Consider the following 114,761-nt stretch of genomic DNA (forward strand, 5'->3'; position numbering starts at 1 on the left):
TGCGAGAGTAGGGAACTGCCAGGCATCAAATAAGTGAAGAAGCCCCGGACGAAAGTCCGGGGCTTTTTTACGTCTGAATGTTAGCTAAAAACTGGCTATTTCAACGCTTTTTAAGCCACTGAACAATAAAATCGGCAACCTGCATTGGCTGATTAATATCCAATATGGGCAAATTCAGTTCCATATCCTCATCAGTAGCGACGGCAATCACATACTGATCCAGCAAATCCTTAATCTCACCTTTAACGCCACGCCGCCAAAGTGCAATTTTGGGGACCGGCTCATCTTTGAAGCCCTCGACCAGCACCAGATCCAACGTTGAGATATCCATCTGTGATGCTAATTGCATTAGGCTTAAAGGCTTATTAGGTGATTCAACCATCAATGCCCAGCGCTGATTACTGGCGACGATCACCTGATCCGCCCCAGCTTTACGCAGCAAATAACTGTCTTTCCCCGGCGTATCGATATCCATCTGATGATGTGTGTGCTTAATTAAGCCTGATCGAATCCCCTGAGTTTTGAGAAGTGGAATGACTTGCTCAAGCAAAGTGGTTTTTCCTGTCCCGCTCCATGCGGAAATCGCCAGTAAGCGCACACTCATAAATACTTTTCCTCATTCATGAGATCGTCTGGCGTATTGATATTGCGGAACGCAGATTCTGGGTCTGAAAACGCAATAGCATGCCCGCCATGCTCATGTAAGAACTGCATTAAACGTCGCTCGCCGCGCAGTAGCCAGGTTTCAAGATCATCAGCCAATGCGCAATTGACCAGCGCTAAGGCTGGATGATCACGCTGGGAGGATTTCACCCACACAGCGGGCGCATCATTACGCTGTTGCCACAGACGCGCGACAAAGTCATTGGGGATCCATGGCGTATCACAAGCGCAGAAAGCGACCCATTCGTTTTTACTGCTGCGTAAACCACTGAGCATGCCAGCCAGCGGTCCGGGATAATCGGGCAATGTATCGATAACCACCTGACAACCGCTTGCCTGATAGCGATCAATGTTACGGTTAGCGCTTATCAACACAATATTGACCTGCGGCCGGAATCGCCGCAAAACGTGCTGATAAAGGTGTTCACCCTGTAACATCAATAACCCCTTATCCTGGCCTCCCATACGACTGCCTTGGCCACCCGCGAGGATCACGCCGGTAAATGCTGTCATATTCGTCTCCTTGCTTCATTCTGGACGATACTTACTTAGCGGCAGCGTACCATCTGCATAAAGGAATCAATGATGAAATATCACCGACTCAATGAACTGCTCGAGCTTCTGCAACCCGCATGGCAGAAGGATGCCGATCTCAACTTGCTGGCATTTTTGCAAAAACTGGCGCAGGAATCTGGTTTCAGTGGCCCATTAAGTGAATTAACCGATGATGTATTGATTTACCATCTCAAAATGCGTGACACAGATAGCCAGAGTGCCATTCCCGGCCTGAAAAAGGATTATGAAGTGGACTTCAAGACCGCGCTATTACGTGCACGCGGTGTGATTAAGGATGATGAGTAATGTTATCCTTGCGCATTAATCGCAAAGGTAACACACAGGCAAAAAGATGAGCGAAGCCGCCTTTAATTTCCAGACGTTGAATCCCGATGTCATCCTTGATGCACTTTGGGATGCGGGTCTGCGTGTCGAATCAGGCTTAACCGCCCTCAATAGCTATGAAAACCGCGTCTATCAGTTCAGCGACGATGATAAACGCCGCTATGTGGCTAAGTTTTATCGTCCGCAGCGCTGGAGCGCACAACAGATCCTTGAAGAGCATCAGTTCACTCAGGATTTATTAGAGGATGAAGTGCCGGTTGCCGCGCCGCTCGTTCTGCAGGGCAGCACGTTGAATCATCATGCCGGCTTCATGTACGCGGTCTTCCCCAGTTTAGGCGGACGGCAGTATGAAACCGATAACGAGGATCAGATGGAATGGGTTGGCCGCTTTCTGGGGCGCATCCATCAAACCGCAAAGCAAAGCCTGTTTCAGCAGCGACCCACTTTCGGCCTTGAAGAGTATATTTTTCAACCGCGTCGGGAGCTGGAACAAAGCGCGTTAGTACCGGCTTCACTTAAAGACTTACTGCTTGCTGCCGTTGATAAGCTCAGCGCGACGCTGCAGCAGCGCTGGCATAGCCATTGGCAGCCGTTAAGGTTGCACGGCGATTGCCATCCCGGCAATATTCTGTGGCGTGAAGGCCCGATGTTTGTCGATCTTGATGATGCCCGTAACGGGCCAGCAGTGCAGGATTTATGGATGCTGGTTAATGGCGATCGACAGGAAAAATTGATTCAATGGGACATTTTGCTGGAAGCCTATAATGAATTCGGTGATTTTGATTTACATGAATTGTCACTGATTGAACCTTTACGCGCTATGCGCATGGTTTATTATTTGGCCTGGGTAGTACGCCGCTGGCAGGATCCCGCTTTTCCGCGCGCCTTCCCCTGGATGACAGATGAGGATTTTTGGCGCCGGCAGATTGCATTATTTATCGAGCAGGAAAGGCTGTTACACGAACCGCCGTTGCAGCTTAGCCCGCAATATTAATGAAGTACTCAGGAGATTGTTTCACGATGAAAAAGATCATGTTTGCGCTGGTAGGTTTAATGCTGGCATTTGGCGCCTCGGCGGCACAGTTTAACGATGGTAAGCAGTTCGTTACGTTGCCAAAGCCAGTGGCGGGTGAGCCGCAGGTTCTGGAGTTCTTCTCCTTCTTCTGCCCACATTGCTACCAGTTCGAACGCGTTTATCACGTGAGCGAGGCAGTGAAAAAGAACCTGCCGGCGGACACGAAAGTGACCAAATACCACGTTGATTTCCTTGGTGGTCAATTCGGTCCGGTTGTCACTCAGGCATGGGCTGTTGCCATGGCGCTAGGCGTAGAAAGCAAAGTTACTGCACCGATTTTCGACGGTATTCAGAAAACCCAAACCGTTACCGATGCAGCAAGCCTGAAAGAGACTTTTATTAAAGCGGCGGGTATCTCTTCAGAAGATTACGATGCAGCGTGGAATAGCTTCGCAGTAAAAGCGCTGGTTGCGCAGCAGCAGAAAGCAGCAGCAGACGTCAATCTGCAAGGTGTGCCAGCGATCTTCGTTAACGGCAAATATATGGTTAACAACGGCGGCCTGGATACCAGCTCAATGGACAACTTCGTTGCTGATTACGCCAATGTAGTGAAGTTCCTGGTAGAAAAGAAGTAATTTAGTTTTTAGAACGCCGGTACTGCCGGCGTTTTTTATTGCCTTCATTCTCTTATTTGTGCGATGTATTTATTAACCCTTCGCTTAATATCCACATGGACGATCGTCTTTTCATTAGGGCGAGCAAGATCACAATAAGTATTTAACTTGCTGATATAAATGAATTTTTAATATTAAAGTAATTGCAATTAACGTAAATAACAATACGTTATGATTTTTACGCACAAACTTATCCACAGTTTGATCCTTGCGATCCGTGCCGCGTAACGACGAAAAAGATCCTGACTTCCCCGAGTGCATTCAACATTCTCCTCTGGTTGTGGCATCCTTATAGCCCTCATTATCGCAACGAAGAAAATACGAACCTATGGCGCAAATTGCAGAAAATCCCCTGATTCTGGTCGACGGCTCATCTTATCTGTACCGTGCATATCATGCCTTTCCGCCGCTAACGAACAGTGCAGGCGAGCCAACTGGCGCCATGTATGGTGTGCTCAACATGTTGAAAAGCCTGTTGATGCAGTATCAGCCAAGCCATGTGGCTGTGGTCTTCGATGCGAAAGGCAAAACCTTCCGCGATGAGCTTTTTGAACACTACAAATCGCACCGTCCGCCGATGCCAGACGATCTGCGTGCGCAGATTGAGCCGCTGCATGAAATGGTGAAGGCGATGGGCCTGCCGCTGTTGGCGGTATCTGGCGTTGAGGCGGATGACGTTATCGGTACGCTGGCGCTAGAGGCGGAAAAACTCGGCCGTCCGGTGTTGATCAGCACCGGCGATAAAGATATGGCGCAGTTAGTGACGCCTGCGATTACCTTGATCAACACCATGACGAATACCGTGCTCGGTCCGGAAGAGGTCGAGCAGAAATATGGCGTGCCGCCAGCACTGATTATCGATTTCCTCGCCATGATGGGCGACAGCTCCGATAACATTCCAGGCGTGCCGGGAGTCGGTGAGAAAACCGCGCAGGCGTTGCTGCAAGGCTTGGGCGGTATGCAGTCAATCTATGACAATCTCGATAAAGTGGCCGATCTCTCGTTCCGCGGTGCGAAAACCATGGCGGCGAAGCTGGAGCAAAATCGCGACGTCGCGTTCGTGTCTTATCAGCTGGCAACCATCAAAACCGACGTTGAGTTGGATCTGACCTGCGATCAGCTTGTCGTCAATGAACCTAATGTCGAAGCGCTGCAAACCTTGTTTAGCCGTTATGAATTTAAGCGCTGGATCACCGATTTGCAGGATGGTTCATGGCTGCAACAAGGTAAGAAGAGCAACGCGCAGGCTAAGAAACCGCAGCTCAGCGAACCTGCTGCGCCCGCTGCCCAAGCGACCAGCGTGCTCTCTGCGGATGGCTACGTCACTATCCTCGATGAAGCGACATTTGCCGCATGGCTCAAAAAGCTGAAAAGCGCCGAGCTCTTCGCTTTCGATCTTGAGACCGACTCGCTGGATACCTTAAGCGCCAATATTGTCGGCATTGGTTTTGCCGTCGCGCCGGGCGAAGCAGCTTATCTGCCGGTTGCCCATGATTATCTGGATGCGCCAGATCAGCTGGATCGCAGCGAAGTGCTGAAGCAGCTAAAACCGCTGCTGGAGGATGGTAACGCGGCGAAGGTTGGTCAGAACCTCAAATACGATCGCGGCGTGCTGAAGAATTACGACATTGAACTGAACGGCATCAAATTTGACACCATGCTGGAATCTTATTGCCTGAACAGCGTGGGCGGAAAACACGATATGGATAGTCTGGCCGCGCGCTGGCTAAACCATAAAACGGTGACTTTCGAAGAGATCGCGGGTAAAGGCAAAAATCAGCTCACATTTAATCAGATTGCTATCGAACAAGCGGGCCACTACGCGGCGGAAGATGCCGATGTCACGCTGCAATTGCATCTGAAAATGTGGGAGAAACTGGAGCCGGAAGCGGGGCCGAAACAGGTATTTGAAGAGATCGAAATGCCGTTGTTGAAGGTGATATCGCGGATTGAGCGCAACGGCGTGCTGATTGACCAGAATATCCTGGCCAAACACTCGCAGGAGCTGACCACGCGTGTGGCCGAGCTGGAGCTGAAAGCGCACGAGCTGGCAGGCGAACCGTTTAACCTCTCTTCACCTAAACAGCTGCAAACCATTTTGTTTGAAAAGCAGGGTATTAAACCGACCAAGAAAACGCCGGGCGGCGCGCCGTCGACCAGCGAAGAAGTGCTGGCTGAACTGGCTCTCGATTATCCACTGCCGAAAGTAATTCTGGAACATCGTGGTTTATCAAAGTTGAAATCGACTTACACCGATAAGCTGCCACTGATGATCAATCCGCTTACCGGCCGCGTACATACATCCTATCATCAGGCGGTAACGGCGACGGGACGACTCTCGTCTACCGATCCTAACCTGCAGAATATCCCGGTGCGCAACGAAGAAGGGCGCCGAATCCGCCAGGCGTTTGTCGCCGGATCGGGCAATCGTATTGTCGCCGCGGACTACTCACAGATTGAACTGCGTATCATGGCGCATCTGTCGCAAGACAAAGGCCTGCTGGATGCGTTTGCCCAGGGCGAAGATATCCACCGTGCCACCGCATCAGAAGTGTTTGGTGTGGCGTTAAGCAAAGTTTCAGGTGAGCAGCGTCGCAGTGCCAAGGCGATCAACTTTGGTCTGATCTACGGAATGAGCGCGTTTGGTCTTTCCCGCCAGCTCAATATCGGTGCGGGTGAGGCGAAGAAATACATGGATCTCTACTTTGAACGCTATCCGGGCGTGCTGCGTTATATGGAAGAGACGCGCGCGAAGGCAGCAGAGAAAGGCTATGTAGAAACGCTCGATGGTCGTCGTTTGTGGCTGCCTGATATCACCTCCAGCAATGCGATTCGTCGTAAAGCGGCGGAGCGAGCGGCGATTAATGCCCCAATGCAAGGCACGGCGGCAGACATCATCAAACGCGCGATGATTGCGGTGGATGGCTGGCTGTTGGAGCAAAAAGACGATGCCGTGCGCATGATTATGCAGGTACACGATGAACTGGTGTTTGAGATCCGCAGCGATGCAGTGGATAGCGCCATTAAGACCATCCGTGATCTGATGGAGAACAGCATTAAGCTGGATGTGCCGCTGCAGGTGGAAGTAGGCACCGGCGATAACTGGGATGAGGCACACTGATCATGCTGATTCAGCGGTATTTGCGTGCCGCTGGCATCATCATAAGAAAAAAGTTTACTTAATCGGTTCAGCAACCTCACAAAGCGGTCTATTAAATGCGCGTTTTGTAACTGCCTATCGGCTAAGCATTTTTTTAGTAATTAAACTACATCGAACGCGTGAAAGTGTGATGAGCTTAGTAAAAAAGATGTCGAATCCTGAAACTTAACAACAAAAAACCCTTTGTAGGGCGCTGAAAATCAGGTAGAGTTTGTCGCGTAGGGTACAGAGGTAAGATGTTCTATCTTTCAGACCTTTTACTTCACGTAATCGGATTTGGCTGAATATTTAGCCGCCCCAGTCATTTATGACTGGGGCGTTTTTTATTGGGCTTTTTCTCAAAAGCCGCAACAAAATCACTCTGCTGTTTCTTCGCCGTCGCCTTCTTGCGCTGGCTCTAGTTCGCTAAACCAGCTGTCCAGCTTCTTACGCACAATATCAACGCCCATCTTCTTCAGCGACGAGAACATTTCCACCTGCACATCACCGTTAAAGGCCAGCGACGCTTCGCGCACCATCGTCAGTTGTGCTTTACGTGCGCCGGATGCCAGTTTGTCGGCTTTGGTCAGTAAGACCAGCACGGGAATCTGGCTCTGCACGGCCCATTCAATCATGTTCTGATCGAGGTCTTTCAGCGGATGGCGAATATCCATCAATACCACCAGACCCTTCAGCGCCTGACGTTTTTGCAAATATTCCGCCAGCGAGCGCTGCCATTTGCGCTTCATCTCTTCCGGAACCTGGGCATAGCCATAACCGGGTAAATCGACCAGACATTTACCTTCAACCACTTCAAACAGGTTAATCAGCTGAGTACGACCTGGCGTTTTACTGGTACGGGCCAGACCTTTTTGGTTAGTGATGGTGTTCAGCGCGCTGGATTTGCCTGCATTTGAGCGCCCGGCAAAAGCAACTTCAATACCCACATCCGCCGGTAAGTGGCGAATATCGGGGGCGCTGAGCATGAAATGGGTCATGTGATAGTTCAAAGCAGACAAAGTGAAACTCCAGCAAAATGAATCGGGCAATTGGGCTGATTATACCTGTAATGGCGCAAAAGTGCCCGATAGCGTCCAAATGCGCCATTTTGTAAGAGATCTATGATTTTTACTGCCAGCGATTACCGCTTCATGGAATATTAACAATCCATTTAGATGTTATATTTCAATGATTTGAAATTATTATAGGAAATACCACTCTAAAATAGAGACAAGTCTCACTTGTTCATTTTACCTATTAGTCTACATTTGTTGTCAGTGCACGGCAGCACCCATCAGGATGATGAGCTCAGGAGTGTCGGGGATGACCAAGAGCATGGCGGGAAGCGATTCAGGCAGGAATCGAACAAGGACAGGGATTAATCGCAGGAGCGATGTGGCGATGGAGCAACCGGGACGTTGTGAGCCGTAAAGGATTTATTCAGTGTTTCCTTCATATGAAGGTGCGATAAAAGGCGATAGCATAGGCTATCGCCTTTTTTCTTTGCTTACTTTCTGCTAGATTTCGCCGCAATTCTATACTGAACTCACAAAGCACCGCCGAGACCGGACACCATGAAGCAACCTGCATCAGCCCCGCGTGGCAAACCTGCTGCGAAAGCCAAACGCAAATCGCGTGAAGACCTTAATCAAGAAGCGCGCGATCGCAAACGCGATAAAAAACATAGCGGCCATAAATCTGGCAGCCGCGCCAATCCTGAAACGCAAGCCGCTGGCAAAGGTCAGGGTAAAAAAGCTCAGGATCCACGCCTGGGCAGCAAAAAGCCGATCGCATTAGTTGCTGATGGTAAAACCCAGCCGGCAAAAAAGCCTGAAGCGAAACCAAAGCCAAAAGCAGAAAAAGTTCGCCTGACGCCGCAAGAAGAGCTGGCGAAGCTGGAAAATGACGAACGTCTGGATACGCTGCTGGATCGCCTGGAAAACGGTGAAACCTTGAGTGGCGAAGATCAGGCCTGGCTGGATCAAACCTTAGACCGCATCGATGAGCTGATGGAAACGCTGGGCATCGCGCTGGATGACGAAGCGGAAGATGAGCAGGCTGAAGAAGATATGATGCGCCTGCTAAAAGGTAATTAAGGCAAATTTTGATCGGCATGCGTTTTCGCGCATGCCGCGCTAAACAGGTATTCACCTATGTTTTGGCCTGGATCAATTTTCGCGCTGCTGCTGACATGTTATCTGCTCTGGTTATTGTTTAAACTACGCCGCCTGTCGCGTCTTAAGTCGCGTTTACGTCGGCGTTCAGCCCATCGCTTCGTCCACTCTTCAGCTACGCGACCCTCTCTCAGACGACGTCACCGTAAGGAGTGAGCATGTCATCGCAGCAGATTGATTGGGATCAGCGCCTCATCGAAAAATACAATTACGCTGGCCCACGTTATACCTCTTATCCCACCGCGCTCGAATTCAGTGAGAAATTTGGTGAGGCAGATTTTCAGCAAGCCGTGCAGCGCTATCCCGATCGTCCGTTATCGCTGTATGTGCACATCCCGTTTTGCCATCGGCTTTGTTATTTTTGTGGCTGCAATAAAATCGTGACGCGCCAGCTGCATAAAGCCGATCGCTACCTTGATGTGCTGGAGCAGGAAATCCGTCAACGTGCGCCCTTCTTTGCGGGCCGCTGCGTCACTCAATTGCACTGGGGTGGTGGCACGCCGACATTCCTCAACCAGCAGCAGGTGAGCCGGCTGGTGGCGCTGCTACGCGGGCATTTTACGATTGCCGATGACGTCGAAATGTCGATCGAGGTTGATCCACGTGAAATCGAACTGGAGATGATCGATCATCTGCGCGCGGAAGGTTTTAATCGCCTGAGCATGGGCGTGCAGGACTTTAATAAAGCGGTGCAGGAGCGCGTGAATCGCGTGCAGGATGAAGAAACCATCTTCGCTCTGGTGCAGCGTGCGCGTGAGCAAGGCTTCCGTTCGGTCAGCCTTGATCTGATTTATGGCTTACCGCTGCAAACGCCGGAAAGCTTCGCCTTTACTTTACAGCGCGTTATTGCACTCAATCCCGATCGCCTCAGCGTCTTCAATTATGCGCACATGCCTTCACTGTTCGCTGCGCAGCGTAAAATTAAAGATGAGGAGCTGCCAGGTGCAGCACAGAAACTGCAGATCCTGCAGGAAACCATCGCCACCTTAACCGGCGAAGGCTATCAGTTTATCGGAATGGATCACTTCGCGCGTCCGGATGATGAGCTGGCGGTGGCACAACGCGCTGGCGAACTGCATCGTAATTTTCAGGGTTACACCACACAGGGCGAAACCGATTTGCTCGGTTTGGGCGTGTCGGCCATCAGCATGCTGGGCGACAGCTATGCGCAAAATCACAAAGAGTTGAAAGCCTATTACGCAGATGTCGAGCAGCGCGGCAATGCGCTGTGGCGCGGGCTTACCTTGAGTAACGATGATTGTTTGCGCCGCGATGTGATTAAAGCCTTAATCTGTAATTTCGCACTGGATTTTGCCGCGGTAGAGGCGCAATACCCGGTTGAGTTTGAACACTATTTTGCCGAGGATTTAGCGCTGTTAGCGCCGCTGATGGCGGATGGATTGGTGGAGCAGCACGGTCGCAGCCTGCACGTTACCGGCGTTGGTCGGTTGCTGATTCGTAACATCTGTATGTGCTTCGATGTGTATATGCGCCAAAAGGTGCGCATGCAGCAATTCTCGCGAGTGATATAAAAAAACGGGGAGCCCATTCGCTCCCCGGTTTCAAAACGCAAAACGTGCGCGTTATTCCATTCCCAGCTCTTTCAACTTACGCGTCAGGGTATTTCGTCCCCAGCCGAGCAAGCGCGCCGCTTCCTGTTTGTGCCCTTGTGTATGACGCAGCGCGGTGGTGAGCAGCGTGCGCTCCATCTCCGGCTGTGCTTCCGACAACAGGTTTTGATGACCGGAACGCAAGGCGCGATCTGCCCACTGCGCCAGCAGCGTAGCCCAGCTGTCCGGCAACGATTGCACCGGATTGTCTGGCGTGCTGGATTCAAACAGTTCAGGCGGCAGATCCTGAATCAACACTTCCTGGCCAGCTGCCATCACCGTCAACCAGCGACAGGTATTTTCCAGCTGGCGCACGTTACCGGACCAATGCAGACGCGTCAGCGCGGTTTCGGTTTCGGGATGCAGAATCTTCGCTTCCACCCCTAACTCGCGTGCAGCAACCTGCAGGAAGTAACGCGCCAGGCGCGGAATATCTTCACGTCGTTCACGCAGCGGCGGCAGATGAACGCGGATCACGTTAAGACGATGGAACAAGTCTTCACGAAATTTGCCTTCCTGCACGCGCAGCTCAAGATTCTGGTGGGTTGCCGCGATGATACGCACATCCACTTTCACCGGCGCATAGCCGCCAACGCGATAAAACTGGCCATCGGCCAATACGCGCAATAAGCGGGTTTGCACATCAAGCGGCATATCACCAATTTCATCAAGGAACAGCGTGCCGCCATCGGCCTGCTCAAAACGTCCCTGACGAATCTGGTTGGCACCGGTGAACGCGCCTTTCTCGTGACCAAATAGCTCTGATTCAATCAAATCTTTGGGAATCGCCGCCATGTTCAGCGCGATAAAAGGAGATTTCGCGCGTGGACTGTGGCGATGCAGCGCATGTGCCACCAACTCTTTACCGGTACCGGATTCACCATTGATCAGCACGCTAATTGAGGAGCGTGAAAGACGACCAATGATGCGGAACACATCCTGCATTGCCGGCGCTTCGCCGATAATGTCGGTGGTTGGGCCGCTGACGGGCTGATTACGCGGCTGCTGCTGCTCCTGATAATGGCTTATCGCACGTTCAACCAGCGCGACCGCTTCATCAATATCAAATGGCTTTGGCAGGTAATCAAACGCACCTTGCTGATAAGCGCTGACGGCTGCATCCAGATCGGAGTGCGCGGTCATAATGATCACCGGAAGCATCGGATGGCGCTGCTTAATCTGTTTCAGCAGCGCAAGTCCATCCATGCCAGGCATACGAATGTCTGACAATAATACGTCTGGGGTTTTGCTTGCGAGCGCGTCCAATACCTCGTTAGCGCTGTCAAAGGTTGCACAGCTCAAACCGGCTCCAGTGAGTGCCCTTTCAAGCACCCAGCGGATGGAGCTATCGTCATCGACGATCCAGACTATCCCTCGTTGCATAGAAACCTCACTGGCGAATAGGCAGGTAAACCGAGAATTCGGTGTGACCTGGCCAACTGTTAAATTCTATTTTTCCTGAATGCTGATCGATCAGGCTACGGGCGATGGACAGACCTAAACCGGTGCCGCCTTCGCGTCCGCTAACCATCGGATAGAACAGGGTATCTTGTAGCTGGGCCGGAATGCCTGGGCCGTCATCTTCAATATCAATACGCGCGACTAAGCGGTAACGCGTGCCGTGCAGCGTGAGCTGGAAGGCGGTACGCGTACGAATCACAATGGTGCCGCCTTCATCGCCCAATGCCTGCAGCGCGTTTCGCACCACATTCAACAGCACTTGTTCAATCTGGTCGGGATCGTGCGGCAGTTCCGGCAGGCTTGGGTCGTAATCGCGCACCAGCGAAACGTTATCCGGCAGCTCCATCGACACCAGATTCACCACGCGTTCGGCAACCTGATGAATACTTTGCGTTACGTGCAAGCCCGGCTGTTGCGGGCCAAGCAGACGATCAACCAGATTACGCAGGCGGTCGGCTTGCTCAATGATGATGCGCGTATATTCATGCAGGGAAGGATCGGGTAACGCGCGAGTCAGTAGCTGCGCGGCGCCGCGTAATCCTCCCAGCGGGTTTTTAATCTCATGCGCCAGACCGCGCACTAAATCGCGGGCAGCGACCTGCTGAGCATGCTGAATTTGTTCCTGGCTAAGACGACGTTGATTATCCATCGGCGCCATTTCCAGCAGAATAAAGCCATCCGGTAAGCGCTGTGCCGTGAGCGACATAATGTGCGCGCGGCCATCAACCACCAGAGTGACTTCGCTATCGGTAAAGCCCTGGCCAGCTCCGAGACTCTCGCTCATCACCTCAATATTCAGCGAAAAATAGCCGGTTAATTCCGGTAATGGCGTGCCGAACAATTTACGTGAGCTTTGCGCCAGTAATTGCTGAGCCGCCGGATTGGCGTAATGGATAACTAAATCGTTATCGACCAGCAAAATACTGTTGATCAGGGAGTTGAGAATCTGCCCCGCGTCGGGCAGCGTGCCAGTTGCCATACAGCGTTCCTCTGCACTAATTTAGTGCATTATAGCCATTCAGGACGGAAATCTGTGCTTCGAACCATGAATGCGCGGAGTAAAAAGCCCATCCGGAGATGGGCTAAAGTTTCCACGGCAATTAAAAATCTTTCAGGCTGTTCACGTAGCAAAAAGAGTGCGTGAACAGGGAGCTGAAATTTTTAAATTAAACGCTGTAGTACAGTTCGAACTCAACTGGGTGCGGAGTCATACGCACGCGGTCAACTTCTGGCTTACGCAGTTCGATGTACGCATCGATAGCGTCATCAGTGAACACGCCGCCACGGGTCAGGAACTCGCGGTCTTCGTTCAGTGCGTTCAGCGCTTCTTCCAGAGAACCTGCAACTTTTGGAATCTCAGCTTCTTCTTCCGGTGGCAGGTCATACAGGTTTTTGTCCATCGCATCGCCAGGGTGGATCTTGTTGATAACACCATCAAGACCGGCCATCAGCAGCGCGGTGAATGCCAGGTATGGGTTAGCCGCTGGATCCGGGAAGCGTGCTTCGATACGACGTGCTTTCGGGCTGGCAACCACTGGGATACGGATAGAAGCAGAACGGTTACGGGCAGAGTAAGCCAGCATAACTGGCGCTTCGTAGCCTGGGACCAGACGCTTGTAGGAGTTGGTGGTTGGGTTCGCCAGGGCGTTGATCGCTTTAGCGTGCTTGATGATACCGCCGATGTAGAACAGAGCAGTTTCAGACAGGCCGCCGTACTTGTCGCCAGAGAACAGGTTCACGCCGCCTTTTGACAGAGACATGTGGCAGTGCATACCAGAACCGTTATCGCCGAACATTGGCTTAGGCATAAAGGTTGCCGTTTTGCCGTACGCGTGAGCAACGTTGTGCACCACGTATTTGTAGATCTGAATTTCGTCAGCTTTTTTGGTCATGGTGTTGAAGCGGGTTGCCACTTCGTTCTGACCAGCTGTGGCTACTTCGTGGTGATGTGCTTCAACCACCAGACCCATCTGCTCCATGGTCAGACACATGGCAGAACGGATGTCCTGTGCTGAGTCAACCGGTGGCACTGGGAAGTACCCGCCTTTCAGACCTGGACGGTGACCTTTGTTACCGCCTTCGTACTCTTTACCGGTGTTCCAGGCTGCTTCGATATCGTCGATAGCCACGTGTGAACCTGAAGTAGAAGAACCGAAACGGATGTCATCGAACAGGAAGAACTCTGGCTCTGGTCCAAACAGCACGGTATCCGCGATGCCTGAAGAACGCAGGAACTCTTCTGCACGCTTAGCAATGGAGCGTGGGTCACGGTCGTAGCCCTGCAGTGTGCCTGGCTCAAGGATGTCGCAACGGATGATCAGGGTCGAGTCTTCGAAGAACGGATCCATGACTGCAGTAGTTGCATCCGGCATCAGCACCATGTCTGATTCGTTAATGCCTTTCCAGCCACCGATGGAGGAGCCATCGAACATTTTGCCTTCTTCGAAGAAGTCAGCGTTAACCTGGTGAGCAGGGATAGTAACGTGCTGTTCTTTACCTTTGGTATCGGTAAAACGCAGGTCAACAAACTTAACTTCATGCTCGTTCATCATCGAGAGAACGTGTTCAGCGGACATACTCAACTCTCCTGGAAATGGTCATTATCGTCATGGTGAGAGAACTTCGTTGCCGGGAATGTGTCACGACTGCTGACCACTCCTAACCAAAGATCTCGGCAAGCTCTTTCAACCGTTTTATAACTGTCGTTTTCGCTTAAAATATATAAAGCGAATTCTGTGCCAACTTTATGACAATGGCGAAAATGGCGCTACAATGCGCCCTTTCGTGAGTCGAAGGCTGCACCAGGATGGATTGCATGCATCGTTATGGTGCGCCACAGGTGAAGTTAAGCACCAATTTGGTGCAAATTACTATCGCAGTGCAGATTAATGCACCGTAAACGGTGCTAAAAACCAGCGCTATAAGAAACTTTCGGCGAAATCTGTGATCATGTTCAGTCTTCCGCTTAATCCGTGTACAATACCGCGTTATTTCTATAATGCCTGAGGCAAAGCTGTGATCGAAAATTTGCGTAACATCGCCATCATCGCGCACGTTGACCATGGTAAGACCACCCTGGTTGACAAGCTGCTCCAACAGTCCGGTACTTTTGATGCTCGTACCGAAGCGACTGAGCGCGTAATGGACTCCAACGATTTGGAGAAAGAGCGTGGGATTACCATCCTCGCAAAAAACACCGCCATCAAATGGAATGACTACCGTATCAACATCGTTGATACCCCAGGACACGCCGACTTCGGTGGTGAAGTGGAGCGCGTCATGTCCATGGTGGATTCGGTGCTGCTGGTTGTAGATGCGATGGATGGCCCTATGCCGCAAACCCGCTTCGTAACCAAGAAAGCATTTGCTCATGGTTTGAAGCCGATTGTGGTTATCAACAAAGTTGACCGTCCGGGCGCGCGTCCTGATTGGGTTGTTGATCAGGTATTTGACCTGTTCGTTAACCTGGATGCGACTGACGAGCAGCTGGACTTCCCGATTATCTTCGCTTCGGCGCTGAACGGTATCGCGGGTCTGGAACATACCGACATGGCTGACGACATGACCCCGCTGTATCAGGCGATCGTTGACCACGTTTCTCCACCTCAGGTTGAAGTTGAAGCGCCACTGCAGATGCAGATCTCGCAGCTGGACTACAACAACTATCTGGGCGTGATCGGCATCGGCCGCATCAAGCGCGGTACCGTGAAGCCGAACCAGCAGGTCACTATCATTGATAGCGAAGGCAAAACCCGTAACGGTAAAGTCGGTAAAGTGCTGGGCCACTTGGGTCTGGAACGTATCGAAAGTACCCTGGCAGAAGCGGGCGACATCATCGCGATCACCGGTCTGGGCGAGCTGAACATCTCTGACACCATCTGCGACACGCAGAATGTGGAAGCGCTGCCAGCCCTGAGCGTCGATGAGCCAACCGTTACCATGTTCTTCAACGTGAACACCTCACCGTTCTGCGGTAAAGAAGGTAAGTTCGTGACCTCGCGCCAGATCCTGGAGCGTTTGAACAAAGAGCTGGTACACAACGTGGCACTGCGCGTTGAAGAAACCGAAGATTCGGATGCGTTCCGCGTTTCCGGTCGTGGTGAGCTGCACTTGTCGGTTCTGATCGAAAACATGCGTCGTGAAGGTTTCGAGCTGGCGGTATCCCGTCCGAAAGTTATCTTCCGCGAGCACGAAGGCCGTAAGCAGGAGCCATTCGAAAACGTGACCCTCGACATCGAAGAAACCCATCAGGGTTCTGTGATGCAAGCGATGGGTGAGCGTAAAGGCGATCTGAAAAACATGGATCCAGATGGTAAAGGCCGTGTACGTCTCGACTACATGATCCCAAGCCGTGGCCTGATCGGCTTCCGTAACGAATTCATGACCATGACTTCAGGTACTGGTCTGCTGTACTCCACCTTCAGCCACTACGACGATGTTCGTCCGGGCGAAGTGGGCCAGCGTCAGAACGGCGTGCTGATCTCGAACGGTCAGGGTAAAGCGGTAGCGTTCGCCCTGTTCGGTCTGCAGGACCGCGGCAAGCTGTTCCTCGGTCACGGTGCGGAAGTGTATGAAGGCCAGATCATCGGTATTCACAGCCGTTCTAACGATCTGACAGTAAACTGTCTGACCGGTAAGAAACTGACCAACATGCGTGCGTCAGGTACTGACGAAGCCACCACTCTGGTTCCACCGCAGAAAATGACGCTGGAACAGGCTATCGAGTTCATCGATGATGACGAACTGGTAGAAGTGACTCCGCTGTCAGTCCGTATTCGTAAACGTCATCTGACCGAGAACGATCGTAAACGTTCTTCTCGCGGCAGCAAAGAGTAAGCGAAACAGTCTGATATTGAGCCCCGCACCTGCGGGGCTTTTTTATGTCTGCAACCCGCTGCAACGCTCGCTTAATGAAGTTTGCCTCCGCCTCCAGATTACTGAATTCCCGCCCCTCGTCCCTGTTCAGCTCCCACTTTTGCCGCTAAAGTGAATGATCCAGGGAACGAAAAGGAGAGGCGTCATGCTGTACATCTTTGATTTAGGCAATGTGATTGTTGATATCGATTTCAATCGTGTGCTCGGCGTCTGGAGCGACTTAGGGCGCGTGCCGTTATCCACGCTACAAAGTCGTTTCCGCATGGATGAGGCTTTTGAGAAACACGAACGTGGCGAAATCAGCGATCCAGAATTCGCTGCGCGCATTTGCGACCAGCTGGATATCGCGTTGAGCTATCCGCAATTCACCGCTGGCTGGCAGGCGGTCTTTGTCGGCGTGCGTCCGGAAACGTTGGCGATCATGAACAAGCTGCGTGCCAATGGCGAGCGCGTGGTGATCCTGTCCAATACCAATCAGCTGCACTTCGAGTTCTGGCCAACCCAATATCCCGATGTTCAACAGGCGGCCGATCGTCTTTATATGTCGCAGGATATCGGCATGCGTAAGCCGGAAGCGCGCATCTACAACTATGTGCTGCAGCACGAAGGTTATCAGGCCGATCAGGCGGTATTTTTCGATGATAATCAGGCCAATATCGACGCTGCGCGCGCACTCGGCATTGAAAGCGTGCTGGTGGTTGATGAGAAAACTGTGCCGGACTGGTTTGCGGGTCGTCTCTGAGTGCTGAACCATCGACATCTGCGCCACTCGGCGCATGCCTTTTATTTGTGGGTAAAACTGCTGTGGCGACGCGTTGACGATGACAACATGACGACGCAGGCGGGTAATCTCGCCTACGTCTCATTGCTGGCATTGGTGCCGCTGATTGCCGTGGTGTTCGCTCTGTTTGCTGCTTTTCCGATGTTCTCGGACATCAGCGTGCAGTTGAAGAACTTCATCTTTACCAACTTCATTCCGGCAACGGGCGACGTGATTCAGCGTTATCTCGATCAGTTTGTCGCCAACGTCAATAAGATGACGGCGGTCGGCATTGTGGGGTTGATCGTCACCGCGCTGCTGCTGATGCATTCGGTGGACAGCGCATTGAACGCCATCTGGCGCAGCGATAAACCGCGTCCAATGGTCTACTCCTTTGCTGTTTACTGGATGATCTTAACGCTGGGCCCGCTGTTGGCCGGCGCAAGTTTAGCGCTCAGCTCCTATCTGCTGTCGCTGCGCTGGGTGAACGTCACGGGCGTCACCAGCTTGATCGATCATCTGCTGCGCATATTCCCGCTGTGCCTCTCGATCCTCGCTTTCTGGCTGCTGTATAGCATTGTGCCGACGCGGCGCGTGCCGACGCGTGATGCACTGATCGGCGCCATTGTTGCCGGATTGCTGTTCGAGCTGGGTAAAAAAGGCTTTGCGCTCTATGTTACGATGTTCCCTTCGTATCAGTTAATTTACGGCGTTCTGGCGGTCATCCCCATTCTGTTCCTTTGGGTTTACTGGTCGTGGTGTATTGTGTTGTTAGGCGCGGAAATCACCGTCACGCTGGATGACTATCGCCAGCTAAAACAGCAGGAACGCGAAAAAGAACGTGAGGAAACATGATTGCTTTGATTCAGCGCGTCAGCCGCGCCAGTGTCAGCGTTGACGACGCGACAGTGGGCGAAATTGGCGCCGGCTTGCTGGTGTTATTGGGTGTGGAAAAGGGCGACGATGAACAAAAAGCGCAGCGATTAACCGAGCGCGTGCTGGGCTACCGCATCTTTGCGGATGAGAACGACAAAATGAATCTCAATGTGCAGCAGGCAGGTGGCAGCGTGCTGGTGGTGTCGCAATTCACGCTCGCCGCAGATACCAATAAAGGTATGCGTCCCTCTTTCTCTGGCGGCGCAGAACCGGCGGAAGCCGAGCGCCTCTATGAATACTTTAGCGATTGCTGCCGAGCACAGGGCGTGGCCACCGCAAACGGGCGCTTCGCCGCCAATATGCAGGTTTCGTTGGTAAACGATGGTCCGGTGACCTTCTGGTTACAGGTGTGAGGGTTTCAGCCGAGCGGCAAGGACTTAGCCACGCAAGCTTCGAACGAGAGAATCACTTTATGTATCATCTTCGCGTACCGCAAACGGCGGAAGAACTGGATATGTATTACCAGTTCCGCTGGGAAATGTTACGAAAGCCGCTGCGTCAGCCGCAGGGTTCTGAGCGTGATGCCTGGGATGCGCTGGCGCATCATCAAATGGTGGTGGATGAGCAAGGCAAACCGGTGGCAATCGGCCGTCTGTACATCAATGCCGAGAACGAAGCCGCGATTCGCTTCCTCGCCGTGCATCCTTCGGTGCAGGGCAAAGGTCTTGGCACGCTGGTGGCGATGACGCTGGAATCAGTCGCGCGTCAGGAAGGGGCAAAACGCGTCACTTGTAGCGCGCGTGAAGACGCCGTCGAATTCTTTGCCAAGCTCGGCTACGTCAATCAGGGCGAAATCACCGCGCCGCAAACCACGCCGGTGCGTCACTTCCTGATGATTAAACCGGTTGTGACGCTCGACGATATTCTGCATCGCGCCGACTGGTGCGGACAGCTGCAACAAGCCTGGTACGAGCACATTCCGCTGAGTGAAAAAATGGGCGTGCGCATTCTGCAATATACCGGGCAGAAATTCGTTACCACCATGCCCGAAGCGGGCAACCAGAATCCCCATCACACCCTTTTTGCGGGCAGCTTGTTCTCGCTCGCCACGCTCACCGGTTGGGGTTTAATTTGGCTGCTGCTGCGCGAGCGCCATCTCGGTGGCACCATTATTCTGGCGGATGCGCATATTCGCTACAGCAAACCGATCAGCGGCCGTCCGGGCGCGATTGCCGATCTCGGCTCGCTCAGCGGCGATCTTGATCGTCTGGCGCGTGGCCGCAAAGCGCGCGTGCAGATGGAAGTGGAGCTGTTTGGGGATGATGAGCTGGGCGCGGTATTCGAAGGTGTGTATATCGTGCTGCCCGCCGATTCTGACGGAGCACTGGAAGAGGGCGGCTCCGGCGCCCGTATCGATTAGTCCTGCAATTTTTTTACATACTGTAGCGGCGCAATTTATTGCGCATCGCTTTTTAAAGTCAAAAGAGCGCAATGAATCGCGCCGCTACAGAATTATTGCACTTGCCCGCCCCGCATCGTTTGCTGTACAGCTTGGGCATCGGTGGTTACCGACAAGGTGCCATCCACGCTGGGGCGCAGCGGCACGCTGGCGTTCAGCGAACCTTTCAGCTGCAGCTGTAAATTACTGTTACCGCTCAACTGCAGCGTTGGCCAACCCCAATTGCCCAGCACGTTTGCCGGCACAGCCTGGCCTTTCAGATTCAGCGTCAACGGACGTTGCGCGTCCTGCCCAACCGTTGCTGATCCTTCCAGTAAACCGCTGCCGTTAAAGGCGCTCAATTCCGTTACCTGAATCTGTTGATCGTTGGCATTCAGCGCAATGGACGGATGACGCAGATCGGTGCGATTGAAGGTGGCTTCGGCCGCGTTGAAGCTGGCTTTACCGGACCAGATTCCCCACTGATGTTGACGCGCCAGTAGCAGATTATTCGCGCTGCCATCCAGTGACGTCATCTGGAACGGGAACGCCGGATTGATATCAATAATCAGGTTACGGTTGGCAGTAGCGCGGGTTATTAGCACGCTATCCAGCCAGTCCGGTAAGGTTTGCTGCCAGCGTTCACGCCAGTTTTGCGGCAAAGTATATTCCAGCCCGGCGATCGCCAGTTCATCCAGCGTCAGACGTTTGTCGCTGCGCGTCCAGTTGCCACTGGCGCGCACCACGCCATTCACCCAGCGCGAACTGAACTGCGTCAGCGCGATGCCCTGCGCCGAGAATTCGGCATTGACGATAGGATCGTTGAGCTCAAAGCCACCGTTAATAAAATTCCCGGCATTCATGGAGAGAGAACCGCCATCGCTTTCCCAATCATCGCCGCGCAGGGTGACATTTTTCAGGGTTAAATCGAGATCGGTCACCGCCCAGTCAGGTCCTTGCAGGCGCGCATCGGTCATATCCAGACGGTTGATGCTCACAGAAGGCACAGCGCGCAGCGGATTGAGGAAGTCGCTCAGGCTTTGATGGGTTTGCAGGCGGATATCGTTGAGGCGCAGTTGGTCGATCTTCCAGTTGCCCTGCGCATCGCGCTCGGCGTTGCCGGTCATCGAACCGCGCGCCAGATCGGCGCCGATATTGCTCAGCACCAGACGACGTTGCTTGATACTGCCCTGCAGCAGCACGTTGTTACCCGGTACGCCATCCAGCGTCAGGGTGCCGGCGCTGATCTGAAACTGCGCATCGCTGCCCAGCACGTCGTTAGGCAGCGGTTTCCACGGCAGAAGACCGCCGTTCACGCGCTGAGCGGTCATCGGCAATGCGCTGTGCGGATTCTCAATACGCACATTATTCAGCTGCAGGCGATTGGCCTGAATCGGCAGCGTGGTATCGGGCGCTTGATTGGCGAGATTGATTTCACCGTCGCGCACTTCGATGCTGTTGAAGTGCAGTGGATCGCTGAACTGAACCAGCGCCAGGCCAAGATCAACGCGTTTCGCCACCAACACGGCGGGCTGACCATCATGACCAAAGCTGAAGTCATCGAGAATGATATGCGAAGGGGAGGAGAAGTCGTGCTCAATCTTGCTGAGAGAGAGATGCCAGGCGGTTTTATCGCTTACCCAGCGGCTAAACCAACCTGCGCCCCATTGTGTTTGTAGCAACACATACAGCACTACCAGCGCCAGCAGAATTAGCAGCAGTAAGGTAAGGAAAAACTTGCCTAAAAATTTCATCGCACTCATCCATCCCGATATTTATCCGGTGAGTGGTTGTTATGCCTGAATTACCGTTACAGCTCAACAGCCTGGATGTAAATGCGGATAAATATCAGGCAGGCCGAAGCCTGCCTGCAGGATTACTTTTCTTGCGGGAAGATCAGGTTCAGCACGATGGCGGTAATACCACCGGCCGCAATGCCAGATGAAAGCAGGGTTTTCAGCCAGTCCGGGGCAAATTGCAGAATCAGCGGCTGCTGAGAAACGCCCAAACCTACCGCCAGCGACAGCGCGATAATCATGATGGCACGACGATTCAGCGGTTCACGCGAAACGATGCGCACGCCAGATGCGGCGATGGTACCAAACATCACAATGGTGGCACCGCCCAGCACCGGTTCTGGAATATGCTGCACAAAACCACTCACGGCTGGGAACAGGCCAAGCACGATCAGCATCAGCGCCACGACAAAGCCTACATAGCGGCTGGCAACGCCGGTAAGCTGAATCACGCCGTTGTTCTGGCCAAAACAGGAATTCGGGAAGGTGTTGAACAGCGCTGAGACAAAGGAGTTAAGACCGTTGGCCAACACGCCGCCTTTCAGACGCTTCATATACAGCGGGCCACTTACCGGCTGCTCGGAAACATCAGAAGTCGCGGTGATGTCGCCGATGGTTTCCAGCGAGGTCACCATAAACACCAACATCAGCGGGATCAGCAGATTCCAGTCAAAGCCCAAGCCGTAGTAGAGCGGCGATGGCACGGCAATCAGCGGCTGATCGGCTGGCGTGCTGGTGGCGGGCAGCATATCCAGCGCCCAGGCCAGCGCATAACCTACCGCCATCGCGATCACCAGCGAAGCCACGCGCAGATAAGCATTACGCTGACGATTAAGCAGGATAATCACCACCAATACCGAAGCCGCCAGCAACAAGTTTTTCGGAGCGCCAAACGTGTGATCGCTCATCGCCGCAAAGCCGCCGCCGATGGAGGTCAAACCGACCTGAATCAGCGACAGGCCAATAATCATCACCACAATGCCGGAAACCAGCGGCGTAATGATGCGGCGCGCCAGGTGCAACACGCGTGACAGCACCATTTCGGTACAAGACGCCACCATCAGCGTGCCAAACAGCGCCGCCATCATGGTCGGCACATCAACGCCACCATTTTTCAGCGCCATGCCGCCCATGATCAGCGGCGTCACGAAGTTAAAGCTGGTGCCCTGAATCGACAACAGGCCAGAGCCCACGGGTCCCCAGGTTTTGATTTGCAGAATGGATGCCACGCCCGAGGCAAACAGCGACATGCTGATGATGTGTTGCGTGTCCTGTGCCGGTAAACCCAGCGCCTGGCAAATCAGCAGCGCAGGCGTAATCACCGCGACAAACATCGCCAACAAATGCTGACAGGCAGCAAACAAGGTTTGCGGTAACGGTGGACGGTCTTCGAGGCGGTAAATCAGTTCACTTTTCGGGCTTGCAGCGCTGGCAGGCTGGCGAGTTTCAGCGGTGTTGACGGACATGGTGGACGTTCTCAATTACAACAAAGGGGCGATTTTAAACGGTTGCGTTGTGAAAGCAATCGTTTGCAATGCCCCTTTTTACTTCCGTTGATCTAAAGCGTAAACACCGTACGGCAACGGCTGTCATCTTCCTGCCACGCCAGCGCGACGTCGCTCAGCGAGCGCATCTGGAAGGCGATCGAAAAATCGCTCTCGGCGGCGGCCGTCAGCATTTCGCCGATGCAGGCGATCAACTCATTATCCGACACGCTACCGAGGCCGCTGCCCATTAATGTCAGCCCGGACGAGCGCAGCAGTTTGCTGTGCAGGGTAATTTCCTGTCCGCTTAAGGAACCGATTTGTACAAAGCGTACCGTTTTCTCTCCGCCCGCTACGGCGGCGTGCATGATATCGAGTGCGCTCTGGCCCCACAGATAATCGAGTACCACATCAACACCTTCTTTCATCAACGCCGGTAACGCGTCCGGCAATTCATCCAGCGTGAAAGTGAGGTCGGCGCCCTGCGCGAGCAGTTGATCCAGCGCGGCGCGATTACGACCGGTGGCGATAATTTTTCCTGCACCCAGATGCTGTGCGATACGCACCGCTAAACCGCCCGACGTACCGGTTGCGCCATTGATCAATACGGTTTCACCAGTGCGCAGCTGGGCGCGTCGGGTTAATGCCGCCCAGGATGACATGCCCGGATTCGCCAGCGCAGCGGCCAGCACCGGATCCAATTTCGGCGGCAACGAAACGATGCTGTCGGCGGGCACTAAGGTTCTCTCCGCCATGCTGCCCCAAGGTGCATTAAAGGCAAGGAAGTAAACCGGATCGCCATTACTCAGCGTGCCGGTACCATCAATGCCGGTAATAAAGGGATAGTGCGCGGCCGCGCTGTAATGTGTTCCGGCGGCGCGTGCTTTTGCCAGCTGGCTAACGGCGGCGGCTTTCACTGTTACCACCACATGGCTTTCATCAGCCTGCGGTTCAGGAAAATCACCGTAAACGGGCAGTTCACCTGCCGCGGAAACTATCGCTGCTTTCATGCTTTCACCTTCAGTTAAGTAGAAACTATGTGTAATATGCACACATTAGGCTTGCCTCAGGATAACGTCAATGAAAAGTGTGCAAAATACACATAATAGTGCTGCATTTGATGATCTGCACAATGCGCTGCTGATGATTGTAGGAACTTTCAATCGTCCACAACGTGATGAATTATTGATAAAAGAGTCAAATATTCAGCTCGATCGTGCGCTGTTTCCGCTACTGATTCAAATCGGTCGCTTCGGGCCAATTGGCGTGGTGGAGCTGGCGGAGCGGGCCGGACGCGATTACACCACCGTCAGTCGTCAGGTGGCGAAGCTGGAGGAGTTAGGGCTGGCGCAGCGCCAGAAAAATGCCAAAGACAAACGGGTGAATGAAGCGGTGATCACTGCGGCAGGTAAAGCGATGACTGACAAAATCGATGCGGCGCGCGCGCAAATTTATCAGAACCTGTTTGCCAGCTGGCCGGATGAAGAGCGCGCCGAGCTGGCGCGTCTGCTGCAGAAATTTGTCGGGGATTTTATTGCCATCGATAAAAGCAAGACGGCGGATTAAGCGTTACTGTAGCGCTCGGTTTCCGGCAGCCAGCGCTCAATCAGTGCCTGCGCCTGCTCTGGATAGTGCTGGTGGATATGACGCGCCACGCGCTGAACTTCGGGAATCATGCCCTGATCGCGCAGCAAATCCGCTACTTTAAACTCGGCGTTGCCGGTTTGACGTGTGCCGAGCATTTCACCCGGACCGCGAATCTCCAGATCGTGCTGAGCAATCACGAAGCCGTCGTTGCTATCGCGCAGCACCTGCAACCGCTTCTGCGCGGTTTTGCTGAGCGGCGCTTTGTACAACAACACGCAGTGTGAAGCGACAGCACCACGCCCAACGCGGCCGCGCAGCTGATGTAACTGAGCCAAACCGAGACGTTCCGGGTTTTCGATAATCATCAGGCTGGCGTTCGGCACATCCACGCCCACTTCGATCACCGTGGTGGCGATCAGCAGCTGGATTTCATTGGCCTTAAACGCCGCCATCACCGCCTGCTTTTCGGCAGGCTTCATGCGGCCGTGTACCAGGCCAACTTGCAAATCGGGCAGCGCCACTTTCAGCTCTTCCCAGGTTGCTTCTGCCGCCTGCGCTTCCAGCACTTCCGACTCTTCAATCAGCGTACACACCCAATAAGCCTGACGCCCTTCGTGACAGGCGCTTTGCACGCGCGTGATGATCTCACTGCGGCGGCTATCGGGAATCGCCACCGTGGTCACCGGCGTACGACCTGGCGGTAATTCGTCGATGGTGGAGGTATCGAGATCGGCGTAAGCCGTCATCGCCAGCGTGCGCGGAATCGGCGTAGCGGTCATGATCAGCTGATGCGGATGGAAACCTTGTTCCTCGCCTTTTTCCCACAGCGCTAAGCGCTGGTGCACGCCAAAGCGATGCTGCTCATCAATGATCACCAGCGCCATGCCGTTGAATTTCACCTGTTCCTGGAACAGCGCGTGGGTGCCGACCACCATCGCGACCTGACCGCTGGCAATGGCTTCCTGCTGCGCTTCGCGCGCTTTGCCTTTCTGCTTGCCCGCCAGCCAGCCCACTTCAATTCCCAGCGGTGCAAACCACTGGCGGAAGTTGTTGGCATGCTGCTCGGCCAGCAGCTCGGTCGGTGCCATCAGCGCTACCTGTTTGCCGTGTGCGATGACGTTCAGTGCCGCCAGTGCGGCCACCAGCGTTTTACCGGAGCCGACATCGCCCTGCACCAAACGCATCATCGGAAAATCGTTGGCCAAATCTTTTTCGATTTCTGCCACCACACGCTGTTGCGCACCGGTTGGCGAGAAGGGCAGCGCCGCCAGAAGCTGATCAACCAGCTCGTGGCGCGCCGTCATCGGCAATGCATGATGGCGCTGCGCACCGGCGCGTACTGCTAGCATGCTGAGGTTATGCGCCAGTAGCTCTTCCAGAATTAAGCGTTTCTGTGACGGATGGCGGCCAGTCTCCAGCTCACTTAAACGCAGATCCGGTGGTGGACGATGCAGCGTGCGTAGTGCATCCGGCAGGCTAATCAGCCCGCCGCTCAGCTCGGATGGTAGCAGCTCGGCAATTGGGCAGCTCTCCAGCAACGTCAACGCCTGATCGGTGAGATTGCGCAGTGTCCCCTGGCGAATGCCTTCGGTAGTGGGATAAACCGGCGTCAGGGTTTCCTGCAGCTCAACTTCGCCTTGTTCGCCCTGCACGCGAAACTCGGGATGAATGATTTCAGCACCGCGCTGACCGCGCTTAATCTCGCCGTAAGCGGTAACGCGACGGCCCGGCGCCAGGCTGTTTTTCATCCCGGCATTGAAATTGAAGAAACGCATGGTAAGCATGCCGCTGCCATCGCTGATCTGGCACACCAACATGCGGCGGCGACCGAAAGTGATTTCGCTGCTCAGCACTTCACCTTCCACCGTGGCATAAACGCCGGGCAGCAGGTCATTGATTTTATACAGTTGGGTGCGATCTTCGTAACGCAGTGGCAGATGCAGCAGTAGATCCTGAATGGTGAACAGGCCAAGTTTGGCCAGCTTGCCCGCCTGACTGGCGCCGACGCCGGTCAGGGTACTGAGCGGGATGGCATCCAGCAGACGGCCTTTCATTTTCTACCTGTTGATTGCATGGTGGCCCACCACTCGGCGTCGGCTTCTACTTCGCCCTGACCATTGATGTGCGGATACGGCAGGCCTTTCTGCTTAGCGACGCGTGCCAGCACCGGATAACCGCCTTCGAATAGCAAACGCTGCTGCTCATCTTCATCCAGCAGGCTGTAGGTGCGCTGATACATACCGGCATTCTGTCGCTGACGTTGCGCTTCATACAAAATCAGCGCGGAAGCCACCGAGACATTGAGCGACTGCACCATGCCCACCATCGGCACAACGATGTCCTGATCGGCCAGCGCCAGCGCTTCAGCGGTAATACCGGTTTTTTCCTGACCCATCAGAATGCAGGTCGGTTTGGTGTAATCGATGTCGCGAAAATCTACCGCTTTGGCGGACAGATTGGTCGCCAGCACCTGCATGCCTTCATCCTTCAGATGACGCACTGCATCTGCAATATGCTGATGCGTTTTAACCTTCACCCAACTGTTGCTGCCGGCCGAAGCGGAAACCATGGTGCGCATACGCACGCTTGGCCAGACGGCGTGCACTTCATGAATGCCCACCGCATCGGCGGTACGGATCACTGCCGAGACGTTATGCGGTTTATGCACCTGTTCCATGCAAACGGTAAGATCGTGCTGGCGCAGGGCCAGCATCTCCTGAATTCGGGCAAAACGTTGAGCGTTCATGGGCTAATTACGGTTGCGGTGAACTTTGATCACGTCCGGCATTACGCGGATTTTGCGCATAATATTCGCCAGATGGACGCGATCGTTCGCGGTGAGGCGGATAAAGGCGCTATACACGCGACCATCACGCTCTTCGGTATTCAGGCTCTGAATATTGGAACTGGCAGTGTTGATTGCCGCGGTCAGATTCGCCAGTGCGCCCTGATGATTGAACATGTCGACTTTAATCTCTGCGACAAATTCCTGGTCGGTCACTTTATCCCACTCAACCGGCATGAACTTTTCAGGCTCTTTTTGGTAGCCACGGATGTTACGGCAGGATTCGTGATGCACCACCAAACCTTTTCCGGGACTAACGTGCGCCACAATCGGGTCACCAGGAATTGGACGGCAGCATTTGGCAAAGGTAATCAGCACGCCATCCGCGCCTTTGATCGGCAGCTTTTTGCGTTTGCTGTTGCTCTGCGGCTCTTCACTGCCTGACTGCAGCAAGTTCTTCGCCACCACCACGCTCATGGCGTTGCCCAAGCCAATTTCTGCCAGCAAATCATCGATGGCTGTCAGCTTCATGCGCTCGAGTTCGTGCTGAATGTTCTCAACCGGAATCTCTGCCTGCTTCTTGCTGCCGCCGAGCGCGTGGCTCAACAGACGACGACCCAGGTTGACGGAGTCTTCACGCTTGAGGTTTTTCAGCAGCTGACGGATTTTGGCGCGCGCTTTCGAGCTGACGACAAAATTGAGCCAGGCAGCGTTCGGGCGAGCACCCGGCGCGGTAATAATTTCAATGGTTTGACCGCTGGTCAGCGATTGTGACAGCGGGTAAGGCTGGCGATCGACGCGTGCGCCGACGCAGGCATGACCGATATCGGTATGCACCGCATAGGCGAAATCGACCGGCGTGGCGCCAGCCGGCAATTCGACGATGCGGCCTTCCGGCGTGAACACGTAGATCTCATCCGGGAAGAGATCGGATTTCACGCTTTCGATAAATTCAAATGAGCTACCGGCGCTTTGTTGCAGCTCCAGCAGGCTTTGTAGCCAGCGTTGAGCACGAATCTGCGCGGTAGTACCGCTGACTTCGCCGCTCTCTTTATACGCCCAGTGTGCTGCCACACCCATTTCTGCCATCTGATCCATATCTTCAGTACGGATCTGCACTTCAACCGGCACGCCGTGCGGGCCAATCATTGAGGTATGCAGTGATTGATAGCCGTTGGCCTTGGGAATGGCGATGTAATCTTTCACGCGTCCGGGACGCGGTTTGTACAAGCTGTGCATCTGTCCGAGCACGCGATAACAGGTATCCAGATCTTTCACGATGACGCGGAAAGCGTAGATATCCATGATCGAGTGAAAACGCTGCTCTTTCAGGTGCATTTTGCGGTAGATCGAGTAGAGATGTTTTTCACGTCCACTTACGCGGCAGGGAATACCTGCTTCCTGTAAGCGACCGTCGATTTCAGCAAGGATCTTCTGAATCATCTCTTTACGGTTACCGCGCGCCGCTTTCACCACCTCTTTAATCACGCGGAAACGGTTCGGGTAGAGCGCTTCAAAGCCGAGCTCTTCCAGTTCTGTTTTCAGGTGATGAATACCAAGGCGGTGCGCCAGAGGACTGTAAATCTCCAGCGTTTCCAGCGCGATACGACGTTTTTTATCCGGACGTAACGCGCCGAGCGTGCGCATGTTGTGCGTGCGGTCAGCCAGTTTGATCAAGATGACGCGGATATCCTGCACCATCGCCATGATCATTTTGCGGAAGTTTTCAGCCTGCGCTTCTTTCTTGTCGCGGAACTTCAGCTTATCGAGCTTGGATACACCTTCTACCAGTTCGGCAACGCTTTTACCAAACAGCTGTTCCATATCCTGGTAAGTGGCGGGCGTATCTTCGATCACATCATGCAGCAGCGCCGCCATTAGCGTTTCGTGGTCGAGTTTCATCTCGGCCAGAATGCAGGCTACAGCAACAGGATGGGTGATATAAGGCTCGCCGCTGGAGCGTGTTTGACCCTCGTGGGCATCACGCGCGACTAGATAAGCTTGCTTGAGGCGCTTAATTTGCTCCTCAGGCAAGTATTTTTCAATCAGTTGATTGAGGCTTTCAAACAGATACAAGGGCGACCTGCGAAGTGCTGTTAACGACGACCTTCAGCGATAGCGGTAACGGCTTGTAACTCAGCGGCTTCCTGCTCATGCTGTTCCTGACGATCACGGACATCCAGAATCTGGGTAGTGATCAAACCTTCTTCGATTTCGCGCAGGGCGATAACGGTTGGCTTATCGTTCTCTTCCGGAACCAGCGCATCTTTACCGCCTACCTGCATCTGACGTGCACGACGTGCAGCGACCAACACCAGGTCAAAACGGTTACCAACTTTCTCTACTGCGTCCTGAACGGTTACGCGTGCCATAGGTGTGCTACTCCACAGATGATGAAGAAATGACTGGGCATAATACTGAAAGTGAATTCAGACTGCCAATAGTTTGCTGATTAAAGCATCATGTCGCGATTTTTGGCGACCCATACGCAGACGTTCTGCGCGAATAATGGTTTTCAGATCTGACAGCGCCAGATCGAAATCATCATTAACAATTAAATAGTCATACTCGGCGTAGTGGCTCATTTCCGCCACGGCCTGTTGCATACGACGGGCAATCACCTCTTCGCTGTCCTGACCGCGGCCACGCAGGCGACGATCCAACTCTTCGGTAGAAGGCGGCAGCACAAAGATGCTGCGAGCGGCCGGCATTTTCTGGCGAATTTGCTGCGCACCTTGCCAGTCGATATCCAGGAAGACGTCCACGCCGGTCGCCAGCACCTGCTCAATCGCAGCGCGTGACGTACCGTAATAATTGCCAAACACTTCCGCATGTTCGAGGAAGTCGTCTGTTGCAATCATGGTCTCGAATTCGGATTTAGAGACGAAAAAGTAGTGCTCACCATGAGCTTCACCGGGACGCACGCCACGGGTGGTATGAGAAATAGACACCTGCGTATCGTACAGCGGTTGTGTCTTTAACAGCGCCTGAATCAGGCTGGATTTACCCGCGCCGCTGGGGGCGGAAACTATATAAAGCGTGCCTTGAGCCATGGTTATCTTGAATTGAGTAAAGAGCGGAGTCGATTTCCTGCACAGTATACACGGCTTGGGGTGGTCACGCAGCGTTTGCCGCTTGGCTGAGGCAATTCTTTTTTCTGTGAAGCCGCGCCAGAGGCTGATGTAGCAGGCTGCAACAGCAATTTAATCTCTGGAATCAGCATCCAGCGCGCAATCTTCATGGCTGGTAAAGGCCTGCGCTGCGCGCTCCAATAGCGAAAAAGGAGAGCGAAGATGAAAGGATGCCTGAGTCTATTGTGTTGCTTATTCAGTATAGGTTGCTGGGCCGAAGCGCTCTGCCCGAATTGGTCGCCGGTGCGCGCGGGGCAGGAAATCACACAGCTGCAAACCCAGCTACGACAGTGGGATGACGCGTATTACCGGCAGGGCACAAATCTGGTGACCGATGCCGATTACGACAGCCTGCAACAGCGATTACAGCAGTGGCAGCGCTGTTTCACTCCGGCGCACGCCACCTACGATGCACAACTCACCACCGACGGCAGTACGCATCATCCGGTGGCGCATACCGGCGTGCGCAAACTGCGCGATAAGCTGGCAGTGGCGTACTGGATGCAGGACAAATCTGCGCTATGGCTGCAGCCGAAAGTCGATGGCGTCGCCGTTACTTTGGTATATCGACAGGGTAAGTTGGCCTCATTGATCAGTCGCGGTGATGGTTTACGTGGCGAAGAGTGGCTGGCCAAATCCGCACATATTCCCTCCATCCCGCAGCGGCTGGATACCTTGCGTGAGGAAGTGGTGCTGCAAGGTGAGCTGTTTCTGCAAATGACCGATCATCAACAGGCGCGTGACGGCGGCAAGAACGCGCGCGCTCAGGTGGCGGGAGCGATGATGCACCACGACACCAGCCCGCTGCTTGAGCGCCTTGGCGTATTTATCTGGGCGTGGCCGGATGGACCCAATTCGATGCCCGATCGTCTGGCGCAGCTCACACAATGGGGATTTGGGCTGGCGCAGAGCTGGAGCCGTCAGGTGAGTAATGAAGAAGAGGTCGCGTTATGGCGCGATCGCTGGTTCCGCGAATCGCTGCCGTTTGTCACCGATGGCGTGGTAATTCATCAATCACCCGTCAGCGCAGGGCGCGATTGGCAGCCCGGCCAGGGCAGTTGGTCAGCGGCATGGAAGTATCAACCAGCAGAAGTCAGCAGCGAAGTGCTGTCAGTGGATTTCAATGTGGGCCGCACGGGCAAGATCGCCGTGGTGCTAAATCTGATACCGGTGCAACTGGAGGACAAAACGGTACGCCGGGTAAACATTGGTTCCCTGCGACGCTGGCGGGAACTGGATGTGATCGCGGGTGATGAGGTGACGCTCACGCTGGCGGGATTAGGCATTCCGCGACTGGAGCGCGTGATTTGGCGTGTGGCGCAGCGCGATTATCCAGCGTCGCCACAGGAGGGCGAATTCCACGGCTTAACCTGTCTGCACTTTAGCGCCGACTGCCGGGCGCAGTTTTTATCTCGCCTTAGCTGGCTCAGCCAGAAGTCGGTACTCGATATTGCGGGCGTTCAGCGCAGCAGCTGGCAGCGCCTGCTGGATAGCGGCACTATCAGCCATCTCTTTTCCTGGCTGACACTGACGCCGGATCAGATTGCGCAGGCTAATGGCATCACGCCGGCTCGCGCGCAACTTATCTGGCACCGCTTTAACCTGACGCGTCAGCAGCCGCTGCGACGCTGGGTGAGTGCGCTTGGCTTGCCGTTGCCGCGTGCAGCGTTACAGGCTTTACCGGATGCGCAGTGGTCGCAGTTGCTGGCGCGAACGGCGGAAAGCTGGCAGCAACTGCCCGGTATCGGCAGCTTGTTAGCACAACGGATTGTGATGATGCTGCAGGATGCGCACCTGCAGCAGTTGATTCACTTTCTGCAGCAGCAGGAGATTCCTGCAACTGATTCAATGTTCAGGATGGGGATAGTTGAAGATCGGCAAACCGAGGCGGAAACGCAGCGCCAGCAAGCGGGCGAAGAAGCCGAACAGTAGCGTGATGATCACCACCGCTTCATGCGCCAGCGGCGTTTTCAACAACAGGATATACATCCAGCCCGAGGCAAAAGCGATACCGGCATACAGCTCTTTCTGGAACACCAGCGGAATGCGGTTGCAGAACATATCGCGCAGCACTCCGCCAAACACGCCAGTGATCACGGCGGCGATGGCAGCAATGATGGAGGCGTGCCCGCTATCCAGTGCAACCTGGGCGCCAATAATCGAGAACACCACTAAACCCAGCGCATCCAGCACCAGAAAAACTTTGCGCAGGTGCGTCATTAGCGGTGCAACAAAAGTGGTCACAACCGCAGCCGCAGCCACGATCATGATGTACTCCGGGTTTTTAACCCAACTGAGCGGATAGTGGCCCAGCAAAATGTCACGCACCGAACCGCCACCAATGGCGGTGACCGAAGCGATGATAATCACGCCAAACAGGTCCATTTTACGACGTCCTGCCGCCAGCGCGCCGGTCATGGCTTCGGCTGTAATACCAATAATATAGAGAACGGTTAATAACATAGAGCACTCCAGTAAATTGGCGGCAAGGCTAAAGATTTCCCAGAGTGTAGACCACTGAGATTTTCTAAATAAAGCGTTATCGGATTAGGCTTTTTGATGGCGTGCATGCTAACAGGCTTAGCAGACGGGATAAATCTGCAGTTATTGGCCTTTTCGCATAAGTATAAATGATGCGAAGAGGGGCAGATCTTCTCTTCTTAAGTTCTAGCCAGTTTGTGTCGTACGTGATTACTGGCAAATAAACCAGGCTTTCCGCTCTCAGGCATCACGTGTAGCAACTATTGGACAGGCATGAAAACTCGTAACGAAGACATCCTCTTTTTCTCCTCTGACAAACTGGCGGCGCTGGGGCTTGAGAGTCTTTTGTCCTCGTTACCTGTTGCGTGTCAGCTGCATGAGCTATGGTCTCTCAGCACGGTCATGGCGAAGTGCGAAAAGATGAAACCGCGTTTGCTGGTGTGTATCTTTCATGAAAATATGCCACTAACTGGCACCTTAAAAGTGCTTTACGCCTTACAGCAGCAGTTTCCCACGATGCAAATCGTGGTGCTGACGCGGCGTTTGTTACCGCTGATGCATGCGCTCAGTCGTTACCTGCCTTCGCTGACGGTGTTGGACTTAAAATCCTCTCGTCAGATACTTTCCAGCCGTCTCCTCACCAGCATCAACACTAATGCCCAAATTCAGTTAGTTGAAGGCGCGGATATTCTGCTGCCAGACAGGCAATTAAGGGTACTACTGATGATGGCGTGGGGTTACAGCATTGAGCACATCGGCATTCGCCTGGGCATCAGTCATAAAACAGTGAATGCACACAAACTCAATGCACTGGCGCGGCTGCAGGTCAAAAGCAAGAATGATATGGCCGATCTCTACATGGTGATTGATGAGTTACGCATGATAGTGAGTTGGTTGCGCTTGCAGCGTAACGGCAAGTTAAGCGAACTCAGTTTTCAGTCACTGGAAGAGTTACTGGAAGCCTAAATAGAAAAAAGCGTGCTGGCGACCAGCACGCGAACGCATCTTTTCAGATGCCCAGAGCCCACCATACAGACTTGTTTTTATTATCCGTTTCTTGCTCGCACGTTAGCGAAACTTTTCAGGCTAAAGCGGTATTCTGGCTGGAACCAGGAGCGACCGTAGTAGCAGTAAATCAGCATTCTGATGGATACCATGGCGAGGTAGCCCCAGATGGCGCACAGCACTGAAGGTGTCAGCCACACGGTAAACAGTGTGACGCTTAATCCCACCAGCACAGAAGATGTTTCCGCGAAAGCGATGCGTGAAAATTGGTTTTCCCGCTGTAATATGGCGCGATAATGTTGCCCCTGCGGAATAATAATGAAGATGACCGAAATCATTTCCAGCATTATTGCCATTTCGGGTTGATTCATCATTCGACTAGAAATATCGCTACCAATAAACAGCGTAGCAAAAATAGCGAGTCCGCTTAATACATTCCCCCAATATAATATTGAGAGATCGCTATTGTTCAGGTTTTTAGTTCTGATAATGGCATTGCCAAATCCGCGATCGGCCAGTGTGTCAATAATCAATAACATTACAATAGCAATGGCGAGTAAATTTAACTCGTTTGCCTGGAGTATTTGTGCCAGAAGTGAAAGTTGTAAAACACCAATGCCGACGATTTTAATCGATGACAAAATTGACCATTTAGCGTTGGTCAGATTTTTTTCTCTTATCGCCATATTCTGCTCATTATGGTACATGTACCAGTGCAATTAAGGGTTTACTCTGGCCACAGGCCAAAGCACAGCTTACATCAATGCAGCGCATCCTGACGCAGCCCTGATATACCTTTCAGGTTTTGCCACGTAAAAATGCGTTCAATTAAATGATGTTCTGAATTTATTAAGATGACCCTGGCGCTTAATGATGTTGTTGTCTTAATGGTATCTCCTCCTGTGCGGAGGAAATCCGTAAGATCATTATAAAATCCCTTTGAGTTTATATATTCCCCGGCCAGCATCCGGCTGGCAATCTCAACAAATTCTTTTTCTGATAACAAAGGATAGGTTGAGCGATCCATGTTATTTCCCTGCTGTTGTTATTATGGTTACTGCTGTGTGTGAAATGAGTTATACCGTGTTTTAATTAATTTAACACCATCAGAAAACTCCTATAAATAGACCGCAGGAATAAATGGTTTCAGAATTTGCATCAGAATATATAAGGCGAATGATTTACTATTTATTAGTGCTTTTCTTCATTCCATAGGGTTGAATGAATCGGCGATAAAGAAATACAGAAAAAACTTTGATAAATCAGAGGCACTCAGCATTTTTCTGCACATCCTCACCAGGAATTTTCCTGTTGAGGATGCTTAAGCCAGACTGGTGTTTAACAGATAAATACGTGAAGGTTTGAGCAAAACAGTTAAACGCTACTGAGCAAAAAAGTAAGCGATTTTTATTGATTGATTCCAGCATGCGTTAAAGAAGCGATCTCTGCATAATCCATTGATTCTAATGAGTTAACAGATGAAGAAGCTGTTCCAGGTCGCGTTTTACCCATGCAACATCCTCGGCAAACTTCTCGTCAGACATGAATGCTTGACGATAAACCACCATCACCACTTCCGCACCTTGCTCATTGGCAATCACCCGCATCGGCATATAAATCTCTTTACCCGTTCCGGTATCAATCCAGTGATCCATCACGCCAAAGGGATTGTGTGGGGTAAAGCGAATCTTTACCGTTCCCTCGGGACCTTTGGCTTTCCAGCTGTTCCCTTCCTGCGTCAGCGTACTGGCGCTGAGTCCGCTAGCCCATTTGGCAAAGCATTCCGGTTTCCAGATGGTTTCATACAAATCTAACCAGTTGCGTGGAACCGTTAGTGTGACGGTCTGAGATGGCAGCATGGGACCTCCTGATGTGATACAGCCATTAAAGCACGCTGATACCGGGCTGCAAACGGCCCGGTCATGGAAGTGTGGGTCAGCAGCGGTTTCCGTGAAAACGCTGTAATCAGATAAACTTGCCGCGTCCCTGAATAGCCTGCTCTTCACCCGTATCATCAGCATGGCGCAGCACGAAGCGATCGGACTGCGCAACCACCGCGCAGCTGTGGTTAGGGAAGATGCGTAGCAGCGCGCCAACGGCGGGTGCCTGTTCAGCATATTGCAGGAAACCATGCTCCTCCGACAGCTTCAACACTTCATAATGATTGCCTTGCTCATCGACGGCGATACCAAATCCGCTGGCATTGGTGCCGTGCGGCCCTTTGTCAGAGCTAAGCATTTTGGAACCGGCATCAATAATGGCGAAGTGCGGATTGACCGCTACCACGCGCGTTACCACGCTCAGCGCCAACGCCTCTGGCGTGCAAAGACCTAAACGCCATGCGGTGAGATCAAGCAGCGCATAATTGCCGGGGCGGATTTCATCGCTGCCCTGCGCGACGGGTGCCGCCAATGCCGTTGGCGTTGAACCGACTGAAATCGGGCAGTGCGCAAAACCAGCGGCAATCAGGCGCTGCTGCAGAGCACGCATCCATGTGATTTCCTGCAGGGCAACGTCGGCAATCGCTGCGGCGTTGCCTGCGCCATAAGCGTGACCGGCATGAGAAACCAGCCCGGCAAACGTGAGGCCCGCACCCTGTATCTGCTGCGCCAGCGTAACGGCGGCATCGCCGTGCGGATCAACACCGATGCGATGTAATCCCACATCCACTTTGATGGCTAACGCCAGCTGGCAATCGAGCTGGCGCTGATGTGCAGCCGCTATTGCCGCCACGCCATTCGTGCAATCCGCAATGCAGGTAATGCGCGCCTGATGTTGTGCGGCCACCGCCAAAAATTCTTTCAGCGTTTCGGCATGCACTACGGGGTAAGCCAGTAGCAGATCGCGTTCGCCACCGAGAATAAAAGCGATGCCTTCACTCGGTTTAGATACGGTAATGCCGCGCGCGCCGAGCATGCGCTGCTGCTCAGCAATCCAGACACTTTTATGGGTTTTGATATGAGGACGTAGCGTGACGCCAGCGGCATCGGCTTTTTGCTGCATCTGTTGCAGGTTGCGTTGCAGGCGCGCTGCATCAATTTCGAGGTAAGGTGTGAGTCGCTCGGCAATCAGAGGCCGCAACCAACCAGCCTCAATATTCTGTTCCATCATAATAGTCCGCAGGTGATTACACAGTGCGGACTATGATTCATCAATGCACGGTAGAATGCCAGCCGACAAAATCGGCACATTCCAGCTCAGGGCCGCCATTGATGGTGACTTTTTAAACTTTAAAGTTGGAGCTCTGGAATTCGCCGCCCAAATCTTCTATCAAAACCACTGCAAGGTTAATCTGCTGCGCCTTCAGCGCCACCAGTTTCTGGTCGGATTCGATCAGCTGATTTTGGATTGTCAGCACATCAAGATAAGGACGCAGGCCCGCTGCGTATTCACGATGCAAATCATCCCACGCGCTGTGAATCAGCTGGTTGGCGCTTTCCTGTTGCGCCAGCTGATCCTGAATCGACTGCAACTGAGTAATGGTGTCGCTGATATTGCCCAGTGAACTAATCAGCAATTTGTTGTACTGCGCTACCGCCAGATCGTAATCGGCGTCGTTCTCTGCTAAATCGGCGCGACGTTTGCCCGCGTCAAAGATCGGCAATGACAAACTCGGTCCCACATTAAAGAAGCGGCTTGGCGCACCAAAGAAGGCATCGCCGAGCAGTGATTTGGTGCCGGCTTCGGCCACCAAATTGATGTTGGGATAGAACTCGGTTTTGCTGGCGGCGATCTGTTTTGATGCCGCTTCAACGCGCCAGCGCGCGGCCACCACATCCGGACGACGACCCAGCAGTTCGGCCGGAATGGCGTTTGGCAGCATGGCGGCGACCGGCACATTCATCTGCGCCGGTTTTAGCTGGTGCCAGTAATCCGGGCCTTTACCTATCAGCGTCGAAAGCTGAATACCGGCATCGGTGACTTGCTGTTGAGCTTGCGTCAATTCGGCTCGCGCGGTTTTCTGCTGCGACAGCGCCTGCTTATATTGGTAATCGGAAGTGAGGCCAGCGCTGACATATTGCTGCTGAATTTTGGCGATACCCGCCGCACGCCCGGCATTCTGCTGCGCCAGTTCGGCATTATTCCAGGCGAGATTAAGGTTGTTCCACGCTCGCGTCACGTTCGCGGCCAGCGTTAACTGACTGGCCTGACGATCCAACTCGCTGGCACGTGCTTGCCCCAATGCGGCTTCAGCGGCATCTTTTTTGCCGCCCCATAAATCGAAGGTGTAGCTCAAGCCAACGTTAGCGGTGCGCAGCGTGCTATAGCTTTTCCCCTCCAGCAGCGGATCATCCACTTTTGCCACACGCGAGCGCGTAATGCCCGCGTTGAGATCGACAACCGGATAGCGTTCGGCATCGGCGGCAATCACTTGTGCATTGGCTTTATCCGCTTGCGCGTTGACTACCTGCAAATCCGGGCTGGATGCCATCGCATCATCAATCATTCGATTGAGTTGAGCATCGTTAAAACCTTGCCACCATGCGCTTTTTGGCCAATTCGCGGCGCTGAAATGCGCGTTTTTCAGGGATTGACTGGCTTGCAGAGCGTTAGCATCAAGCAGCGTGTTTTTGGGGTGTAAGCCGTATGGATTGGCACAACTGGCCAGCAGCGCAGTGGCAACGGCCAGCGCGAGAAATTTGCAGTGAAAGTGCTGTGTCATGGTTCTGGTCAAAGAGAGGTGAAGGCGACCATTACAAGAGGCGGGGCAGATTTTGACAAACCTGTTTTTCGTTAAGAATGGTTGTTAAATGTGAGCAGAGAAAATGAGCAGCAGACGAAAACCTGCTGCATCAAGAGATTAGATATAGAGAGACGCTTCACCCGGCGGACGGGTTTTAAAGCGACGATGCAGCCACAGATATTGGTCGGGCGCGCGCAGAATTTCATTTTCAATCACGCGATTCATGTAAGCAGCGGCAGCGGCTTCATCTTCATACGGATAATTTTCCAGTTCAGGCTGAATAATCAGCTGATAACCGCTCTTATCCTGGTTTCGAATCAATACGATGGTCAGCATCGCCGGTTTTGCCAGACGAGACAGAACATAGGTGCCGTTGGTGGTCGCCGCTTGTTTCACCGCAAACAGCGGAGCAAACACGCTGCCTTTTGGGCCGTAATCCTGATCCGGTGCGAACCAAACCGCTTCGCCTTTTTTCAGCGCCTGCACCATGCCGCGCAAATCGCGACGATCGATCATCGCTTTATTCGAACGCATGCGACCCTTGGTTTGTGCCCACTCCATCGCCTGATTATTGTGCGGACGATACATCGCCATCATTGGCTGGCATAAACCGGTAATGCGGCCGCCCAGCTCCAGCGACATAAAGTGCACACCGATGACCATCACACCACGCTGGTGGCTTTGTGCGTGCTGCAGGTTTTCCAGACCATGCACTTCGAAGTAACGACGCACGCGTGCATCAGACCAGAACCAGGCAATGCCGGTTTCTGCCAGCGCCATTCCTAGCGATTCGAAGTTGCCGGCGATCATCGCCTCGATTTTCTCTTCCTTAATATTGGGGAAGCACAGCTCGATATTGCGACGGGTGATGCGTTCGCGGCGCTTCAGGAAGTGACGCGACAATTTGCCAGCGCCAGCACCAAGCCGGATCAGAATGGGGTAAGGAAGTTGCACCAGCAGCCACAGCACACCTAGCCCAAACCAGGTAAACCAATAACGGGGATGCAGAAGTTTGGAACGGAACTGCCTGGATTTCGTCATAACGCCTTCATGTCGGGGAAAAAATGTATCGCACGAAGAAAAAGGGTCCCTGAGTTCCTGGAGCGGTACAACTGTATTGATTACGACCAGCACTTTAGCAAAAAGTGCCGTCAATGTTACCCAATCTCTGCAATCCTCAGGATTGAGCACATTCATGGTTAGAACGGCCTTATTCTATCACCTTTTATTCATTCCCTTTAAAAACAGCAGGGTAAACTCATCCTAAAGAAGTCAAAATAGCCATCACGTAGTGGATTAAGAACTGTCTGTTAATAAGGACACACTAATCTTTACGCTTTATTTACTTTGTTCAGGAAGATTAAAGCGTTTGTCTTCAGGAAAAAGCCGGTGACCGCGCTGATGCAGTCTCTGTTGCCATTCCATGTCTCCCTGCAACATGGCAATTTTAAGCAGTGAATAGGTAACGTTGGCATCATGGTGCTTTGTCAGGTATTCCCTTGCCCACACTTTGAATTGGATTAATTGTCCGACATCTTTTGTGCTGTTGAACGTCATTAGACGATGAAGGTTTGCATCAAACTGATAGCGCTCCCATTGGACGTAAGGATTGATAAGTTGCTGAGCATGGGAAAAATCAGCAAACCTGTTGCGCTCAATTTGCGTCAGGATGGCATTGGTGTGCAAACCTGTTGCCGCAAAAACCATCAAAGCGAGAGCAAAAAGGGTGACAAACCCAGTTGCAGCGTAATGCGCCAACGGGCGCAGAGTCAGGCTTTGCAGATCTGACTCAGATTGCATCAGACGGATTAGCAGTAGTAATACCAGACCATGCGGCGCGGACTGGTAGAGTGGATACTCAAAAAGCAGATGGGTCACGATAGGTAAGGTCATCGCCCAAAACGTAAAGGCGCGTCGCCTTGCATGAGGGCTACCGGTTACGACGGGCTTGAACCAAGCCCAAATTATTAATGCCACTCCCGCCAACGCAATAACGCCATTTTCCACCCACTGAAACAGGATTTCATTATGCGGGTGCGTTGGGAGACGAGAGTTAAATGGATGCGCCGTTTCCTCACGTACGTGCAGCAGATAATCGTGCTCAAAACGACCGGCACCCCAACCACGTAAAGGACGTTCGGCGATCATATGCAGGCTGTGCGTGATCATCTGCACACGGCCTGCCGTTGAATGGGTTTTATCCACTTTGTGTAATCCCGCCATGGGGGCATACGCGAGCAGGGTCTGGCAAGCTATCACAATTGCTAATGCAATCGGTAAGCCAATCAAGAGGTGTTGCCGCCAATGGCGATGCCGGCGGAATGTCCAGATAAGTAAAGCGCTACTGGCCGACGCACCAAGCCAGGCAACGCGAGACTGGATGATCATTAAAATCACCAGCAATACAGCCATGATCGCTGCCAATAGTAAACGAAGCCCGCCATGACGCACCTTAAAGCTAAAATACAGCGCTAGCGTCCAGCCAGTAGCCAGAAAACTACCCAGTAAATTTACCTGCTGGAAAATGCCATAGACGCGGGTGCCATCTGCCGGAAATTCCATCCAGTTATTTGCCCCCGTCATGAAGAGTTGGCATAGCGCCAGCATCGCTTGCGCCACGGCCGCAGTAATAATGCATACCAGCCAGAGCCTTTTAACGTTTGGCGAAAGGGGGATTTGTAGCATGGCCAGGTAAAACAGCACTGCCAGAGCATAGGCAGTTAGCTGGGGGAGTAAGGTCACATCATGATTGCCGTAAAACGTACAGAGTATGGGCTGGCTAAGGAGCAGAAACGCTAGCAGCCATATCGGTGTCACCTTTGCCACTCGCACCCCGCCCGTTGAGGGGGGAGAAAAGAGGCATTTTATTGCCACGATAAAAATACAGATGCCCATAAAATTGAGCGTAATAAGATTTTGCGGCAAACGAAAACCTGAACCGCCCATATTGGCAACGTAAACTTGCAGCATCAATATTAAGTCGCTCGCCACGACCAGTGAAACAAATAATGTAGTAAATGGGGGCTTGCGAAAAGTAGGGCTAAAAAACATGGTTTTCTTCTAATTAATAAGCGGTAATGATGAGCGTGCCGGCGCCATTAAATGCGCCAGGTGTGACCGCTCCATGAGTACGCAGCGTTGAGCTAAGCGTAAATGTTGCCAGCAAGTTGGCTGAATTTACTTTAAGCTCAATGCCTTCAGAAGCATCTTGATCGTTGACTTTTAATTCAGTCTGCAAACTGTTATCCGAACGGAGTGAGACAATATTGTTGTTAAACCCTACCGCATAAACTTTCGCCGTTGCCGCTGAACTACAGGAGAGCGTTAACTGCGTTTGAGCAGTATTACCGTTTATGCTTTTATCAGAAACATAACCGTGATAGAGATTAGTATCACCCAAAAGTGAACAGCTGACGGGATATTTATGATCCCGGATGCAGATATTATCAGGCAGGAAGGTTGCATCATGCCAATCATTTTGAAATGCTGCCAATCGGAAACAATTGTATTCAGCTGACCTGCCGTCTATTTGAAAGGTATGTTCTATCGATAAAGGGTATTTAGCTTTATACGCTTTTCCCAGTTCACCAATAGTTGCATAGTTTTCTGCAGATAAGACATTTGGCGCATGAATGTCAGCGGGAACCCTATCATTTTCCGGAAAAGACGCGATCTTACAGCCCGGCTGCTTATAACACGGATTTTTCAAAGGGCTATCTTCATCCCAGTGATCAACATATATACGAAAGGTAGTATATTTTCCAATCCAGGAAAGAAAAGTATTATGGCTGATGATTGTGGCTTGTGCTGATGCAGTTATAATTATGCAAATAAAATAAATGATGAGTTTAAAAATGCTCATTAGTGATACTCCAGTTCTATGGTTGCGCTGGCATTGATTGTCCCGGGATGTAATTCGTTATTTTTAATGCTTTCACGATTAGCAGACAGGAATAATTCAAAGACCATTTTGTTGTCACCAGAATGGAAAATCCTCTCGACGCTTTTGTTTATCGGAATAAAAATACCTTTTTCTTCAACGCCAATGGCGATGCCTTTTGCGGTACTGGATGGATCAAGTGCCATCATGCCCGCTTGCCGCGCATCTTCTGTTGCCTTAAAGGTGATTGAGAGTTTATCGGATGTTGAGGTATCGCAACCCTGTAAATTAAGCGTTATGGAAATACCTGCGGTACGTTGATAGCGATAAAGAAATTTATTAATGACGCTGCCAAAATCAATAACAATATCACTGCTGTTGGGGTCGAGAATGCAGGGTTCCTGCACTAATCCGCCCGTAAAAGAAAAGTCAGCAGCTGCAAAGGCGTTTATAGAACATGTTGATAGCAGAGTTATTATTAACATTACAGGGATGCGCATAATCATTACTCGTATTTAATAACAAGCGTTGCTAGCGCTTTAAAACGTCCGCTTTTCAAAGCGCTGCCAGCTCGCTTTATCGGAACGGCATAAAATATTGGCTGCGTAACATCATCAAGCGTAAAGCGCTGATTGATTATAATGGGTTGATTATTCTGCATTATCCTGATACCTAAATCATCAATCCCTGTGAATAATGCGCTGGCATCAAAATTGCTGGTTATGCCCAAAAATGCCAGTTCCAGCTGTTTTCCCGGCGGGGTCCGACATACGATGCTGATAGGAACACGCTGTTGATATCTCACACCATCAATATGATTTACTCCTACTGCATCACCAAAATCAACGTCTGCCGGTTTGTCATTGTTTATTACACAATTAATACTGATCAGTGTGGCTGAAAAATTTATTTTCACAGCGTGTGAATTACAACAATAAATAAAGAGTGATAGTATGAGTATTGCAGTTTTCATTCACTGAGGCTCGACAATCAGTTGTGCACTTATTGTTAACTTACCTGGTAAGGGTATTGAACCAGATTTTTTAACAGGAACTACCTTCAGAGAAAAATCCCCCGTCTGCACATAATTGTATTTTTTATTTATTTCGAGTGGTGTGCCATCTTTACCATTGATGAATTTTATCCCAACGTTGGTGATGTTAGTGCGTATTGCTGCTTTATCAAATGTTGCTGCGCTACCCGATACACGGAAGTAAAGATTTTCGGAATAGTTTTCATCGCACTTAATCGACAGCGTCAGCAATTCAGTGTATTTTAGGCCATCTATTTCATTAATATCCACATTGTCACCAAAGTTGACATCGATATCTTTATTATTGTCAATTTTACACGGGACGTTAATCAGCTTTCCTGAAAAGTTGACGCCTGCATTGGCATTAGACAACGTGCTATGCAACGCAAATGCAATGATCAGTGGACAGAGCATTATTTTTATAATCTGCATTCCGTGTCTCCTCAACGAACATTCAATACCATGGTGGCGGTTGCAGTAAAGTTACCCGCTGTGACTTTGACCTTGTTTTTAACCGGCACGGCAATCAATGTGTTTGATATTCGCCAATCAATGTTGTGTGCTTTATTTATTTCGATGTCTTTACCGTTTAATATTAATTTGATGCCCACATTGCTGTTGGTGGTAGAAATGACATTTTTATCAAACACCGCCGCTGTAGCTGAGATAAAAACTTCCTGCTCCCCGTTGAAAGCTCCCGGACACGTGACGGTGAATGGCACCGATTTACTGAACCGGATACCATCAATTAGTTGAATGATGATATCGCCGAAGTTAACACGACTTTCTCGATCACCATTCAAAGTACATTGGGAGCTGACGATAATCCCCGACACATTAATTGGATATCTATTCGTGCCGGGGATAATTTCTTCATGCGGCGCGATCGGCGCTGAGAAGAGCATTTTGCAGTGCAGCAGTGCGAAAAAGATGACCAGCCACTTCATGCTGTTCATGCTTATTCGCGGCTATCAGTGACACGGCACTCATTGGCTTTGCAACTGAATGTCAATTTTGGCCGACCGCCGAAATCGTCGATATAGCTTAATACCGGATGCGAACCTAACTTACTGGCTTTTACGTTAATAGCGGCACTGCCCTGTGGCGGAATCATGATCGGATTAAAATCACTTTCTTCTTTACCATCAACATGACTGGCTGCAGCAATCAGCGTGACATAATATCCGGTAGGATTTATCACCGTGTATTGATCACCGTTTTTTTTCAACGTGAGTTGATTTTGTACGGGTTTGATCGAAGCCCGTGGATCGATCATTAATTTTTCTGGGCGATAAAAGAGTTTGATGCGGGTCTGTAACGCAATTTGTAATACGTTTTGTTTTTCACTGCGTGGCGGAATCTCGCGCAAATTAAAGTAAAACAAAGATTCACGATCCTGAGGCAATGATTTTGCGGCAGGTAAAGATTGGATTTTAATCGCGCTTTTATGACCCGGCTCAATACGCTGAACTGGAGGGAGCGCCATAAGCGGCGACTTTATTTTTTTTCCTTGCTCATCTTCCAGCCAGCTTTGCGCCAGATACGGACGCGCTTTATTTTCATTGCTGATATTCAAACTGATTGAGCGTTCAGCGCCGTCATAAATGACGCGGGTGCGATCCAATGCAACAGCAGCCAGCGTGCTTTGTGAAAAAATCATAGCGCCAAACAGCATCGCCACGGTAGCGAGAGAAGCCTTCAGGTTCATAAAATTAATACTCACTCTATATGTCTGGGGTAATAGAGCGACAGATACTCAACAAACTTTAATGCGCAAAAATTATTCTTTTTCTGTACACGGAAGCAGCAGGTTTGTTTCTCCACTCTCATCAATGGGTAATACTTTTGGGAAGGTAATTTGGCATTGAATATTGCCGTTCCAGCGGACATCCATCAGCATTTCAGGGTTTACACCACTAAGCCAGACGCTGCCCATCTCATCAACAATGCCGGTCTCACGCCCTTTACTTAATACGCTCGCGCCAAACGGCGGATAACTGCCATCACTTAGGCGAATAACCGCCATTAGCTTTTGACCTTTAATTAATCGAAAGCGACGATAGCCAATGGCGCCTTCGGTTAAGGTTAATTGCAAAACGGGCGACTCCGCTTCAATGTCATCGTTGAGTTGGTTGATATCCAGATGTGCCTGATTACGTATATAGCTACTGACATCCGCCAGTACCGCTTTTCCGAATTTGTTGCTATGAGTGGCCGCACCGGAAGACTTAATGGGCACATCGCTAATACCTTCAGTATCCAGCATCAGACGCGTGCCTCCAGGTATTATGGTGCGATGTAATGCTGCTCCATGTGCTGTGGCCGTTAATCCCCCCTGCATGGACAGGGCTGCGGAGCGATACTGACCGGGTTTATAACTGGCACTATAGTTCGTTAGCGTGTTATCGCCGGTATGGGTGTAGTAGCCACTGTAAGCGCTTCGTTGTTGGCGATCGACATTGGCGCCTAAGCGATAACTGTTGCGTTCATCCATGCGGTTATACCAACTCAGGCTATTGATTTGGCCGGCATCTGAATTTTGTGCATTGATATTCAAGCCCGATGAGGTCCCGAAAGGCACGTTCAGGCTTAAGAACACTCCGTCATCTTGTATACCTGAATTTTGTGCGCGATAGGCGGAGAGATTGAAACTGACGTTTTTAAAATTTCCCACATCGAAATAACGCGCAAACGACATATTCCAGCGGCTGGTCGCCTGACGATTCCAGTAAGTCTGATAGTTATAATTTAAAAATGCGCTGACGCCGAGTGTACGGAATTGTTTATTAAGTGAAACGGTATAGGTCTGCTTATTCGCTGCATTATTACGAATAACCAAATGCTTACGGCTCGCCTCAAGATATTGATTTAGACTAAGATAGCTCTTCTCCGTAAAGCGATAACCTGCGAAGGTAACCTGCGTGTCATAGTTTTCGAAGCGTTTAGAATAACTCAGGCTATAGGAGCCGCCAGAGCGCGTTTGGTTATTAGGCAGCTTTGCATAAGATTGGGTTGCGGTGAGTGCCAGGGCCCCAAACGATAAGAGGTCACGCCCTGCACCCAACGACGCGGCATGATATTTTCCAGAGGATAATCCACCCCCGAGCAGCGACCAACCGTTACTAATACCCCATGAGAATTCCCCTGCCATTAACCTTTCATTCTGCAGATGAAATCTATCGTCTGTCGTTTGCCCTACCGCCGCCTTAAAGCGAACCTGTCCAGGACGACTAAGATAGGGAACAGATGCGGTTTCGACTTGAAAGGTCTGAACGCTGCCATCTTGCTCTTCAACTTTGACATCCAGCGTGCCAGTAATAGAGTCGCTCAAGTCCTGAATAATAAAAGGACCGGGAGCCACCTGGCTTTCATATAACACACGTCCAGCGTGACTAATGGTGACTTTTGCATTGGTCTTCGCCACGCCACGGACCTCCGGTGCGTATCCACGCAAATTGGGGGGTAATTGGCTATCATCACTAATAAGGCTGGCGCCAACATAGCGTGCATTTTCAAACACATCACTGGCGAGGTCATTTTGACCAATAATTAATTTTGCGCCCCAAGGTTTGATTGCCCTAAATGCCTGATATTGTTTCCAGTTAAAAGTAGAGGTTTTAGTGTTATTGGCAGTGTAATGAGTACCATTCCAGAACGCACGCATACGCCAGGGACCGGCGTTGACACCTACCACGCCATTACCGCTTAATTCGCGTGATTCACTGCCTTGTGCCGGGGAGGAGTAATTAAAATTGGTGTTATAATCCGCAATAAATCCAGCAATCCCTTCGTCCCAGCGTGAAGGGGGATCCCAGTTAGCAGTTTGATATTCAATATATGCCTGAGGAACACTCATGTAGAGCGTTGATGACGCGAGATCAGGACGCAAAATGATACCCGGCATGATATCAAGCCGGGCACATTTTTCATTATTCCAGTAGGTAACTTTATCTAACCATGACTTCTTTAAACCGAAGCCTGCCATCATTTTTGGTGTTAAGCAGGCGACAGTTTCGTTTTCATCATGTTCAGACGGTAAAAAAGTAACCTCCTCGGTGGGTGATTCATTGTCATTAATTTTGATTGCCATGTCATATTGACCAGGCATCATATATCCTGCCCGGGAAAATTGACTCATATCAATGTTTTCCCGGTCGGAAATATCCATGTTGTCCAGATTAAACTCAACTTCCTCTGCTAATGCACTGCTAATAGCACTGCTAAAAAAAGCCAATGATAAAGCAATTACTAACGGGCGTAAGCGCCAGTTATTTTGAAAAGGAAATGAGTTCCTGGTATGGACTGACATACTACTAACACCCTGTTGAAATAAACAAGAGATGCGCAGATTACGCATGTCTCTAATTAGCGTGGAAAACGATTACTGATAATCCAGGCTAAAGTCGACGGTGCTTTGAAATACCCCCGGTGTGATGGTTGCAGAGGCACCATCACCCTGCAGATATGCAGAGAACGACAAAGTGTTGCTACCATTCTGCAGAGTCATAGTTGATGGCTGGCCCAATTTAATTAGCTGGCCTGAGCCATCTGTCAGGCCAATGCTGGCACCGCTAGCGGTACCGGTCATGCCAATCAGGGTCGGTACGGCAGCAGAGGCCTGGCCGGTAAAGGTCACACTCACATCTTTACCTGCGGTGAAATCGCAATTCTCCAGTTTGATGTTGAAGGGTACCGGTGTTGATTTACCACCCGCTGCCAACTGCTTTTTCGATACCTGACCCAGATCAATGGTTTGATCCTGCGAGCCTGGGTTGATTGAACAAGGTGCATCAATAATTGAGCCCTTAATGGTGACAGTACCTGCACCCTGGCTATTTACAGCGTTAGCCAGGCTGGCGGTCATCATCAATCCCAAGCCGAGTGCGACTGACATCTTGTTAAATCTCATAATATTTACCTGTTCCTATATGGGTGTTTGAAGGCGCAAAGGAAAAGAACCGCGATAGTGATGAGCATAAAATTCGCTTTCCTTAAACGATCCATTGCATGTGCACGAATTGAAGGGCGACAGGTTTCTCGAAAAAATTAATAGGAAAAGTAAAATATTACGATCACGAGTAATATTCAGAAAAACAGGGTCTTTTTCTTTTCATCCTTAGGGCATTAATAAGTTTTGTGCTAGAGATATTAAGGAGGAAATTTCAAAATTAGAGACATTTCTTATACACGAAAATGAAAATGTCTTATTTAAAATGAAATAAGGCGTTGCCTGATGATGAACATTTTTTTCATGTATAGCTTTCGCTACCTGGTACAGGGGATATTTACAAAGAGTTGATCAGGGCGGATATATTTTGGATCCCTAACTGTTATTTTATGCATAATTTCCCGATCTTAACCTGATGCTTACCAAAGAGAATAAATTCTATGACACATAAACGTTTGCTGGATTGCTCAGCTTCCGAGCTGCTGCCGATGGATAAAGATGCGTTGATATATGCTGTGCGTGCCAGCGAAGGACGGGTGGTAGTCAGCGAAACTATCGGCATGACTTCACCTTTGCTGCATAATATTACTAACGCCGAATTGGCGGCCTCTCAGGGTGCTGATATTGTATTGATCAACATGTTCGACAGTGAAAACCCTATTATTCATGGCATGCCCGCAAACATTGCGCCGGAACAAATATTACATGAATTATGCCGGCTGACCGGGCGTATTATTGGGGTCAATCTTGAAGCGGTAGATCCTGATTTTGATGCCACGCATCTTGATGGATTACAAATGGTGCCAGGGCGCGCGGCAACAGCGGAGAACGCCTGCCGTTTGGTGCAAATGGGAGCCAAAATTTTGGTTCTCACGGGCAATCCTAATAACGGTGTGAGCAATCGTGCGCTGGCTAAAGCGGCGAAAATGATCCGCGAGGCGGTTGGTAACAGCGCACTCATTATCACCGGTAAGATGCATGGTGCTGGCATTGTTCAGGAGAGTGGCAGCGACATCCTCACCGAGCAAGATATTGCTGAGTTCGTGCATCAAGGGGTTGATGTGGTGTTAGTGCCTGCACCCGGCACACTACCGGGTATGAGTCAGCAGAAAGTTGCCTCACTCATTGAATGTATTCATTCGCATGGCGCTTTGGCGATGACCGCGATCGGGACATCGCAAGAGGGGGCAGATGTGAATACCATTCGTCAAATCGCGTTAATGAGTAAGATGGCGGGCGCAGATCTTCATCATATTGGTGACACCGGTTACATCGGGATGGCATTGCCTGAAAATATCATGGCTTACAGCATTGCCATTCGCGGTATCCGACATACTTACACGCGCATGGCACGCTCAATAAATCGTTAACCCACATTAACCGTCAAGCCCGTAGGATGACGGACTTGACGTTATTAATGGAGGGCGTGATCACTCAATATTCTGAATCTGCTCACGCATCTGTTCAATCAACACTTTCAGCTCAATCGCTGATGTCGTGATCTCGGCATTAATTGATTTTGAAGCCAGCGTGTTCGACTCGCGGTTGAACTCCTGCATCATAAAGTCGAGGCGGCGGCCAACGGCTTCTTTCTTTTTCAGGATGTTGTAGGTTTCTTTAACGTGCGCATCCAGGCGATCCAGCTCTTCCGACACATCGGTGCGCTGCGCCATCATCACCAGCTCTTGCTCCAGGCGATTATTTTCCAGCTGCACTTCGGCTTCTTCCAGCTTGGTGACCAGACGCTCGCGCTGCCATTTAATCACTTCTGGCATCTGCGCGCGCACTTTGCTGACTTCGTGCGATACGCCTTCCAGACGCTGTTCAATCATCGCTTTCAGCGCGGTGCCTTCGCTTTCACGCGCTTCGATAAAGTCATCTAACGCGCCATCCAGCGCCACCAGCAGTTCGGCGTTGATGGCATCGAGATCCTGCTCTTGCGCAGACATCACGCCCGGCCAGCGCAGGATATCCAGCGGATTAATCGCGCCTTCATCACTCTGCATCTTCACCCAATTGGCGGCCTGCACCAGCTGTTTGGCCAGTGATTCATTCAGCTGCAGTTCGCCTTGCGCGCTGGCATCGGCGTCATAACGCAGGTTGCATTCGATTTTACCGCGCGTCAGGCGATTGCGGATGCGCTCGCGGATGACCGGCTCCAGGCCACGAAATTGCTCCGGCAGACGGATATAGGTTTCCAGATAGCGCTGGTTAACCGAACGGATTTCCCAGGCGGCGCTGCCCCAGTGGCCTTTGGCTTCGCGGCGGGCGTAAGCGGTCATACTGCGGATCATAATCGTCTTCTCTTTTTCAGAAATGTTGGGTGAAGTATAGCGAGGCAGACTCGACGCTAACAGGCATAAGCGCACTTAAGCGTGAATAACAAAAAATTACCTCTTTTACCGACAGACACTTATGCTTAGCGCTGGTTCGCTTAAAAGGATGAAGTGATGTTCCGCTCTCTGGTTCTTCCTGCTTTATTAACCTTACTGCTCGCTGGCTGTCAGGCTCCGTCGACGAAAATGCATAAGATCCCGCCCAACACCGCGCCGGTTGCGGTATGCGGTTCTGGTGACGTGATGATGCAAACTACGTTGTGGTTTGGCATGAATAAACCGAAAGGTGGCATCGTCAGCAGCAGCGAATGGCAGCAGTTTGTCGATAACGATGTGACGCCGCGTTTCAAAGACGGTTTATCGGTATATGACGCCAAAGGTCAGTGGCTGGGCGAGAACGGTAAGCTGGCGCGGGAAAACAGCAAAGCGTTGATGCTGATTCACACTCCGGATGTGGCGAGTTCTGACAGCATTAATAAGCTTCGTGATGTTTATAAACAGCGTTTCGAGCAGGAATCGGTGATGCGGGTTGATTCACTGGTGTGCGTGGCGTTTTAAAAAATGGCGGCCATGCAGCCGCCATGCGTTATCAGATAAACAGCCCGGCGAATGCGGCCGACAGCAAGCTCACCAGCGTGGAGCCATACACCAGCTTCCAGCCAAAACGGGAAACCACATTGCCCTGTTTCTCGTTCAGGCCTTTAATCGCACCGGCAACGATGCCGATTGAGGCGAAGTTAGCGAACGAAACCAGGAACACTGACAGAATCCCCAGTCCGCGTGGCGTCATTTCAGCCGCCACTTTCTTCAGCTCGATCATCGCAACAAATTCATTCGCTACCAGTTTGGTGGCCATAATACTCGCCGCCTGCAAAGCATCGGCGGAGGGAATGCCAACCAGCCATGCAAACGGATAGAAAACGTAGCCAAGCAGCTGCTGGAAGCTGTAGCCAAATACCGCAGAAAACAGCGCATTGATTGCTGCAATCAGCGCGATAAAGCCAATCAGCATCGCCATGATGATCATCGCCACTTTAAAGCCGGCGAGAATGTATTCGCCCAGCATCTCAAAGAAGCTCTGATCTTCATGCAGCTTATCCAGCGCAATCTGCTCTTCGTTTTCCGGGCGGGTAGGATTGATGATCGACAGGATAATAAAGGTGCTGAACATATTGAGCAGCAGCGCCGCAACCACATATTTGGCATCAATCATCGACATATACGCGCCAACAATCGACAGCGAAACCGTCGACATCGCCGTCGCCGCCATGGTGTACATGCGTGGCGCGGAAATATCGGCGAGAATGCCTTTATAGGCAATGAAGTTTTCAGACTGGCCGAGAATCAAGGTGCTGACGGCGTTAAACGATTCCAGCTTGCCCATGCCATTCACTTTTGACAACAGAGTGCCTACGGCGCGAATCAGCAGCGGCAGAATGCGCCAGTGCTGCAAAATGCCGATCAGTGCGGAAATAAACACAATCGGGCAGAGCACGCCGAGGAAAATAAAGGCTAATCCCTGATCTGCCATATTGCCGAAGACAAAGTTGGTTCCTTGCGCGGCGTAGGTTAATAAGGTTTCAAAGAAGCCGCCCACCGCAGTGACCACCGATTGTCCGCCCGCCGAGTGCAGGAAGAACCAGCCCAGCGCGGCTTCGACAACCAGCAGCTGAATAATAAAGCGGGGACGAATGCGTTTGCGGTCGTGGCTGACCAACAGCGCAAGGGCAAATATCACCACCAGCGCCAGCAGGAAATGGAGTATCGCGATCATCATTTATCTTTTTAAGGGAGGAAACGCGCATTTAGCCACAGCCACCAGAGAATTTCATCCAGGATTGTGGCGATCGCGGGCGGGACAGCCGCAGCTGAAGTCCGTATAATGCGCAGCCAAACCTAAGCAAGCCGGAGAGAAACCATGCGTCCAGCAGGCCGTAGTGCATCTGAAACACGTCCCGTCACACTCACTCGTCACTACACCAAACATGCAGAAGGCTCTGTGCTCGTTGAATTCGGCGAAACCAAAGTGCTGTGCACCGCAACCGTCGAAGAGAGCGTGCCGCGTTTCCTCAAAGGCAAAGGTCAAGGCTGGATCACCGCTGAATACGGCATGCTGCCGCGTTCGACCCACAGCCGCATGGCGCGTGAAGCCGCCAAAGGCAAACAGGGCGGACGTACGCTGGAGATTCAACGTCTGATCGCCCGTTCACTGCGTGCAGCAGTGGATTTGCAAGCGCTAGGCGAATTCACCATCACGCTGGATTGCGACGTGATTCAGGCCGATGGCGGTACGCGTACTGCATCTATTACCGGCGCCTGCGTGGCGCTGGCCGATGCGTTGAATGCGCTGGTGGCGGCGGGCAAGCTGAAAGCCAGCCCGCTGAAAGGCATGGTGGCGGCGATTTCTGTGGGCATCGTCGGCGGTGAAGCGCTGTGCGATCTGGAGTATGTGGAAGATTCCGCCGCAGAAACTGACATGAACGTGGTGATGACCGAAGATGGCCGCATGATTGAAGTGCAGGGCACCGCAGAAGGTGAGCCCTTCAGCCACGACGAGTTACTCCAGCTGCTGGCGCTGGCGCGAGGCGGCATTGAGCAGTTGATTCAGGCGCAGAAAGCGGCGCTAACTAATTGATGTAACAGGCGACCATAGAGTCGCCTTTTCTTTATTTGAGGAGTGAGAAATGAAAGCCTGGCAGCGTCAGTTTATTGAATTCGCCCTGAACAAAGGGGTGCTGAAGTTTGGTGAGTTCACCCTGAAATCGGGACGTAAAAGCCCCTATTTCTTCAATGCCGGTCTGTTTAATACCGGTCGCGATTTGGCGCTGTTAGGCCGTTTCTACGCGCAGGCGCTCGTTGATGGCGGCGTTGATTTCGATCTGCTGTTTGGCCCGGCGTACAAAGGCATCCCAATTGCCACCACCACCGCGGTGGCGCTGGCCGATCATCATGAACGTGACGTGCCTTACTGCTTCAACCGCAAAGAAGCCAAAGATCACGGCGAAGGCGGTTTGCTGGTGGGCAGCCCGCTGCAAGGCAAAGTGATGCTGGTGGATGATGTGATCACTGCCGGTACCGCGATTCGTGAATCAATGGATATCATCAGTGCACATAACGCGACATTGGCGGGCGTGTTGATTTCGCTGGATCGTCAGGAACGCGGTCGCAGCGATATTTCGGCGATTCAGGAAGTGGAACGTGACTATAAGTGCAAAGTCACGGCGATTATTACCCTGGCTGAGCTGATTGATTACCTGGAAGAGAAGCCGGAGATGGCTGACCATCTGGCGAAAGTGCGCGCGTATCGTAAAGAGTACGGGATTTAATTATTCGGTAATGAGGTCGGCATTTATGCCGACCTGGTCTTTTAAACCAACTGCGCCGCCATCAGCGGCCAGCGGCTCTCGAAATCTGCGGTCGGACGAAAGCGGAATTCGGAGCGCACATAGCGCGACAACAGCCCTTCACAAAACGCCAGTAACTGGCTCGCCAGCAGCGTTTCGTCGTTCTGGAAACCTTCACCATCGCGCATTTTCTTCTCGCGCATCACCTGACGCAGCTGCACTTCAATACGCTCAAACAGCTGATTGATACGCCCTTGCAGGCGATCCTGTTCAAACATCAGCGCGTGGCCGGTCAAAATACGCGTCAGCCCCGGATTACGCTCACCAAATCCCAGAATCAGCTGCACGATTAAACGCAGGCGCGTCAGCGTCTCTTTTTCATCTTTCAGGATCAGATTGATGCGGGTAATCAGACTGTCTTCAATAAACTCGATCAGGCTGTCAAACATGCGCGTTTTGCTGGGAAAGTGGCGATAAAGCGCCGCTTCCGACACGCCGACATTAGCGGCCAGCTTCGCGGTGGTGATGCGCTGACTGCCATCGCCCGACTCCAGCATTTGCGCCAGCGCCTGCAAAATCTCTTCGCGACGATTCCGTTTCGCGACTTTTTTTTCTGCCATGACCTTCAACACCCCTGAAATTCACCAAAAACAGGCAATACTGCCTCATCTGCCACAGACATAGCGGCCTGTGGCGACAAGAAATAAAAAGATGGCTAAGCGAAAAGTGTCGCGTATTACTGGCGGCCTGAGTGACCGAAGCCGCCTGCGCCGCGGTCGCTGGTGTCAAAATCTTCCACCAGGTTAAATTCGGCCTGCACGACCGGCACGAAGACCAGCTGTGCTAAACGGTCGCCTGGCTGCAGCGTGAAGCTGTCCTGACCGCGGTTCCACACGGAAACCATCAGTTGGCCCTGATAATCGGAGTCGATTAAACCAACCAGATTACCCAGCACGATGCCATGTTTATGGCCAAGACCGGAGCGCGGCAGAATCACGGCGGCAAGAGCAGGATCGGCAATGTGAATCGCCAAACCGGTGGGAACCAGCGTGGTCATGCCTGGTGTGATTTCCAGCGCATCATCCAGGCAGGCGCGTAAATCGAGGCCTGCGGAACCAGAGGTTGCATAAGTCGGCAGCGGGAATTCGTTGCCCACGCGTGCATCAAGAATTTTAACGTCGATTTTTTTCATCATAACGGCTGACAATCTCGTCTATTAATTGTTGGCCAAGGAGCGTCTTATCACTGAGCGGTAAGACTTTTTCTCCTTCCTGCCAAAAAAGGTGAAGAGCATTGGTGTCGCTATTGAAGCCCTGACCCGCCTGCGCCACATCGTTGGCACAAATCAGATCCAGGTTTTTTCGCACCCGTTTTTGCCGCGCGTATTCTTCCACATTCTGGGTTTCGGCAGCAAATCCCACAACATAAGGGCGATTTTCCTGCAGCGCCGCGACGCCTGCGACAATATCGGGGTTCTTCACCAACTGCAGCGTGACGCTATCGTCGCCACCCTGCTTTTTGATTTTCTCTGCGGCAATGTTAGCCGCCCGGTAGTCTGCCACGGCTGCGCTGGCAATGAAAATATGTTGTTGCTGGATTTGCGCCATCACCGCCGCTTCCATCTCCAGCGCGCTGTCAACGTCCACGCGTTGTACGCCAGCTGGCGTTGGCAGCGCCACCGGGCCGGTAACCAATGTCACCTTCGCACCGCGTTTGGCCGCAGCCGCAGCAATCGCAAAGCCCATCTTGCCCGAGCTGTGATTGCTGATATACCGCACCGGGTCCAGCGCTTCGCGGGTTGGACCGGCGGTGATCATAATGCTGAGATGTTGCAGATCGTTGACGGGCGCAGCCCACTCCAACGCGTGCGCCACAATCGCCAGCGGATCGAGCATGCGGCCGGGACCCACATCGCCGCACGCCTGGCTGCCGCTGTCGGGGCCCCAAATCAGTACGCCGCGCTGCTGCAGACGCTGCAGGTTCTCTTGCGTGATCGGCGCGCGGTACATCTGCTGATTCATGGCCGGGACGATGGCAACCGGCGCTGCGCTTGCCAGGCACGCGGTGGTGACCAAATCATTCGCCATGCCGGCAGTGACGCGGGCAATCAGATCGGCGGTAGCCGGCGCCAGCACAATTAAATCGGCCCATTTCGCCAGTTCAATATGGCCCATCGCCGCTTCGGCTGCCGGGTCGAGCAAATCATCAAATACCGGATAACCGGAAACCGCCTGCAGGCTCAGCGGAGTAATAAAGGCTTTGGCCGCTTCGGTCATCATTACGCGCACATCAGCACCGCGATCGCGCAGCCGACGCACCAGCTCCGGCGCTTTGTATGCAGCAATGCCGCCGCTCACGCCCAGCAGAATTTTCTTTCCAGCTAATCCCGTCATGTTGTTCGCCTCAAAGCAAATTGCCGCGTCAGGGGCGGCAGATGCAGGCAACTTTATCACAAAATCCACAGTGCGCCTTTTCACTGCCTGCGGCCTTTGCGAGCTGGCTCTGAAATCGTTCAGCGCGTGCTGGCGCTGACGGTGGCTGACGCGCAGAATCGCCGCATCGCAGGGAGGAGATGGTCATGACGGAACTGGCACCACGGGAAAAACTGATGTTAATGGGCGCTGAAGTGTTGAGTGATGCTGAGCTGCTGGCGATTTTTTTGCGTACCGGTATCAGCGGCACCAGCGTGCTGCTGTTGGCGCATCAGATGTTGAACGAGTTTGGTTCGCTCTATCGCATTATGACGGCCAGCAAAGAGGAACTCGGGCAGATTAAAGGCGTGGGCAGCGCCAAAATGACGCAGCTTTATGCCATCGCGGAACTGGGAAGGCGATTTTTTGCCAGCCAGCTGGCGCGGGAAAACGTGATGGAGAATCCGCAGGTGACGCGCCATTACCTGCAAAGCGTGCTGGCGCATCAGGAGCGCGAAGTGTTTATGGCGCTGTTCCTCGATAATCAGCACCGCGTGTTGCAGGCGCAGAAGATGTTTTCCGGCTCGATTGCCAGCGTGGAAGTTCACCCGCGCGAAATCGTGCGCGAAGCGCTGAAACTTAACGCGGCGGCGGTGATTCTGGCGCACAATCATCCGTCGGGAATCGCTGAACCCAGTCGCGCCGACCGCGATATTACCGGAAAAGTCGGGCAAGCGTGCGCGCTGCTCAATATCCGTTTACTTGATCATTTGGTGATCGGTCACGGCGAGTTTACCTCTTTCGCCGAGCGCGGTTGGTTGTAATTCATCGATTCAACTGAACAGAAATAGGGCATTTTTGCGCGATCCAGAGGGATCTTTATCTGTTCGGGACTTGAGCACTCGGGCTGAGCGGCGTATACTACGCCACCTTTGAGAATCTCGGGTTTGGCGTTTGGGCCAGCTTAGCGGGTTCACATGGAACTCGCCTGGGCGGGCTAAGGCCTGACGAGGCGGCCAAAACCTAGTTTTTAAAGCTCGAGCTGATTTGATTTTTGGAGAATAGAAATGTCACGAGTCTGCCAGGTAACTGGAAAGCGTCCGGTAACGGGTAACAACCGTTCCCACGCAATGAACGCGACGAAACGCCGTTTCCTGCCGAACCTGCACTCTCACCGTTTCTGGGTTGAGAGCGAAAAGCGCTTCGTTACTCTGCGTGTATCTGCTAAAGGTATGCGTGTTATTGATAAAAAGGGCATCGATACGGTTCTGACCGAAATCCGCGCCCGTGGTGAGAAGTACTAAGGAACTGAATCATGGCTAAAGGTATTCGTGAGAAGATCAAGCTGGTTTCCTCTGCTGGTACAGGTCACTTCTATACCACCACGAAGAACAAACGTACTAAACCAGAGAAATTAGAACTGAAAAAGTTCGATCCGGTTGTACGTCAGCACGTGATCTACAAAGAAGCTAAAATTAAGTAATTTTAGTGTTCTGTGAAAAACCCGGCTTCGGCCGGGTTTTTTGTTTCTGCGATTCGTTGAGGAGATGAGATGCCTGAATTACCTGAGGTAGAAACCAGTCGTCGCGGTATCGAACCCCACATGGTGGGTGCCACGATTCTGCATGCGGTGGTGCGCAATCCACGTTTGCGCTGGCCGGTCTCGCATGAAATCCACGCGCTGAGCGACCAACCCGTATTGAGCGTGCAGCGTCGCGCTAAATATCTGCTGCTCGAACTACCGCATGGCTGGATCATCATTCACCTCGGCATGTCCGGCAGTCTGCGCGTGCTACCCGGCGAACAACCGGCCGCCAAACATGACCATGTCGATTTAGTGATGAGCAACGGCAAAGTGTTGCGCTACACCGATCCACGTCGCTTTGGCGCCTGGCTGTGGAGCAATGACCTCGCAGGCAGCAGCGTGCTAGCCCATCTCGGTCCGGAACCGCTCAGCAGCGAATTTGATGGTGCCTATCTGTTTGAAAAGTCACGCGGCAAACGCACCGTGATTAAACAGTGGCTGATGGATAACAAAGTGGTGGTGGGCGTCGGGAACATCTACGCCAGCGAATCGCTGTTTACTGCCGGGATCTTGCCCGATCGTTCGGCAATGAGTTTGAGTCAGGAAGAGGCCGAGCTGCTGGTTAACACCATCAAAGCGGTGTTGTTACGCTCGATTGAGCAGGGCGGCACCACGCTGCGTGATTTCCTGCAAACGGACGGTAAACCCGGCTACTTCGCGCAGCAGTTGCAGGTTTATGGCCGCGCCGGCGAACCTTGCCGTGCGTGCGGTACGCCGATTGTCAGCGGCAAACATGGTCAGCGCAGCACCTTCTGGTGTCCACGCTGCCAGCACTGAGTTAAGGCTGTGCCAGTCGCGCCAGTAACGCCTTATGCACAACGGCAGGGAGAAATGCCTGCACGTCACCGGCATGGCGCGCGACTTCTTTGACCAGCGAAGAAGAGACGAACGAGAAACCCTCTGACGGCATCAGAAACACGCTCTCCAGCGTGGGCAACAGATGACGATTCATCTGCGCCAGCTGCAGCTCATATTCGAAATCCGAAACCGCACGCAATCCACGCACCAGCACATTGGCATTCTGCGCCTGAGCAAAGTTCGCCATCAGGTCGCTAAACCCGATCACCTCGACATTCGGCAGATGTGCCGTCACCTGACGCGCCATATCCACGCGCTCATCGAGACTAAACAGCGGCTTTTTACTCGGGCTGGCGGCAATCGCCACGACGATGCGGTCAAACATCCTCGCTGCACGCGTCACAATATCCAGATGACCCAACGTGAAGGGATCAAAGGTGCCGGGATAAATCGCTTTCGTACTCATACGCGACCTTGTGTTGAGGTGTGATGCAGCGCCCAGAGCGCCGAGTATTTGTTGAAAGTGTACTGCGCATTAACCACCGCCAGAATCCAGCCCTGTTTGCCATCGAGAAAACCCGCACGCAGCAGCAAGGTTTTAACGAATGCGCCGAGCGTGTGGCTAAAGATCGAGAACAAGCCGCAGCGTTTGCCGCGCTGGAAACGCTCATTTGCCCAGGCTTCGGCATAGTTCATCTGCTTACGCTGAAACGCCATCAGGTCACGACAGGTGAGATGTTGCAGATCGCCCGCCAGCTTCACCACCGGCGCACCCTGCGTCTCCAGTGATTCATGCACCAGATTGTCGTTGTAATTGAACTTGCGCGGATAGAGGCGCATAACGCGGTCGGGATACCAGCCGCTGTGGCGCATAAAGCGGCCAAGAAACAGGTTGCTGCGACCGAGGCTGTAAACATTGTCCGAGGCAGGCTGTGCGAGAACCTGCTCGATAGCGCGACGCAATTCGGGTGTAACGCGCTCGTCGGCATCGATCATCAAAATCATCTCGCCTTGCGCATGGGCCTGCGCGCGCTGGCGCTGCTTGCCAAATCCCTGCCAGCCTTCCGCCAGGAAAACCTGCGCGCCCTGTTCGCGAGCGACCTGCATCGTGTTGTCGCTGCTGCCGGAATCGAGCACCACAATCTCATCTGCCCAACTGACAGAAGCCAGCGCCTCCGGCAGCAGTTCAGCTTCATTTTTGGCGATCATCACCACGGAGAGACGTTGGCGTTGCGACATGAATTAGTGAGCTCGCGGCGGTAAATGAGGTTCGAGTAACTGTAGCAGACGCTGTAATGCGCCCTGATTTTGATGCAGCACTTCCACAGCATGACGGCCGTAATAGCGGCGATAATCGTCATCCTGCAGCAGGTTAGCGACTTCTTTCTGCAGCGATACCACGTCAGTAACGGTAATCAGCCCTTCGGCCTGCTGCAGCTTGGCGCAGATATCTTTGAAGTTCCAGATGTGCGGGCCCATCAGCACCGGAATAGCATGCGCGGCCGGCTCCAGCGGATTGTGGCCGCCGCGCTCAACCAGGCTGCCGCCAACAAAGGCGAGGTCGGCGATGCCGTACAGCATCATCAGTTCGCCCATGGTGTCGCCAATGACCACTTGCGTGGAGCTTGATGGAATTTCGCCGCTGCTACGCAGGATAAAGCTGAAGCCGCGTTTTTGTGTCAGGTCGCAGGCATCTTTGAAACGTTCCGGATGGCGCGGCACCAAAATCAGCAGCAGATCGGGGAACTGCTGCAGTAGACGTCGATGCGCATCGAGCACAATTGCCTCTTCGCCTTCGTGAGTGCTGGTGGCGATCCACACCGGACGACGCGACGCCCACTGACGACGCAGCGTGACCGCTTTTGCCGCCAGCTCTGGCGTTACGGAGATATCAAACTTGAGGCTGCCGGTAACGGTGAGATGCGAACGTTTCAGGCCAAGGCTGAGGAAACGGTCGCCATCTTCGGCGTTTTGCGCGGCAATCAGCGTGATGCGCTGCAGCAGGTCGCGCATAAAGCCGCCGAGTTTCTTGTAGCCTTTGGCCGAGCGCTCAGACAGGCGCGCGTTGGCAATCACCAGCGGAATCTTGCGCTGATGCAGAATACGGATAATGTTGGGCCACAGCTCGGTTTCCATGATGATCACCAGTCGCGGATCGACGGTATCGAGGAAACGGTTAATCGAACCTGGCAGATCGTAGGGCAGGTAAACGTGGTGTACATCTTTGCCAAACGCGGACTGCGCACGCTCGGAGCCGGTTGGCGTCATGGTGGTGACGGTAATCGGCAGCGTTGGATAGCGGTGGCGCAACGCGCGCACCAGCGGCACTGCCGCCAGCGTCTCGCCGACGGAAACCGAGTGCAGCACAATGCCATGTGGCAGCACTTTTCCGCTGCAATAGCCGTAGCGTTCTGCCCAGCGTTTACGATAGGCCGGTGCTTTTCGACCGCGCAGCCACAGGCGCAACCAGATTAGTGGCTGAATCAGGTAGAGCAAGGCTGTGTATAGAGTCGTCATAGTTACCGTTACGACAGAATCGCGTCAAAAAACAGATGAAAGGCGGCATGTTATCAGAAATTAACCGCCTGCTCATACCACTTCGTCAGCTGGTCTGCAGCACTTGCTGATACAGCGAGGTCAGCGCTTGCGCCAGCCGCTGCGGACCATAAGGTTCAATTCTGCGACGTGCGGCTTCGCCCATGGCAGAATTGTGTGAAAGCGCCGGTGTTGCCAGTACGGCTTCGTTTAACGCGTTGATATCTAATGCATCGCAGACAAAACCTTCCTGACCCGCGGTGATAAACTCCGCGCCGCCGCAGCCGGTGCTGGTGATCACCGCCAGGCCGCAAGCCATCGCTTCCAGCACCACATTTGGGAAGGGATCATAAAGCGTGGGCAGCAGCAGCGCATCGGCTGCATGGTAGAACGGTTGCACGTCCTGCTGCACGCCGACGAAGCGTAAGCGATCGAGGCAATTGAGCTGGTTTGCCAGCTGCTGATAGCGCGACAGCTGCTTATCCTGGCCGACCACCACTAGATAGCGATCGCTTTTCGCCACCGCTTCAATCGCCGCTTTTAAGCCTTTGCGCTCAAAGCCCGAACCCACGTAAATCATCACCGTGGCATCCTGCGGCAGTTTGAGCTGCTGACGTGCTGCATGACGCAGCGCTTCGCTGGCTGGCTGGAAGCGTTGGCTATCAATCGCGTTGTGAATCACATGAATCTTGCTGGCATCAAGCCTGAAGTGTCGCAAAATATCCTGTTTCACCATCTCTGAGTTACAGATCACCGCTTTCAACGACGGCGCGTTGAACATGTCGGCTTCCGCCTGTAACACATAACGGTGATAAGGACTGAGGCGGGCGCTTAAGCGCTGGCACGGCGACACGATGCGCGCGCGCTGCTCCAGCCAGACGCGATGCACGCCATCACCCGCACGAAAGATATCGCAACCGGCGATGCGTTCGTGGCTTTGCACAATATCGAACTTTTCGCGTTCCCAGCATTCACGCGCGGCACGCGCAAAACCGCGCTCGCGCGAGATGCGACCGAACTTCGCTGGATTGCAGATGTGCAGATGCCAGGCCGGATTCGGCGTGCCCTGCCAGCTGCGAGTGATGATATTGAGATCGAGCTGCTCACCGTCCAGCGCTTCCAGCGCACGCGAGATAAAGCGTTCGGCGCCGCCGTCTGGGCGGTATTTCTGCCGGACAATCGCCAGGCGTAACTTACTCATGCAAAAAACTCCGGGCGGCAGCCACCACATCCTCAACGGGAATGGCAGAAAGATAGCGCTGTTGCGTGTTGGTATCGATGTCGTCTGGCGAGGGTAGCGGGCCATAATCACCGGCCCAAATCACGCGATTGTGATCGCCCCACGGACGCCAGTGTTGCAGCTTGGTGGGTCCAAACAGCGCAAGACACGGCGTTTCCAGCGCGGCGGCCATGTGCATCGGCGCAGAATCTACGCCGATAAACAGCTGTGCCGCGTCAATCAGCGCCGCCAGCTGCGGCAAGGATAATTCTCCCGCCAGCGACACCACGTTGTGGCTGCGACACAGCGATTGAATATTGGCGATCATTGCCATTTCTTTCTGGTCCGGCGCCGCCGTCAGTACCACGGTGCGGCCTTCGGCAGCGAGCGCATCAATTAGCTGTGCGACTTTTTCATCTTCCCAGCATTTGAACAGCCAGCGAGAAGTGGGTTGCAGCACAACAAACGGCATTTTCACCGCATGATGAGCCAGTACATCCTGCACTATTTGTTGATCGGCTGTGCTGAAATGCATCGAGGCTTTTGCGCCGGCGCCGCCGATGCCCAGCGGCTTCAGCGCGGCCATATTCTGTTCAACCGTATGCAGCTGATGATGATCTTCCGTGCTGACCAGATGGTTGTGCATCCAGCGCCATAAGGCGTTATCACGTTTGCGGAAGGCAAAACCGATACGCACCGGCGCGCCAGAGAATCCGGTAATGATGGCGCTGCGCCACTGATCGGCGAGGTTAATCACCAGGTCATAATGGCACGCGCGCACCGCGGAAAGCAGGGCCATTTCATGCCGGAATTTTTGCCAGCCGCCTTCCTTCTTCCAGTTGCGATCGATGATGTGCAACTGGCGAATGGCCGGGTGCGCCTCCAGCATTGGACGGGTTTCTTTGTAGAGCAGAACGTCGATGTTCGCCTGAGGATAGCGTTGGCGCAGCGCGTTTATCGCGGGCGTGGTCAGCAGCATGTCGCCGTGATGACGCAGCTTGATCAGCAGAATATTTTTCGGTGCAAATTGGTCTGGAATCGGGCTTGCCATACTCAAATGATCTCAGAATTCAGTCAGCTGATTGTAAGGCAAACCCCAAAGGCGTGAAAGCCGGACGCGGCGCTTATTTCTTGCGCCAGCGGTAAATCCGGCTTAGCCACAGCAGCAGTTGATACCATTGCTTTATACCGCGCGCGTTACGCAGCATGCGCCGGTGAGTTTGCGTAGCGAACAGATCGGCAATCATCGCCTGACGTGCGCTCTCTTCGGGTTCGCGTCGGATACAGTGGCAGACGCTGAGCGCCTCATGCGTAATCTGGTAGTGAAATGCCGGGTAGATTTTTACCTTATGACGGTAGCGTGCATTGAGCTCTTCCAGCAACTGCGCGATTCTCAGGTAGTGACGCTGATATTCCACATTACGCTGGCCGGTGCGCTTACGGTTGCTGATGGAAGCATCATGCATGTAGTAGCAGTACAACACTTTATCGGTGTAACGCACACGTTGTGCGTTGAGCATGAACTCGGTGGTCCATGGAATGTCCTGATGATGCAGGCCGGGTTCAAAGTAGAGTTTGAGCTGTTCGATCAACTCTCGGCGGTAAATGCCCAGCCAAACCACATGCATGTAGCGATGCGTTTGCAGCGCCTTATTAAGCCACTCAGGGCCGCTCAGTACCTCGGTGCTGGTGAGGCGATCGAGCGGAATCAGCGGTTTTACTTGCTGGCTGGCTTTGAAAAACCATTCCGCGTTGCACTGTGCGGCATCAAGGTTGTCGCGCTCCGCCATCTCAACCAGCGTTTGATACATCGCGGCATCCATGGTGTCGTCAGCATCCGGAAACGAAACGTACTTACCGCGCGCCACCGCTAAGCCCGCATTACGCGCGCGCGATACGCCGCCATTGGTCTGATGGATAACGCGAACATGGGGATGCTGCTGCGCATAAGCATCAGCACGCTCCCCCGAACCGTCAGTGGAACCATCATCGACAATGATAATTTCCAGTGAGGTGAGAGTTTGAGCCAGCAGCGCTTGCACACAGGCAGCAAAATCGCTGCCTGCGTTAAACATAGGAATAATGAGACTGAGTAACGGGGCTGAGCTTTCGGGCTGCGTTGTCATGCTGTTTTCATGTTCTTCCGTCGCGCCAGGCGTTGTTGCTGCCGCGTGCTAATAAAATCGTGAATATCGTCAAGCTTCCGCTGATCCAGTTCAAACAGCTGTTCAGTAGGATGCATAAATTTGTACTGCGCGGCGAAAACAAAGGATGAGGGCGCAATATGATTTGGGCCAATCAACAACACATCACCCAGCGGCCGCTGCTCTTCGACGCAACATGGGCCGTAAATCAAAATGATCGGCACTTGTTGCGCATCGGCAATATAGACATTGCCGGAATCTGACGCGATATAGAAATCCATCTCGCTAATGACCGCAGGGACGTCCTCCAACGGCACTTTGCCGACAAGGCTTGTCAGGTTCGCGCGCGCGCCGACAACTTTATACAGCTCCTGCAAGCGTGATTGTTCATTCGGTGCGCCAAAGGCATAAAACTGGCAGGGTAAATCGCTTAAGTGGTCAAAAAGTCGCTGCCAGATTTTCGGTGGAATGGTTTTTGCCTGATTGCCTGCGGTGATACTGATGCCAATGCGAATGCCATCATGCTGGAATATTTCATCCGGCAGCGAGTTGGGGTGCCAAAGTGGTTGTGTCGCATGCTTCGGATAACTCTCTTTAGTGAACGAGCGATCGGCGAGTTTTAGGTAATTTTCCAGCGTCAGAGTATTTTTCTCATGCTCCACCACACCGCTTGCGGTGAGATAAAACAATCCCTGATAACCTTTGCGGCGGTAGCTGGAAAGAAACTGTTTGTTGCTGGCATTACAGCAAGCGGCAATGAACAGGTTGAGGTTGGTGGGATGTAACAGATAGATGTTGTCGTAACGGTTGAGCAGTTGCCAGACCAGTTTAATTTTCTTAATGAGGCCGGAGCGATGCTCTTCGATATACCAAATATTTTCCAGCGTGTTATCGCGCGAAGCGAGCGCGGCAACGCTATTGCTTAACAGTGCGTCGCTTTTCCCCAAATGAGTTAACAGCGGAGTGATATTGATGAAATCACCGATTTTGGCTGTTTGAATCACCAGATTTTTACCGGTTCGGCCATGGAAGATTTTCATCACCCATTTGACCGGCAAAAAGAGTAAAAAGAGAATCACATACGTCAACGTTTTTATCCCCATGATACGGCCACACCGACATGGGGACCTGTTAACCTGAAACGTGCTCAGTGCCTGAAAATAGTGGTTCTTCCACTTCTGCCAGTTGCAAATACTGCTGACAAATAACCTTGAGACTATAAATGCTTAAGTCCAGATGTTGCAAATCAGGCGGAGCGGCATAAACCTCGTGCATTTTCTGCGCCAGTGAATCCGCATTCAAATCCGCTAGCCCGCGTGCAAGATCTCCGCTCATGATAGTTGATGGTGCGCCAGGGCAGCGAGTGCTCACTATCGGCGTGCCGCAGCTTAAAGCTTCGACCAGTACATTGCCAAAACCTTCGCTGTCTGAACTCACCACTAATAAGCGAGCGTGGCGAATCCATGGGTAAGGATTTTTATGGAAACCTTCAAAGCGTACGCGCTCCGCGATGCCTAAATCGATGGCTTGCTGGCGTAATCTTTCCGTGATTTTTTCGCTTCCCTGACCTAATAGCACCAGCGGAGCCGTGATGCCACTTTGAGCATAGGCGGCCAGCAAGCGATCGTGGCGCTTGGTTTCATGAAAACGCCCCACATGCAGCACAAAATTGCTTCCGGCAAGTGGACACGGTTCTGCGGCCAGGCGGGAAATAAGTTCGAAATCAAACGGGTTAAAGATGACCTGTGCTTTGCTTGGCTTCACCCCGATGTTTTGAATCACATCATCAATGACATATTGCGAGACACCGATAAGCTGCTTGCCGCGATAAGTATCGCGAATTTTCAGCCGCTTAAGCCACAAAGAGAAACCTGATTTGCGCGCAAGATAGGAGGCTGAAAAAACGCCGTGCAGGCAATACCAGGTTTTACTGGCATCCAGCGCACGCGCATAGCGGACAATCCGATCGGTTTTATGCAGATTAGACAAGACCAAATCAAATTTTCCGTGCAGCGCTTCGCTTTGGCGCACGGATTCATCAAGCAAATGTGCACGACGATGGGTTTCAGTCAGTTTGCGCCACGGACGTGAGCTTTTATCAATCACGGTCTGATAATCAACGCCTGCAGGAATGGGATATTCACAGACTTTGCGTAAGGAGAAGAGCGACACCCGATGCCCCTGGCTGATAAAACCTTCAGCCAGCGTCAGAACAACTTTTTCGGCGCCACCGCCCGGCAGGCCATCAATTACCATCAGAATGCGCTTCGACAAATTTTTTTGCTCCTAATCGCCAGCCTGTTTTGTATGACAAAATATCTATCATCCCCTGATAAAACAGGACTGAATATAAGATAAATCAATTTATTAGGTATGTTTGGCTTCAGACATTACGCATTGCTCTTAAGATGAGTATTCTGCGTATTAGGGCCGATGTGCATTCTAATTTACTCTAGTTTAACCGCTATTATACTGCTACCAACATCTGCTCACTGCAGCAAATGAAAAGTTTGCCCTCATTCATGGGCTTGCGTACCATAGCGATGAGAAAGTGCTCATTTTATCGGATAAGTTATGGATAAGCCTGCGTTTTTAATCACTCTCGATACTGAAGGCGATAATCTTTGGCGCAATCGCAGCGGCAAGGTTACCACGCGAAATGTTCAGTTTCTGCCGCGCTTTCAAGCCTTATGTGAGAAATACGGTTTTAAACCCACCTGGCTAACGAATTACGAAATGGCGAGCGATGCGGCGTATGTTGAATTTGGTCGCGATCTGCTGGCGCGTGGGCAAGGTGAAATCGGCATGCATCTTCATGCATGGTATAGCCCGCCGGAATACGCGTTGACCGATGATGACTGGCGCTATCAGCCTTATTTGATTGAATTTCCAGAAAATATCCTGCGCGACAAGGTCGCTTACATGACCGATTTGCTGGAAAGCGCTTTTCGGCAGAAGATGACCAGTCATCGTGCCGGACGCTGGGCTTTTAATGAAGTTTACGCTCGAGCATTGATCGACAACGGTTATTTAGTTGATTGCTCCGTCACACCTCGCGTGGATTGGCGCAATTCATCCGGCGCGCCGCAAGGCAAAGGCGGCACCGATTACAGCCGTTTCCCGGATCATGCCTATTACCTTGATGTTAGTGATATTTCCCGCGCGGGTGACAGCCCGTTGCTGGAGTTGCCGATGAGCATTCAGTACCGCTATGGCGCTTTCACTAATCAGCTAAAAAAAGCGTGGAATGACATGCGCGGCAAGAAGCGCGGTCCATCTGTTAATTGGCTACGTCCGGTGGGGGGCAATGTGCAGCAGATGAAACAGGTGGTTGAGCAAACACTTAGCCAGGGAAATGATTACGTTGAGTTCATGCTGCATTCATCAGAATTTATGCCCGATGGCAGCCCCACGTTTAAAAATGAGGCTGATATTGAGCACCTTTACGATGATTTAGAGCAGCTATTTAGCTGGTTACAACCACGTACTCAGGGCATGACGCTAACAGAATACGCGCTTTTAAAGAAAAGTGACCAGTCACGCTAAATTACGGTACGTTATAAAACTATACCGTGATTTCTTTAATCATTGTTGCGACATCTATGGCTTGAATATCCGCCATGCTGTGGCCTTCTGCAGGGCGCAGCACGTACTGATTCTCGCCATAGCCACCAATTAGACCGGGATCGGTTGGGCCGTACAGCGTGATATTCGGACGATCCAGCGCTGCCGTCAGATGACTTAAACCGGTATCTACCGACACCACCGCGCGCGCGCCAGCTAATTCTTGCGCTACCTGCTCCAGCGTTAACTTAGGCAATACCTCAACATGGTCGAAGCCTTCGGCCAGACGCTGTGCGCGTTGATGTTCATGCTCTGCGCCCCACGGCAATTTCACGCGCAATCCTGTTGGCTGAACTAACTCAATCAGCGCACGCCAGTGTGACTCCGGCCAGTGTTTGTTATCACGCGTGGTAGCATGCAGAAACACCAGATAAGGCTGCGTGTCATTGGGCAGCGTAGAGCGGAAATGGCCGGCAATCGCGTAGTCGCCCTGCGTTGCAGGCTTTTCATAGCCGAGGCTTTTGGCAAACAGCTCGCGCGTACGTTCGACGGCATGCTGTTGCTTGTTGATTTCATGGCGTTTGTCATACCACCAGCTGGCGAAAGGTTCGCGTGCGCTGCGGCTGTCCTGCCCGTGCTTCTCGCCTTTTGCCAGGCGCGTTACCAGCGCGGCGCTTTTGATCAAACCTTGTGCATCCAGCACCACATCATACTGACGCGATTGCAGCTCACGCTTAAATTGCACACGCTCTTCACGCTGCTGGCTACCGAACCAGTGCTTGCGCCAGCGGCGAATCGCCACTGGCAGCACTCTATCCACCGCCGGATGCCAGGCGGGGATTTGAGCGAAGTTTTCTTCAACCACCCAATCAAACTTGATGCCTGGAATCGCCTGCATCGCATCCGTGAGCGCTGGCAAGGTATGCAGCACGTCTCCCATCGAGGAGGTTTTAACAATCAAAACGTGCATCTTTACTCCTGCACCGGATGCAACAGCGCGCTCAGTTCCTGATGGACGCGCGCTGGCTGAATATCAATCAGGCTCTGGTGATAACCTTGCTCGGCATCACCTTTGCGGACTTTGTGATAGCCGGTGATCAAACGAATAATGCGCGCGTGCTGAGATAACGGCGGAGTGAAGTCCGGGCTGCTTGGGCCATACAGCGCCACCAGCGGACGATTAAGCGCCGCAGCGATATGCATCAGGCCGGAATCGTTACTGACCACCGCCACACAGTTCGCCAGCAGAATCACGGCTTGCTCGAGTTGCGTCTCACCCGCCAGATTTTTGCAGTGCGCACGCGCCGCTTCTGATAGCGTCTGCACAATGGTGTCGCCGGTTTCACGATCTTTCGCCGAACCGAACAGCACCACCTGATAACCTTCGCCAATCAGCTGCTCTGCCAGCGCGGCATAATGATAATGCGGCCAGCGCTTCGCCGGGCCAAACTCTGCGCCCGGACAAAACCCAATCACCGGACGTTCGGCGGACAGCGCAAACTGCGCCGCCGTCATCCGCTTTTCATCATCATCGACACGTAATTGCGGCCACAGCAACGGCTGCGGCAGCTGCTGCGCGGAAGCAACCGGTTTGTCATAGCCGAGCGCCACATAGCGCTCAACCATCAACGGAAAGGCCGCTTTGTCCAGCACGCGGACATCATTTAACACGCCATAGCGCATCTCGCCGCGCCAGCCGGTGCGACGTTTGATCCCGGCGAAAAACGGCACCAGCGCAGATTTAAAGGAGTTCGGCAGCACATAGGCGCGGTCATAGCCACTGGCCTGCAGGGTTTTCCCCAAACGACGACGCTCGCCCAGCGCCAATGCGCCGTGGCCGAGCGGCATCGCCAGCGCCTGATTCACTTCCGGCATACGCGACAACAATGGGCGGCACCAGGCCGGCGCCATCACGTCGATCACCGCTTCAGGATGCTCAGCCTTGAGCGTGCGATAGAGACTTTGCGACATCATCATATCGCCGACCCATGATGGGCCAATAACCAGAATTTTCATCGCTGCTGCCGGTTTCCTTATACGTTACGGTTCAGCCAGGCCATGTATTCGCCCACGCCTTGCGCAACGGTTTTGAACGGCTTGTCGTAACCGGCTGCACGCAGATTGGTGAGATCGGCTTGGGTAAACGCCTGATAACGGCCTTTCAGCTTGTCCGGGAACGGAATGTATTCAATCTGGCCTTTCTGATGGAAGTTCAGCACCGCATCCGCCACTTCCTGGAAAGATTCAGCACGGCCTGTTCCGCAGTTGTAGATACCGGAAACGCCGTTTTCCCAGCACCACAGATTTACCGCAACCACGTCATCAACATGGATGAAGTCGCGGCGGAAATCGTCGCTGCCTTCGAACAGTTTTGGATTTTCACCGTTGCTAATTTGCGTATTGAGGTGGAACGCGACGCTCGCCATGCCGCCTTTGTGGCCTTCACGCGGACCGTACACGTTGAAGTAACGGAAGCCGCACACCGGTGAGTCTGCTTCAGGCAGAATCTGGCGCACGTAGTGATCGAACAGCATTTTTGAGTAGCCGTACACATTCAGCGGCTGCTCGTACTGGCGCTCTTCGATGAAGTTCTCATTGCGGCCGCCGTAAGTGGCAGCAGATGAGGCGTAGAGGAACGGGATTTCGCGCTCGAGGCAGAAGTGCAGCAGATCTTTCGAGTACTGATAGTTGTTATCCATCATGTACTTGCCATCCCACTCGGTGGTTGCGGAACACGCACCTTCATGGAACACGGCTTCGATGGGGCCGAGATCTTCGCCAGACATGATGTAGCTGAGGAATTCCTCTTTATCCATGTAATCGGCGATGTCGAGATCCGCCAGATTCACGAACTTGGTGCCATCCTTCAGATTATCCACCACCAAAATGTCGGTCAGACCGCGGTCGTTCAGCGCTTTAACAATGTTGCTGCCAATCATGCCAGCGCCACCGGTTACGATAATCATATGCTTTGCCTTTAAAGAGTTGGGGGGAAACAGGAGGTTTCACCCACGAATGCCTATCATCATAACATTTCAGCCAGACGCAGGCAGCCAGATGACGCCGTATACGCTGCACAAATCCTGTTCGCAGCGTGAACTATGCTGCAAAACCGAGATATTGATGGCTGAAATGTCGTTGATTCGCTTTTCGATCAGTAATATGTGCCAAATATTTGCTATCTGAGGAGCATAATCATGTCCAGTCAGTTTTATTCGCAAATTCGTCAACAACTTGAGACAACACGTCAGGACGGATTGTTCAAACAAGAACGCACCATCACGTCGGCGCAGCAGGCAGAAATCAACGTAGCTAACAGCCCGCCCGTCATCAACTTCTGCGCCAATAACTATTTGGGTTTAGCTAATCATCCGGCATTGATCCAGGCGGCGAAAGACGGCATGGATACGCACGGTTTTGGCATGGCCTCGGTGCGCTTTATCTGCGGCACGCAGGACATCCACCAGCAGCTGGAACACAAGCTGGCCGCGTTCCTCGGCATGGAAGACGCGATTCTGTTCTCGTCCTGCTTTGATGCCAACGGCGGCCTGTTTGAAACGCTGCTCAGCGCCGAAGACGCGATTATTTCAGATGCCCTTAATCACGCATCGATCATTGATGGCGTGCGTTTGTGTAAAGCGCAGCGCTATCGTTACGCCAATAATGACATGAGTGAGCTGCGTGCGCGTTTACAGGAAGCACGCGACAAAGGCGCGCGCCACATCCTGATTGCCACCGATGGCGTGTTCTCGATGGATGGGGTGATTGCCAATCTGCAGGGCATTTGCGATCTGGCCGATGAATTCGATGCGCTGGTGATGGTCGATGATTCCCATGCGGTGGGCTTTGTGGGTTCTGCCGGACGCGGCACGCACGAATATTGCGGCGTGATGGATCGCGTCGACATTCTGACCGGCACGCTGGGTAAAGCGCTGGGTGGCGCATCGGGCGGCTACGTGGCGGCGAAAAGAGAAGTGGTTGAGTGGCTGCGTCAGCGCTCGCGTCCGTATCTGTTCTCCAACTCGCTGGCGCCCGCGATTGTGGCTGCCTCGCTTCGCGTGCTGGAGCTGCTGAGTGAAGGTGACGGTTTGCGCCAGCGTCTATGGGAAAATGCCCGCTTCTTCCGCGAAAAGATGACTGCCGCAGGCTTCACGCTGGCCGGCGCAGATCACGCCATCATCCCCGTGATGCTGGGCGATGCCAAAGTGGCGCAGCAATTTGCCAGCCTGTTGCAGCAGGAAGGAATCTACGTCACAGGCTTCTTCTATCCGGTGGTACCGCAAGGTCAGGCACGTATCCGCACGCAGATCTCTGCCGGACATACGCAGGCGCAGCTGGAACACGCCGTGGCGGCCTTCACCCGTATTGGTCAACAGCTGGGCGTTATTTCAGGAGCAGGGAAATGAAAGCACTCGCCAAATTAAAAGCCGAAGAAGGCATTTGGATGGTCAAGGACGCGCCAATACCTGAACCCGGCCATAACGACCTACTGATTAAGATTCGTAAAACCGCTATCTGCGGTACCGACGTGCACATCTACAACTGGGATGACTGGTCGCGCAAAACCATTCCGGTGCCGATGATCACCGGCCACGAATATGTGGGTGAAGTGGTGGGAATGGGCCAGGAAGTTAAGGGCTTTGCCGTTGGCGATCGTGTTTCCGGTGAAGGCCACATCACCTGCGGCCATTGCCGCAACTGCCGCGCTGGACGCACGCATCTGTGCCGCAACACGGTAGGCGTTGGCGTTAATCGTCAGGGCTGCTTTGCCGAATATCTGGTGATTCCGGCGTTTAATGCCTTCAAAATTCCCGACAACATTTCTGACGAACTGGCGGCGATTTTCGATCCCTTTGGCAATGCGGTGCACACTGCGCTGTCGTTCGATCTGGTGGGCGAAGATGTGCTGATCTCCGGTGCCGGGCCGATTGGCATCATGGCGGCGGCGGTGTGCAAGCACGTCGGCGCGCGCCATGTGGTGATCACCGACGTCAACGACTATCGCCTCGATCTGGCGCGCAAAATGGGCGTAACGCGCGCTGTCAACGTGGCGCAGGAAAATCTGCGTGATGTGATGGCCGAACTCGGCATGACCGAAGGTTTTGATGTCGGTCTGGAGATGTCTGGTGCGCCACCGGCGTTCCGCACCTTACTGGAGGTAATGAACCACGGCGGCCGCATCGCGCTGCTGGGCATTCCGCCGGGCGAGATGTCCATCGACTGGAATCAGGTGATCTTTAAAGGCTTGTTCATCAAAGGCATCTACGGCCGCGAGATGTTCGAAACCTGGTACAAGATGGCGGCGCTGATTCAGTCCGGCCTCGATCTCACGCCTATCATCACCCATCGCTATCACATTGATGAGTTCCAGCAGGGCTTTGATGAGATGCGCTCGGGAAGATCCGGCAAAGTGGTGTTGAGCTGGGATTAATTCATTCTCCGGCCTGGTGGCCGGAGAGTTTCAGGATTGTTTCTTTTCATCATCCGTCAGGTAGCGCACTTTGCGGGTGTAGTCCTGGCCTTTAAAGGTGAGTGGCTGGGTGGGATCCAGTAAATACTTTTGCCATTCACTCAATGGAAATCCACCGTGCGCGCCAATGACGTCTGCCGGAATGGTTGCTGAGCTACCGCCAATCTTTTTGGAAACCGGCCAGTTTGCCCATTCTCCTAAATTGACCGTGCGAAGATCCAACATATCCAACAAAGCGGCGAGGGGAAGCTGATCCGTCGGCGGTTGGCTGTCATTCATTAATTCCCAGGTATCCTGAAAGAGCGTTAACCAGAGTGGACAAATGCGTTTCCAGGTTTGTCGGGTTGCCGCCAGGTACGCACCATTAACGTGATCTTCAAAATAAGGTCTTATCGATGGCCGGTAATAGGCGGGAATGGCCTGTGCTTCCGCGCCCTCTAGCTTGGCGATCATTTTCCCGTTACGGAAACTGGAGTAAAGGTGGCCTGGATGCATACGAATATCAGGCGATTTAAGCAAATTCAGATCCGAATCAATCATTAAAATACCGTCGCCTTTGGCTTGTAAAGGCGCCTGAATTTTAATTAGGCGACTGCGATAGATTTGCTTATAACGATAACTTTCCTCGCGATGCGGAACATTGAGCGTTACCACGCGGCAATTATGTGGAAGTTTGCCAAAAGCCTGCTCAGATTGGTCGCTCACGATAACAATCTCTTCCATTTCCGGCGCAAACCGACGAGCAAACTCAGCGCTTAATAACGCTTCTTCAACATAATCCGCGCCAGTGCACGGAATAACAACCGAGGTAACCGTAACGTCGCCTTGCGTATTGCTTTGCGCATAAGGAATATTATGACGTGCACGAATATGCCGACGATTTTTGTTCAAAAAATCAAACATGAGTTTTCCTTTCAATACTGTTATCCAATATCGTCTCTACCCCGGCCACATAGTTTTCAATGGCGTAGCATTCGCGTACACGTTCTTCGGCGGTGTTAATGAGACGCTGGCGTAAACTTGCGTCTTGCCATAATACGGCAAGATGCGCACTTAATTGTTTAATATCGCCGTATTCGAATAATAATCCGGTTTCGTTGTGGCTAATTAGTTCTGCCGTTCCAACTACGTTCGAACCAATCACGGCCGTTTTCACCAGCATGGCTTCCAACACGACGCGCGGTAGGCCTTCACTACTTGAAGCGAGAATAAAAGTGTCAAACGCCGCGAGGTAATCCAGAGGGTTATTTTGAAAGCCAGTAAACACAATATTCGACGCAATGTTCTCTTTGCGCGCCAGCAAGACCAAATTCTCCTGTTCCGGCCCGGCACCCACCACTACCATTTTCCAATTGGCTTCGGGATGTATGCGTTTGAATTGGCCCAGCGCCTGGAAGATATGATGGTTCGCTTTACGCGTAATAAGAGAGCCGATGGATCCAAAAATAAAGGTATCAGGGGAATAAGCCAGGCGGGCGCGAACGGCTTTGCGATCCGGTAAGGCCTGATGAATATCGATAGCATTTGAAACGGTGAAGCAACGCTGCGCATCAATGCCGCTTTGGCGCAAAGTCTGATTTACGCCATGCGAAACCGCAATAACGGCATCAACGCGTTTATTAACCATGTCCACTAACACTGAATTTAACTGTGGCTCAATGCGGCAATGTTGAATCAGTGCAACCTGCAAATCCTCAACCGCGCGATAGCCTTCAACATTGGTGCTCGGTTGATTATTCATATACAGCGCGTCATATTGCCCAGCTTGCATAAGAGATGAAATCTGTTGGGCGTTTGGCAATACACGCCATTTTTCGTCAACCCGACCGATCATCTGCTTCTTTAAAGAGCGGTTAAAAATGAATAGCGTGCGTAACAGCTCTTTGGCGATTTTCGCCCATTTCGGCTGACGACGCTGGGCGATAAAAACCACCGGAATGCCAATCGAATTGAGAATTGACTCAATGGTTTCACTGTTGCCGCGAGAATAGTTGTTGTAGAAACAGCAGGTAATATCGAACCTCTGCCGATCAATGCGCTTGAGCAATTCGAGCATACTGTTGGTACCGCCGCCCCATTCGCGGCCGGTATCCAACAGCAGAATTTTTCTTCTCATTGAATTTCTTTTCCCGAGCTCAGAAGAGCTGCCTTATTGTCTGAACCAATAGACTTTGCGCAATGCTTTCACTGATCAACTCAACGGCATAGTGCTGCGGCACGGGCGGCAACGGTTTGCCCGGCTTACACACGCCTGGCGCACGGAAGCGTGGCGGCTGCGTTTTGGATGGCGGCGAAGCCGCACCCTGATGCAGCGGCTCATTCAGCAACTGGCTTGGCCGCACTAGCGTGATATCGGCTGGCAATGTCGGCAGCATCTGCTGCAAGACGCGCACCGTCGTCGGATGCGGATGACCAATCGCAATGGCATAACCATCGCGCTGCGCAAGTTTCACCGCGCGGGTAAACTGCGCGCGGATTGAAGCCTCATCCTGACTATCATCAAGGAACACGCGGCGTTTCAGGACGTTAACGTTGGTACCTTGCGCGGCTGGGATCGACTGACTATTGCCAATCGTCATGCTATCGAGAAAGTAATAATTGTAGTGATTGAGCACCTGCATCACTTTCTGCATGCCGGGCAGGCTGGAGGTCATTTTGCTGCCCATATGGTTATTCAGGCCAACCGCAAAAGGCACTTTGCCGCTGGCTTCTCGAATAATCCGCTCGATTTCCGTGCTGCTCATCTCGGGCGTCAGCGTGTCTTTTTCCAGCGGCTGTTTGCTGAGCGGCGCCATCGGCAGGTGGATCAGCACTTCGCGACCACCCTGATGCGCTTTGGTGGCCATCTCACGCGCATGGGGCGCATTCGGCAGGACCGCAACGGAAATCGCGGTGGGCATCTGCAGCACTTTATTCTCTTCTTTTGGCCGATAACCAAAGTCATCAATCACGATTGAGAGTTTTCCCGCATGGGCGGAAAGTGACAGAAACAGGCCGCACAGGGCGGCCGAGAGCTTAGAGGGTTGAAACAAAACTTATCTTCCTAACCACGGTAGTGGATTGACGGCCTGTCCCTGGCGTCGGATTTCAAAGTAGAGCGAAGGCGTGCCGCGGCCGCCGCTGGTGCCCACAAGGGCGATAGGCTGTCCTGCCTTCACCTGAGCACCCACGCTCACCAGTGCGCTTTGGTTGTAGCCATAAAGGCTCATATCACCTTTACCGTGTTCCAGAACGACAACCAGACCATAGCCTTGCAGCCAGTCGGCCATCAATACGCGTCCATCAGCGATGGCTTTCACTTCGGTACCTTCTGGCGCATCGACCACCAGACCTTTCCAGCGCAATTCGCCCTGCATCGATTCACCGAAGCGATGTTCAATACGTCCCCGTACCGGCCAAACCGCTTGCCCGCCGGGCTTGCCTAATCCGCCGGTACGCGCCATCAGCTCGCGCTCACTCTGCGTTGGCTGATAACTTGATCCTTTGGCTTTCGCCTGCGCCTGACGCTGACGCACTTTTTCCGCCTCGCGCGCTTCGCGTTCCGCACGTTCGCGTGCTTCACGCTCTGCCTTAACGATTTTGCTTTGCAGGCGGCTTTCGTTCTCACGCATTTCAACCAGGTCCGCCTGATCTTTCTCCAGCGAGCTTTCCAGTATGGTGAGCGTTTTCTTACGCGCCGCGCTGGCGACTTCCAGCTTGCTTTGCTGCGTCTGCTGCTGGGCCAACAACGATTTTTGCTGCTCCTGTTTGCCCTGCAATGATTGACGCTGTTCCGCTAATTGCTGCTGGGTTTGTTTGAGATCGTCGATGTTTTTCTGGCGTGCGGCGTTGAGATAGCCGAAATAGGCAAGAATACGCTCACTGCGCTGGGCTTCTTCGCCTCCGAGCAGCAACTGCAGACCATTATGCTGTCCCTGACGGAAGGCGGCATCAAGCTGTTGTGCCAGCAGTTTTTCCTGCTGTGCTTGCTGCTTTTCCAGCCGCGAGATAGAAGAGGTGACCTGCGCGATTTCACCCTCGAGCGTGCTGAGGCTGTTACGCGTTTCGCGCAGCTGACGGCTGGCCTGCGCAATCACTTTTTCCTGGCTTTGCAGCTGATCCAACAACTTACTGCGCTGCACTTTCTGCGCTTTAACGCTCTTTTCTTTCTCGGCAATGTCCTGCTGAATGGACTTCAACTGCGTTTTACTGTCGTCCGCACTGTGAGCGGCGGCAGGAAGTAATAATGTGCCCGCCAGAAGCAGACTCAGGGAGATTTCGGACCAGCGAAATGACAACGGAAGCGCAGTGCCGTTGTAACGGGTCCTTGTGTGTGTAACGGTCGCTTTTCCCTTCATAGTCGATAATTATTCCACGATGAACAGCCGCTTACCAGTTAGCCCGGCCGGGTTTTACTTTACTAAAAATGTCTGTACCGAGCTTACCGGCATAAACTTTGTCTTAATTTTGGGATTAGAACACTTTTTTTGGAAAATGACGCACAAATCGTAACTCTGTCCCCTTAGCGACTGTACATGCGAAGTGGCGCAGGTATACTCAGAACCCTTGTTTTAGCTTATCAGCCCGGTTTGGAGTCGTTACCCCTCATGCAAGAAATTATGCAGTTTGCAAGCAATCACCCCATCCTCAGTCTGGCATGGGTCGCTTTACTCGTTCTCGTGATTGTGACCACCGTTAAAGGTATGTTCTCTAAAGTAAAAACTATCAGCCGTGGTGAAGCTACCCACCTGATAAACAAAGAGGACGCGGTGGTGGTAGACGTGCGTTCACGTGACGATTACCGCAAAGGACACATTTCTGGGGCTATCAACGTAGCGGCAGCAGACATCAAAAAAGAGAGCTTGGGCGAGCTGGAAAAGCACAAGTCACAGCACATAATTGTAGTTTGCGCGACCGGTCAAAGTGCGGGTGAATCTGCAGCGAAATTGAGCGCAGCGGGTTTTGAAAAAGTCTCTGTACTGAAAGATGGCGTGAGCGGCTGGAGTGGTGAAAATCTGCCACTGGTGCGCGGTAAATAACTTCTCAGAGGTAACCGTATGGCGAATGTAGAGATCTACACCAAAGTCACTTGTCCTTATTGCCACCGTGCAAAGGCGTTGTTGGATCAGAAAGGCGTGTCGTTCCAGGAGATTCCCATTGACGGGAACGCGGCGAAACGTGAAGAGATGATTCAACGCAGCGGCCGCACTACGGTGCCACAGATTTTTATTGATGCGCAGCACATTGGCGGCTGTGACGATCTTTACGCGCTGGATGGGCGTCAGGGACTTGATCCTTTACTCCAGGCATAACTTTTCGGTCAGACAATTTTAACTCACAGGATTTAGTCACATGTCAGAGCAAAGCAGCAGCGAAATGCAGTTCCAGATTCAACGTGTTTACACCAAAGATGTTTCTTACGAAGCGCCAAACGCACCGCAGGTTTTCCAGAAAGAGTGGGAACCGGAAGTGAAGCTGGATCTGGACACCGCCTCTTCTCAGTTAGCTGATGGCGTTTTTGAAGTCGTTCTGCGCGTTACCGTAACGGCAACCGTTGGCGAAGAAACCGCATTCCTGTGTGAAGTACAGCAAGCGGGCATTTTCACCATTAGCGGTATCGAAGGCACGCAGATGGCGCATTGCCTCGGCGCGTACTGCCCGAACATTCTGTTCCCGTATGCACGCGAATGCGTAACCAGCCTTGTGTCTCGTGGTACTTTCCCGCAGCTCAACCTGGCGCCAGTGAACTTTGATGCGCTGTTCATGAACTATCTGCAGCAGCAAGGTGAAGGCGAAGCGCCACATCAGGATGCCTGATGACTACACTCAACGCTTCAATTAGCGTCATCGGTGCCGGCTCGTACGGCACCGCATTGGCCATCACGCTGGCCCGCAACGGCCATCCGGTTCTGCTCTGGGGCCACAATCCTCAAAGCGTGGCGCAGCTGCAAGCTGACCGCTGCAATGCTGCTTTCCTGCCCGATGTCCCTTTCCCTGATAATCTCGTTCCTGAAGCCGATCTGGCAACCGTGGTTAACGCCAGTCGCGATCTGCTGGTCGTCGTGCCGAGCCATGTATTTGGCGACGTGCTGACGCAGCTTAAGCCGCATTTGCGTGCCGATTCGCGGATTGTCTGGGCGACTAAGGGGCTGGAAAAAGAGACCGGCCGGTTGCTGCAGGATGTGGCGCGTGAAATCCTCGGCGATGCGATTCCACTCGCGGTGATTTCCGGACCTACCTTTGCAAAAGAGCTGGCAGCCGGCATGCCAACGGCCATCGCACTGGCATCCACCGATGCGGAGTTCGCTGAAGACCTGCAGCAGAAGCTGCACTGCGGCAAAAGTTTCCGCGTCTACAACAATCAGGATTTCATCGGCGTGCAGTTAGGCGGCGCGGTGAAGAACGTGATTGCGATTGGTGCGGGGATTTCTGACGGCATTGGCTTTGGTGCCAACGCGCGTACCGCCTTGATCACTCGCGGCCTGACGGAAATGAGCCGTCTTGGCGCAGCGCTGGGCGCCGATGCCACCACCTTTATGGGCATGGCCGGTTTAGGCGATCTGGTGCTGACCTGTACCGATAATCAGTCGCGCAACCGTCGTTTCGGCATGATGCTGGGGCAAGGCGAGAGCGTAGACGAGGCGCAACGCATTATCGGACAAGTTGTAGAAGGCTACAGAAACACCAAAGAAGTCAAAGCGTTGGCCGCGCGCGTCGGCGTAGAAATGCCGATTACCGAGCAGATTTATCAGGTGCTCTATTGCGGAAAATCAGCGCGAGAGGCAGCATTGACCTTACTTGGCCGTGCAAGGAAGGACGAAAACAGCCAAAGCTAAAGCAGGATGCGCCAGCGTCACCACCTGTAGCGCCCCATCAGGCGCTCTTTTTATCGGGAGCAAACAGCAATGTCGTCTGAAGAGTTAGAACTGGTCTGGAACCATATCAAAGCCGAAGCCAGAGCCCTGGCCGACTGTGAACCGATGCTGGCCAGCTTTTACCATGCGACACTGCTCAAACACGAAAACCTCGGCAGCGCGCTCAGCTACATGCTCGCTAACAAGCTGGCGAACCCGATCATGCCCGCTATCGCTATTCGCGAAATCGTGGAAGAAGCCTATCGTGAAGACCCAGAGATGATTGTCTCTGCGGCCTACGATATTCAGGCTGTACGCCAGCGCGATCCCGCCGTTGATAAATACTCTACGCCGCTACTTTACCTCAAAGGTTTCCACGCCTTGCAGGCTTATCGCATCGGCCATTGGCTGTGGAAAGAGGGCCGCCGAGCGCTGGCTGTCTATCTGCAGAACGAAATCTCCGTCTCATTTGCCGTGGATATTCACCCGGCGGCACGCATTGGTCGCGGCATCATGCTTGATCATGCTACCGGCATTGTCATCGGCGAAACGGCAATCATTGAAAATGATGTTTCAATTCTGCAATCGGTGACGCTCGGCGGTACTGGTAAAACCAGCGGCGATCGCCATCCGAAGATCCGTGAAGGTGTGATGATTGGCGCCGGCGCCAAGATTCTGGGCAACATTGAAGTGGGGCGCGGCGCAAAAATCGGAGCCGGTTCAGTTGTCCTGCAGCCTGTACCGCCGCATACCACGGCGGCCGGCGTACCAGCGCGCATTGTCGGTAAACCGACCAGCGATAAACCGTCGATGGATATGGATCAGCACTTCAACGGCGCAGGCTTTGAGTACGGTGACGGCATCTAGCCTTTGATCAGTGCGCCAGCATAATCGAGTTGGCGCCACGCTTCATACACCACCACTGATACTGCATTAGACAGGTTCATGCTGCGGCTCTCCGCCATCATCGGAATGCGGATTTTCTGCTCAGCGGGTAGCGCGTTGAGAATTTCTGCGGGTAAACCGCGACTCTCCGGACCAAACACCAAATAATCACCCTTCTGATAGCTCACCGCGCTGTGCGCAGGCGTTCCTTTGGTGGTGAGGGCGAACATGCGCTGTGGCGTTTCTGTTGCCAGAAACTCTGCGTAATTGGCGTGTTTTTTTAAGGCGGTATATTCGTGGTAATCCAGCCCGGCGCGGCGCAGGCGCTTGTCATCCCAGGCAAAGCCCAGCGGTTCAATCAGGTGTAACTGGAAACCGGTATTTGCGCACAAGCGAATGATGTTGCCGGTATTTGGCGGAATTTCAGGTTCAAATAAGACAATGTTTAGCATAAGGCCCCCAGAAACGAGGGCCGAAGCATAACAAATTATTGACGGGCGGAGTACAGTGGCAGCCACAGCGTGAGGCGTAAACCGCCAAGAGGGCTGTCATCCGCTTTAACCCAGCCGCGATGCTGCTGGATGGCGGTTTCGACAATCGCCAGGCCTAATCCGGTGCCGCCTGACTCACGATCGCGCGCCTCATCGGTGCGGTAGAACGGACGGAAAATCTGCTCGCGATCTTCTGGGCTGACTCCTGGACCATCATCATCGACATGAATGGTGATGCCCGCAATATCTACCGAGAAGCTGACGCTGATGTGCGAATTCGAATAGCGCAGCGCATTACGCACGATATTTTCCAGCGCACTCTCCAACGCATGGGGATTACCGTACAGCGGCCACGGGCCAGGCGGATAGGGCACTTCCATCAGTTTGCCCATCTGCTCGGCTTCAAATTTGGCATCTTCCAGCACGCCATTCCAAAGCTGATTGGCCTTCATCGCTTCGCTAACCAGCGCGTTATTGTGCTGCGTTCGCGACAGCACCAGCAGATCGTTAATCATGCCATCCAGACGCTGCGCTTCCGTTTCAATGCGCTGCAGCTCTTTGCCTTCACCGTTACGGCGACGCAGGAGCGCGGTTGCCAGCTGCAAGCGAGTTAACGGCGTACGCAATTCATGGCTGATATCGGATAGCAGACGCTGTTGCGCCGTCATCATGCGTTCGAGCGCGCTCACCATTTGGTTGAAACTGGAACCCGCAGCCAGAAACTCTTGCGGCCCCGATTCCAGTTCCGGATGCTGGCGCAAATTGCCGCTTGCCACTTCATCCGCCGCATATTTAAGTTTGCGCGCGGGGCGCGCCAGGCTCCACGCCAGCCACAGCAGCAGCGGCGAGCTGATCAGCATCGTGACAATCAGCAGCAGTAGCGGGCGGTCAAACAGCAGATTAACGAAATCGAGCTGCGAGCTGGTGGCAGGACGAATCAGGTAGAGCTGATAGTTGTCTTCGCCATCGCGGACCGCGAAAGGTCCAACCATCTCCACGCGACCATACTTTTTCTTTTGTGGGTGGTCGGCGTTATCCGACTGCCCAATAAAGTTGCGGATGATCTGCATTTCATTGTGCTGCGCGCCAATCACCCGGCCTTCGCTGGTCACTAATAATAAACGCTGACCGGGCGGCGCCCATTTGTCGATGGAGCGGAACAGGCGACGCCACCACATTAAGTCGTTCGGCGGATCCTGAGACAGCTCCGCTTCAACGTGCTGTTCAATCATGGTGCCCTGACGCTGCTCGCTTTCCAGTAACGCGGTCATCTGGCGCGAATCGAGTTTAGGCACCATGAGAACCAGCATCAACACCAACGCTAGCGTGAGCCAGAAGATGGCGAAGATGCGGGTGGTTAAACTTCCAATCATGATGCCGAAACCATCAGATAGCCGCGTCCGCGTAGGGTTTTAAACCACGGATGACCATCACGACGTTCCGGCAATTTACGACGCAGGTTAGAAATGTGCATATCGATAGCGCGGTCAAACGGTGTCAGACGTTTGCCCAGCACTTCCTGACTAAGGTGCTCACGCGATACCACCTGACCCAGATGCTGTGCCAGCAAATAGAGCAGGGTGAACTCGGTGCCGGTGAGATCCAAAGTTTCGCTGTCGAAGCTGGCCTCCTGACGACCCGGATTCAGGCGCAGGCAGTCGACTTCCAGCGTTGGTGAGCTGTTATCGTGCTGCTGTTGCTGCTCGCTCCAGTTTGAACGGCGCAGAATGGCACGAATACGCGCTACCAGTTCACGATCGTTAAACGGTTTAGGCAGATAGTCATCTGCGCCCAGTTCAAGGCCCAGAACGCGGTCCAGTTCGCTGCCACGTGCAGTCAGCATAATGACCGGAGTTTGGTGCTGTTGGCGTAGTTCTTTCAAAGTGTCGATACCGTTCTTCTTCGGCATCATCACATCAAGCAATAGCAAGTCCACGGTGTTGTCTAGCAGGTTAAGCGCCTGCTCACCATCGCTTGCCACAATGACTTCAAAACCTTCCATCTCAAGCAGTTCTTTAAGCAGCGAAGTTAATTCGCGGTCGTCATCAACCAACAGGATTTTATTCATTTTTTATTGCCCTCCGCAGGCAAAATACCGTGTTCCTTGACTTGCAATCCAACGCTTTACGTAGTTTTACACCCCCTGACGGATGTTTGCAGCCACCGCCGTACACTGGCTCTCGTTGAATCGCAAAACGGAACGAACTGGGAGTTAACGATGCGCTACTTAACCGCCGTCGTCATTGCCTCAGCGATGGTTCTCAGTCACGCCAGCGCCGAAGCAGCAGACACGACGACGATTGACGAGATGCATCCGAACAGCGGATTGACGACAGGCAGTATGACGCAAAATCCGCAAAGCTACATGTTCGATGGCATTGAGCTGACTGAACAACAGCGACAACAGATGCGAGACCTGATGCAGCAAGCGCGACACGAACGCCCAACCATCAGCGTTCAAGATATAGAAACTATGCATGACCTTGTCATTGCAGACAAATTTAACGAATCGGCTATCCGACAGCAGGCAGAGAAACAAGCCCGCGCAGCGGTAGAACAGCAAGTCGAGATGGCTCGGGTTCGTAATCAGATGTACCACCTGCTAACGCCTGCACAGCAAGCGACATTGCAGAAAAATTATGAGCGACGATTAGCTGAAGTTCGTCGGCTCTCAGGATTGCAGCCATCATCACCGCTGCAAGCAGTGAGTAGTACCAGCAGTAACCAGTAACATAGTATCCCTGTTTTCCTTGCCATAGACACCATCCCTGTCTTCCCCCGCATGATGCGGGGGTTTTTTTTGCCTGTCATTTCTCTCTAACATCATTGCCTTAAAATTCAATCACGCAGCACACTTATGCCGATGATAAACTTTAGCCATCTTGAGACCTAAAGGCCGCACCTATGAAGCGTGCGACCCGGCGAGGCATAGCATGGATTCTTCCTATGCAAAGTTAGTGAATCGGGCGGCGCTGGCGGCGACTACGTTGGCGACGTTGCTGTTAATCGTGAAAATTTTCGCCTGGTGGCATACCGGTTCAGTCAGTATGTTGGCGGCGTTAGTGGATTCATTGGTGGATATCGCCGCTTCACTCACCAATTTGCTGGTGGTGCGCTACTCACTGCAGCCGGCCGATGACGATCACACCTTCGGCCACGGTAAAGCCGAATCCCTGGCCGCGCTGGCGCAAAGCATGTTTATCTCCGGCTCGGCGCTGTTTCTGTTTCTCACCGGCATTCAGCATCTGGCCTCACCCGAAACCTTACATGCGCCGCTGGTGGGTATTGTGGTGACGGTGATTGCGCTGTTTTCAACCCTGACGTTGGTTGCTTTCCAGCGCTGGGTGGTGCGACGCACGCGCAGCCAGGCGATTCGCGCAGACATGCTGCACTATCAATCTGACGTGGTGATGAACGGCGCAATATTGGTCGCTCTCGTTTTGAGCAGCTATGGTTTTGTACGGGCGGATGCGTTGTTCGCGCTCGGCATCGGCGTTTACATTCTCTATAACGCGTTGCGGATGGGTTATGACGCGGTACAGGCGCTGTTGGATCGCGTTTTGCCCGAGCATGAAACGCAGGAGATTATCAACGTGGTGACCAATTGGCCGGGCGTACGCGGCGCGCATGCATTACGCACGCGACAATCGGGCCCCACGCGTTTTATCCAGCTGCATCTGGAGATGGAAGATCAGCTGCCGCTGGTGCAGGCCCATCAGGTGGCCGATCAAATTGAGCAGGCGTTACTCAAGAGGTTTCCCGGCTCAGACGTCATCATCCATCAAGATCCCTGTTCTGTTGTGCCGAGCAATCAACATGGATTTTTTCAAGGTTAGCGATTTAAAATCATGCAATTACACAAAAAAAGTGACGTAACGCTAACAACTCTGTAAAAAATTAGCGAAAACTTGTCTGACCTGAATCAATTCAGCATCAAGCGTTTGATATACTATTTTGCAACTATTAAGCCATGCGATCGCGAGCTGGTCCACGCCGGACACATGGCAGGAATAATCCTTAGTTTTTGAACAATCCAGAGGTTGTCATGATCAAAAAAATCGGAGTACTGACCAGCGGCGGCGACGCCCCAGGCATGAACGCAGCCATTCGCGGAGTTGTACGTTCCGCGCTGAGTGAAGGACTGGAAGTTTTTGGTATTTACGACGGCTATCTGGGATTGTACGAAGATCGCATGATCAACCTTGACCGCTACAGCGTGTCAGACATGATCAACCGCGGCGGCACCTTCCTCGGTTCCGCCCGCTTCCCAGAATTCCGCAACGATGAAGTGCGCCAGACCGCGATTGATAACATGAAAAAGCGTGGTATTGATGCGCTGGTGGTTATCGGCGGTGATGGTTCCTACATGGGGGCTAAGCGCCTGACCGAAATGGGCTTCCCGTGCATCGGCCTGCCTGGCACCATTGATAACGACGTAGCAGGTACTGATTACACCATCGGTTATTTCACTGCGCTGGAAACCGTGGTTGAAGCGATTGACCGCCTGCGTGACACCTCATCTTCCCACCAGCGTATCTCCATCGTGGAAGTGATGGGCCGTTACTGCGGCGATTTAACCCTGGCGGCAGCGATTGCCGGTGGTTGCGAGTTTATCGTGCTGCCTGAAATCCCGTATACCCGCGAAGAGCTGGTTGCTGAAATCAAAGCCGGCATTGCCAAAGGTAAAAAGCACGCCATCGTGGCGATCACCGAGCACATCTGCGATATCGACGATCTGGCGCACTTCATCGAAGCTGAAACCAAACGCGAAACCCGCGCTACCGTTCTCGGTCACATTCAGCGTGGCGGCGCACCTTGTGCCTATGACCGCATTCTGGCCTCGCGCATGGGTTCCTACTCCATCGAGCTGCTGCTACAAGGCTACGGCGGCCGCTGCGTCGGTATTCAGAACGAGAAGATGGTGCATCACGACATCATCGATGCGATTGAAAATATGAAGCGTCCATTCAAACGCGACTGGCTGGATACCGCGAAAAAACTCTACTGATTATTCAGCATCAAGGCGCGACGCGATTCGCGCCTTTTTTATGCCTGCTCATATTCCGTGCGGTTATAACAGCTTATTTTTAATTCTTTAATCCGTGGATAAGTTTGTGTCAGTCTTGTTCTATAACGACCTCGGGAGAGCAAGCAATGAATAAGTGGAGTATTGGTGTCACCCTGTTACTGGCTTCAACCAGTGTTCTGGCAAAGGATATTCAGCTGTTAAACGTCTCTTACGATCCAACCCGTGAGCTGTACGAGCAGTACAACAAAGCGTTTAACGCGCATTACAAGCAGGAAACCGGCGACAACGTGGTGATTCGCCAGTCGCACGGCGGTTCAGGTAAACAAGCAACCTCAGTGATCAATGGCATCCGTGCTGATGTGGTTACGCTGGCGCTGCAATCTGATGTCGATGCTATTGCTGACCGAGGTCGTATCAATAAAGACTGGATTAAGCGCCTGCCGGACAACTCCGCACCCTACACCTCAACCATCGTGTTCCTGGTGCGCAAAGGCAACCCGAAAGGCATTCATGATTGGCCAGATCTGATCAAACCGGGCGTTTCCGTCATCACGCCAAACCCGAAAACGTCAGGCGGCGCACGCTGGAATTATCTGGCTGCATGGGGCTGGGCGCTGGATCAGAACAACGGCGATCAAGCCAAAGCGCTGGCTTACGTGAAATCGCTGTTTAAGAACGTAGAAGTGCAGGATTCCGGCGCACGTGGTGCCACTAACACCTTCGTGGAACGCGGCATTGGCGATGTGCTGATAGCGTGGGAAAACGAAGCCTATCTGGCGGTAAATAAGCTGGGTAAAGACAAGTTTGAGATCGTCACCCCAAGCGAATCGATTCTGGCGGAGCCAACGGTTTCGGTAGTGGATAAAGTGGTCGACGAGCAGGGCACCCGCAAAGTAGCCGAAGATTACCTCAAGTATCTCTACTCGCCGGAAGGTCAGACTATCGCGGCGGAAAATTTCTATCGTCCACGTGATAAAGCCGTTGCGGAGAAATTTGCCAATAAATTCGCCCCGGTAAAACTGTTCACTATCGACAACAAGTTTGGTGGCTGGACGCAAGCCCAGAAAACCCACTTCGCCGATGGCGGCAGCTACGACCAGGTGATGAAGCCATAACGTACATCGTCAGGTCGCCATTTATGGCGACCTTTTTACATACGATTACGCCTCTTGCGTCGCCAACCGCCGACCGGCACGCTGGGCCACCAGCGGCAACAATGCCTGACGTACCAGATAGCCATCTGGATCCAGCCCCCAACCTAACGCAGCAGCGGCATCGACAATCGCTTTATCCCATTCCAGTTTTTTCCGTCCGTCACCCGCAGTGGTAATCACCACTTCACACGCATGATCGGATGCCTGATAGCGACGCCAGCTGCCTGCCGGCACGGAAATCACCGAACGCTCCGGCGCGGTCATCGTCACTTCTTCACCATCACGATTGAAGGTCACAGTAAGCGTGCCCTTAAACACCATGAGTACTTGCACCTGTGCGCAGCGGTGCGTACCCATCTCGCCCGCTTTTGGCAAAGCCAGCCACTCTACTGAGAAGCCGTGTGGTGTGTTGATGGGCGGAGCGACCTGACGATCCTGATTGATGCCATAGCCGATAACGGGTGCCATACGCGCACCGTGACCCGGCAACATGGCATCCAGTAGCGCGTGATCGCTCCAGGCGCGCTGCTCACCGGTGACGGCAAACTGCGCCATCTGCTCGGGCGTAAAATGCTGTAACTGCGCCATCTCCACCTCGGGCAGCGGCGGCATACGCTCTGCAACCGGCGGGATCGCCGCGCCGGTTGAGGTATCGATCAGCATGTTATTGGGGCTGAGATAGAGTCCATATTCCGCCGCTGCCGACATCACATCGGGATGCCAGATAATGCCGCCGGTGTTATCGCCGCCCAGCACGGTAAATACCCAGCCATCGGTATCGGTAGCCGACACATTGGTGAAGCCACGGAAAATCCAGGTGGGCAGGCTGACAATCGCCGGAGCGTCGAGCTCCAGCGACTCTTCGCCTTTATTCCCCCAGCGGAAACGCCAGCGGCCTTCATGGATCAGGAAGACTTCGGCAGTGAAATGCAGATGCAGATTATTGGTCACGCCTTTTGGCATCGCCGCCGCGCCAATATTAAAACCGTGCGCTTCAGGAATATTGATCACCTGCTCAGACGACTGCGTCACGCCCGGCCCGATAAACGAGTAATTCTGCTTGAGATGCGAACCCGGCAGTTTGCAGTCGATAAACGCCAGATTGCACGACACCATATCTTGCGGCGCAATCAGGCGCGCACGTGCTGCTGTAGCGGACAATGTTTGCTGTTTCATCTTCTTCTCCTCAATAACCCGAACCAGAACGAACAGGCAACGCCTCACCGCGCGCGGTGGCGACAGCGTGGCGTGCGGCATGCGTTAGCTGCATCACATCATTGGCGGGGGTCACCAACTGAAAGCCCTGTGCGATGCGCTGTGCGGCGGCTTCTCCGCTGGTACAAAAAATACCGGCCAGTTTGTGGCCGGCGCGGGTGCGGCTCAGCACCCGTTCAATGGCATTTAACATCTCAGGATGCTGCGATTCGGCGCTGGCCTGGCCGGTGAGGGTAAGGGACAGATCGTTGGGGCCGATAAACACGCCGTCCAATCCCTCGACGTCGAGAATGGCATCAAGATTGGCCAACCCCGCGCGTGTTTCAATCATCGCCAGCGTCAGAATTTGCTGGTTAGCATGCTGCGGATAATCTTTGCCGCCATACAGCAGCGCACGCGCTGGACCAAACGAGCGCGAACCTTGCGGCGCATAGCGGCAGGCATCGACAAACTGCTGCGCTTCGGCGGCATCGTTGATCATCGGGCAGATAATGCCGTAGGCGCCGGCATCCAGCATGCGCATAATCTGCGCCGGCTCGTTGTGCGAGACGCGCACCAGCGGCGTCGCGGGTGTGGAGGATAGCGCCTGCAACATGCTGAGTGCGGCGGCGAAATCGATCAGGCCATGTTGCAGGTCAACGGTGACGGCATCAAAGCCCTGATGTCCGGCAATCTCGGCGCTGTAGCTGCTGGGGATCGCCAGCCAGCCGTTAATAATCGGTTCACGGCGTTGTTTTAAAGGGTTGATACGCATAATTCACTCCTCTTAATCCAGGTTTGCAGCGCGCGGGCACAAGCTTGCGGCTGCTCCAGCAGCAGAAAGTGTCCGCACTGCTCAAGCGTGATGTGGCGTGCGGCGGGAGCCGCTTTGACAAGCAGGTGATGGTGTTCGGGGGTGCAGATGGCGTCGCTGTCGCCGTTGAGGATCAACAGCGGTGCCTGCAGCGCCGGTAAGGTATGCCGTAAATCGCGACGTTGTAGGGCGATGGCGGTCTGTTGACGAAAGCGCTCAACGCTGCTGCGTTCTGCCATCGTCACCAGCGCGCCAAGCAGCTCGCGATCCGCCAGCCGCGATGCATGCACATAGCGCGGCCAGAGTTGCTCAATCACCGATCGCATACCGTTTTTCGCAGCTCGATCAAGCAAGGCAATACGTCCCGCAGCGTTGACCGGCGCATCCGCCAACGGATTCACCGCCAGCAGCGCGAGGCCCGCGATGCGTTGCGCGGCTTGCGCCTGCATCTCCAGTGCCACCAGCGCACCCAGCGAGAATCCCACCAGTAAAAAGCGCGCCGGCAAATCATTCAGCAGCTGTGCCGCGAGCTGTTCGGCGCTGTCAGCACCGCTCATCTCGGGAATGATCATCGGCTGCTGCGGTAGATGGCGGCAAAGCGGTTGCCACAACGCGCCGTCGCACAAGGTACCGCCCAGTAACACCAAAGGCAGTGACATGATTAGCCCTCCGCCACAGGACGGGCATTCACCATCCGCATCACATGGCGCACCAGCAGCAGCGACAGTAATGAAATAATGCCAATCACCATAAAGCCCTGCTGCATCGCGAAGTAATATTTGATGTAGCCGACCAGCACCGGGCCAAAGAAAATCCCGGCGGAGTAGATGCTTTGATATAGCCCAACGCGAGTGGATTGCTGCCAGGCGGGCGTGCGGGTGACGATCAGCGAATTCAGCACGGTGGAGATCATGCCGAAGGCACAGCCCGCCAGCGCCTGCAAGCCATACAGCAGCCAGATATTGGGCGCGTAAGGCATGGCTATCGCTACGGCCCCTTGCAGCACGCCGCCGATAATTGCCGTGTTGCGTAAGCCCAGCAGGCGATAGAAGAAGGGCGCGCACAGCGCGGTGGCCAGCGCATAAAAGAACAGATGGATGCCGCTTAGCGTCGCCAGCGAAGCGGCCGCCATGCCAAAGCCTTCTGCCAGTAGCGGCGTCAGCGTGTCGCGCGTGGCAAATGGCACCATCATCACCAGTGCACAGAGTCCGCCGAGATACCACACCGAAGGATCACGCAGCTGAGTGCGAACCGCAGAGAGACGTTGCGCCGTGGGCATCGCTTCCGGGCGTTTTTCACGGATAAAGAATGTCAGCAAAAAAGCCAGCAGCGCGGCAGCGGACGCCACCAAAAAGCTCGATTCGGCACCGAAATGACGGGCAATAAATCCCGCCACCGAAATCCCGATAAAAGTGCCTACCGGCGAGGTGACGCTCAGCATGGCGATCGCGGCGGCGGCTTCCAGCGGCGGGAAGTAAGCCACGAACATCACGTTATACACCACCCACGTCGCGCTGGTGACGCCATCGGCGAGCTTGGCGATAAACAGTGTTTCCGGTGTCGGCCAAAGGTAAACCACCGGCCAGGCGATAAGCGTAAACAACAAGCCAATCTGGATAATGCGTTTGCGGCGGCGAAAGCGGTCCGACAGAATGCCGGTCGGAAAACGCAGCAGCATCGAGGCCAATCCGGTCGCGCCGATGATAATTCCCATCACGCGCGCCTCGACATTCAGCGACATGATGTAGGGGGCGAGAAACGGATCAAAGGCGTGAATGCTGATAAAAAACAGCAAGCTAATAATGAAAAACAGCAGCACATCACGACGCAATAACGCTTTCATAATGAGTTCCTCAATAAGCCGTCCAGCCGCCATCCACCTTCAGCGCGCTGCCGGTGACCAACGCTGCGGCCGGTGATGCCAGAAACACCACCGGCCCCATCACATCTTCCAGCGTGCCAAGACGACCAATCTGAATGCGGCGCAGCGTCTGCTGGCGAAACGCTTCATCTGCCAGCGAGGCCTGCGACAGTTCGGTTTCGATAAAGGTGGGGCACAAGGTGTTGATGCGAATGCCATCGCGTCCCAGCTCCAGCGCCATGGCACGCGTCAGCCCTTCCAGCGCCGCTTTTGATGCGCAGTAGACGCTGCGCTGCGGGCCGCCGACGTGCGCCATCTGCGAAGAGAGATGGATAATGCTGCCGCCGTGTCCGGCGGCCTGCATACCGGCCGCGACCTGCTGCGACAGGAAAAACGTGGCGCGCAGGTTTACGTCCATCACCGCATCAAAGTTGGCTTCGCTGACCTCGCTAAACGGCTGATGGCGCGCCAGCCCGGCGCTGTTGACCAGCACATGAAAGCTCGGCAAATCGTGTAGTGTCTGGCGCACCGCGCGCGTGTTGCAGACGTCGAGCGGCAGCGGATGCAATGTCAGGCCGGCGCTCGCCGCCTGCTGCACGCCGTGCGCCAGGCGATCGGTGTCGCGCGCGGCAATCCACACCTGCGCTCCGGCGTCGGCCAGCGCGATAGCGGCGGCAAAGCCGATACCGCGCGAGCCGCCGGTCACCAGCGCGCGCTGTCCATCCAGGCGAAATAAAGGGGTAGTCGGAACCATGCGCGCCTCCTTATTTCACCGTAACCGGCGCGGGTGCGGCGTAGGCCACATCCTGCTGGCCGTAGCGGCGCACGCGAATGTTGGCCTGTTCGGCATGACCGGCAAAGCCCTCCAGCAGCGCCAGGCGCGAGCAGTAAGCGCCGATTTCTGCCGAAGCCGCATCGCTGGTGACGCGCTGCCAGGTGCAGGTTTTCATAAATTTGCCCACCCACAAGCCGCCGGTATAACGCGATGCACCCAGCGTGGGCAGCGTATGGTTGGTGCCGATCACCTTGTCGCCATAAGCCACATTGGTACGCGGCCCGAGAAACAGCGCGCCGTAATTGCGCATGTTCTGGTGATACCAGTCATCGCGATCGGTCATCACCTGCACGTGTTCAGAAGCGATGCGGTTGGCTTCTGCCAGCATCTCATCGTGATCGGCACAGAGAATGATTTCGCCATAATCGTGCCAGGCTTGTTGCGCCACATCGGCGGTAGGCAGTTGCAGCAACAGCTGGTGGATATAGCGCTCGGTCTCCTGTGCCAGCTGGCGCGAGCAGGTCAGCAGAATCGCGGGTGAGGTGGGGCCATGTTCCGCCTGGCCGAGCAGATCGGTTGCGCAGAGTTCACCGTCAACGCTGTCATCGGCGATCACCAGCGTTTCGGTCGGGCCAGCGAACAGGTCGATGCCAACGCGGCCAAATAGCTGGCGTTTGGCTTCGGCCACCCACGCGTTGCCCGGCCCGACTAACATATCGACCGGCGCAATCCGCTCAGTACCAATCGCCATGGCGCCCACCGCCTGAATGCCGCCGAGCGCATAGATCTCGTCGGCGCCGGCCATCGACTGCGCCGCAACAATGGCTGCAGCCGGTTTACCGTGAAACGGCGGGGCGCAGCTCACGATGCGATCGCAGCCTGCGACTTTGGCGGTAATGATCGACATATGCGCCGAAGCCAGCAGCGGGTATTTGCCGCCCGGCACGTAACAGCCGACATTGCTGATGGGAATGTTGCGATGGCCAAGTATCACGCCCGGACGCGTTTCAATCGCCAAATCGGTCAGGCAATTTTTTTGCGCCTGAGCGAAGTTATGCACCTGCTCCTGAGCGAATTCGATGTCGCGAATATCTTGTTTGGTCAGCTGTTGCAGGCAGGCATTGATCTCCTGCGGCGTTAAGCGGAAATCATCGCGGGCAAAGCCATCGAACTTAATCGAGAGTTCGCGCACCGCGTCATCGCCGCGCGCTTCAATTTGCGCCAGCACTGCTTCCACATCGCTGCGAACGCGCTGTTGCTGCTGTTGGCGTTCTGCTTTCGCTGCCGCCTGTTTTAACCAGATTGCCATGCTCTTTTCCTCATCATTGATTGCTGTTAATCAGGTTTGCATACGTATGCAAAGAGCGTAAAGAGGCTGAAAGGGGAAAAAATGAAAAGTGAGAATGTGCGCAGTTTTTTCAAATTGCAGGCAGCAGAAAGCCCCGCAGAACGGGGGTTAACATGATGAATTTTCTGGTTTTACAGTCGCTCTATCGCCAAAGCGAGCGCCAGCAATGCTTCTTCATCAGGCGCTGGATAGAGCAGTTCCAGCCCCAGCGGCAAACCGTTAGTCAATTGACCAAACGGCAACGTTACGGCGGGTAAGCCGCTGATGGCCGCCAGCTCCGGCGCCCAGCCCGGCGGCATCTTCTCCAGTGAAATCGGAGTGCGCTGGCTGGTGGGATAAATCAGCGCATCCAGCCGCTGATCCTGCATCTGCTGTTGCAGTTGCTGACGCAAATGGCGTTGAAAACGGCGTTGCTCGCGCCATGCGGCACACACCAGCGCGCTGCGCGTGAGGTGTAATTGCAGCAGTTCATCGAACTCGGCGAGATGTTCGCCTCGTGCCAGCAGATCCGAAAGCGAAGCAGGCGCATGGTCCATTTTGCTTAGCCAGCGGGACATCGCCGGATGGAATTCGCGCAGGCTGAGACAAGGTTCCTGCGCCACGCGCGATGATAGCGGTAACCGCAGCGGAATCAGTGTGGCGCCCGCCCGCCGCAGACGAGAGAAAGCCAGTGCTAATGCCTGACGTTGCGCGTCATCATCGCCTGACAGATCGTTAATCATACCCAGCCGCACACCCCGCAAGGTTCGCTGCGCTAGCGGGCGCACCGGCAGCCCATGCGTTACCTGATGCAGCAGCGCCGCATCATCCACGCACCATGTCATCGGCCCAACGGTGTCTTTGCTGAGCGAAAGCGGTGCGACGCCGCGCAGCTGGCGGCGGCGAAATGCCGGACGCAGTCCCACCAGACCGGTCCATGCCGCGGGAATGCGAATCGATCCGCCAGTATCACTGCCGAGTGCCGCATCCGCCATACCGGCCACCACCGCCGCTGCGCTGCCGCCGCTTGAGCCACCGGCGGTCAGCTGTGGATTCAGGGGATTGCGCACATCGCCGCCGAGCGAACTGCGCGAACGTACGTCAAAGGCGAACTCAGACAGATTCGCTTTGGCGAGAATCAGCGCACCCGCAGTTCTCAGGCGTGCAATTACGCGCGCATCTTCACGTGGCTGTGCTTCGGCCAGCGCCCGGCAGCCGAGCGTGGTAGCCATGCCGACGCAATCAATATTATCTTTTATCACCAGCGGAATGCCGTGCAGCACGCCAACCGGCGCGCCGCTACGCCATAAGCGATCGCAGCGCTGTGCCTCTTTCATCACCTGGGGATTAATACTGATAATCGCGTTGAGCGCGCGACCTGCGTTGATAGCGGCTAAGCGGCGTTCAACCTCTTCCGCACTGTTGCGCTGCGGTTGCAGGCGCGCGGCACTCATTTCACCGCATCCTGCGACAGCATGCCGCTCGCTTTACGTGCCGCTGGCGGCAACTGACGCTGCTGCACCCGTTTTGCCGCTAGCGGTGTTAACACGCCAGCGATCAGACACAAGCCACCAATCACCCAATAACCCGCGTAGACATTGACGTGTTGCAACAACACGCCCATCAACACCGGGCCGAAAAACATGCCGCACGAATAGATGGTTTGAAACAGCCCCATCCGGGTGGTTTGTTCATGTTCCGAAGTGTTAACCACGCTCAAGGACATAAACACGGCAAACGCCATGCCAAAGGAAAAACCGGCCAGACCTTGCCACAGGTAAATCAGCCACATGTTGCTGGTCAAGGGGACGAAAATTGACGAGATGATTTGTAATCCGATGCCCACCAGCGCGGTGTTAACCAAGCCCAGCCGCTGATAAAACACGGAACTGCACAATGCCACGGCCACACCATAAAACAACAAGTGGATATTACTCAGCACTGCCAGCGTGCCCGCCTTGGCACCTAACTGCTGAGCGTATATGGGCGTGAGCGTGTCGCGAGTGGCAAACGGGACCAAAATCACCACCGTCGCCAGCAGCCCAATAAACCAAATTGAGCGGTCCGCTAGCTGGCGTTTAGCGCTGTCGATACAGGCTTTGAGGTGCGGCGCTTTGTGGCTATCTTCCTCTTCACGAACGCGCAGGCTGAGAAGCAGCGCCAGGCAACCGGCAATCGCTGGCACAAAAAACGCCTGCGTACTGCCCAGCCATAGGGCAACGGCACCGCAAATGGCATTGCTAATAAATACGCCAATCGGCCCGGCCAATGCCAACAGCGCCACCGCAGCCGGCGCGTCGTCACGACGAAAATAGCGAATAAAAATGATGTTATAGAGCACCCAACTCGCGGCAGCGATGCCGCAGGCCAGCTTGGCCAGCCAGAATGTCAGCGCAGCGGGGAACATCCACGCCAGCGGCCAGGCAATCACCGGCAGCAGCAGGGCGAACTGCATAAACACTTTGCGATTTTTCATCACGTCAGAGATGACGCTGAGCGGAAAACGGATGCACAGCGACGCCAAACCAGAGGCGCCCATGATCATGCCGATGGTTTGCGGTTCAATGCCTAATCTCACCATGTAAGGCGCCATGAAGGCATCGAAGCCGTGAATGCAGATAAAAAACAGCACGCTCATGGTGAAAAACGTCAACAGCTCGGGACGGCTAAACAGTGCTCGAAACATGTTAAACCTCTTATCAACGCAGATAAGTGACTAAAAACGCGGGTTTCATCCTGAGTCCGGGTCGGTTATGTTGCATGCATTGAATACGTATTCAACGGCCGAAGTTACGAAATGATTTCATGTTTGTAAAGTGTGTGCTTGGCAATGTGAAAAAAAAGTTATTGAGTGTTGCATACGCATGCAAAAAAGGTGTAAGAGTAAAAAACACACACCGAAGCAGGTGAGTCCGGTTGATGAAATTGGCTACAATGCCCGGCAGTCACCCGTGCATCAGTGTGCTAAACAGGAAGATAACGCCATGAAACGTAAGACCTTCGGTCCAGTGACCTCACAACAAGTTGCGCAGCACGCCGGCGTTTCACAGTCTGCGGTATCGCGTACCTTCACGCCGGGCGCCAGTATTTCACCGGCCACGCGTGAAAAGGTGCTGCAGTCTGCCCGTGAGTTGGGTTATCGACCCAACGCGTTGGCGCGATCGCTGAACACCGCACGTTCGCGCATCGTTGGTGTGGTGATCTCCTGTTTCGATAATCCGTTTTATCCCCATGTGCTGGAAGCGTTGGGGCGTGAACTGGATGCGCTTAACTACCATCTGCTGCTGTTCGTCAGCGATCGGGATAGCAATGTTGACCGCATTTTCGATCAGATCATGCAGTACCGCGTGGATGGCATTGTGCTGGCATCCGGCGCGTTATCCGATGCGTTATCCGAAGAGTGCCACGGCGCGGGCATTCCGGTGGTGCTGTTCAACCGCACCGCCGAAAGCGAAATGGCGTCAAGCGTGAATACCGATAACCGTGCCGCCGCACGTCAGATCGCCGAATTTCTGTTGGCAGGCGAACATCAACGCTTTGCCTGCATTACCGGCGCGGACAACGCTTCGGTAAATCAGCTACGGCTGGACGGTTTTCGCGAGGCATTGCGCGCGCGCAACATCGACGTCACGGTGTTAGCGGGTCAAAACGACAGCGAGCAAACCGCACAGGCGGCGCGTCAATTGTTCAGCAGCGGCACGCCGCCCGATGCGGTGTTTGCCGTCAACGATCATATGGCGCTGACGGTTATGGATGTGGCGCGTTACGAGTTTGGTCTGCGCATTCCGCAGGATGTGTCGGTGGTGGGTTATGACGATGTTGGTCCAGCGGGCTGGCCTTCGTATGCGCTGACGTCTATCTGTCAGCCGGTTGAAGTGATGGTGCAACGCACCATTGGCCTGCTAATGCAGCAAATCGACAGCGCGGTGATGGCACCCGAGCAAATTGTTATTCCCGGCACGTTGGTAGTACGCCACTCCGCGCGGCGTCCGCGTCACGGCGTGGTAGAAGAGAACGGCCAGCTGCTATTTCGTTCAGAGGAGGTTGAGTAATGCGATTGCCGGGTTTCAGTCCCCAGTTTGATTCTATTCAGCAGTTTATTCTGACGTTAACCCACGTGGTATGGGAGCAGAAGGATATCGGGCAGCTGGCTGATTTCTACGCCACGCCGGTGGTATTTCACACGCCGGAAAAGCGCCTGACCGAACTCAGCGATTTCATGCGTTTGACGCTGGAAGCGTTACATTGCTTCCCGCAGCGTCAGGTGCTGACCGAAGATATTCTCACCGCGCGTGAAGGCGATACCTGTTGGTACGCCTCGCAGCGCACGCAGGCACGTATTCAGCATCTGGGCGAAGGCTTCTTTGGCGCGCCGAGTGGCAAAACGGTTTGGGTACGTACTTTCGCCGATCGTATTTGTCGTGATGGGCTGGTGGAGCAAGAGTGGCTGCTGCAGGATCGCGCGGGCATTCTTGCGCAGATTGGTACCAACGTGGCGGAGTTTGCCCAGCATCTAACGCAGATGCGCCAGCAGCAAGGGCTGGAGATGCCCGCGCCCGAAGAGCTGGAAGCGCGTTGGGCTGGCGGCCCGGATGGCGATGATGCCGAAGGAACCATCGCGGGTTTGATTGAGCGCTATCTCAGCATGTGGGCCGGCGGCAACAGCGGCGTGGTGCCAGGTGTTTATCATCCTGCCGCCACCTTGCACGGACCGGGCCACAGCAGCTTTACCGGCGAGCAGGAGATTGGCAGCTTCCTTTCCGGCTATCGCGCCTCATTCGCTGACAGCGAAACGCAGCTGCATCATTTGGTGGTGCGCCGCGATGCCAACGAACCGGTGCGCATCAGCCTGCGCTGGTCACTGTTGAGCTGGCATGACGGCTACGGAAAGTTTGGTCCGCCGTCGCGCAAGCCAGTGTGTATTTCCGGTATTTCTCATTTGGAATTACGTGATGGCGTCATCATGCGGGAATATTTAGGTATTGATGAACTCTCAATCTGGTTACAGCTACTCAGCTGATTAATCAGCACTTTTAAATAACGCATCACGTCACGGTAATTAATCCCTTAATTACCGACGGCGTTCTGCACCCTGAATTCAGCCGGGTGAATCGGCAGCGCTTGATTGCGAGGACCGCGCTCACCCTTAATTCGTCAAAAGCAGGAGTGTTTATGTCTACAACGGATACGGCTAATAAAGCCACCGCCAGTGAAAAGAGCGCAGAAAAAACCTCAGCACGCACCCAGGCCGAACCGGTTTTGCAGGTTGAGCGACGGGATTTTGTCGATCTGGTTCCAGAAAACCGTGCGCGGGTGCAGCCAATGCGCGGTTTCGATCCCTGCTATACCGATATCGTTGATTACATTGTGCGTTGTACCCACAAGATCTGGGATGAGCGCGATGTCGGGCTGATCTACAGCCATTACACCCATAACTGCGTGTTATATAACGCATTGGGCACCATTTATACCCGTGAACAAGTGGTGCTCGATACCTTGCAACGTTTGGTCGCCTTCCCGGAACGTCGCGGCATGGCAACGCAGGTGATCTGGAACGGCAACGACGTTGACGGTTTTTACACCTCGCATCTGGTTACCGGTAGCGGCCGCCACACGCAGCCAAGCCAGTACGGTAAACCCACTAATCGCACCTTTACCACGCGTACCGTGGCGGATTGCATGATTCTGGAAAACAAGATTTACCGCGAATGGGTGGTGAGCGACAACATGTCGCTGATGCGTCAATTGGGGCTGGATACCGACCAGATCGCCTACAACATGGCGAAAGAGCAGTTTGATAAGGGTTTCCGACTGACGGAGATTGGCGAAAACCGTCGTCTGCTTGGCCAGTATCCGCCGGAAAGCGATCCGGATTACACGTTGGCGCACAGTGATACCGAAGCACAGGTGCTGGGCTGGCTGCACGAGATTTACAACAAACGCATGCTGGGCAAAGTGAAAGAGGTTTACGCCAGCAATGTGCAGTGGCACGGCCCATTGATGAAAGAGCTGTATGGTCAGGCATCGGTGATCCATCAGACGCTGGCGCTGATCGGCATGATCCCGGACGGCGCATGGATGCCGCAGCATATCTGCTCCAATCCATGTGAAGAGGGCGGCACCAAAGTGGCGGTGCGCTGGGTAATGGAAGGGCATCATCTTGGCTACGGCGAGTTGGGTAAACCGACGGGACAGCGTCTGCTGGTGATGGGCATGAGCCATTATCACGTGGTGAACGGCAAAATTGTTGATGAATGGGTGGTTTACGATCACCTTGCGATGCTGGCGCAGATCAAATTGGGACAACTGGCGGAGACGGAAGCATGAGCAAACAACGCGTGCAGTTTATCAAGCAAGCCGCGGGCGAGGATGCGCAGGCGGATGCCAGCCTGATCGCCACCGTGAGCGACATTATTAGCAACGTGCGTCAGCGCGGAGACGCGGCACTGCGTGATTACTCGCAGAAATTTGATGGTGTCGCGCCGGAGCAGCTGGAAGTTTCGGCAGCAGAGATCGAGCAGGCGCTGGCGCAACTCGCCGATCAAACCCGCCAGGACAGTGAGTTTGCCATTGCGCAGGTGCGCCGCTTCGCCGAAGCGCAGCGCGCCACCTTGCAGCCACTGGAGATTGAGACGTTGCCGGGCGTTCATCTGGGGCATCGCATCATCCCGATTGAAACCGTGGGCTGCTATGTGCCGGGCGGACGCTATCCGATTCTCTCCGCGCCGGTGATGTCTATCGTGCCAGCGGTGGTGGCGGGCTGCGATAACATCATCGCCTGTCTGCCGCCGGGCGCTCATCCGGCAATGATTGCAATTTGCCACTTGGCCGGAGCGCACCGCATTTTCAAAGTTGGTGGTGCGCAGGCCATTGCCGCGATGGCATACGGCACCGCATCGCTGCCGGCGGTGGACAAGATCGTTGGGCCGGGCAACGCTTTCGTCAATGAGGCGAAGCGTCAGGTATTTGGCAAAGTAGGTATTGATGCGTTGGCGGGGCCGAGCGAAATCTTTATCGTCGCCGATGACAGTGCTGATCCGCGCGTGCTGGCAGCGGATCTGCTGGCGCAGGCGGAGCATGACGTGCGCACGCGTGTTGGGCTGGCCACCACCAGCGAACGCGTGGCGCATGCAACATTGCGAGAAATTGAGGCGCAGCTGGCATCCTTGCCGACGGCGAAAACGGCTGGTGAGGCGTGGCAGCGTCAGGGCGAAATTGTTCTCTGTGCCGACGAGGATGCGATGGTGGCGTACACCGATGAAATCGCCACCGAGCATCTGCAAATCCATGCGCGCGATCCCCATGCGCTGGCGGCGCGCATCCGCAATTACGGATCGCTGTTTATCGGGCAAAACGCCAGCGTGGTGTTTTCTGATAAATGCTGCGGCACCAACCACACGCTGCCCACCATGGCGGCGGCACGTTACACCGGCGGATTGTGGGTCGGTGCGTATCTGAAAACCTGCACGCATCAATGGATTGACGATCAGGGCATCGCCGCCATCGCTGCTCCTGCGGTGCGCCAGAGCCGTACCGAAGGGATGCAGGCGCATCGTCGTGCAGCGCAGATTCGTTTGCAGCCAGAAAAACTCGACGCCATCCTGCGTGGCGCGGAGGATTAGTCCGTGACTTTCATCACCTGCCAGGCGAGGATGCTGGCAGGTGATGAACAGAGGAATCGGGCTATGCAGGGCAGTCGTCGTACCCTGAAGTTACTTACCGCTTTATTGGTGCTGTTGATTGTCGGACTGATCGCCGGCGCCATCCATTTCCATAAAAACTCTAACGCCTTATGGCAGATCATCAGCGAAAAGTGCGTGCCGAATATGGCGGCGACGGGCAACCCAGCGCCATGCCAGCAGGTGAATAGCGCGCAGGGTTACGTCACGCTGAAAGATCTCAACGGGCCGTTGCAGTATCTGCTGATGCCGATCGAAAAAATCACCGGCATGGAAAGTCCCATCATTCTTGAACCTGCTACACCAAATCTGTTTGCCGAAGCCTGGCAACAGCGCGGATTACTGGCGCAAAGGCACGGCGCGCCGATTCCCGATAGCGCGCTGTCGCTGGCCATCAATGCGCAATACGGGCGTACGCAGAATCAGCTGCATATTCATATTTCCTGTCTGCGTCCGGATGTGCGCCAGCAGCTGGATGCACTGGCACCGAGACTGAATGCACAGTGGCAGAGTGAAACGCTGCGCAAGCATGGTTATCTGGTGCGGGCGCTTTCTAGGCAAGAGCTGTCGCAGCAGAGTGCGTTTATCCGTCTGGCGGATGAAGTGCCGCATGCGCGCAGCGAGATGGGGAAATATGGCCTGGCGCTGGCACAGTTGCCGGATGGCCGTTTAGCGCTGCTGGCGCTGGAACGTAACTGGCTGAAACTGAACAGCGGTTCGGCGGAAGAGCTGCAGGATCATAACTGCAGCATATTGCCGCAATAACCCTTTTTCGTAGGGACGCAATTAATAGCGGCCAATAAAAAAGGCGGCTAATCAGCCGCCTTTTTTGCATCGAAAACGAGAACTTACGCGTTTTTCGCTGCTGCTGCCGCTTTCACGATTACCGCAAAAGCATCCGCTTTCAGTGAAGCACCGCCAACCAGCGCGCCATCGATATCTGGCTGGGTGAACAGCTCAGCGGCGTTTTTGTCGTTGACCGAACCGCCGTACTGAATGATCACTTGCTGAGCGATAGCCGCATCTTTCTTCGCGATATGGTCACGAATGAATTTATGCACCGCCTGAGCCTGCGCTGGCGTCGCTGATTTTCCGGTACCGATAGCCCAAACCGGCTCATAAGCGATGACTGCGCCTTCGAACGCCGCGGCGCCCTGCGTTTCCAGCACAGCGTCGATCTGACGTGCGCACACTTCTTCCGTTTTGCCCGCTTCGTTTTCTGCGTCAGTTTCACCGATGCACAGAACCGGCACCAGACCCGCTTCTTTCACTACGGCAAATTTCTTCGCGATGAATTCGTCGCTCTCTTTGTGGTAGGTGCGGCGCTCAGAGTGGCCGATGATGATGTATTTCGCGCCAACGTCTTTCAACATGTCTGCGGAAGTTTCGCCAGTGAATGCGCCAGACAGATTAACGTCAACGTTCTGAGCACCCAGAGCAATGTGGCTACCGGAAATGGCGTGTTTCGCCAGGTCCAGATAGATGGCTGGCGGTGCAATCGCGACGCCACAACCATCAACACCAGACAGCTCTTTGCGCAGGCCTTCAATCAGCTCTTTGGTGATCTGCTTGCTACCGTTCAGTTTCCAGTTACCCATAACCAGTGGATGTCGCATTCTTTCCTCCGCATAACGCGATTCATGAAATAGCGCTGCCATCGGGCAGCGATGTCTGCGAGACAGTATAGAGATCAAATGTGTTGCTGGCTTTGCTTTTCGTCATTTTTGCCGGTGCGATCAGGGCGTCGCGAGCGCCAGTTTTATCGGTTCAACGGCGAAGGTCAAACCCTTGTCGCCGTTGTCTGCCACCACGAAACGCAATGCACCTTCGGTGCGGGCAAAATAGCGCGCACCTTTACCGGCGCTCAGCAGGGAATCGAGTTTTTTACGCCCCTCTTCGGGCGACAAGCCGGGAATGAAGAAGCGCAGCAGGGCGGTCATGTAATCCATGGCGCGAGCCTGCGCGGCTTTCATATCGGGACCGGGAACCGGCAGCCAGGTGATTTGCAGGGTTTTGATTTTGCCGGTGCCTTGCTCCAGCGCGGTTGAGGCATACAGCGTTTCGCTGATTTTGCTGGCGGCACGCGTCAGATTGCTTTTATCGCCGCGACTATCAATCGCGCGATACTCCTGCAGCAATGCATTGGGATTAGCAGCGTTGTACTTCTCACGGAACTGAGCAACGGTCATATCGAACGTCGGCGCACCCGCGAGCAGATAGGGCGCTGCAGGCAGATGATCGCTACGATCCAACGCGGGTGCATCGTCCGCCCAGGCGGGAAATGTCAGTGCGAGGCCAAGCAGCAGCGCGACTGGCAGGTTGTTCATTGCTTCGGCCCTAAATCATTCACTTAGCCCACGATTAGAACGGTTTTTACCGGGCAAAGTCAAAACCCACACTGGGAAAAATCTCAGATTATTCGCTCCGCGCCAATTACCAGTAATGCTCGCTGGTCATGTGGCCGGGTTTGCGTTTGAAATGTTTGCGCATCTCACGCGTATCTTTCAGCAACTGCTGGGTATCGCGCACCATCTGTGGATTGCCGCACAGCATCACATGGCTGGTTTCTGCCGTCAGCGGCAAGCCAACCGCACGCTCCAGTTCTCCGCTTTCAATCAACTGCGGTACGCGGCCGTGCAGCGAACCGGCGATCTCTTCGCGGCTCACCACCGTTTGGATGTGTAACTTGCCCTGATAGCGCTGCTGCAACGCCTGCATCAAGGGCAGGAAGCTCAGGTCATCGGCGAAGCGCGCGGCGTGTACCAGCACAATATTGTCGAAACGATCCAGATCTTCGCCCTGTTGCAGGATCGATAAATAGGGGCCGATCGCCGTACCGGTCGCCAGCATCCACAGCGTTTGGCAATCTGGAATTTCGTCGAGCACAAAGAAACCCGCCGCCTCTTTAGTGATCATCACCTGCTCGCCGGGCTGCAGCGCCTGCAAACGCGGGCTCAGTTTGCCTTCCGGCACCGTGACCAGATAAAACTCCAGCAGCGGATCCTGCGGCGCGTTGACGTACGAATAGGCGCGCTGCACGCGCTCACCGTCAATCTCCAGAGCCAGCTTGGCAAACTGACCTGCGGTAAAGGTATCAATCGGCGCTGCAACGCGCAGGCTGAACAGTGCATCGGTCCAGTTTTTTACCTCTTTCACTTCAGCATTGATCCACTCTGCCATGTTGGCTCCTTAATATTGTTTAGTTAGGTACATCATCGCCATCGGCCTAACGGATTTCCAGTCCATGCACGGGTAAAGGGCTCTCAGCGACAAACGCAGCGCACAGATCAGCAACTGTAGCGGGCGGTTTACAATCTGGACAAACAGCTTGACGGCTTGAGACATACAGCTTTGCCCGCGCCTCTCGATTTGTCACTGAATCCTGATATTTTTGCCGCCATAAATCCGAGGCGGCCTTTTTTGTGCTGCTTATTCTTTGTTTCTCAGGCAGACATTTTGTTCCATGTTGATAAGTAAAACGCAAAATCGCTTTCTGTTATTCATGCTGATCGTGCTGGTGGCGGTTGGGCAGATGGCGCAAACCATCTATGTGCCAGCCATGGCCAACATGGCCGAAACGCTTAATGTGCGCAGCGGGGCGATCCAGCAGGTGATGGCCGCCTACCTGATGACCTACGGCGGATCGCAGTTGATCTACGGCCCGCTGTCGGACAGTTTTGGCCGCCGTCCGGTGATCCTGATTGGCATGACGATCTTTGCCGTCGGCGCGTTGATCGCTATGTTCGCGCCCTCGTTGGATATTTTGGTGCTGGGCAGCGCGGTACAAGGTTTAGGTACCGGCGTGGCGGGCGTGATGGCGCGCACCATGCCGCGCGATCTCTACGCCGGCATCGCGCTGCGCCAGGCGAACAGCTTGCTTAATATGGGCATTCTGGTCAGCCCGCTGCTGGCTCCGGTGATTGGGGCGCTGCTGACGCATCTGTTTGGCTGGCACGCCTGTTTCGCCTTCCTGCTGCTGCTGTGCGTCGGCGTCACCGCGTCGATGGCGCGCTGGCTGCCGGAAACGCGTCCAGCGGATACGCCCGCCACGCCGTTCCTGCGCCGTTATGCCACTTTGCTGAGCGACGGCAACTTTGTGCGTTATCTGCTGCTACTGATTGGCGCGCTGGCGGGCATCGCGGTGTTTGAAGCCAGCTGTGGCGTGCTGATGGGCGGCGTGTTGGGGCTGGATGGATTAACCGTCAGCATCCTGTTTATCCTGCCGATTCCGGCGGCGTTCTTTGGCGCCTGGTTTGCCGGACGTGAGCAGAAATCCTGGCACACGCTGATGTGGTACGGCGTGAACAGCTGCCTGTTAGCGGGCTTGCTGATGTGGGTTCCGGCCTGGTTTGGCGTGATGAACATCTGGACGTTGCTGGTGCCGGCTGCGCTGTTCTTCTTTGGCGCGGGCATGCTGTTTCCGCTGGCAACCTCGGGCGCGATGGAGCCATATGCGTGGCTGGCGGGCAGCGCGGGTGCGTTAATCGGAGGCTTGCAGAATCTCGGTTCCGGCGTGGTGGCGTGGCTTTCTGCGCTGTTGCCGCAGCACGATCAATCCAGCCTTGGCATGCTGATGTTCGCGACGTCGCTGGTGATGCTGCTGTGCTGGTGGCCGCTCTCACGTCATCCGGAGAGCGGCAAGCAGGCGATTACAGGATAAATTGATGCAGCGCCGCGTCTTTGCGATCCAGATAGTGGATTGACTGGATGCGGCGAATGGTGCGCGATTTACCGCGCACCAGCAGGGTTTCGCTGGTGGCGATGTTGCCGTTACGCGTGATGCCTTTCAGCAAATCGCCGGTGGTGATGCCGGTGGCCGCGAAGATAACGTTATCGTTGCGCGCCATCTGATCCAGCTTCAGTACCTGACCCGCTTCAATGCCCATCTCGGCGCAGCGTTGCAGTTCATTCTCGCCCAGACGACGATTCTCTTCGCTATCCCCTTTCACCTGGTGACGCGCCAGCAGGCGTGCCTGCATGTCGCCGTCCATCGCACGGATCACGGCCGCCGACACCACACCTTCCGGCGCGCCGCCGATGCCGTACATCACATCCACTTCGCTATCCGGCATACAGGTCAGAATCGAGGCCGCGACATCGCCATCCGGGAAGGTGAACACGCGCACGCCGAGCTGCTGCAGCTGGGCAATCACCGCATCGTGGCGGGGCTTGGCCAGAATCGATACCGTTAACTGGCTGAGCGGTTTGCCCAATGCCAGCGCGATGTTTTTCAGGTTGATATCAAGCGGCAGATTGAGGTCGATGGCGCCACGTGCGCCCGGTCCAACAATCAGCTTTTCCATGTACATATCAGGTGCGTGCAGGAAGCTGCCCTTATCACCAACCGCCAGCACCGCCAGCGCATTGGCCTGGCCCATCGCCGTCATGCGTGTGCCTTCAATCGGATCGACCGCGATATCCACCGCGTCGCCACGGCCGGTACCGACTTTCTCACCGATATACAGCATCGGCGCTTCGTCGATTTCGCCTTCGCCAATCACAATCTGGCCATCGATATCAATAGTGTTGAGCATAATCCGCATGGCGTGAACGGCTGCGCCGTCGGCCGCATTTTTATCGCCGCGTCCTAACCAGTGATAGCCCGCCAGAGCGGCGGCTTCAGTCACGCGGGAAAATTCAATCGCGAGTTCTCGTTTCATGGTGGCACCTGACAAAAAACAGGCAGGCAGTTTAACACAGCGGGGAAGCGGGACGGGGGAAAAACCCGCGGCAGGGCACCGCGGGTCAGCAGGATGTTACTCTTCGTCTTCCCACGCTTTGGCGCGAGCGACGGCTTTCTTCCAGCCCGCATAACGGACGTTACGTTCGGTGGTTTCGATGCTTGGGCGGAACTCACGCTCAATCACCGCTTTAGCGCGAACTTCTTCCAGGTCGCCCCAGAAACCGACGGCCAGGCCAGCCAGATACGCCGCACCCAGCGCCGTGACTTCACGCACTTCCGGACGCTCAACGCGCGTGCCGAGAATGTCAGACTGGAACTGCATCAGGAAGTTGTTGGCGACCGCACCACCATCCACGCGCAGTGACTGCAGGCGGGTGCCAGCATCGTTCTGCATCGCTTCCAGTACATCGCGCGTCTGGTACGCAATCGACTCCAGCGTGGCACGGATGATGTGGTTAGCGTTCGCACCGCGCGTCAGACCGAAAATCGCGCCGCGTGCATACGGGTCCCAATAAGGCGCGCCCAAACCGGTGAAGGCCGGCACCATATATACGCCGTTAGTGTCTTTCACTTTCAACGCGAAGTATTCAGAGTCGGTTGAATCACTGATCAGCTTCATCTCATCGCGCAGCCACTGAATCGACGCACCACCGATAAACACCGCACCTTCCAGCGCATAGTTCACTTCGCCGCGTGGGCCGCAAGCGATGGTGGTCAGCAGGCCGTGCGTCGAAGTCACGGCTTCGGTGCCGGTGTTCATCAACATAAAGCAGCCGGTGCCGTAAGTGTTTTTCGCCATACCTGGTTGTACGCACAGCTGGCCATACAGCGCCGCTTGCTGGTCACCGGCGATTCCGGCGATAGGAATACGCGTACCGCCTTTACCACCAATGTTGGTCTGGCCGTACACTTCGGAAGATCCTTTCACTTCTGGCAGCATTTCACGCGGGATATCGAGGATCTCCAGCATGCGCTCATCCCACTCCAGCTTGTGGATGTTGTACATCATGGTACGTGAGGCGTTGGTGTGATCGGTGACGTGCACACGTCCCTGCGTCATTTTCCAAATCAGCCAGGTATCAACGGTACCGAACAGCAGTTCGCCGCGTTTTGCACGCTCACGTGCGCCTTCAACGTGGTCAAGAATCCACTTCACTTTGGTGCCGGAGAAGTACGGGTTAATCACCAAACCGGTGGTGTGCTGGATGTACTCTTCCAGACCCTCTTTCTTCAGTTTGTTACAGTAATCTGCGGTGCGCGGATCCTGCCAGACGATAGCGTTGTAAACCGGTTTGCCGGTCTCTTTATCCCACACGATGGCGGTTTCACGCTGGTTGGTGATACCAATCGCCGCGATTTGATCGGAGTTAATATCGGCGTGCGCCAGCACTTCCACCAGCGTCGAGCTTTGTGACGCCCAGATATCCATTGGGTCATGTTCAACCCAACCCGCTTTCGGGTAGATCTGGGTAAATTCGCGCTGAGAAACCGCAACGATGTTGGCATCATGATCAAGCACCACGGCGCGTGAGCTGGTTGTGCCCTGATCGAGTGCAACTATATATTTTTTATCAGTAGTCATTGTGCTGTCCTGATGTGGTATCGATGAAACTTACGCTTTACGCTGCTGAGCGCGCGCAACCGGTTTTTCTGCTGTGCTGGCTTCCGCGACGTTAACTGGCAGATGGCGGCCAATCAGCGAACGGTAACCAAAGGCTCCGAGGCAAGCACCGACCAGCGGGCCAAAAATCGGAACCAGGAAGTAAGGAATATCTTTACCACCGGTGAAGGCGACGTTGCCCCAACCAGCGAAGAAGGCGAACAGTTTTGGACCAAAGTCACGCGCCGGGTTGAGTGCGAAGCCGGTCAGTGGACCCATTGAGCCACCGATGACCGCCACCAGCAGACCAATCAACAGCGGAGCCAGCGGACCACGCGGCACACCGTTGCCGTCATCGGTCAACGCCATAATCACTGCCATCAACACCGCTGTAATCACCATCTCAACCAGGAAAGCCTGAGCTACGCTGATGTGCGGGTTCGGGTAAGTCGAGAAGATACCGGCCAGATCGAGGCTTTCAACACTGCCGCGCACCATTTGATGGCCCGCTTCGTAATCAAAGAACAGATTGTAGTAGAGACCGTAAACCAACGCGGCAGCGCAGAACGCGCCGGCAACCTGCGCCAGAATATAGGGAACAACTTTGCGACCTTCAAAATTAGCAAACAGGCACAGCGCGACGGTAACGGCTGGGTTAAGATGCGCGCCGGAAACGCCTGCGCTCAGATAGACTGCCATGGAGACGGCTAAACCCCAGATAATACAAATTTCCCACTGACCGAATGACGCACCGGCCAGTTTCAGTGCAGCAACGCAGCCTGCACCAAAGAAGATAATCAAACCTGTACCGAGAAATTCAGCGATGCACTGACCTTTTAGTGTGTTAGTTGTCTGACTCATAATGGCATTCCTGAAGCGAGGTTAAATTTTATCAGTTTTTGTTCTCATCCATGAGTCGCCCAGCTATCAATGTAGGGTTGATGTGAATTTATCGTTAACGAGCATAAACGAGAAATAGCGAAATTGAAAACTGTGTACTGCGTCATAAAAATGCGCGTTTTCGCGTCTTTTGCGTTTCTTTAAAGCCCATTCACCGCGCTTTACTGGTCGATGCTGACGTGATCGCGCACACAGATGCGCGAAGATGCGCATTTTTTTAGGCATAGACTGAAAAGTGTTACAGACTGCCCTCGCAGGCCTTGTGCCGCTGGACTTGCTGGGTTTGGCTACATACAATCGAGTCATCGTGGCTGAGCGCACTGTAATAAGGCATGCACTAGCCCCATCAACGCCTTGCAAGATTTAGGAGAGGTCAGAAAGATGTCATTTGAAGTGTTCGAGAAACTGGAAGCGAAAGTACAGCAGGCGATTGATACCATCACTCTGCTGCAGATGGAAATTGAAGAGCTGAAAGAGCAAAACAACACGCTGAAAAACGAAGTCAGCCAGGCTTCAGGCAACCAGGATGCACTGGTGCGTGAAAATCAGCATCTGAAAGAAGAGCAGCATGTCTGGCAGGATCGTCTGCGGGCACTGCTGGGAAAAATGGAAGAAGTTTAAGCGTCAATGCTTAAACCAACGGGTGCCGCGGCACCCGTTTTTGTTGCGGCTTACTCGATGTCGAGCGCGTCTTCAGACAGGATGATGCCGGTATTGTCGGCATACAGATGGTCGCCAGAGAAGAAAGTCACGCCGCCGAAGTTAACGCGCACGTCACTTTCGCCAATGCCTTCACCCGCTGCACCCACCGGAATCGCCGCAATCGCCTGAATGCCGATTTCCAGCTCTTCGAGATCGTCAACCTGACGCACCGAGCCGTACACCACAATGCCTTCCCACTCATTTTGCGCCGCCAGACTCGCCAGCTGAGCATCGACCAGTGCGCGACGGACCGAACCGCCGCCATCCACCAGCAATACGCGACCCCGACCGTTCTCTTCCAGCAAATCGTAGAGTAAGCCGTTATCTTCGAAACATTTCACTGTGGTGATTTGACCACCGAATGAGCTGCGCCCACCAAAGTTCGAAAAAAGCGGTTCAACAACATTCACAGCTTCGTGGTAGATGTCACAGAGTTCAGATGTATCGTATTTCATGAGGGTTTTCGTCTGTTTGCCACAGGAGCGCTAAGTATATCGCTATCTGGCGATTGTTGGCAAAATCATCAACCGCCAAAAAAAGCGTTGCATCAATATCCTGCGTAAAAAAAAGCCCGGCACAGTGGCCGGGCAGAGATTTCGCGGGTGAAGCTTACAGAATGAAGCGGCTGAGATCTTCGTCGGCCACCAGCTCATCCAGATGCTTACCAACGTACTCGGCATCGATAGTGATCGACTCACCGTTACGATCGCTGGCGTCATAGGAGATATCTTCCATCAGACGCTCCAGCACGGTATGCAGACGACGCGCACCGATGTTCTCGGTGGTCTCGTTCACCTGCCATGCGGCTTCGGCGATACGCCGCACTGCGTCATCGGTGAAGTCGATGTTGACCCCTTCGGTGCCCATCAGCGCTTTGTACTGCACGGTAACCGAGGCGTTTGGCTCGGTCAGAATGCGCTCGAAGTCATTGACGGTCAGCGCCTGCAGTTCAACGCGAATCGGCAGACGGCCTTGCAGTTCTGGGATCAGATCTGACGGGCTGGCGACCTGGAACGCGCCGGAAGCGATAAACAGAATGTGGTCGGTTTTCACCATGCCGTGCTTGGTGGAAACGGTGCAACCTTCAACCAGCGGCAGCAGGTCGCGCTGTACGCCTTCGCGTGACACGTCTGGACCGCCCGCATTCTGGCCGCCGCGCTTACAGATTTTGTCGATTTCGTCGATGAACACGATACCGTGCTGCTCAACCGCATCGATGGCATCCTGCTTCAGCTCTTCCGGGTTCACCAGCTTGGCCGCTTCTTCTTCAATCAGCAGCTTCATGGCTTCTTTGATTTTCAGCTTACGCGGTTTCTGCTTCTGCCCACCGAGGTTCTGGAACATCGATTGCAGCTGGCTGGTCATCTCTTCCATGCCGGGAGGCGCCATGATCTCAACGCCAGCCGATGAAGCGGCCAGATCGATCTCAATCTCTTTGTCATCCAGCTGGCCTTCGCGCAGTTTCTTGCGGAAGGATTGACGCGCTGCCGATGGCTCAGCCGCTTGTTCAGCCTGGCCCCAGTTATTTTTCGCGGGTGGGATCAGCACATCCAGGATGCGCTCTTCCGCCATCTCTTCCGCGCGGTACTTGTTCTTCTCGATTGCCTGGCTGCGCACCATCTTGATGGCAGAATCGGTCAGATCGCGAATGATGGAATCAACCTCTTTACCGACGTAACCGACTTCGGTGAATTTGGTGGCTTCCACTTTGATGAACGGTGCGTTAGCCAGTTTGGCTAAGCGACGGGCGATTTCGGTTTTACCGACACCGGTTGGACCAATCATCAGAATGTTTTTTGGCGTCACTTCATGGCGCAGCTCTTCGTCGAGCTGCATGCGGCGCCAGCGATTACGCAGGGCGATCGCGACCGCCTTCTTTGCGCCGTCCTGGCCGATGATAAAGCGATTAAGCTCGCTGACAATCTCGCGTGGAGTCATCTCAGACATGATGTTTAGTCCTTAGCCTTAGACGGTAATGCTTCGAAGTTAATATTGTGGTTGGTGTAGATACAGATATCGCCAGCGATGTTCAGCGCTTTCTCCACGATATCGTGTGCACCAATGTCGGTGTTTTCCAGCAGCGCGCGTGCCGCTGCCTGGGCGTAAGGCCCACCAGAACCAATTGCGATCAGGTCATTTTCCGGCTGGATAACGTCGCCGTTGCCGCTGATGATTAATGAGGCGTTTTCGTCGGCCACCGCCAGCAGCGCTTCAAGGCGGCGCAGCATGCGATCGGTACGCCAATCTTTAGCCAGTTCGACCGCCGCTTTCACCAGATGGCCCTGGTGCATTTCCAGCTTGCGCTCAAACAGTTCAAACAGGGTGAAGGCATCTGCGGTACCGCCAGCAAAGCCGGCGATCACTTTATCGTTGTAAAGACGACGGACTTTTTTAACGTTGCCTTTCATTACGGTATTGCCGAGCGTAGCCTGGCCATCACCGCCAATCACTACCTGGCCGTTGCGTCGTACACTTACTATTGTTGTCACGGGCAGACCCCTTGTTGCAGTAGAAAAGGAACTCCGCGCACTCGGCGCGGAGTATCATGCAACCAGATATGGGGTAGGAAAAAGGGGTTTCAACCCCCAGCAGCGAGGGGAATACAACTTCCGTGGCCGGAACTGTGTAAGCGTTTGACTGTGCTGTCGGCGCTGCTGCGATCTTTGAACGGCCCGATCACCACGCGATTCCAGCCACCGCCGGTGGTAATGCGGCTCTCAAATCCTTCAAATGCCAGACCGGCGCGCACGGATTCCGCCTGATCGGTACCTTTGAACGAACCACACTGCACCATCCAGCGTTGTGAAGCGGCTTTCTCTTCCGCTTTCGCCTTGGCCGTTTCCTGCGGCTTGGTTTGCTGCGTTGGCTCACGCGTGATCGGCGCAGCTTGCTGTTGCTGCTGCTGACGCGCGGCCTGTTGTTGCTGCAACTGTTGCTGGCGCTGCTGCTGCTGTAACTGTTGCTGCTGACGTTGCAACTGCTGCTGTTGTTGTTGCTGAACCTGCTGTTGCTGCACCTGCTGACGCTGCAGCGTTTGCTGGCGCTGCGCCGGGGTTTGTTCGTTCCACGGCACTTCGTTCAACTGCGTCGGCTGCTGGCGCATATCGGCCTGCATCTGCTCCAGCAGCTGGCGCTGTTCATCGGTCAGCTGAGTTTGTGATTGCACGCCACCAGCCGAAGGCTCAGTTGGCGACGGAACGGTAATTTGGCGATTTTCCAGCTCTTTGATGTACTTCCAGCGCTCTTCCGGCTTCGGCGGCAGGCCGTTACCGTTGGCTTTGTGGTTTGGAATGACCTCAATCTCTTCTTTCTTATGATGCGAGATAAACCATAAACCACCGGCAAAGGTGACCAGCACGGCCGCGGCCAGTACCATCATGAGCTTTGAAGTGCCTGATCCGCCTTTGCTTTTCTTGCTGCGGCTGGCGGGTTTTTTGCGACGCGTCCCTGTTGAACGCCCGCGGCCTACATAATCTTTCTGTGCCACTTTCGTTCTGCTACCCTTCAAAAAAATGCCAATGGGCATGTAAATGTGCTGTTAATTGCCCGGCAATGAATGCGCCATGTTACGCAAGGGCTGGAACTTTGACCAGCACAGTCTGCCTTCAGAATCCGCTGAAAATGCAGGCGTCTACGCACTATTTCTCCCGTTTTGCCGCCGGTGCCGTACTGCCGCGCACGCGCAGCTCCGCATCCAGCAGGCGCGAACCGTTATTCACGCGTTTACCCTGCAGCTCATCAAGTAACAGCAGCATCGCTTCTCGGCCGATGGCAAAACGCGGCTGGGCCACGGTGGTCAGCGGCGGATCGTAGTATTGCGCCAGTTCGATATCATCAAAGCCCACCACCGACAGATCCTGCGGAATGCGCATGCCAAGTTTACGCGCCTGGTTCATCGCGCCCAGCGCCATCAAATCGCTATGGCAGAAAATCGCTTTCGGCGGCTGCGGCAAACTCATCAACTGCTTAAGCGCATTCGCGCCGGCTTCAAAGGTGAAATCGCCATGCACAATCATCGTTGGGTCGATG

At 53.7% G+C, this 114,761-nt stretch carries 113 protein-coding genes (1 of these 113 running past the window's edge); 41 read left to right on the forward strand and 72 right to left on the reverse strand.

Going from position 1 to position 114,761, the window contains the following annotated elements; translation table 11 throughout:
* Positions 1-100: 100 nt before the first annotated feature.
* Positions 101-604 (reverse strand): molybdopterin-guanine dinucleotide biosynthesis protein MobB, encoded by a 504-nt coding sequence (mobB, locus tag KVT28_RS22955; RefSeq protein ID WP_101760727.1) that lies wholly within the window; start codon positions 602-604, stop codon positions 101-103.
* A complete protein-coding gene (gene mobA / locus KVT28_RS22960) occupies positions 601-1,176 on the reverse strand; it encodes a molybdenum cofactor guanylyltransferase MobA (RefSeq protein ID WP_101760726.1) in 576 nt (191 codons plus the stop codon). Before mobA ends, mobB begins: the two co-directional genes overlap by 4 nt.
* A gap of 72 nt (positions 1,177-1,248) precedes the next feature.
* Here mobA and KVT28_RS22965 point away from each other — a divergent pair, with 72 nt between their 5' ends.
* From KVT28_RS22965 to polA, 4 genes are all read left to right on the forward strand, one after another.
* The gene (locus KVT28_RS22965; RefSeq protein WP_101760725.1) at positions 1,249-1,524 is read left to right on the forward strand and encodes a YihD family protein; all 276 of its coding nucleotides are present in this window, start codon (positions 1,249-1,251) and stop codon (positions 1,522-1,524) included.
* 46 nt (positions 1,525-1,570) lie between these two features.
* Positions 1,571-2,557, forward strand: coding sequence for a serine/threonine protein kinase (locus KVT28_RS22970; RefSeq protein WP_217550384.1), 987 nt, complete (start codon positions 1,571-1,573; stop codon positions 2,555-2,557).
* Positions 2,558-2,583: 26 nt separating this feature from the next.
* Positions 2,584-3,213, forward strand: coding sequence for a thiol:disulfide interchange protein DsbA (gene dsbA / locus KVT28_RS22975; RefSeq protein ID WP_101760723.1), 630 nt, complete (start codon positions 2,584-2,586; stop codon positions 3,211-3,213).
* 367 nt (positions 3,214-3,580) lie between these two features.
* Positions 3,581-6,373, forward strand: a complete 2,793-nt coding sequence (gene polA / locus KVT28_RS22980) for a DNA polymerase I (RefSeq protein WP_101760722.1) — start codon at positions 3,581-3,583, stop codon at positions 6,371-6,373.
* Between the two features lie 395 nt (positions 6,374-6,768).
* Here the strand turns inward: polA and yihA are convergent, their stop codons facing one another.
* Positions 6,769-7,410 (reverse strand): ribosome biogenesis GTP-binding protein YihA/YsxC, encoded by a 642-nt coding sequence (yihA, locus tag KVT28_RS22985; protein ID WP_101760721.1) that lies wholly within the window; start codon positions 7,408-7,410, stop codon positions 6,769-6,771.
* 555 nt (positions 7,411-7,965) lie between these two features.
* Between yihA and yihI the strand changes: the two genes are divergently transcribed.
* On the forward strand, positions 7,966-8,487 hold the full coding sequence (gene yihI, locus KVT28_RS22990) for a Der GTPase-activating protein YihI (protein ID WP_101760720.1): 522 nt from the start codon (positions 7,966-7,968) through the stop codon (positions 8,485-8,487).
* 236 nt (positions 8,488-8,723) lie between these two features.
* A complete protein-coding gene (hemN, locus tag KVT28_RS22995) occupies positions 8,724-10,097 on the forward strand; it encodes an oxygen-independent coproporphyrinogen III oxidase (RefSeq protein WP_101760719.1) in 1,374 nt (457 codons plus the stop codon).
* Between the two features lie 51 nt (positions 10,098-10,148).
* Here the strand turns inward: hemN and glnG are convergent, their stop codons facing one another.
* From glnG to glnA, 3 genes are all read right to left on the reverse strand, one after another.
* On the reverse strand, positions 10,149-11,558 hold the full coding sequence (gene glnG / locus KVT28_RS23000; protein WP_008109800.1) for a nitrogen regulation protein NR(I): 1,410 nt from the start codon (positions 11,556-11,558) through the stop codon (positions 10,149-10,151).
* Positions 11,559-11,565: 7 nt separating this feature from the next.
* The gene (glnL, locus tag KVT28_RS23005) at positions 11,566-12,615 is read right to left on the reverse strand and encodes a nitrogen regulation protein NR(II) (RefSeq protein ID WP_008109798.1); all 1,050 of its coding nucleotides are present in this window, start codon (positions 12,613-12,615) and stop codon (positions 11,566-11,568) included.
* A gap of 187 nt (positions 12,616-12,802) precedes the next feature.
* The gene (glnA, locus tag KVT28_RS23010; RefSeq protein WP_007885243.1) at positions 12,803-14,212 is read right to left on the reverse strand and encodes a glutamate--ammonia ligase; all 1,410 of its coding nucleotides are present in this window, start codon (positions 14,210-14,212) and stop codon (positions 12,803-12,805) included.
* A 439-nt stretch (positions 14,213-14,651) separates the two neighbouring features.
* Between glnA and typA the strand changes: the two genes are divergently transcribed.
* The 5 genes from typA to fabY all read left to right on the forward strand — a co-directional run bounded on the left by typA (position 14,652) and on the right by fabY (position 19,567).
* Entirely contained in the window at positions 14,652-16,472 is a 1,821-nt protein-coding gene (gene typA / locus KVT28_RS23015) for a ribosome-dependent GTPase TypA (RefSeq protein WP_008109794.1), read from the forward strand.
* A 184-nt stretch (positions 16,473-16,656) separates the two neighbouring features.
* Positions 16,657-17,253: a glucose-1-phosphatase gene (gene yihX, locus KVT28_RS23020; protein ID WP_217550386.1), complete on the forward strand. Its 597-nt coding sequence runs from the start codon at positions 16,657-16,659 to the stop codon at positions 17,251-17,253.
* A complete protein-coding gene (locus KVT28_RS23025) occupies positions 17,254-18,126 on the forward strand; it encodes a virulence factor BrkB family protein (RefSeq protein WP_101760717.1) in 873 nt (290 codons plus the stop codon). It begins immediately after the preceding gene.
* Complete coding sequence (dtd, locus tag KVT28_RS23030) at positions 18,123-18,560, forward strand: D-aminoacyl-tRNA deacylase (RefSeq protein ID WP_101760716.1); 438 nt, start codon at positions 18,123-18,125, stop codon at positions 18,558-18,560. Before KVT28_RS23025 ends, dtd begins: the two co-directional genes overlap by 4 nt.
* Before the next feature lie 59 nt (positions 18,561-18,619).
* Positions 18,620-19,567, forward strand: a complete 948-nt coding sequence (gene fabY / locus KVT28_RS23035) for a fatty acid biosynthesis protein FabY (RefSeq protein WP_101760715.1) — start codon at positions 18,620-18,622, stop codon at positions 19,565-19,567.
* Between the two features lie 92 nt (positions 19,568-19,659).
* Here fabY and KVT28_RS23040 read toward each other — a convergent pair whose 3' ends face one another.
* The 3 genes from KVT28_RS23040 to KVT28_RS23050 all read right to left on the reverse strand — a co-directional run bounded on the left by KVT28_RS23040 (position 19,660) and on the right by KVT28_RS23050 (position 23,875).
* Positions 19,660-21,339, reverse strand: coding sequence for an AsmA family protein (locus KVT28_RS23040; protein WP_217550388.1), 1,680 nt, complete (start codon positions 21,337-21,339; stop codon positions 19,660-19,662).
* A gap of 122 nt (positions 21,340-21,461) precedes the next feature.
* The gene (locus KVT28_RS23045) at positions 21,462-22,847 is read right to left on the reverse strand and encodes an NCS2 family protein (RefSeq protein WP_008109781.1); all 1,386 of its coding nucleotides are present in this window, start codon (positions 22,845-22,847) and stop codon (positions 21,462-21,464) included.
* A 92-nt stretch (positions 22,848-22,939) separates the two neighbouring features.
* Positions 22,940-23,875: a zinc-binding alcohol dehydrogenase family protein gene (locus KVT28_RS23050; RefSeq protein ID WP_217550390.1), complete on the reverse strand. Its 936-nt coding sequence runs from the start codon at positions 23,873-23,875 to the stop codon at positions 22,940-22,942.
* A gap of 70 nt (positions 23,876-23,945) precedes the next feature.
* Here KVT28_RS23050 and KVT28_RS23055 point away from each other — a divergent pair, with 70 nt between their 5' ends.
* Positions 23,946-24,431, forward strand: a complete 486-nt coding sequence (locus KVT28_RS23055) for a MarR family winged helix-turn-helix transcriptional regulator (RefSeq protein WP_110868425.1) — start codon at positions 23,946-23,948, stop codon at positions 24,429-24,431.
* Here the strand turns inward: KVT28_RS23055 and recG are convergent.
* Genes recG through gmk form a run of 5 tightly spaced genes read right to left on the reverse strand, consistent with a single transcriptional unit; the run spans position 24,428 to position 30,290 of the window.
* Positions 24,428-26,506, reverse strand: coding sequence for an ATP-dependent DNA helicase RecG (recG, locus tag KVT28_RS23060; protein ID WP_217550392.1), 2,079 nt, complete (start codon positions 26,504-26,506; stop codon positions 24,428-24,430). The two genes, KVT28_RS23055 and recG, sit on opposite strands and share 4 nt — an antisense overlap.
* Positions 26,503-27,198, reverse strand: coding sequence for a tRNA (guanosine(18)-2'-O)-methyltransferase TrmH (gene trmH, locus KVT28_RS23065; RefSeq protein ID WP_101760710.1), 696 nt, complete (start codon positions 27,196-27,198; stop codon positions 26,503-26,505). The genes recG and trmH overlap by 4 nt, the downstream gene beginning before the upstream one ends.
* A gap of 3 nt (positions 27,199-27,201) precedes the next feature.
* On the reverse strand, positions 27,202-29,313 hold the full coding sequence (gene spoT, locus KVT28_RS23070; RefSeq protein ID WP_217550394.1) for a bifunctional GTP diphosphokinase/guanosine-3',5'-bis pyrophosphate 3'-pyrophosphohydrolase: 2,112 nt from the start codon (positions 29,311-29,313) through the stop codon (positions 27,202-27,204).
* A gap of 20 nt (positions 29,314-29,333) precedes the next feature.
* Complete coding sequence (gene rpoZ / locus KVT28_RS23075; protein ID WP_007885265.1) at positions 29,334-29,609, reverse strand: DNA-directed RNA polymerase subunit omega; 276 nt, start codon at positions 29,607-29,609, stop codon at positions 29,334-29,336.
* Between the two features lie 57 nt (positions 29,610-29,666).
* Entirely contained in the window at positions 29,667-30,290 is a 624-nt protein-coding gene (gmk, locus tag KVT28_RS23080; RefSeq protein ID WP_008109768.1) for a guanylate kinase, read from the reverse strand.
* A 240-nt stretch (positions 30,291-30,530) separates the two neighbouring features.
* Between gmk and ligB the strand changes: the two genes are divergently transcribed.
* Complete coding sequence (gene ligB / locus KVT28_RS23085) at positions 30,531-32,300, forward strand: NAD-dependent DNA ligase LigB (RefSeq protein ID WP_217550396.1); 1,770 nt, start codon at positions 30,531-30,533, stop codon at positions 32,298-32,300.
* Here ligB and KVT28_RS23090 read toward each other — a convergent pair.
* On the reverse strand, positions 32,214-32,831 hold the full coding sequence (locus KVT28_RS23090) for a trimeric intracellular cation channel family protein (protein WP_008109765.1): 618 nt from the start codon (positions 32,829-32,831) through the stop codon (positions 32,214-32,216). The two genes, ligB and KVT28_RS23090, sit on opposite strands and share 87 nt — an antisense overlap.
* 291 nt (positions 32,832-33,122) lie before the next feature.
* Between KVT28_RS23090 and KVT28_RS23095 the strand changes: the two genes are divergently transcribed.
* A complete protein-coding gene (locus tag KVT28_RS23095) occupies positions 33,123-33,815 on the forward strand; it encodes a LuxR C-terminal-related transcriptional regulator (protein WP_101760707.1) in 693 nt (230 codons plus the stop codon).
* A gap of 80 nt (positions 33,816-33,895) precedes the next feature.
* On the opposite strand, the gene KVT28_RS23100 is transcribed toward KVT28_RS23095, so the two are convergent.
* The 15 genes from KVT28_RS23100 to KVT28_RS23170 all read right to left on the reverse strand — a co-directional run bounded on the left by KVT28_RS23100 (position 33,896) and on the right by KVT28_RS23170 (position 48,360).
* Complete coding sequence (locus KVT28_RS23100) at positions 33,896-34,540, reverse strand: oligosaccharide flippase family protein (RefSeq protein WP_217550399.1); 645 nt, start codon at positions 34,538-34,540, stop codon at positions 33,896-33,898.
* 74 nt (positions 34,541-34,614) lie between these two features.
* Positions 34,615-34,881, reverse strand: a complete 267-nt coding sequence (locus KVT28_RS23105) for a hypothetical protein (RefSeq protein WP_137386792.1) — start codon at positions 34,879-34,881, stop codon at positions 34,615-34,617.
* A gap of 436 nt (positions 34,882-35,317) precedes the next feature.
* Complete coding sequence (locus KVT28_RS23110; RefSeq protein ID WP_101760704.1) at positions 35,318-35,713, reverse strand: polyketide cyclase; 396 nt, start codon at positions 35,711-35,713, stop codon at positions 35,318-35,320.
* Between the two features lie 106 nt (positions 35,714-35,819).
* Positions 35,820-36,962, reverse strand: a complete 1,143-nt coding sequence (locus tag KVT28_RS23115; protein ID WP_217550447.1) for an alanine racemase — start codon at positions 36,960-36,962, stop codon at positions 35,820-35,822.
* Between the two features lie 115 nt (positions 36,963-37,077).
* Positions 37,078-38,517, reverse strand: coding sequence for an efflux transporter outer membrane subunit (locus KVT28_RS23120; protein WP_101760702.1), 1,440 nt, complete (start codon positions 38,515-38,517; stop codon positions 37,078-37,080).
* Positions 38,518-38,655: 138 nt separating this feature from the next.
* Positions 38,656-39,579: a kdo(2)-lipid IV(A) palmitoleoyltransferase gene (gene lpxP / locus KVT28_RS23125; RefSeq protein WP_101760701.1), complete on the reverse strand. Its 924-nt coding sequence runs from the start codon at positions 39,577-39,579 to the stop codon at positions 38,656-38,658.
* Positions 39,580-39,876: 297 nt separating this feature from the next.
* A complete protein-coding gene (locus tag KVT28_RS23130; RefSeq protein WP_217550401.1) occupies positions 39,877-41,589 on the reverse strand; it encodes a PglL family O-oligosaccharyltransferase in 1,713 nt (570 codons plus the stop codon).
* 13 nt (positions 41,590-41,602) lie between these two features.
* Positions 41,603-42,400 carry a hypothetical protein gene (locus KVT28_RS23135; protein ID WP_217550403.1) on the reverse strand — a complete coding sequence of 266 codons (798 nt, stop codon included), beginning with the start codon at positions 42,398-42,400 and terminating at the stop codon, positions 41,603-41,605.
* Positions 42,400-42,918, reverse strand: a complete 519-nt coding sequence (locus KVT28_RS23140) for a fimbrial protein (protein ID WP_217550405.1) — start codon at positions 42,916-42,918, stop codon at positions 42,400-42,402. Before KVT28_RS23140 ends, KVT28_RS23135 begins: the two co-directional genes overlap by 1 nt.
* Before the next feature lie 5 nt (positions 42,919-42,923).
* A complete protein-coding gene (locus tag KVT28_RS23145; RefSeq protein ID WP_210081781.1) occupies positions 42,924-43,391 on the reverse strand; it encodes a fimbrial protein in 468 nt (155 codons plus the stop codon).
* Positions 43,392-43,883, reverse strand: coding sequence for a fimbrial protein (locus KVT28_RS23150; RefSeq protein WP_101760697.1), 492 nt, complete (start codon positions 43,881-43,883; stop codon positions 43,392-43,394). It lies immediately after the preceding gene.
* An 11-nt stretch (positions 43,884-43,894) separates the two neighbouring features.
* Positions 43,895-44,398 carry a fimbrial protein gene (locus KVT28_RS23155; RefSeq protein ID WP_217550407.1) on the reverse strand — a complete coding sequence of 168 codons (504 nt, stop codon included), beginning with the start codon at positions 44,396-44,398 and terminating at the stop codon, positions 43,895-43,897.
* Positions 44,399-44,409: 11 nt separating this feature from the next.
* Positions 44,410-45,159 (reverse strand): fimbria/pilus periplasmic chaperone, encoded by a 750-nt coding sequence (locus tag KVT28_RS23160; protein WP_217550409.1) that lies wholly within the window; start codon positions 45,157-45,159, stop codon positions 44,410-44,412.
* A 72-nt stretch (positions 45,160-45,231) separates the two neighbouring features.
* The gene (locus KVT28_RS23165; RefSeq protein WP_217550411.1) at positions 45,232-47,760 is read right to left on the reverse strand and encodes a fimbria/pilus outer membrane usher protein; all 2,529 of its coding nucleotides are present in this window, start codon (positions 47,758-47,760) and stop codon (positions 45,232-45,234) included.
* Positions 47,761-47,832: 72 nt separating this feature from the next.
* A complete protein-coding gene (locus KVT28_RS23170; protein WP_101760694.1) occupies positions 47,833-48,360 on the reverse strand; it encodes a fimbrial protein in 528 nt (175 codons plus the stop codon).
* Between the two features lie 479 nt (positions 48,361-48,839).
* Here KVT28_RS23170 and KVT28_RS23175 point away from each other — a divergent pair, with 479 nt between their 5' ends.
* The gene (locus KVT28_RS23175; RefSeq protein WP_101760693.1) at positions 48,840-49,769 is read left to right on the forward strand and encodes a PEP phosphonomutase; all 930 of its coding nucleotides are present in this window, start codon (positions 48,840-48,842) and stop codon (positions 49,767-49,769) included.
* 60 nt (positions 49,770-49,829) lie between these two features.
* On the opposite strand, the gene KVT28_RS23180 is transcribed toward KVT28_RS23175, so the two are convergent.
* A complete protein-coding gene (locus tag KVT28_RS23180; RefSeq protein WP_061720336.1) occupies positions 49,830-50,693 on the reverse strand; it encodes a YicC/YloC family endoribonuclease in 864 nt (287 codons plus the stop codon).
* A 156-nt stretch (positions 50,694-50,849) separates the two neighbouring features.
* On the opposite strand from KVT28_RS23180, the gene KVT28_RS23185 reads away from it, so the two are divergent.
* Positions 50,850-51,293: a DUF3574 domain-containing protein gene (locus KVT28_RS23185; RefSeq protein ID WP_101760692.1), complete on the forward strand. Its 444-nt coding sequence runs from the start codon at positions 50,850-50,852 to the stop codon at positions 51,291-51,293.
* A gap of 31 nt (positions 51,294-51,324) precedes the next feature.
* On the opposite strand, the gene KVT28_RS23190 is transcribed toward KVT28_RS23185, so the two are convergent.
* Positions 51,325-52,509 (reverse strand): NupC/NupG family nucleoside CNT transporter, encoded by a 1,185-nt coding sequence (locus KVT28_RS23190; protein WP_110868217.1) that lies wholly within the window; start codon positions 52,507-52,509, stop codon positions 51,325-51,327.
* 144 nt (positions 52,510-52,653) lie between these two features.
* On the opposite strand from KVT28_RS23190, the gene rph reads away from it, so the two are divergent.
* Both rph and pyrE read left to right on the forward strand, forming a co-directional pair.
* Positions 52,654-53,370 (forward strand): ribonuclease PH, encoded by a 717-nt coding sequence (rph, locus tag KVT28_RS23195; RefSeq protein WP_101760691.1) that lies wholly within the window; start codon positions 52,654-52,656, stop codon positions 53,368-53,370.
* A 49-nt stretch (positions 53,371-53,419) separates the two neighbouring features.
* Positions 53,420-54,061 (forward strand): orotate phosphoribosyltransferase, encoded by a 642-nt coding sequence (gene pyrE, locus KVT28_RS23200; protein ID WP_008109749.1) that lies wholly within the window; start codon positions 53,420-53,422, stop codon positions 54,059-54,061.
* 41 nt (positions 54,062-54,102) lie between these two features.
* Here the strand turns inward: pyrE and slmA are convergent, their stop codons facing one another.
* From slmA to coaBC, 3 genes are all read right to left on the reverse strand, one after another.
* The gene (gene slmA / locus KVT28_RS23205) at positions 54,103-54,699 is read right to left on the reverse strand and encodes a nucleoid occlusion factor SlmA (RefSeq protein WP_008109747.1); all 597 of its coding nucleotides are present in this window, start codon (positions 54,697-54,699) and stop codon (positions 54,103-54,105) included.
* A gap of 116 nt (positions 54,700-54,815) precedes the next feature.
* Complete coding sequence (gene dut / locus KVT28_RS23210; RefSeq protein WP_167391166.1) at positions 54,816-55,274, reverse strand: dUTP diphosphatase; 459 nt, start codon at positions 55,272-55,274, stop codon at positions 54,816-54,818.
* The gene (gene coaBC / locus KVT28_RS23215) at positions 55,252-56,472 is read right to left on the reverse strand and encodes a bifunctional phosphopantothenoylcysteine decarboxylase/phosphopantothenate--cysteine ligase CoaBC (RefSeq protein ID WP_217550413.1); all 1,221 of its coding nucleotides are present in this window, start codon (positions 56,470-56,472) and stop codon (positions 55,252-55,254) included. Before coaBC ends, dut begins: the two co-directional genes overlap by 23 nt.
* Before the next feature lie 185 nt (positions 56,473-56,657).
* Here coaBC and radC point away from each other — a divergent pair, with 185 nt between their 5' ends.
* From radC to mutM, 4 genes are all read left to right on the forward strand, one after another.
* Positions 56,658-57,314 carry a DNA repair protein RadC gene (gene radC, locus KVT28_RS23220; protein ID WP_101760688.1) on the forward strand — a complete coding sequence of 219 codons (657 nt, stop codon included), beginning with the start codon at positions 56,658-56,660 and terminating at the stop codon, positions 57,312-57,314.
* Positions 57,315-57,557: 243 nt separating this feature from the next.
* The gene (gene rpmB / locus KVT28_RS23225; protein ID WP_007885297.1) at positions 57,558-57,794 is read left to right on the forward strand and encodes a 50S ribosomal protein L28; all 237 of its coding nucleotides are present in this window, start codon (positions 57,558-57,560) and stop codon (positions 57,792-57,794) included.
* 11 nt (positions 57,795-57,805) lie between these two features.
* The gene (rpmG, locus tag KVT28_RS23230) at positions 57,806-57,973 is read left to right on the forward strand and encodes a 50S ribosomal protein L33 (protein WP_001051798.1); all 168 of its coding nucleotides are present in this window, start codon (positions 57,806-57,808) and stop codon (positions 57,971-57,973) included.
* Between the two features lie 69 nt (positions 57,974-58,042).
* Entirely contained in the window at positions 58,043-58,852 is an 810-nt protein-coding gene (gene mutM / locus KVT28_RS23235; protein ID WP_101760687.1) for a bifunctional DNA-formamidopyrimidine glycosylase/DNA-(apurinic or apyrimidinic site) lyase, read from the forward strand.
* Between the two features lies 1 nt (position 58,853).
* On the opposite strand, the gene coaD is transcribed toward mutM, so the two are convergent.
* The 8 genes from coaD to KVT28_RS23275 form a co-directional block, all read right to left on the reverse strand.
* Positions 58,854-59,339, reverse strand: a complete 486-nt coding sequence (coaD, locus tag KVT28_RS23240) for a pantetheine-phosphate adenylyltransferase (RefSeq protein WP_101760686.1) — start codon at positions 59,337-59,339, stop codon at positions 58,854-58,856.
* Positions 59,336-60,112 carry a glycosyltransferase family 2 protein gene (locus KVT28_RS23245; protein WP_217550415.1) on the reverse strand — a complete coding sequence of 259 codons (777 nt, stop codon included), beginning with the start codon at positions 60,110-60,112 and terminating at the stop codon, positions 59,336-59,338. Before KVT28_RS23245 ends, coaD begins: the two co-directional genes overlap by 4 nt.
* 3 nt (positions 60,113-60,115) lie before the next feature.
* Positions 60,116-61,390, reverse strand: coding sequence for a lipid IV(A) 3-deoxy-D-manno-octulosonic acid transferase (waaA, locus tag KVT28_RS23250; protein WP_101760684.1), 1,275 nt, complete (start codon positions 61,388-61,390; stop codon positions 60,116-60,118).
* Positions 61,391-61,475: 85 nt separating this feature from the next.
* On the reverse strand, positions 61,476-62,609 hold the full coding sequence (locus KVT28_RS23255; RefSeq protein ID WP_101760683.1) for a glycosyltransferase family 4 protein: 1,134 nt from the start codon (positions 62,607-62,609) through the stop codon (positions 61,476-61,478).
* The gene (gene rfaQ / locus KVT28_RS23260) at positions 62,602-63,678 is read right to left on the reverse strand and encodes a putative lipopolysaccharide heptosyltransferase III (RefSeq protein WP_101760682.1); all 1,077 of its coding nucleotides are present in this window, start codon (positions 63,676-63,678) and stop codon (positions 62,602-62,604) included. The genes KVT28_RS23255 and rfaQ overlap by 8 nt, the downstream gene beginning before the upstream one ends.
* 73 nt (positions 63,679-63,751) lie before the next feature.
* A complete protein-coding gene (locus KVT28_RS23265) occupies positions 63,752-64,753 on the reverse strand; it encodes a glycosyltransferase (protein WP_101760681.1) in 1,002 nt (333 codons plus the stop codon).
* Positions 64,750-65,859, reverse strand: a complete 1,110-nt coding sequence (locus KVT28_RS23270; protein ID WP_101760680.1) for a glycosyltransferase family 9 protein — start codon at positions 65,857-65,859, stop codon at positions 64,750-64,752. The genes KVT28_RS23265 and KVT28_RS23270 overlap by 4 nt, the downstream gene beginning before the upstream one ends.
* A gap of 43 nt (positions 65,860-65,902) precedes the next feature.
* Positions 65,903-67,027 carry a glycosyltransferase gene (locus tag KVT28_RS23275; RefSeq protein ID WP_101760730.1) on the reverse strand — a complete coding sequence of 375 codons (1,125 nt, stop codon included), beginning with the start codon at positions 67,025-67,027 and terminating at the stop codon, positions 65,903-65,905.
* Between the two features lie 318 nt (positions 67,028-67,345).
* Between KVT28_RS23275 and KVT28_RS23280 the strand changes: the two genes are divergently transcribed.
* Positions 67,346-68,317 carry a polysaccharide deacetylase family protein gene (locus KVT28_RS23280; protein WP_217550417.1) on the forward strand — a complete coding sequence of 324 codons (972 nt, stop codon included), beginning with the start codon at positions 67,346-67,348 and terminating at the stop codon, positions 68,315-68,317.
* 19 nt (positions 68,318-68,336) lie between these two features.
* On the opposite strand, the gene rfaC is transcribed toward KVT28_RS23280, so the two are convergent.
* Genes rfaC through rfaD form a run of 3 tightly spaced genes read right to left on the reverse strand, consistent with a single transcriptional unit; the run spans position 68,337 to position 71,301 of the window.
* Positions 68,337-69,305 carry a lipopolysaccharide heptosyltransferase RfaC gene (rfaC, locus tag KVT28_RS23285; RefSeq protein ID WP_101760678.1) on the reverse strand — a complete coding sequence of 323 codons (969 nt, stop codon included), beginning with the start codon at positions 69,303-69,305 and terminating at the stop codon, positions 68,337-68,339.
* Between the two features lie 2 nt (positions 69,306-69,307).
* A complete protein-coding gene (gene rfaF, locus KVT28_RS23290; RefSeq protein WP_217550419.1) occupies positions 69,308-70,351 on the reverse strand; it encodes an ADP-heptose--LPS heptosyltransferase RfaF in 1,044 nt (347 codons plus the stop codon).
* A 17-nt stretch (positions 70,352-70,368) separates the two neighbouring features.
* Positions 70,369-71,301: an ADP-glyceromanno-heptose 6-epimerase gene (rfaD, locus tag KVT28_RS23295; protein ID WP_101760676.1), complete on the reverse strand. Its 933-nt coding sequence runs from the start codon at positions 71,299-71,301 to the stop codon at positions 70,369-70,371.
* A 231-nt stretch (positions 71,302-71,532) separates the two neighbouring features.
* On the opposite strand from rfaD, the gene KVT28_RS23300 reads away from it, so the two are divergent.
* Positions 71,533-72,741 (forward strand): glycine C-acetyltransferase, encoded by a 1,209-nt coding sequence (locus tag KVT28_RS23300; RefSeq protein ID WP_110868205.1) that lies wholly within the window; start codon positions 71,533-71,535, stop codon positions 72,739-72,741.
* Positions 72,738-73,766: an L-threonine 3-dehydrogenase gene (gene tdh / locus KVT28_RS23305; protein ID WP_217550422.1), complete on the forward strand. Its 1,029-nt coding sequence runs from the start codon at positions 72,738-72,740 to the stop codon at positions 73,764-73,766. Before KVT28_RS23300 ends, tdh begins: the two co-directional genes overlap by 4 nt.
* A gap of 30 nt (positions 73,767-73,796) precedes the next feature.
* Here tdh and KVT28_RS23310 read toward each other — a convergent pair whose 3' ends face one another.
* From KVT28_RS23310 to envC, 4 genes are read right to left on the reverse strand one after another with little or no spacing between them, the layout of a single operon-like run.
* Positions 73,797-74,708 carry a hypothetical protein gene (locus KVT28_RS23310; RefSeq protein WP_101760673.1) on the reverse strand — a complete coding sequence of 304 codons (912 nt, stop codon included), beginning with the start codon at positions 74,706-74,708 and terminating at the stop codon, positions 73,797-73,799.
* The gene (locus KVT28_RS23315) at positions 74,701-75,921 is read right to left on the reverse strand and encodes a glycosyltransferase (protein WP_101760672.1); all 1,221 of its coding nucleotides are present in this window, start codon (positions 75,919-75,921) and stop codon (positions 74,701-74,703) included. Before KVT28_RS23315 ends, KVT28_RS23310 begins: the two co-directional genes overlap by 8 nt.
* A 19-nt stretch (positions 75,922-75,940) precedes the next feature.
* The gene (locus KVT28_RS23320) at positions 75,941-76,837 is read right to left on the reverse strand and encodes a divergent polysaccharide deacetylase family protein (protein WP_101760671.1); all 897 of its coding nucleotides are present in this window, start codon (positions 76,835-76,837) and stop codon (positions 75,941-75,943) included.
* A 3-nt stretch (positions 76,838-76,840) separates the two neighbouring features.
* Positions 76,841-78,142 (reverse strand): murein hydrolase activator EnvC, encoded by a 1,302-nt coding sequence (envC, locus tag KVT28_RS23325; RefSeq protein WP_101760670.1) that lies wholly within the window; start codon positions 78,140-78,142, stop codon positions 76,841-76,843.
* 249 nt (positions 78,143-78,391) lie between these two features.
* Between envC and KVT28_RS23330 the strand changes: the two genes are divergently transcribed.
* The 5 genes from KVT28_RS23330 (at position 78,392) to cysE (ending at position 81,505) form a co-directional block, all read left to right on the forward strand.
* Positions 78,392-78,823, forward strand: a complete 432-nt coding sequence (locus tag KVT28_RS23330) for a rhodanese-like domain-containing protein (protein WP_101760669.1) — start codon at positions 78,392-78,394, stop codon at positions 78,821-78,823.
* Between the two features lie 18 nt (positions 78,824-78,841).
* Positions 78,842-79,096: a glutaredoxin 3 gene (gene grxC, locus KVT28_RS23335; protein WP_007885328.1), complete on the forward strand. Its 255-nt coding sequence runs from the start codon at positions 78,842-78,844 to the stop codon at positions 79,094-79,096.
* 40 nt (positions 79,097-79,136) lie between these two features.
* Complete coding sequence (secB, locus tag KVT28_RS23340) at positions 79,137-79,601, forward strand: protein-export chaperone SecB (RefSeq protein ID WP_101760668.1); 465 nt, start codon at positions 79,137-79,139, stop codon at positions 79,599-79,601.
* Positions 79,601-80,620 carry an NAD(P)H-dependent glycerol-3-phosphate dehydrogenase gene (gpsA, locus tag KVT28_RS23345; RefSeq protein ID WP_101760667.1) on the forward strand — a complete coding sequence of 340 codons (1,020 nt, stop codon included), beginning with the start codon at positions 79,601-79,603 and terminating at the stop codon, positions 80,618-80,620. The genes secB and gpsA overlap by 1 nt, the downstream gene beginning before the upstream one ends.
* Before the next feature lie 69 nt (positions 80,621-80,689).
* Positions 80,690-81,505: a serine O-acetyltransferase gene (cysE, locus tag KVT28_RS23350; protein WP_007885334.1), complete on the forward strand. Its 816-nt coding sequence runs from the start codon at positions 80,690-80,692 to the stop codon at positions 81,503-81,505.
* On the opposite strand, the gene trmL is transcribed toward cysE, so the two are convergent.
* From trmL to cpxR, 3 genes are read right to left on the reverse strand one after another with little or no spacing between them, the layout of a single operon-like run.
* The gene (gene trmL / locus KVT28_RS23355) at positions 81,502-81,975 is read right to left on the reverse strand and encodes a tRNA (uridine(34)/cytosine(34)/5-carboxymethylaminomethyluridine(34)-2'-O)-methyltransferase TrmL (RefSeq protein ID WP_101760666.1); all 474 of its coding nucleotides are present in this window, start codon (positions 81,973-81,975) and stop codon (positions 81,502-81,504) included. The genes cysE and trmL overlap by 4 nt on opposite strands.
* Positions 81,976-82,010: 35 nt before the next feature.
* Positions 82,011-83,387, reverse strand: a complete 1,377-nt coding sequence (cpxA, locus tag KVT28_RS23360) for an envelope stress sensor histidine kinase CpxA (protein WP_101760665.1) — start codon at positions 83,385-83,387, stop codon at positions 82,011-82,013.
* Complete coding sequence (gene cpxR, locus KVT28_RS23365) at positions 83,384-84,082, reverse strand: envelope stress response regulator transcription factor CpxR (protein ID WP_007885339.1); 699 nt, start codon at positions 84,080-84,082, stop codon at positions 83,384-83,386. Before cpxR ends, cpxA begins: the two co-directional genes overlap by 4 nt.
* A 150-nt stretch (positions 84,083-84,232) precedes the next feature.
* On the opposite strand from cpxR, the gene cpxP reads away from it, so the two are divergent.
* The 4 genes from cpxP to KVT28_RS23385 all read left to right on the forward strand — a co-directional run bounded on the left by cpxP (position 84,233) and on the right by KVT28_RS23385 (position 88,158).
* Positions 84,233-84,745: a cell-envelope stress modulator CpxP gene (cpxP, locus tag KVT28_RS23370; protein ID WP_101760664.1), complete on the forward strand. Its 513-nt coding sequence runs from the start codon at positions 84,233-84,235 to the stop codon at positions 84,743-84,745.
* 202 nt (positions 84,746-84,947) lie between these two features.
* Positions 84,948-85,850, forward strand: a complete 903-nt coding sequence (fieF, locus tag KVT28_RS23375) for a CDF family cation-efflux transporter FieF (protein WP_217550424.1) — start codon at positions 84,948-84,950, stop codon at positions 85,848-85,850.
* Positions 85,851-86,059: 209 nt separating this feature from the next.
* Positions 86,060-87,022, forward strand: coding sequence for a 6-phosphofructokinase (pfkA, locus tag KVT28_RS23380; protein ID WP_101760662.1), 963 nt, complete (start codon positions 86,060-86,062; stop codon positions 87,020-87,022).
* 146 nt (positions 87,023-87,168) lie between these two features.
* On the forward strand, positions 87,169-88,158 hold the full coding sequence (locus KVT28_RS23385; RefSeq protein WP_217550426.1) for a sulfate ABC transporter substrate-binding protein: 990 nt from the start codon (positions 87,169-87,171) through the stop codon (positions 88,156-88,158).
* A gap of 45 nt (positions 88,159-88,203) precedes the next feature.
* Here KVT28_RS23385 and KVT28_RS23390 read toward each other — a convergent pair whose 3' ends face one another.
* From KVT28_RS23390 to KVT28_RS23425, 8 genes are all read right to left on the reverse strand, one after another.
* Positions 88,204-89,373 carry a cupin gene (locus tag KVT28_RS23390; RefSeq protein WP_217550428.1) on the reverse strand — a complete coding sequence of 390 codons (1,170 nt, stop codon included), beginning with the start codon at positions 89,371-89,373 and terminating at the stop codon, positions 88,204-88,206.
* A gap of 10 nt (positions 89,374-89,383) precedes the next feature.
* Positions 89,384-90,166, reverse strand: a complete 783-nt coding sequence (locus tag KVT28_RS23395; protein ID WP_101760659.1) for an HpcH/HpaI aldolase/citrate lyase family protein — start codon at positions 90,164-90,166, stop codon at positions 89,384-89,386.
* Complete coding sequence (locus KVT28_RS23400) at positions 90,148-90,864, reverse strand: alpha/beta fold hydrolase (protein ID WP_217550430.1); 717 nt, start codon at positions 90,862-90,864, stop codon at positions 90,148-90,150. The genes KVT28_RS23395 and KVT28_RS23400 overlap by 19 nt, the downstream gene beginning before the upstream one ends.
* Before the next feature lie 2 nt (positions 90,865-90,866).
* Positions 90,867-92,048 (reverse strand): MFS transporter, encoded by a 1,182-nt coding sequence (locus KVT28_RS23405; RefSeq protein WP_158238591.1) that lies wholly within the window; start codon positions 92,046-92,048, stop codon positions 90,867-90,869.
* Between the two features lie 10 nt (positions 92,049-92,058).
* Complete coding sequence (locus KVT28_RS23410; RefSeq protein ID WP_217550431.1) at positions 92,059-92,820, reverse strand: SDR family NAD(P)-dependent oxidoreductase; 762 nt, start codon at positions 92,818-92,820, stop codon at positions 92,059-92,061.
* 10 nt (positions 92,821-92,830) lie between these two features.
* Positions 92,831-94,150, reverse strand: a complete 1,320-nt coding sequence (gene hisD, locus KVT28_RS23415) for a histidinol dehydrogenase (protein WP_217550433.1) — start codon at positions 94,148-94,150, stop codon at positions 92,831-92,833.
* Positions 94,151-94,320: 170 nt separating this feature from the next.
* On the reverse strand, positions 94,321-95,622 hold the full coding sequence (locus KVT28_RS23420) for an amidase (RefSeq protein WP_217550435.1): 1,302 nt from the start codon (positions 95,620-95,622) through the stop codon (positions 94,321-94,323).
* Positions 95,619-96,854 (reverse strand): MFS transporter, encoded by a 1,236-nt coding sequence (locus tag KVT28_RS23425; RefSeq protein ID WP_192415330.1) that lies wholly within the window; start codon positions 96,852-96,854, stop codon positions 95,619-95,621. Before KVT28_RS23425 ends, KVT28_RS23420 begins: the two co-directional genes overlap by 4 nt.
* Before the next feature lie 298 nt (positions 96,855-97,152).
* Here KVT28_RS23425 and KVT28_RS23430 point away from each other — a divergent pair, with 298 nt between their 5' ends.
* From KVT28_RS23430 to KVT28_RS23450, 5 genes are all read left to right on the forward strand, one after another.
* On the forward strand, positions 97,153-98,220 hold the full coding sequence (locus KVT28_RS23430) for a LacI family DNA-binding transcriptional regulator (protein ID WP_101760652.1): 1,068 nt from the start codon (positions 97,153-97,155) through the stop codon (positions 98,218-98,220).
* The gene (locus KVT28_RS23435) at positions 98,220-99,188 is read left to right on the forward strand and encodes a nuclear transport factor 2 family protein (protein WP_110868187.1); all 969 of its coding nucleotides are present in this window, start codon (positions 98,220-98,222) and stop codon (positions 99,186-99,188) included. Before KVT28_RS23430 ends, KVT28_RS23435 begins: the two co-directional genes overlap by 1 nt.
* 152 nt (positions 99,189-99,340) lie before the next feature.
* Positions 99,341-100,495 (forward strand): ester cyclase, encoded by a 1,155-nt coding sequence (locus KVT28_RS23440; RefSeq protein ID WP_061720303.1) that lies wholly within the window; start codon positions 99,341-99,343, stop codon positions 100,493-100,495.
* Positions 100,492-101,790 (forward strand): histidinol dehydrogenase, encoded by a 1,299-nt coding sequence (gene hisD, locus KVT28_RS23445; RefSeq protein ID WP_101760649.1) that lies wholly within the window; start codon positions 100,492-100,494, stop codon positions 101,788-101,790. The genes KVT28_RS23440 and hisD (KVT28_RS23445) overlap by 4 nt, the downstream gene beginning before the upstream one ends.
* A gap of 63 nt (positions 101,791-101,853) precedes the next feature.
* A complete protein-coding gene (locus KVT28_RS23450) occupies positions 101,854-102,612 on the forward strand; it encodes a CDP-diacylglycerol diphosphatase (protein WP_217550437.1) in 759 nt (252 codons plus the stop codon).
* A gap of 83 nt (positions 102,613-102,695) precedes the next feature.
* Here KVT28_RS23450 and tpiA read toward each other — a convergent pair whose 3' ends face one another.
* From tpiA to fpr, 3 genes are all read right to left on the reverse strand, one after another.
* Positions 102,696-103,463, reverse strand: coding sequence for a triose-phosphate isomerase (tpiA, locus tag KVT28_RS23455; protein ID WP_008109693.1), 768 nt, complete (start codon positions 103,461-103,463; stop codon positions 102,696-102,698).
* Between the two features lie 120 nt (positions 103,464-103,583).
* Positions 103,584-104,174, reverse strand: a complete 591-nt coding sequence (locus KVT28_RS23460; RefSeq protein ID WP_101760647.1) for a YiiQ family protein — start codon at positions 104,172-104,174, stop codon at positions 103,584-103,586.
* A gap of 106 nt (positions 104,175-104,280) precedes the next feature.
* Positions 104,281-105,027, reverse strand: coding sequence for a ferredoxin--NADP(+) reductase (gene fpr, locus KVT28_RS23465; RefSeq protein ID WP_110868182.1), 747 nt, complete (start codon positions 105,025-105,027; stop codon positions 104,281-104,283).
* A gap of 283 nt (positions 105,028-105,310) precedes the next feature.
* On the opposite strand from fpr, the gene emrD reads away from it, so the two are divergent.
* Positions 105,311-106,507 (forward strand): multidrug efflux MFS transporter EmrD, encoded by a 1,197-nt coding sequence (gene emrD, locus KVT28_RS23470; protein WP_254633627.1) that lies wholly within the window; start codon positions 105,311-105,313, stop codon positions 106,505-106,507.
* Here the strand turns inward: emrD and glpX are convergent.
* The 3 genes from glpX to KVT28_RS23485 all read right to left on the reverse strand — a co-directional run bounded on the left by glpX (position 106,497) and on the right by KVT28_RS23485 (position 109,991).
* Positions 106,497-107,507: a class II fructose-bisphosphatase gene (glpX, locus tag KVT28_RS23475; protein ID WP_101760644.1), complete on the reverse strand. Its 1,011-nt coding sequence runs from the start codon at positions 107,505-107,507 to the stop codon at positions 106,497-106,499. The genes emrD and glpX overlap by 11 nt on opposite strands.
* Before the next feature lie 96 nt (positions 107,508-107,603).
* A complete protein-coding gene (gene glpK / locus KVT28_RS23480) occupies positions 107,604-109,112 on the reverse strand; it encodes a glycerol kinase GlpK (RefSeq protein ID WP_110868179.1) in 1,509 nt (502 codons plus the stop codon).
* 30 nt (positions 109,113-109,142) lie between these two features.
* Positions 109,143-109,991, reverse strand: coding sequence for an MIP/aquaporin family protein (locus tag KVT28_RS23485; protein ID WP_061720295.1), 849 nt, complete (start codon positions 109,989-109,991; stop codon positions 109,143-109,145).
* Positions 109,992-110,411: 420 nt separating this feature from the next.
* Between KVT28_RS23485 and zapB the strand changes: the two genes are divergently transcribed.
* The gene (zapB, locus tag KVT28_RS23490) at positions 110,412-110,651 is read left to right on the forward strand and encodes a cell division protein ZapB (RefSeq protein WP_007885384.1); all 240 of its coding nucleotides are present in this window, start codon (positions 110,412-110,414) and stop codon (positions 110,649-110,651) included.
* A 50-nt stretch (positions 110,652-110,701) separates the two neighbouring features.
* On the opposite strand, the gene rraA is transcribed toward zapB, so the two are convergent.
* The 5 genes from rraA to cytR all read right to left on the reverse strand — a co-directional run.
* Positions 110,702-111,187: a ribonuclease E activity regulator RraA gene (gene rraA / locus KVT28_RS23495; protein ID WP_061720294.1), complete on the reverse strand. Its 486-nt coding sequence runs from the start codon at positions 111,185-111,187 to the stop codon at positions 110,702-110,704.
* A gap of 154 nt (positions 111,188-111,341) precedes the next feature.
* Positions 111,342-112,679, reverse strand: a complete 1,338-nt coding sequence (gene hslU, locus KVT28_RS23500; RefSeq protein WP_007885388.1) for an HslU--HslV peptidase ATPase subunit — start codon at positions 112,677-112,679, stop codon at positions 111,342-111,344.
* Positions 112,680-112,684: 5 nt separating this feature from the next.
* Positions 112,685-113,221, reverse strand: coding sequence for an ATP-dependent protease subunit HslV (gene hslV / locus KVT28_RS23505; protein ID WP_101760642.1), 537 nt, complete (start codon positions 113,219-113,221; stop codon positions 112,685-112,687).
* 89 nt (positions 113,222-113,310) lie between these two features.
* Positions 113,311-114,219, reverse strand: a complete 909-nt coding sequence (gene ftsN / locus KVT28_RS23510; protein WP_217550439.1) for a cell division protein FtsN — start codon at positions 114,217-114,219, stop codon at positions 113,311-113,313.
* A gap of 151 nt (positions 114,220-114,370) precedes the next feature.
* Positions 114,371-114,761, reverse strand: the 3' portion of a protein-coding gene (gene cytR, locus KVT28_RS23515; protein WP_061720292.1) for a DNA-binding transcriptional regulator CytR. Its footprint extends 647 nt past the window's final position; 391 of the gene's 1,038 nt are visible here — the last part of the coding sequence; its start codon lies beyond the right edge, outside the window; its stop codon occupies positions 114,371-114,373.

It is taken from the genome of Pantoea sp. GbtcB22, assembly GCF_019091025.1.
GTDB lineage: Bacteria > Pseudomonadota > Gammaproteobacteria > Enterobacterales > Enterobacteriaceae > Pantoea > Pantoea leporis.

Bases quoted from the DNA above. Each gene is read 5' to 3' on its own strand.
- mobB (WP_101760727.1), bottom strand. From the start codon at position 604: ATGAGTGTGCGCTTACTGGCGATTTCCGCATGGAGCGGGACAGGAAAA.
- mobA (WP_101760726.1), bottom strand. From the start codon at position 1,176: ATGACAGCATTTACCGGCGTGATCCTCGCGGGTGGCCAAGGCAGTCGT.
- KVT28_RS22965 (WP_101760725.1), top strand. From the start codon at position 1,249: ATGAAATATCACCGACTCAATGAACTGCTCGAGCTTCTGCAACCCGCA.
- KVT28_RS22970 (WP_217550384.1), top strand. From the start codon at position 1,571: ATGAGCGAAGCCGCCTTTAATTTCCAGACGTTGAATCCCGATGTCATC.
- dsbA (WP_101760723.1), top strand. From the start codon at position 2,584: ATGAAAAAGATCATGTTTGCGCTGGTAGGTTTAATGCTGGCATTTGGC.
- polA (WP_101760722.1), top strand. From the start codon at position 3,581: ATGGCGCAAATTGCAGAAAATCCCCTGATTCTGGTCGACGGCTCATCT.
- yihI (WP_101760720.1), top strand. From the start codon at position 7,966: ATGAAGCAACCTGCATCAGCCCCGCGTGGCAAACCTGCTGCGAAAGCC.
- hemN (WP_101760719.1), top strand. From the start codon at position 8,724: ATGTCATCGCAGCAGATTGATTGGGATCAGCGCCTCATCGAAAAATAC.
- glnG (WP_008109800.1), bottom strand. From the start codon at position 11,558: ATGCAACGAGGGATAGTCTGGATCGTCGATGACGATAGCTCCATCCGC.
- glnL (WP_008109798.1), bottom strand. From the start codon at position 12,615: ATGGCAACTGGCACGCTGCCCGACGCGGGGCAGATTCTCAACTCCCTG.
- glnA (WP_007885243.1), bottom strand. From the start codon at position 14,212: ATGTCCGCTGAACACGTTCTCTCGATGATGAACGAGCATGAAGTTAAG.
- yihX (WP_217550386.1), top strand. From the start codon at position 16,657: ATGCTGTACATCTTTGATTTAGGCAATGTGATTGTTGATATCGATTTC.
- dtd (WP_101760716.1), top strand. From the start codon at position 18,123: ATGATTGCTTTGATTCAGCGCGTCAGCCGCGCCAGTGTCAGCGTTGAC.
- fabY (WP_101760715.1), top strand. From the start codon at position 18,620: ATGTATCATCTTCGCGTACCGCAAACGGCGGAAGAACTGGATATGTAT.
- KVT28_RS23040 (WP_217550388.1), bottom strand. From the start codon at position 21,339: ATGAAATTTTTAGGCAAGTTTTTCCTTACCTTACTGCTGCTAATTCTG.
- KVT28_RS23045 (WP_008109781.1), bottom strand. From the start codon at position 22,847: ATGTCCGTCAACACCGCTGAAACTCGCCAGCCTGCCAGCGCTGCAAGC.
- KVT28_RS23050 (WP_217550390.1), bottom strand. From the start codon at position 23,875: ATGAAAGCAGCGATAGTTTCCGCGGCAGGTGAACTGCCCGTTTACGGT.
- KVT28_RS23055 (WP_110868425.1), top strand. From the start codon at position 23,946: ATGAAAAGTGTGCAAAATACACATAATAGTGCTGCATTTGATGATCTG.
- recG (WP_217550392.1), bottom strand. From the start codon at position 26,506: ATGAAAGGCCGTCTGCTGGATGCCATCCCGCTCAGTACCCTGACCGGC.
- trmH (WP_101760710.1), bottom strand. From the start codon at position 27,198: ATGAACGCTCAACGTTTTGCCCGAATTCAGGAGATGCTGGCCCTGCGC.
- rpoZ (WP_007885265.1), bottom strand. From the start codon at position 29,609: ATGGCACGCGTAACCGTTCAGGACGCAGTAGAGAAAGTTGGTAACCGT.
- gmk (WP_008109768.1), bottom strand. From the start codon at position 30,290: ATGGCTCAAGGCACGCTTTATATAGTTTCCGCCCCCAGCGGCGCGGGT.
- ligB (WP_217550396.1), top strand. From the start codon at position 30,531: ATGAAAGGATGCCTGAGTCTATTGTGTTGCTTATTCAGTATAGGTTGC.
- KVT28_RS23090 (WP_008109765.1), bottom strand. From the start codon at position 32,831: ATGTTATTAACCGTTCTCTATATTATTGGTATTACAGCCGAAGCCATG.
- KVT28_RS23095 (WP_101760707.1), top strand. From the start codon at position 33,123: ATGAAAACTCGTAACGAAGACATCCTCTTTTTCTCCTCTGACAAACTG.
- KVT28_RS23100 (WP_217550399.1), bottom strand. From the start codon at position 34,540: ATGGCGATAAGAGAAAAAAATCTGACCAACGCTAAATGGTCAATTTTG.
- KVT28_RS23105 (WP_137386792.1), bottom strand. From the start codon at position 34,881: ATGGATCGCTCAACCTATCCTTTGTTATCAGAAAAAGAATTTGTTGAG.
- KVT28_RS23110 (WP_101760704.1), bottom strand. From the start codon at position 35,713: ATGCTGCCATCTCAGACCGTCACACTAACGGTTCCACGCAACTGGTTA.
- KVT28_RS23115 (WP_217550447.1), bottom strand. From the start codon at position 36,962: ATGGAACAGAATATTGAGGCTGGTTGGTTGCGGCCTCTGATTGCCGAG.
- KVT28_RS23120 (WP_101760702.1), bottom strand. From the start codon at position 38,517: ATGACACAGCACTTTCACTGCAAATTTCTCGCGCTGGCCGTTGCCACT.
- lpxP (WP_101760701.1), bottom strand. From the start codon at position 39,579: ATGACGAAATCCAGGCAGTTCCGTTCCAAACTTCTGCATCCCCGTTAT.
- KVT28_RS23130 (WP_217550401.1), bottom strand. From the start codon at position 41,589: ATGTTTTTTAGCCCTACTTTTCGCAAGCCCCCATTTACTACATTATTT.
- KVT28_RS23135 (WP_217550403.1), bottom strand. From the start codon at position 42,400: ATGAGCATTTTTAAACTCATCATTTATTTTATTTGCATAATTATAACT.
- KVT28_RS23140 (WP_217550405.1), bottom strand. From the start codon at position 42,918: ATGCGCATCCCTGTAATGTTAATAATAACTCTGCTATCAACATGTTCT.
- KVT28_RS23145 (WP_210081781.1), bottom strand. From the start codon at position 43,391: ATGAAAACTGCAATACTCATACTATCACTCTTTATTTATTGTTGTAAT.
- KVT28_RS23150 (WP_101760697.1), bottom strand. From the start codon at position 43,883: ATGCAGATTATAAAAATAATGCTCTGTCCACTGATCATTGCATTTGCG.
- KVT28_RS23155 (WP_217550407.1), bottom strand. From the start codon at position 44,398: ATGAAGTGGCTGGTCATCTTTTTCGCACTGCTGCACTGCAAAATGCTC.
- KVT28_RS23160 (WP_217550409.1), bottom strand. From the start codon at position 45,159: ATGAACCTGAAGGCTTCTCTCGCTACCGTGGCGATGCTGTTTGGCGCT.
- KVT28_RS23165 (WP_217550411.1), bottom strand. From the start codon at position 47,760: ATGTCAGTCCATACCAGGAACTCATTTCCTTTTCAAAATAACTGGCGC.
- KVT28_RS23170 (WP_101760694.1), bottom strand. From the start codon at position 48,360: ATGAGATTTAACAAGATGTCAGTCGCACTCGGCTTGGGATTGATGATG.
- KVT28_RS23175 (WP_101760693.1), top strand. From the start codon at position 48,840: ATGACACATAAACGTTTGCTGGATTGCTCAGCTTCCGAGCTGCTGCCG.
- KVT28_RS23180 (WP_061720336.1), bottom strand. From the start codon at position 50,693: ATGATCCGCAGTATGACCGCTTACGCCCGCCGCGAAGCCAAAGGCCAC.
- KVT28_RS23185 (WP_101760692.1), top strand. From the start codon at position 50,850: ATGTTCCGCTCTCTGGTTCTTCCTGCTTTATTAACCTTACTGCTCGCT.
- KVT28_RS23190 (WP_110868217.1), bottom strand. From the start codon at position 52,509: ATGATCGCGATACTCCATTTCCTGCTGGCGCTGGTGGTGATATTTGCC.
- rph (WP_101760691.1), top strand. From the start codon at position 52,654: ATGCGTCCAGCAGGCCGTAGTGCATCTGAAACACGTCCCGTCACACTC.
- pyrE (WP_008109749.1), top strand. From the start codon at position 53,420: ATGAAAGCCTGGCAGCGTCAGTTTATTGAATTCGCCCTGAACAAAGGG.
- slmA (WP_008109747.1), bottom strand. From the start codon at position 54,699: ATGGCAGAAAAAAAAGTCGCGAAACGGAATCGTCGCGAAGAGATTTTG.
- dut (WP_167391166.1), bottom strand. From the start codon at position 55,274: ATGATGAAAAAAATCGACGTTAAAATTCTTGATGCACGCGTGGGCAAC.
- coaBC (WP_217550413.1), bottom strand. From the start codon at position 56,472: ATGACGGGATTAGCTGGAAAGAAAATTCTGCTGGGCGTGAGCGGCGGC.
- radC (WP_101760688.1), top strand. From the start codon at position 56,658: ATGACGGAACTGGCACCACGGGAAAAACTGATGTTAATGGGCGCTGAA.
- rpmB (WP_007885297.1), top strand. From the start codon at position 57,558: ATGTCACGAGTCTGCCAGGTAACTGGAAAGCGTCCGGTAACGGGTAAC.
- rpmG (WP_001051798.1), top strand. From the start codon at position 57,806: ATGGCTAAAGGTATTCGTGAGAAGATCAAGCTGGTTTCCTCTGCTGGT.
- mutM (WP_101760687.1), top strand. From the start codon at position 58,043: ATGCCTGAATTACCTGAGGTAGAAACCAGTCGTCGCGGTATCGAACCC.
- coaD (WP_101760686.1), bottom strand. From the start codon at position 59,339: ATGAGTACGAAAGCGATTTATCCCGGCACCTTTGATCCCTTCACGTTG.
- KVT28_RS23245 (WP_217550415.1), bottom strand. From the start codon at position 60,112: ATGTCGCAACGCCAACGTCTCTCCGTGGTGATGATCGCCAAAAATGAA.
- waaA (WP_101760684.1), bottom strand. From the start codon at position 61,390: ATGACGACTCTATACACAGCCTTGCTCTACCTGATTCAGCCACTAATC.
- KVT28_RS23255 (WP_101760683.1), bottom strand. From the start codon at position 62,609: ATGAGTAAGTTACGCCTGGCGATTGTCCGGCAGAAATACCGCCCAGAC.
- rfaQ (WP_101760682.1), bottom strand. From the start codon at position 63,678: ATGGCAAGCCCGATTCCAGACCAATTTGCACCGAAAAATATTCTGCTG.
- KVT28_RS23265 (WP_101760681.1), bottom strand. From the start codon at position 64,753: ATGACAACGCAGCCCGAAAGCTCAGCCCCGTTACTCAGTCTCATTATT.
- KVT28_RS23275 (WP_101760730.1), bottom strand. From the start codon at position 67,027: ATGGTAATTGATGGCCTGCCGGGCGGTGGCGCCGAAAAAGTTGTTCTG.
- KVT28_RS23280 (WP_217550417.1), top strand. From the start codon at position 67,346: ATGGATAAGCCTGCGTTTTTAATCACTCTCGATACTGAAGGCGATAAT.
- rfaC (WP_101760678.1), bottom strand. From the start codon at position 69,305: ATGCACGTTTTGATTGTTAAAACCTCCTCGATGGGAGACGTGCTGCAT.
- rfaF (WP_217550419.1), bottom strand. From the start codon at position 70,351: ATGAAAATTCTGGTTATTGGCCCATCATGGGTCGGCGATATGATGATG.
- rfaD (WP_101760676.1), bottom strand. From the start codon at position 71,301: ATGATTATCGTAACCGGTGGCGCTGGCATGATTGGCAGCAACATTGTT.
- KVT28_RS23300 (WP_110868205.1), top strand. From the start codon at position 71,533: ATGTCCAGTCAGTTTTATTCGCAAATTCGTCAACAACTTGAGACAACA.
- tdh (WP_217550422.1), top strand. From the start codon at position 72,738: ATGAAAGCACTCGCCAAATTAAAAGCCGAAGAAGGCATTTGGATGGTC.
- KVT28_RS23310 (WP_101760673.1), bottom strand. From the start codon at position 74,708: ATGTTTGATTTTTTGAACAAAAATCGTCGGCATATTCGTGCACGTCAT.
- KVT28_RS23315 (WP_101760672.1), bottom strand. From the start codon at position 75,921: ATGAGAAGAAAAATTCTGCTGTTGGATACCGGCCGCGAATGGGGCGGC.
- envC (WP_101760670.1), bottom strand. From the start codon at position 78,142: ATGAAGGGAAAAGCGACCGTTACACACACAAGGACCCGTTACAACGGC.
- KVT28_RS23330 (WP_101760669.1), top strand. From the start codon at position 78,392: ATGCAAGAAATTATGCAGTTTGCAAGCAATCACCCCATCCTCAGTCTG.
- grxC (WP_007885328.1), top strand. From the start codon at position 78,842: ATGGCGAATGTAGAGATCTACACCAAAGTCACTTGTCCTTATTGCCAC.
- secB (WP_101760668.1), top strand. From the start codon at position 79,137: ATGTCAGAGCAAAGCAGCAGCGAAATGCAGTTCCAGATTCAACGTGTT.
- gpsA (WP_101760667.1), top strand. From the start codon at position 79,601: ATGACTACACTCAACGCTTCAATTAGCGTCATCGGTGCCGGCTCGTAC.
- cysE (WP_007885334.1), top strand. From the start codon at position 80,690: ATGTCGTCTGAAGAGTTAGAACTGGTCTGGAACCATATCAAAGCCGAA.
- trmL (WP_101760666.1), bottom strand. From the start codon at position 81,975: ATGCTAAACATTGTCTTATTTGAACCTGAAATTCCGCCAAATACCGGC.
- cpxA (WP_101760665.1), bottom strand. From the start codon at position 83,387: ATGATTGGAAGTTTAACCACCCGCATCTTCGCCATCTTCTGGCTCACG.
- cpxR (WP_007885339.1), bottom strand. From the start codon at position 84,082: ATGAATAAAATCCTGTTGGTTGATGACGACCGCGAATTAACTTCGCTG.
- cpxP (WP_101760664.1), top strand. From the start codon at position 84,233: ATGCGCTACTTAACCGCCGTCGTCATTGCCTCAGCGATGGTTCTCAGT.
- fieF (WP_217550424.1), top strand. From the start codon at position 84,948: ATGGATTCTTCCTATGCAAAGTTAGTGAATCGGGCGGCGCTGGCGGCG.
- pfkA (WP_101760662.1), top strand. From the start codon at position 86,060: ATGATCAAAAAAATCGGAGTACTGACCAGCGGCGGCGACGCCCCAGGC.
- KVT28_RS23385 (WP_217550426.1), top strand. From the start codon at position 87,169: ATGAATAAGTGGAGTATTGGTGTCACCCTGTTACTGGCTTCAACCAGT.
- KVT28_RS23390 (WP_217550428.1), bottom strand. From the start codon at position 89,373: ATGAAACAGCAAACATTGTCCGCTACAGCAGCACGTGCGCGCCTGATT.
- KVT28_RS23395 (WP_101760659.1), bottom strand. From the start codon at position 90,166: ATGCGTATCAACCCTTTAAAACAACGCCGTGAACCGATTATTAACGGC.
- KVT28_RS23400 (WP_217550430.1), bottom strand. From the start codon at position 90,864: ATGTCACTGCCTTTGGTGTTACTGGGCGGTACCTTGTGCGACGGCGCG.
- KVT28_RS23405 (WP_158238591.1), bottom strand. From the start codon at position 92,048: ATGAAAGCGTTATTGCGTCGTGATGTGCTGCTGTTTTTCATTATTAGC.
- KVT28_RS23410 (WP_217550431.1), bottom strand. From the start codon at position 92,820: ATGGTTCCGACTACCCCTTTATTTCGCCTGGATGGACAGCGCGCGCTG.
- hisD (WP_217550433.1), bottom strand. From the start codon at position 94,150: ATGGCAATCTGGTTAAAACAGGCGGCAGCGAAAGCAGAACGCCAACAG.
- KVT28_RS23420 (WP_217550435.1), bottom strand. From the start codon at position 95,622: ATGAGTGCCGCGCGCCTGCAACCGCAGCGCAACAGTGCGGAAGAGGTT.
- KVT28_RS23425 (WP_192415330.1), bottom strand. From the start codon at position 96,854: ATGTTTCGAGCACTGTTTAGCCGTCCCGAGCTGTTGACGTTTTTCACC.
- KVT28_RS23430 (WP_101760652.1), top strand. From the start codon at position 97,153: ATGAAACGTAAGACCTTCGGTCCAGTGACCTCACAACAAGTTGCGCAG.
- KVT28_RS23435 (WP_110868187.1), top strand. From the start codon at position 98,220: ATGCGATTGCCGGGTTTCAGTCCCCAGTTTGATTCTATTCAGCAGTTT.
- KVT28_RS23440 (WP_061720303.1), top strand. From the start codon at position 99,341: ATGTCTACAACGGATACGGCTAATAAAGCCACCGCCAGTGAAAAGAGC.
- hisD (WP_101760649.1), top strand. From the start codon at position 100,492: ATGAGCAAACAACGCGTGCAGTTTATCAAGCAAGCCGCGGGCGAGGAT.
- KVT28_RS23450 (WP_217550437.1), top strand. From the start codon at position 101,854: ATGCAGGGCAGTCGTCGTACCCTGAAGTTACTTACCGCTTTATTGGTG.
- tpiA (WP_008109693.1), bottom strand. From the start codon at position 103,463: ATGCGACATCCACTGGTTATGGGTAACTGGAAACTGAACGGTAGCAAG.
- KVT28_RS23460 (WP_101760647.1), bottom strand. From the start codon at position 104,174: ATGAACAACCTGCCAGTCGCGCTGCTGCTTGGCCTCGCACTGACATTT.
- fpr (WP_110868182.1), bottom strand. From the start codon at position 105,027: ATGGCAGAGTGGATCAATGCTGAAGTGAAAGAGGTAAAAAACTGGACC.
- emrD (WP_254633627.1), top strand. From the start codon at position 105,311: ATGTTGATAAGTAAAACGCAAAATCGCTTTCTGTTATTCATGCTGATC.
- glpX (WP_101760644.1), bottom strand. From the start codon at position 107,507: ATGAAACGAGAACTCGCGATTGAATTTTCCCGCGTGACTGAAGCCGCC.
- glpK (WP_110868179.1), bottom strand. From the start codon at position 109,112: ATGACTACTGATAAAAAATATATAGTTGCACTCGATCAGGGCACAACC.
- KVT28_RS23485 (WP_061720295.1), bottom strand. From the start codon at position 109,991: ATGAGTCAGACAACTAACACACTAAAAGGTCAGTGCATCGCTGAATTT.
- zapB (WP_007885384.1), top strand. From the start codon at position 110,412: ATGTCATTTGAAGTGTTCGAGAAACTGGAAGCGAAAGTACAGCAGGCG.
- rraA (WP_061720294.1), bottom strand. From the start codon at position 111,187: ATGAAATACGATACATCTGAACTCTGTGACATCTACCACGAAGCTGTG.
- hslU (WP_007885388.1), bottom strand. From the start codon at position 112,679: ATGTCTGAGATGACTCCACGCGAGATTGTCAGCGAGCTTAATCGCTTT.